The organism is Ruegeria sp. CH6, assembly GCF_056537005.1.
This window is the reverse complement of the sequence record NZ_JBQFQS010000002.1, coordinates 57,068-168,248: the sequence shown is the minus strand read 5'-3', so window position 1 is coordinate 168,248 and position 111,181 is coordinate 57,068. Positions and strand designations below refer to the sequence as shown.

The following is a 111,181-nucleotide window of genomic DNA, read 5'->3' as shown; positions in this document are numbered from 1 at the left end:
CGGCTTTCGCCTGAACAGTGGCTGGTATGCGATTGTAATCGGGCCCTATCTGCGTGACGACGCCGAACAGGTTTTGCGCGTTTACCGGGCCGAAGGTCAAATCCCTGCTGACAGCTTCATCGCATTTTCCAATTCGCTAGGACAGCAGTTCTGGCCGATCGGTGCCAACATCCTGGACCGAGGGGCGATTACGGCGCCCGTTCAACCTGAAACTCAGCCTGAGCAACCTCAGGCCGCATTGTCACAGGAATCAGACGAAACCCGTTCTGAGGCTCTGCAGGGTGAGCGGCTGCTGACTGCGCAAGAACGCAAGGATCTTCAGACCGCCCTGCAGGCTGCAGGCTTCTACAACTCCACAATCGACGGTGCATTTGGACAAGGAACGCGCCGCTCCATGGGGGATTGGCAGCGCTTCAACGGCTATGAGCCGACTGGCGTTCTGACGACACTGCAGCGCAAGACGCTGATGGATGATTACAACGCTCCGTTGATCAGCGCTGGTATGGAGCGCCACTCTGATACTCAAGCAGGCATCGAATTGGATCTGCCATTGGGCTTGGTTGCCTTCGATCGGTATGAAGCACCTTTTGTTCACTTCAAACCAACCAGCGATTTCAACGCACAGGCACTGTTGATCAGCCAGGAAGGCAGCAAATCGACATTGCGCGCGCTTTATGAAGTTATGCAGTCCCTGAAAATCGTCCCGCTGGATGGCCCTCGCGAGCTGCGTGGTGACAGCTTCACCCTGGAAGGTCGCGGAAACGGTATTGTCTCGTACACTCAAGCCGCACTGAAAGACGGTAAGATCAAAGGCTTTACGCTGGTTTGGCCCGAAGGAGACGAAGCCCGCCGTTCACGCGTTCTGGCAGCCATGAGGTCCAGTCTAAGCACCACCGATGCCGTGTTGGATGCCAGCGCCGGAGCGGATGCCGAGCAGCGCATCGATCTTGTTTCAGGCTTGCAAATTCGCAAGCCCCGCCTGTCCCGCTCGGGCTTTTTTGCTGACGCGAATGGTGCGGTTCTGACCGTTGCCGAAGCTGCCAACAGCTGCACCCGTGTAACACTGGACGGCGATCAGGAGCTACAGGTGGCCTGGACAGATGCCGATCTTGGCATTTCGGTTCTGCGCCCCATTCGGACGCTCGCTCCGATGAGTGTCGCAGAATTCAGTGCCAGCCAGCCTCGCATTCAGTCCGAGGTCGCTGTTTCGGGGTATTCGTACGAAGGTGCGCTGGGCGCTCCGACGCTGACATACGGACAGGTTGCCGATATCCGGGGCCTGAATGGTGAGGAAGGCGTGAAACGCCTGTCTCTGGTTGCTCAGCCCGGCGATGCTGGCGGGCCAGTGTTTGACGGCAGCGGCAATGTTGTCGGCATGCTGCTGCCCACCGCTTCGGAAGGTCGTACCCTGCCCGACACGGTTAGCCTGGCGGCCGGAGCAGATCGTCTGAACGAGGTTCTGACCAAGGCAGGTGTCTCGGGTCAGTCAGGACAGGAAACAGCACAGATTTCGCCGAACGAACTGAGCCGTCGCGCCACTGGTATGACCGTACTGGTTCACTGCTGGGATTAAGCAGTTAGCGACTCCCAATAAAAAACGGCGCCGCAATCGCTTGCGGCGCCGTTTCTTTTTCTGAGATGTTCAACGCACTTCTGGCGTCACCCGAATAAGGGTGGGTACTGGCGCATCGAAAGCCGCGCGGACAGCTGCTTGCATTTCTTCAAGACTATTAGGATTGGCAGACCGCGCGCCATATGCCTCGGCCAGTCGGCAGAAGTCAGGATTGCGCGCGACGACCGCATTCGGGGCGATCTGACCCCGCACCATGCTGTCTTCGATCTCTTTCAGCTTGCCGTTGTCCCAAAGGATGATGGGCAAAGATAAGCCCAACTCAACTGCGGCACCCAGTTCCTGCATCGTGTATTGGAAACCATAGTCACCCGCGATTACGGCTGTCGGTTTGCCACGGCGAGCCACCGCTCCGCCAATACCAGCGGGCAGCGCATAGCCCAGCGTCCCAAACCCGGTTGGGTGATGCCAGTGATAGGGAAGGGATACATCCCAAATCTCTTTGGCGACATAGGCAAACTGGGTCATGTCCGAATAGATCATGGTCTCGGCAGGCATCGCCTCGCGCAGCGCATCTGCGACCGGCACAATGCCGGGTCGTTCGGCATCAACCTCTGACCGCCACCGCGCGCGGGCCACAGCCACTTCCTCGTGGGTCCATCCTGCGGCAGGTTTCGCGTTTTCGGTAGCAGCCCACAACGCGTGAGCAAAGCTTTCACCATCGACCTGCAATTTGACAGATGCACGGTGATGATCCGACAACACCTCGGGATCCAGATCTACACGTACCAGATTAGCAGTGTGGCCAAGGTCACGACGCCACAAGTCGACTTCACCCAGTTCTGCACCGACAGCGATCACAAGATCTGCCGACGCAATCACGTCAGCGCTCCCCGGGCGCGGCAGCATTGCACCAAAATCCAACGCATAGCCGGTGCCCACCAGACCCCGCCCGGCATAGGTGGTGAAACATGCAGCGCCAAGCTGGTTCAAGATCTGACGCCACAGGTTGGAACGACAGCCACCGCCCAGAATAAACAATGGTCGCTTTGCGATGTTCAGCAGCGACATGACAGACGAGATGTCCGGTGGTGACGCCTTGGCGCGCAGCGCGGGTTGGTTCGGGAATGGGGCAGGATCAGCGCTTGCTTCCAACTGCACAATAGGCACCTGAATGTGTTTGGGCCGAGGGCGACAAAGTTCGAATTCTTCAAAGGCGCGTTCGATCAGACCATAGGCGGATTGGGCATCGTTCGCCTGAACGGACCAGTCAGTTACGGTTTCCGCAGCCGCGCGCTGATCCTTCATCTGGTGCAACTGCCCGCGCTGCGCCTGCGTTTCGTCCAGACATGAAGACAGAACCAACACAGGAACCGAGTCAGTATAGGCCTGCCCCATCGGTGTCATCGTGTTGCACAATCCGGGTCCGGTGATCACATAAGCCACGCCGGGCTTGCCTGTCGCCCGGGCATATCCATCTGCCATGAAACCCGCACCCTGTTCGTGCCGCGCAAGAACATGCGTAATCCCGGCCTCCTCGATACCGCGATACATTTCCTGATTGTGCACACCGGGAATGCCAAAGATCACATCAACGCCGCGATCCTTCAGCATGTGCGAGATTTGCGCACCAAGGGGTCTTTTCATCAGCCTCTCCAGAATTGAACGGTAAAGATTGCATAAACGGCCAGCAGCTCAAGACGGCCTACCAGCATTCCGATTGTCAGCAGCCACTTTGCAGTGTCATTGAGATTGGCAAAGTTGCCTGCCGGACCAATCTGATCACCCAGACCCGGCCCCACATTGGCCAAAGCGGTCGCGGCACCAGATACCGATGTAATGAAATCCAACCCCGTCAGCGCCAATGCCCAGGACAGGATGCCCATCGATAGCGCGAAGAACATAAAGAAGCTCATGACTGAGGTCAGAACGTCAGGCCCGATTGTACGACCATCATACTGGGGCAGAAAAACACCATGCGGCGAACGGATTCTGCGGATCTGCGTTTTGATCGAGGCAAACAACAACTGATACCGGAAGACCTTGATGGAACAAGCGGTCGATCCCGCACAACCACCGATCAATCCGATCAAAAAGAACAGCATGATCGGAAAGCTGCCCCATCCCATATAATCGACACTGGCATATCCGGTCCCCGAGATGATCGAAGTGATATTGAACAAGGATTCTCGGAAAGCCTGTTCCCAATGGTGCGGGAAGACCGATGTCAGGAACACTGACATGATCACGACGAGAACGACAATCGTCGCCAGAAAGGCGCGTATCTGGCTGTCCTGCCAGAGGGAGTTGGTGTTGCCATTGGCGAATTGCACATAGCGAACAAAAGGCAATGCAGCCAGGATCATAAAGATCGAAGCAGCGTATTCAGCGGGTCCAGAAAATGTCCCGAACGAGGCATCGTAGTTGGAAAACCCACCCGTCGACACGGTCGTAAACGCGTGCACCAGTGCATCGAAAAAGCTCATCCCCAGCCCGGCATAAACCAGCACGCAAACAAAGGTGAGAAACACGTAGATCATCGATATCTGACCAGCGATCTCCTGCGCACGTGGCAGAATTTTCCCCATGGTTTCAAATCCTTCCGAGCGGAAGATCTGCATACCCCCCACCCGAAGCTCGGGCAGGAAAACCATGGCAACAACGATGATCCCGATACCGCCCAACCACTGCAGGATACCGCGCCACAACAACAATCCGCGCGGTAGGCTATCCAGCCCAGAAATGACGGTTGAGCCGGTTGTGGTCAGACCCGACATTGCCTCAAAATAGGCGTCAACGAACCTCAGCTCAGTTTCGCCGAATATGAAAGGGATCGAGCCGAACACTGGCAATGCCACCCACACGCCGGAGGTCAGCAAAAAGGTCTGTCGAATCGTCAGACCTTCGCCCACGCCGTTGGAACAACTGATGGCAAGCACAGTACCTGTCAGCAGGGTAATAACCGCACTTTCAAAGAACACATGCCATTCGCCACGGCCCTCGATAAGGTCCGCGAGCATAGGTAGCAGCATGGTCGCCCCAAGAATGGCGACCAGCAGGCCAATCACATATCCAACCGGGCGAAGGTCCATCATGACGGGCAGCGTTGGCCCGCCTTCCCGATCATGTCAAGCAGATGATCGGTGATTACTCTTCGCTTTTGTCAGATGTCCCCGGCATCACCGGCGGTTTTGAAGGCGCACGAGTCTTTCGGGCGGTAGGCTTGACGGTCGACGTTGTTGCCACGGCGGGCGTCTTTGCGGCCTGTTTGGGCGAGGAAGATACGGTTTTGCGCGTTCTAGCGACGGGCTTGGCGGCCTTTGGTTTCGACTCGACCGCAGGTATTTCTACTACAGGCTTCGGCGTGACCTTGGGTTTCGGAGCGCTCGTTGCCTGAACCACCGCAGGTTTCGGCGCATTGGCAGCGGGTTTCTCTTGGACCGAAGCAGCTTTGGATGCTGTGTTTGCTCTGGCAGCGGGCCTTGCTGCAGCACGTCCGCCCGTTGCGCGTGGTTTTGCTGGCGGTTTCGTCCGTACGCGCGGTTTAGGTTGCGGCTTAGCGATCGTTTCTGCTTCCGTAACAGTGACCTCAGCAGCTTTCGCCTTGGGTACGACTGGTTTCGCGGGATTGGCAGTGGCAACCGGTTTAACCGCTTTCCTTGCTGCTGGCTTGGCACGCTTTGGCGCAGGCGTCGGTGCCGAAGCTGCTTCGTGCAGGGCATTAATCGGAGCCATCGGGATTTCAAAGGCCGAGTGAGCCACGATCTGCATGATTTTCATCTGGTTGGCCATTGCATATCCGGCCAACCGAAAGGCTGCGGCTTGAAACTCAAGCTGCTGGGTAATCGGGTTCATTACTTATTTCTCCTGTGAATGCCATGCAGCCAGGAAAAGAGTGTGAGGCGCCCTGCCCGCTCCGATTTCTCGGGCGGCGACTTTGGTATTGCAGTCCAAGGCGTCGCACGTCTCGGCTTCCTTTCGGGGCAGCACACCATATCAGGCGCTGGCATGCCGCAGCTGCATTCAATAGCAGCCTAACCCGAAGCATATCGCAATTGCAGCAATATTCGCTGCAATGCGGCAATAAAGCGCCGATTTGGAGATATGGTGCCCATTTGATCCGCTAGTACGCGCAATCACCCAACATGGAACAGGGTGGTGAACAGCCTTGGGTCCAGACTTGCAGAGGCAAAAGTTGGACCTTCTGTCAGGATCGAAACAGCGTCGTGGCTATGCAGACTTTCCTGATGGCTTGCGATTACCCGGAAATCCCCGACATGATGATCGGCCAGCAGTTCAGCGCAGAAAAGACGCGCGGCATCTTCTACAAAGATCGGATTGGCGGCGTTCAGCTCGGCAAAGGCCTGCTCGTCCTCACGCTTGACCATGACCTGAGTTTCGGTCGGTACGGCACGACGGCACAACGCGATCAGGTCTTCAAACCATAGACAATCAGCGTCGCAATCTACCACAACCGATATACGTGCAACTGACCGCTGCGAATGTGGCGTCGCCAATTGGCCGCGCATCGAACGTGCATGCTCACTAAGTTCCAGCGAACATGGGCAGGTTGACGAATAAACATAGTCCAGATGCATGATCTTCTGGCGCACACCGTTCTGTTCAACCAGCTCCAGCGCGATATCGTAGTACTGATAGCCTTCCAGCCCGGATCGCAGGCTTTTCACCCGGTCAGGATAGGAAAAGCGCATCTGAATCCGAGCATCAAAACTGTCCAGATCGGTCATGTAGTCGCTTAGCGCCGCTTCCATGACCTCAAAGCTGAAAGTGCGTTCGGCATGTTTGTAGAATGAACGCATGATCCGGGACATGTTGATGCCCTTTTTCTCAGCCTCCAGACTCACGGTACCGGTAATCGAGGTCTCAAGCGTCAGATCATCACCATGCTTGCGGTGAAAACGGATCGGCAGTCGGAAGTTAGAAATACCGACATGCTGAATCTGCTGCTTGGCCCCGCGGATCAAGCTGGACGGACCATTCTGCAGATCCGGCAGTGAATCCCGGTAAGCTTCGGTAATTTCAAAGCCCTCAGGATATTCACGCGACAGCGAGGGATAGTTCACCGCCGCCAAACCGGGCACCAGACGCGACACGGCCGGATCAAGCTGACTGATCTCAGCGGCAGATGCAGACTGCGCCCATTGGCGCAGCACTTTAAGTGCAGCGGCTGCTTCGTCGCGATCGGGTGTCTCGTCAATGTCGCGCGAGTGAATATTCATAGGCTGCGGTTCCTCGATTAGTCGCCGGAATATATACGACTGCAGTTGTTTTTCCAGTCTAGCCTTTTACGTGCGAATTAGCAGGCTGGATCAATAAAGAGTAGAGCAAAATCGTCACTTTCCGAGCGAATGCGCCACGTAACTAACAGTCAAGGACAAGATCGGTGGATACCCAAAGTCTGGCAATTCAACCTTGTCGCAAACGGAACAGTTTCGAACGCGCTCAGATTCTAGCATTTCAGAAAACATAAGCATCGCTGCCAACAGGGGGATAACAATGCGCGATATTCTCGACCTCGACCGTTTTCCCATCGACCGCCCAGGTAGTCCTGAGTGGAACAATCTTGTCGAAAACTGCCGCAATGACCTTGAGCAAGATGGTATGTTCAATCTTGACGGCTTGATGCGCGGCCAGATCGCGGCGCAAGCCGTTTCCGATATGGCATCCCGGTTCGAGAGCGAAGCGTTTCTGCATGAGCGTCGTCATAATATCTATTTCAAAAAGATCGCCGACCTGCCCGAGGGCCATCCTGCCCTGCAGGAATTTCAAACTTCCAACCGGACGCTTTGCGCTGATCAGATCGACGGTTCCGCCTTGTTGCGTCTTTATGAATGGCCCGAATTTGCGCAGTTTCTGGCCGCGACGATGGGGAAACCCGCCCTGCATGTAATGGACGACCCGCTGGCGCGTGTGAACGTCATGTCATATCAGGAAGGGCAAGCACTGAACTGGCATTTCGACCGCTCGGAATTCACCACTACGATGTTGCTGCAGGCCCCGGATCAAGGCGGAGGCTTTGAGTACCGCACAGATCTGCGCAGTGACACTGACCCGAACTATGACGGCGTTGCACAACTGCTGAGCGGTGGTGACGATCAAAGCAAGGTCATAACGCTTAGCCCGGGCACGCTAAACGTGTTTAAGGGAAAGAACACCGCCCACCGGGTAACCCCGGTTGGTGGCGACAAAGCCCGCGTGATCGCTGTCTTTTCTTATTACGAAAACCCCGGTGTCACCTTTACCGAAGCCGAGCGGATCGGTTTTTACGGACGCGCCTGAGGCAAATTCCCCCTGCAGCCGGTAAGCGCTGCAGGGTTGTCATTTAGTTCTGCGAAGCTTCCAGCGCTTGTTGGATATCAGCCAGAAGATCCCCAGCATCTTCCAGACCAATCGAAAGACGGATCAGACCGGGTGTTATCCCCAGTTCGTCTTTCTGCTCATCACTCAGCCGCTGATGCGTGGTTGTGGCAGGATGCGTCGCGATTGATTTGGCATCCCCCAAGTTGTTCGAAATCACCGGAATGTTCATCGCATTCAGGAACGCAAAGGCCGCAGATTTCCCGCCCTTGATATCCAGCGACAAAACCGTACCGCCCTTACCGCCCAACTGCGACTGGACCAGAGCATTCTGCGCATGCGTCTTGAGCCCCGGATACAGGGTACGCTCCAGCGCAGGATGGCCTTCCAATGCTTCGGCGATCTGCTGCGCGGTCTCTGCCTGGGCGTTGACACGCAATGCGATGGTTTCCAGCCCCTTGAGCATGATCCATGCGTTGAACGGGCTCAGCGCGCCACCTGTATGCTTCAGATACGGCTCAACGGTTCCGCGGATAAACTCCTTAGTTCCGATAATGACACCGCCCAGCGCACGTCCCTGACCGTCAATATGCTTGGTTGCGGAATAGACCACCACATCTGCGCCCTGCTCAATCGCGCGGGAGAATACGGGCGTCGAGAATACATTGTCCACAACAACAGTCGCACCAACCGCATGCGCCAGCTTGGATACGGCAGCGATATCAATCACTTCCAGAGTGGGGTTCGACATCGACTCGAAGAAGACAGCTTTGGTATCCGGACGAATGGCCGCCTGCCATTGCTCAAGATCAGTGCCATCAACAAAGGTGACCTCAACCCCATAGCGGGCCAGGATGTTTTCCAGAATATAAAGACAGGAACCGAACAATGCCTTGGCCGAAACAACGTGATCGCCCGCCTTCAGCATGGAAGTCAGTGCACCATTGACCGCCGCCATACCCGATGCCGTGGCGAACGCATCCTCTCCGCCTTCCAGCGCGGCAATGCGTTGTTCGAACATTGAAACAGTGGGGTTGCCGTAACGGGCATAGATGAACTCGTCCGGGCCACATTCCAGAAACCGTGCCTCGGCCTGTTCAGCATTGTCGTAGACAAAACCCTGCGTCAGGAAAATCGCCTCGCTCACCTCGTTGTACTGGCTGCGGCGAACGCCTCCATGGACGGCTTGGGTGCGTTTGTTCCAGTTCTCGCTCATCTCATTCCTTTCAGCCTCCGGCAGAGGCAAACAAAAAACCCCAGACGCGGCCAAGCGAAAGGGGTCTTTCATCCTGACCTTTTAGCGGTGTTGTTTAGCGTGGCCCGCAATCCGGTAACAAATCGCCACGAAGCTTCTGCGACGCAAATACGCCGGGCGCCCTTAGCAGTCAAGCCCGGCCGCAACCCTGTCACGCTTTCGTAACTCCCCCTTGCCGATTGCAGAGAAAACCGCATGATCCATTCAATCTGAGGAGACACCATGATCGATCTGTATTTCTGGCCGACGCCGAATGGCTGGAAAGTATCCATCGCATTGGAAGAGATGGAGCTTGCCTACACCACGCATCTGATCAACATCGGCAAGGGTGATCAGTTCGACCCGGAATTTCTTAAAATCGCACCAAACAATCGAATGCCCGCCATTGTCGATCCGGATGGCCCGGACGGGGCACCGGTTTCGGTGTTCGAAAGCGGCGCAATCCTGATGTATCTGGCCCGCAAGACAGGGCGTTTCTACGGCAATACCGAACGCGACCGCATCGCGGTTGAGGAATGGCTGATGTGGCAGATGGGCGGCGTCGGCCCAATGGCTGGCCAGGCACATCACTTTCTGAAATACGCACCTCAGCTGGATCCGCCACAGGACCTGCCCTACCCGAAAGACCGCTACCGTTCCGAGGTTGCCCGACTCTATGGGGTGCTGGATCGCCGACTAGCCGAAAACGAATATGTCGCCGGAGATTTCTATTCGATTGCCGACATGTCGATCTGGGGCTGGGCCAGCCTTTGGGAGGGCCAGCAACAGGTGCTGGAGGACAAACCGCATTTCACCCGATGGCTGGAAACAGTAAGCGCCCGCCCCGGAGTGCAGGCCGGCCGTGCACTCCACGCCGATCTGCGTGGCGATCATCGGGACAAACAATCGCAGGGGGTTTTGTTCAAGCGATAGATCATCTCGTGCGTCACGACCTCTCAGCAGGCCCGCATCAGGGACTGTATGGGTTGCCAGAACACTGCGATGTCTCACCAATGTTGCCTGATCCTTGCTGATCTGCGTTAAAATGTGCCTGACCTCAACGCTTTACCGTCAGGAGCACCAGATGACCGGCCCTATTGAACCCAGAATTGACAGCGTCTCGGTTCCGCTCCCAAAAGACGCGGACATTCCTTCGGAAGTGCTGCAGCGGCTGGAAAAACTGCCACCGCTGAACAATCTGAGAATGTTCGCGAATGTTCCTCAATGTTTTGAACACATCACCGATCTGATTAACGCGCTTTTCAATCAGGGAACCATCGACCCAACGCTGCGCGAATACATGTATCTGCGTATCGCCATCAAATACGGCCTTTATTACGAGTACCGCCATAACCTCGGCTTTGCGAGGCAACTTGGAATGAGCAAGGTTGAAATCGACGCCCTGCATGTGGAGGGGAAGGTCGATGGGCTTGATGAGATAGGCAACCTCGTATGTGCTGCGGCCGAAGAAATCACCGAAAACCTGAGAACCAGGGATGAAACGCTGCGCGCGCTGCTCGCGCAATTCGGCCGTGAGCAAACCAGCGAGATCATCTTGCTGGTGTCATGGTTCAACCTGCTGATCCGATACGTAGAGGCCACGCGGGTTCCCTGCGAACAGGACATGGAAAATCTGACGTCGGGCGGGGGACCGTTGCAACTGGACTAGGTGCTGCAGATCGGTGTTCGCGCCACACCCCTTTGTACCAGAAGGTCCAGCCTGTCTGAGATATTCCCAATCTCTTCCGCGACCACATGGGGTACTAACTGCGCCTGTTGCGTCTGACCCGTAGTATTCATAGGCCATTCAAAGATCTCTCTGCGACGGCGTTACGCGTACTTCAAATAGAAACAAACTGGTTGATCAGCAGATCCGCACGGCCCGGCGTGTCATGCGGTATACCGCGTGAACCCAGCGATCAGCATAAGAACAAAGGCAAATATACATCAATAAAGTCCACTCGCGGCATGCCGAGTCGCAAATGAGGCTGGAAAGACCTAAATGCCTTCACTAAGGAAGAATGCGACAAGCGAAAGAGGAAGACGCACGCAATGGCAAAGATCACCTATGTCGAGCATGGCGGTACCGAACATACAGTCGACGTCGCCAACGGCCTGACCGTTATGGAAGGTGCCCGTGACAATAACATCCCCGGCATCGAGGCCGATTGCGGCGGCGCCTGCGCGTGCTCGACCTGCCATGTCTACATCCACCCGGACTGGGTCGAGAAAATCCCCGCAAAGGATGACATGGAAGAAGACATGCTGGACTTTGCCTATGAGCCCGACCCGGCCCGCTCGCGCCTGACCTGCCAGATCAAGGTCACCGACGCGCTGGACGGCCTCGTCGTACAGATGCCTGAAAAGCAGATCTGATGATGCCTTCCAAAGCGCCGCGCCTGCCCGTCCACCTGTGGCTACGGCAGGTCCGCGGCGCTTTATTGGTGTTTTATCTGTGTCTGGCGGGGGCGGGCTTCGCCACCGCCGCTGACACCATAACCTCAGCCCGTTTTATCGAGCCAACTACACGCTATGCGCACGCGGTTCTAGGCGACGACATCGAGTATGGCGCGCTTGAAATCACGGTGACAAATTCAGCACCACAAGGGCTCTTGATCCAGCCAGTCTACAAACGCTCGGTTATAACCATAAAATTGCCACTTGATCGCGTCTTCGAAGACCTCGAACCGCGCATCGCTGATGTGAACTTTGATGGCATAGCTGAGGTTATCGTCGTCGAATCCAGCGTCCACACTGGCGCACAACTTGCAGTCTATGACTCATATGGGAATAAGATCGCCGCCACCCCCCATATCGGCACCCGGTTTCGCTGGCTTGCTCCGATCGGTGCCGCAGACTTGGACGGGGATGGTCATGTTGAGATTGCCTATATAGACCGCCCGCACCTGGCCAAGACCCTTCGTATCTGGCGCTATGCCGACGGTGATCTTCAAGAGGTCACTTCCCTGACAGGTCTCACCAATCACCGCATTGGTGAAGACTTTATCACTGGTGGTTTGCGAAACTGTGATGCCGGACCTGAGCTTGTCGTTGTAGACTCCGACTGGCGCAACATCATCGGAGTTCGTTTCGACAACGGTTGGGTGCAGAGAACCCTCGCACCATTTTCATCCTCGGCCATGAAGCAGGTCCTGAGCTGTTCGTCAGGGCGCTGAAGCAACCCGCAATAGCGGGTTGCTAAACCCAAGGCCTTTGATCTTGCATCTTTGATGCAGGGTCAGGGCGCGGGAGCGCTCGGATCAGAGAGCTCGCCAACCGATATCGCGACGGAAGAACCCTTGTGGCCAGTCGACCCCATCGACCATCGCATAAGCCCGATCCCGCGCTTCCTGCAGGGTATCTCCACGCGCTGTAACGTTCAGAACGCGCCCGCCAGAGGCCAGAATCTGGCCCTCGGCAGATTTCGTTCCGGCGTGGAACACCATGTTGCTGCTGTCTTCAGGCAATACATCCAGACCGTTGATAACGGTCCCTTTTTCGTATGAGCCCGGGTATCCGTTCGCCGCCATCACGATCGTCATGGCATGGTCATCTGCCCAATTCACCTGTGTCTCGCTCAGACGACCTTCGGCAGCAGCCTGCATCAGGTCCATTACTTGCGCCCCCAGACGCATCATCAGGACCTGGCATTCCGGATCCCCAAAGCGGACGTTGTATTCTACCAGTTTCGGCTGTCCGTCTTTGATCATCAGCCCTGCGTACAGGACGCCCTGAAACGGTATTCCACGACGTTTCATTTCTGCGATGGTCGGGCGCACGATCTGATCCATGGCTTTGGCTTCGATCTCAGCGCTCAGAACAGGCGCAGGGGAATAGGCACCCATTCCACCGGTGTTCGGACCGGTGTCGCCTTCTCCAACGCGCTTATGGTCCTGCGCGGTGCCGATGGACAGGATATCTTCACCATCGCACAAAACGAACAGTGAGGCCTCTTCACCCTCCATGAACTCCTCGATCACAACCTCGGCACCAGCGCCTCCGAAAGCGCCGCCAAACATGTCATCAATGGCGTCCAGCGCGGTTTGTTCATCCATCGCGACGATCACGCCTTTGCCGGCGGCAAGACCATCCGCCTTGACCACAATCGGTGCGCCCTGCTCGCGAATATAGGCCTTTGCCGGCTCGGCTTCGGTGAAGCGCGCATAAGCTGCAGTCGGGGCACCTGATGCGTCACAAATTTCCTTGGTGAAACTTTTCGAGGCCTCCAGCCGTGCTGCTTCTGCCGAGGGGCCAAAGACCAGCACGCCCGCTTCGCGCAGCCGGTCGGCGACGCCTGCTGCCAGCGGGGCCTCGGGGCCGACGATCACGAAATCAATCGCATTTTCTTCTGCAAAGCTAACGACCGCTCCGCCGTTTTCGATATCCAGCGCCGCGCAGTCTGCGATCTGAGCTATTCCGGCATTTCCCGGTGCCACGATAAGACGGTCACATTTGGGGTTCTGCATCACCGCCCAGGCCAGACTGTGCTCGCGTCCGCCGCTGCCGAGAATGAGGATATTCATTGGGGTCGTCTCCGATCTGCTTGGCCTCGCCTGCGCGGCGTTCTAAGCTGGGTGGGCTGATGAAACAAGGCGCTGAAATGTCCGACCTGCTTGATGACCCCATTCCGGGTCAAAACACCCCTGAATATACCGTCTCGGAAATCTCGGGCGAAGTGAAAAAGACCCTCGAAGGATCGTTTGGGCGAATCCGTGTACGCGGCGAAGTCGGCCGCGTGTTCAAAGCCCGATCCGGGCATCTGTACTATGACGTCAAAGATGACCGCAGCGTTCTGGCCTGCACCACATGGAAAGGCCAGATTGCCGGACTGTCAGTTGTTCCCGAAGAGGGGCTTGAGGTTGTTGTCACGGGTCGCCTCACCGCCTTTGGCGCACAGTCGAAATACAACCTGAACGTCGACGAGGTTGCCGTCGCCGGCCAGGGCGCGCTGATGGCTCTGCTGGAAAAACGCAAAAAGCAGCTGGAGGCCGAAGGTCTGTTCGCGCCCGAGCGTAAGAAACAACTGCCATATCTGCCTCAGATCATCGGTGTGGTAACTTCACCCTCGGGCGCGGTGATCCGCGACATCCTGCATCGCCTGCGGGACCGTTTCCCGCGCAAGGTCCTGATTTGGCCGGTCGCTGTTCAGGGTGCCAACTGTGCCCCCGAAGTTGCGCGGGCCATCGAGGGGTTCAACAAACTCACATCCGGGGGCGCCCTGCCCCGTCCCGATCTGATCATCGTTGCCCGTGGCGGCGGTTCGATCGAAGACCTATGGGGTTTCAACGAAGAAGTCGTGGCCCGGGCGACAGCCACCTCAGAAATCCCGCTCATTTCGGCTGTGGGGCATGAGTCGGATACGACGCTGATCGACTTTGTCTCCGACCGCCGCGCACCTACCCCAACCGCAGCTGCGGAACTAGCGGTTCCTGTCCGCATGGAATTGCTGGCGTGGACCGGTGAACAGGGCGCACGCCTGTCCCGCGCGGCAACTGACGCTGTTCAACGCCGGTCACAGCGCCTGCGGGACCTGTCGCGCGCGCTGCCAAGGGCAGAAACGCTGCTGGATACGCCCCGGCAACGACTTGATCAGGTTTCGGAGCGTTTACCGAATGCCCTGATACGCGGAGTACAGAACCGCCGCGTCAAACTACTGGATACATCAGCACACCTGCGTCCTTCGACCCTGCGCGGATTGGTCGAAACGCGCCGCGACCGCTGGCATAACCTGTCTTCCCGCCTCTCATTGCGCCCGATCCAGAGAGAGCTTGAGACCCGGCGAGACTCTCTGAACCGGCTGACAGAGAGCTTGAATACGGCACAGGCAACGCGGCTGGATCGGTTGCGCCAGCAACTCGACGCGACAGACCGCCTGCGGGAAACGCTCAGCTACAAGGCAACGCTGGACCGTGGATATGCGGTCGTACGGGCCGAGGGTGATGTCGTCACGACCAAGTCTCAGGCATCGAAACATGCGGTACTGGAAATCGAGTTTGCCGATGGTCGCCTCAAAACCGGCGGGGCAACAAAATCCCCTATCAAGAAGGCCAAACCAGACGCACCTGATCAGGGTTCCTTATTTTGATGTGTGCCGACGATCCGGGCCAGATACACCTTTCATGGCCCTGATCTGTCACATACCACCCGATGTTATCGCTCAGACGCCGACATCGGGCCCATAGCAGATCATCTCTTCGCCTATGTCATCGGCTTCGTACAGCTCTGTCGCATTCGGATCGCCTTCGAACTGGGCAATCAGGCCGCCCCCCGACTTGGTAAACACCCAGCATTGCGGGTCCAGCCGGTCTTCATAGACAAAGCAAATCTGTTCCTCGCGCTCGTACCAGACACCTTCCTTGCAGTCGCCGTCCAGAAATGACCAGATCACCCTGCGGTTTGGCAAATAACGCTCCACCCCATAGGTCACGCCATCGAACCCATAAAACAGGGTTTTTCCCTGCGTATAGGCATCGAACTCGGCCCCGGACAGTGGCGCTTGCGCAGAGACTGCCTGCGCGGAAAAAGTCAGAAGAATCACGAAACGCTTGAGCATGTCCGCATACTGTCAGAAGCGATCCGCATGTGCCATTCACCCTTTGCCCATCTTCAGGTTTATCAAGGTAACTCCACGTCACTGTTGAGTAATTTTTATCTTCAGGGCGACACTGAGAGGTAAACCCAAGAAAGACACGTTCCGGGGGGTAAGACATGACAACGATCCTGATATTGGTGGCGGCTCTATGCGCACTGGCCTACCTGCCGATGACCGTGCAACCTGCCAGCAGTTTGCGAACCTTGCTAAAAACCGCATCTGTTGCGGTGCTCGCGCTTCTTGCCTTGCTGAACGCGGCCCCGTGGTTGCTGATCCTTGCGTTGGCGCTTTGTGCGATTGGTGACGCCCTGCTGTCGCGAGAAACCGATGATACGTTCATGGCAGGTATCGGAGCGTTTGCAGCAGGCCATCTGGCCTATATCGCCCTGTTTTTGACCCACCCGGCCAGCAATGCAGAGTTGATTTTCGACCACCCTGCGATTTTCTGGTCGCTGATCATCCTTGGCATCATCATGGCCACCTTGCTGACACCGCGTGCCGGGGATCTGAAAATCCCGGTTCTGGCCTATATCCCGATTATACTGGGGATGGGCGTGACAGTACTGGCTCTGCCCGAATCCGGTGCTTTGCGATGGGCGCTGCCCGCCGCCCTGGCCTTCATCGCCTCAGATCTGATCCTCGCGACCGAGAAATTCCTACTGCCCAAAGATCACCCGGCCCTGAAGCTGACACCCTATCTGGTGTGGCCGCTCTATTGGGGTGCGCAAGCCGGCTTTTACTTTGCCTTCTCGTGACCCTTTGCAACTGGCGTAAATCCGCATTAGGTGAGGGTAACACCTGCGGAGACCCAGAATGGCGTTTTTTTCCAAGCTCAAGGACCGGCTTTTTAAATCTTCATCCCGCCTCGAACAGGGGCTGGAGGCCATTGTCGAAGATGGCGGCGAGGAATCCCCAACGCCCGATCCAATAATTCCGGAGCCCGAGCCGGAACCACAACCCGTTCCGGAAGTGCCCGAGCCAGCCCCCGCGCCGCAACCGGTCGAGACGCCCTCGCCTCAGCCGGTTGACCCGACACCTGCTCCTCCTCCCCCGGAAGTACCCGAGGCAACCCAGTCCAAAGGTATTTTAGGCCGCCTGTTCAACCGCGATGATCGTCCCGTGGTCCGTCGTACGCTGGACGATGACATGCTGGAACAGCTTGAGGAGTTGCTGATTGCATCGGACATGGGCGTGGACACAGCCTTGCGCGTCACCGCCAACATGGCCGAGGGACGGTATGGCCGTAAACTCTCGACCGATGAGATCAAGCAGTTGCTGGCTCAGGAAGTCGCCCGTGTGATGGAACCAGTGGCAAAGCCCTTGCCCATCTATCCCAAGCGCCCACAGGTCGTTCTGGTCGTCGGCGTCAACGGGTCTGGTAAGACCACAACCATCGGCAAACTCGCCAGCCAGTTCAAATCGGCTGGCAAGAAGGTCGTAATCGCGGCTGGCGATACCTTCCGTGCCGCGGCTGTCGAACAATTGCAGGTCTGGGGCGATCGCGCCGGTGTTCCCGTTCTGACGGCACCAGAAGGGTCTGACCCAGCGTCGCTGGCCTTTGATGCGCTGACCAAAGCGCAGGAAGAAGGGGCTGACCTGCTGATGATCGACACTGCAGGTCGCCTGCAAAACCGGGCCGATCTGATGGAGGAACTGGCCAAGATCGTCCGCGTCATCCGTAAAAAGGATGAAACTGCGCCTCATAACACGTTACTGGTTCTGGACGCGACAACCGGTCAGAACGCGCTGAGCCAGGTCGAAACCTTCCGCAATCTCGCCGATGTATCGGGACTGGTGATGACCAAACTGGACGGAACGGCCAAAGGTGGTGTCCTTGTCGCGCTGGCGGATAAATTCGGCCTGCCGATCCATGCTATTGGCGTTGGTGAACAGATCGATGATCTTGCCCCGTTTGATCCCGAAGAATTCGCCGCTGCGCTGACAGGTCTCGAAACACGCTAAATTCTCAGCATCATTGATATTTCGAAGGGTGCAGAGGCACATCGCCTCCCCCTCTCTTTCCTGCGAAAGGCCATATTGTGAGCGAATGGCTCATTTCACTTGAGGGGACTGAGGCAGGCCACAGACTGGCCCTTGGCCTTGCCCTTATGGCTGCCTTTCTACACGCGGTATTCGGAGCGCTGCAAAAGGGGCGGCACGATCCGTGGCTTTCGCGCGGTGCAATCGATGCATCATATTGTTTGATGGCCGCACCCTTCGCCTTTTTTGTGGTCCCATGGCCCGAACCCTACATGTGGCCTATTTTTGCGACCGTCTGGCTGATCCACATCTTCTACAAAACCCTTCAGGCTATGGCCTACACCAAGGGTTCATACACGGTGGTCTACCCTGTCGTTCGCGGCACTGGCCCCTTGTTCACCGTCATCGGAGCCTATTTGCTGTTTGGAGAGATCTTCTCGGGCATTCAATGGCTCGGGGTGGCAGTTCTGCTGTCAGGAATCTTCGGACTGGCAGCCTATAACTTCCGGTTTCTCGAAACCAATCGCGAAACTCTTGGAATTGCGCTCGCGCTGGCCCTCGCAACCGGCCTGTTTGTGGCGCTTTACACCACCTATGACGCATACGGAATCCGCGCCACTGCCGATCCGTTCACCTTTCTGGCATGGTTCTTCATGATCGACGGGGCAACTATGCCGATCTATGCCTTCCTCAGATGGCGTGCCATGATCAATCGCCCTGCTATCGGTCCTTTGATGTTGCGGGGGCTTGCAGGCGGGATCATCGCCCCCATGTCTTTCGGAGCGATTATGCTGGCGACACGGCTCGACAAGGTGGGTGAAGCGGCGGTGTTACGTGAGACATCCACTGTGTTTGCGGCCCTGATCGGCTGGCTTGCACTCAAGGAAACAGTGGGACCACGGCGCATCGCGCTCATGGCATTGATTGCATTGGGCGCCGTAATAGTTGAAATGGGCGGATAAGCAGCAGGACGGAATTATGACTGGCAAGAAAGAGATCAACCCGTTTCTCAAACAGGTGTTGGAGCTGGGGCCGCCGCTGGCCTTTTTCTTCATCTACCTGCGCCTGCGGGACGACAGCTTTCTGATCGGCGGCACCGAGTATTCCGGCTTTATCGTCGCGACCATCATATTCGTTCCTCTGATGCTGGCGGCGATGGGAATACTCTGGTTCCTGACCGGCAAGCTCAGCCGGATGCAGATCTTCACCGCTTTCATGGTCATCTTCTTCGGAGGTCTGACCGCGTGGTTCAATGACGAGCGTTTCTTCAAAATGAAGACCACGCTGGTTTATGGCTTCTTCTCCCTCATCATGGGCATTGGGCTATTGCAGGGGAAATCCTACCTTGCCTATGTGTTGGATGAGGTGCTGCCCATGCGCGATGAGGGCTGGATGATCCTGACCCGTCGCCTGTGCGCCTGTTTCGCCGTACTGGCCGTTGCAAATGAAGTGGTCTGGCGCACACTTTCAACAGATCTCTGGGTTAAAATCGAAACCTTCGGTTTTCCAATCGCATTAATGGTTTTCCTGATGCTCCAGATCAGCATGTTGCAGAGCTACATGGAAGAACCCGATCGCCCGCAGAAAAAATGACTGCACGCTCTCAATAAGAAACTTTCTGTGAAAAACTTAGTATTTACGGGATCGAAACGTCAAAAAGCCGAATAAACTCCTTGGCTTGGCGCGAAAGCTGTGTGAGGCTGGTGCCCACCCACCACTCACAACCAGAGAACCGTGCCACCAATGACGGCCTTTCCGAATAGCGGATTTCTTTCTGAAGCTTCCGATGGTCTGCGCGAAATGCTCGCAGCCCAAGCCTCCGAGATCGCCCTGGATCAGGGACAAGTGCTTTTTGAGCAAGGGGATGAAGGCGATGCACTTTACGCCCTGATCGAAGGCATGCTCGAAGTTTCATTTTTGGCCATGAGCGGCCGTAAACTCGCACTTAGTCTGATGCGACCGGGTGAGGTGTTTGGTGAGATCGCCTTATTCGACAATGGCCCTCGCACAGCGACCATTACCGCGGCCGTTCCATCGCGTGTCCTAAGGGTCAGACGCGATGATGTTATGAACCAAATTCGCAAACAGCCCGATCTGGCTGTCGATATGATCCGGCTGGCCGGTCTGCGTATGCGGTGGATGGGTGCGCAACTGAATGAGCAAGTGTTCCTACCGATGCCGATCCGTCTGGCCCGCAAGCTGCTGCATCTGGCCAGTCAGCAGGATTCTCCAAGCGAACGAATTACCCTGTCGCAAAGCGAACTGGCCGAGTTCGTCGGGGCCACACGCGAGGCCGTGTCCAAGACGATCTCGAACTGGAGACGCAGCAACGTGGTCGAGGCATCGCGTGGCGGATTGGTCATCCAGGATTTTGATGCGCTTCGGCAATTGGCTGAATCTGACCTCATCTAACCATATCTGACTCGGTGTGATCCGCTTCACATACAGTGCCTCCAGCTTAGACTAGTTTGACAATGGTTACCGTAGGGGGCCAGCGTATCATCCCCGATATCTGTCCACTGGCCTCTCCCTGTACCAGAGCCATATGCCTCCCCGGCATATGGCTCTTTTATTTTCGGCAGCGCAGAATCAAAAAAGGCCGGGTCGATGCCCCGGCCTTGGTATTTCTCAGGCAACCCAGCCTATTCCTGTTGAAGGCTCAGCGCGACAAAGCGCGGGTCACCACCGCGACGCACAAGCAGCAGCAATGACTTGCGCCCCGCCTCACGCGCCTCTTCCATACGCGCATCAAGGTCGTCGATCGAAGTCACCTTTTGCTGTCCCGCCTCGGTGATCAGGTCACCGGCACGCAGACCTTTGGCATATGCCTCAGACGCTTCGTCCACATCAGTGACAACCAGGCCCTCTGCCTCGGCATCCAGGCTCAGATCCTCACGCAATGTGTCTGTCAGAGGCGAAATCGTCAGACCAAGCACATCCGTGTTTTCTTCTGCCGGTGCATCAGATTCTTCCTCGTCCTCACCATTCTCAGCTCGTTCCGCATCTTCGCGGCGGCCGAGCGTTACCAGTACGGTTTGAGTGCCACCGTCACGGTGCACGACAACACGTACAGACTTGCCAACAGTGGTCTCACCAACCTGCCGTACAAGGCCACGTGTATCCTTCACCTCGACGCCGTCAAAGCTGAGAATAACATCACCCGCCAGCAGTCCGGCTTCTTTGGCAGGGCCTTCCGGTACATCGCTGATCAGTGCGCCACCGGGTTCATCCAGCCCCATCGCCTCGGCCATGTCTTCTGTCACATCCTGAATACGAACACCCAGCCAACCGCGACGGGTTTCGCCAAATTCGCGCAGTTGGTCCACCACTTTGACAACAACGTTGGACGCCATCGAGAATCCGATCCCGATCGAGCCACCGTTAGGAGACAGAATCGCCGTGTTCACACCGATAACTTCACCATCCATATTGAACAGCGGCCCACCCGAGTTACCCCGGTTGATGGCAGCGTCAGTCTGGATGTAGTCGTCATACGAACCGCTCAGCGCACGATTGCGTGCCGAGACAATCCCCGCAGAGACCGAGAACCCCTGCCCCAGCGGATTGCCCATCGCAATAACCCAGTCACCCACACGTGCGGTGTCACTGTTGCCGAACTGAACGTATTTGAGCGGGCTTGATGCTTCGACCTTCAGCAACGCAATATCGGTCTTTTCATCTGTCCCGATCACTTTGGCAGGCAGTTCCTTTACGGGCTGACCATCGCCAGGGAAAAACTCGACCAGGATTTCATCCGCTTCGGCAATGACGTGGTTGTTCGTAACGATGTATCCATCTTCGGAGATCACGAAACCTGAACCGAGGGCATTGCTGCGACGCGGACGATTCTCATCTTCCCCGTTGCGGTCCTGAAACTCGCGAAAAAAATCTTCGAACGGAGAGCCTTCGGGCACGATCCCCTGTGGTCCCGTCTGACCTTCGATCAGCGTCGAGGTCGTAATGTTGACCACCGCCGGGCTGATCTTTTCAGCCAATGGCGCAAGGCTCTCACCCCGCGCCTGTGCCGCCGCAGTCTGCGCCAGCACCAAAAGCATTCCGGCAAACAACAGCCACATCAGCCGCATCATAATAAAAACCTCATCCCGCCGGAGGGAAATACTGCGTGCTTTTGCCTGCACCTGGGGTCTCCTTGTCGATATGCATTATCCAGCCACCCCGCAGGGGCAACCGTACTTGATATCCAATGTAGTCAGTTTGTTCTCGCCCGCAACTCGGGATCAGGGGGAATTCACCGGCAAGTGAAATCAATCGATCAAAACCCCAGCTGATAAGCACCCCAAAGCAGAATGAACCCACTCACGACACATAGCAGGCCTGCAAGTCGTCGCGCGGATTCCGGCAGCGTGCGTAAAACTTCCAACATACGCTCAATAAGCGAAGGGGCCAGCGCATAGGCCAGCCCCTCGACAATCAGCACCAGCCCTAAGGCCAGCAGAACCATACCCATTACTGGGTCGCCTGCCCGGTGGGCGATTTCAGATAGTTAAAGAACTCCGAATCCGGGCTCAGAATCATCGAGCTGTTGCCACCCTGCAGCGCGTTTTCATAGGCGCTTAGCGAACGGTAGAATTCAAAGAACTCAGGATCCGCACCATAGGCTTCGGCAAAGATCGCGTTGCGTTCAGCATCAGCCTCACCGCGGATGATCTCAGCTTCGCGGTTGGCATCCGAGACCAGTTCAACCACGGTCCGGTCGGCCTGCGCGCGGATGCGCTGCGCGGCTTCCTTACCACGGGCGCGTTCGTCAGTTGCTTCGCGTTCACGCTCGGCCTTCATCCGGTCGAAGGTCGCCTCGAGGTTGGCCTGCGGCAGATCGGTTGCCTTCAGGCGCACGTCGATCACGTTGACACCCAGCGCGCGCGCTTCGGCAATCGCGCTATTGCGGATTCGCAGCATCAGGGCCGCACGGTCCGAACTAAGGATGTCACGCGACGAGACCGAACCCAGAACTTCACGAGTTTCAGCGCGTAGGATACGATCAAGACGGTCCTCAGCCACAGGGATGCCACCGACACCAACCGCCTGACGGAACTGATTCAGGTCCGAGATGCGGTAGCGGGCAAAAGCATCGACCACCAGACGACGATCATCCAGAGGCGTAACCTCCAGCGGCTGAACGTCGATGGACAGGATACGGTCGTCATAGCGCACGACTTCCTGAATCAAAGGAATCTTGAACGCCAGACCGGGCTCTTCTTTGACCGCAACGACACGACCAAATTGCAGCACCAGCGCGCGTTCACGTTCGTCCACGATAAAGATCGAGGACAGGCCAACAACGCCAAGGATCACGACCAGAATGAGAATAATAGGTGACTTACGCATCAGTTGCTCTCCCCGGCCTGATTGCGGCGCAATTCGTTCAGCGGCAGATACGGCACGACGCCCTGCCCCGAACCGGTCGAGTTTTCGTCCAGAATGATCTTGTCGACATCACCCAGAACCTGCTCCATCCGCTCCAGATACAGACGTTTGCGGGTCACGTCGGGGGCCTTGGAGTATTCTTCCAAAACCGCGCTGAAGCGGCTGGCTTCACCTTGTGCGCTATTGATCTGCTGGGCGCGGTACGCCTCGGCCTCTTCCAATACCTGCGCAGCTTCACCACGTGCCTGCGCAAGCGCCTGGTTGGCATAGGCATCCGCGATATTCTGTTCGCGGTCACGCTCCTGCGCGGCGGCCTGAACGTCGCGGAACGCGGCAATCACGTCCTGAGGCGGATCGGCTTTGTCAAAGTTGACGCGGACGATGTTGATGCCGGAATCATAGCTGTCCATCGTAGACTGGATCAGTTCCTGCAGACGGTCCGCAATCACACCGCGATCTCGGTTCAGGATCGGTGCCAGCTCGCTTTGCGCAATGATCTCACGCATGGCCGATTCAGAAACCGCGCGGATTGTTTGGCGTGGGTCACGTAGGTTGAACAGGAACTTGGCCGGATCGTTGATGTTCCAGACAACCTGATAATCGATATCGACAACATTTTCATCGCCAGTCAGCATCAGGCCATCATCGCTACCGCGCGTGCCACCCATATCTTCGGTCTGTTCGCGTGTTACCGGGATGACTTCTGCAGTGACAACAGGCCAAGGGGCAAAGTTCAGACCAGGATTACCGACTGAAGAAAACTCGCCCAGAAACAGCTCGACCGACTGTTCTTCGGGTTTCACGGTATAGAAGCTTGCCGCAGCCCAAAGACCGGCCGCTACCAACAGGCCAATCGCGACCGTGCCTTTGGTAAACGCAGGCCCGCCGCCGCCAGAGCCCTGGCCACCGCCCTGGCCCGAGCCTCCACGACCGCCCATAAGGACGCGCAGCTGCTCCTGACCCTTTTTCATCAGTTCATCGATTTCGGGAATCTGCGGGCCATCGCCTTCGGGTGGGCGACGCCCATCTCCGTTGTTACCCCTGTTTCCTCCGCCGCCGGAAGAGCCTCCGCCCCCCCAGGGGCCACCGCTGTTGCCCGCCATGTGTTTCAATTCCTTCGTTTTGGCCCGTGTGATCACGGTTTCCCTTGTAACCTGTGTACGCGCGCTTGCAAATCAAGCGGTGCGTACAGGTTGCCGCATTGTAACCAGTTCTTCGGCCATCACGGGATGAACCGCAACCGTACGGTCGAAATCTTCTTTGGTTGCACCCATTTTTACTGCGATTCCGGCCAACTGGATCATTTCTCCCGCACCCGGTGCCACAATATGGCATCCCAATACCTTCCTTGTAGCCTGGCTGATGATCAGTTTCATCAACACGCGCTGCGTGCCGCCCGCAAACGATTTCTGCATCGGCTTGAACGAAGTCGCATAAACTTCGATCGGTTCCTGCTCAGCTGCTTCTTCCTCGCTCAGGCCCACGGTGCCCATTTCGGGCTGCGTGAAAATCGCTGTCGGGATCAGTTCATGGTCCACCGGTGTCGGATTGCCTTTGAAAACAGTTTCGACAAACGCCATCCCTTCGCGGATCGCCACCGGCGTCAGGTTTACACGGTCGGTGACGTCGCCAATCGCATAGATCGAAGGCACAGCGGTCTGACTGTATTCGTCCACCACGATTTCGCCCTTCCGTCCGCGCTCGACACCAAGCCCTTCGAGCCCAAGATCGTCAGCATTCGGTGCACGGCCTGTGGCATACATGACCACATCAAACAGCTGTTCTGAGCCATTGGTGGCTTTTACCCAGATTTTGTCGCCCTGTTTCTTCATCTCAAGCACATTGGTGCCCAGATGAACATCAACGCCATTCTGACACATCTCTTCGCAAATAAGGCCCCGCGCTTCGTCGTCGAAACCGCGCAGGATTTGCGCACCACGATAGAACTGGGTCGTCTTGACGCCCATGCCATTCATGATCCCGGCAAATTCGCAAGCGATATAGCCGCCACCGACGATCAGCATCGTCTCGGGCAGTTTGTCCAGATGAAAGATTTCATTCGAAGTAATGGCCAGTTCAGATCCTGGGAACTCAGGCACAACCGGTCGTCCACCCGTCGCGACCAGGATATGTTTCGCGCTCTTGCGCGTCCCGTCAGCCAGTTCCACCGTATGCGGATCCACGAGTCGCGCGCGCTGGTCGAATGTCTCGACACCGTTGTTCTTGAGGATATTGCGATAGATCCCCTCCAGCCGGTCCAGCTCAGCATAAAGCTTGCCGCGGAAGATATCCCAATTGAACGCGCCGGGCTTGATATCCCAGCCATAGGCCTGCGCATCCTCGACCATGTCTGCGTATTCGCTGGCGAAAACCATCAGCTTTTTCGGAACGCAGCCCCGGATAACGCAGGTCCCGCCATAGCGATCCTCTTCGGCCAGCGCCACTTTGGCGCCGTTTTCACCGGCAGCCACACGCGCCGCCCGGACCCCGCCCGAGCCTCCGCCGATGACGAACAGATCATAGTCAAAGCTCATGTTGAGTTCCTTTATTCAGCCTGACCGAAATTTCCTGACTATCTGGGCCTGAAACAGAAATCTTCCAACCCTATAAACTCGGAAAAAACGAATACTTTATCGACATCTGCACAGAATTTGCGACTTTCATCTGAAACCAATGCTGCTCTTGTCTATACCGTCGCATCGGGCATGTGTCGCCCGAAGCCGCTTCTGTCGCATGGCAGCCAGATCACCCAGCCTCAATCCGCAAGATCTGAAAACAGGTTCTCGCCGTCATCACCCAGTTCGTCGACCTCAACGGTGCCTTCATTGATGTCGCGCAGCTCGACCCGTCCGTCGCCATGACCGATCACAACTTTGTCACAGATGTCGATGAACAGTCCATTTTCTACCACTCCCGGCACCTGATTCAAAACCAGCGCCAGCTGTCTTGGATTGCCGATGCGCTGCAGATGCAGATCCAGAATGTGGTTCCCCTCATCTGTGATCTTGGGGGCCTCTCCATTCATCCGCAACGTGACCGAGGTACCCAGCACATCCATCGTATCCAACGCTTCTTCGATGAGAGTGCGGGTGGTCTGCCACCCAAACGGGATCACCTCGACCGGCAACGGGAATGCGCCCAGTGCCTCGACTTCCTTGCCCGCATCGGCGATCACAACCATCTGGTCACTTGCAGTGGCAACGATTTTTTCCTGCAGCAGCGCTGCACCACCACCTTTGATCAGGCTCAGCTCACCGTCGAACTCGTCAGCCCCGTCAATTGTCAGATCCAGCCAGCCAGCCTGATCCAGCGAGACGACTTCGATGCCAACCTCGCGCGCCAGTTGCGCGGTGGCAGTCGAGGTCGGAACACCTTTTATCTTCAGGCCTTCGTCGCGAACGCGTTCGCCCAGACGACGCACCAGCCATGCGGCGGTCGATCCGGTTCCTAATCCGACGCGCATTCCGTCCTGAACCATTTCAGCTGCGCGACGCGCAGCGACATACTTGGCATTGTCGATGGGTGACAGTTTTCCGGTCATTGCAGCTTCCCCTCAAGTCTTAGCCGGACTTATACGGAAAGCCCTGCACAACTGCGAGACCCAATTCGCATCACGCCCCCGCAAAACATGTCGCTGAAATACGCGTTTCCTATTGGAAACGTCGCAATCGAGTCTTCCTGCACTGCAGCTCTGCTATAATTAGGCATGATGGAAAAGCCGTACCTGCTCCACTACGCCCCCGACAACGCTTCGCTGGTGATCCGGCTGGTGTTGGAAGAGATGGGTCTGCCTTATGAAACCGCACTGGTTAACCGCCGCCGGAACGAACAGGATGGAGCAGTTTACAGGGCCCTCAACCCCAATGGTCTGATACCGGTACTCGAAACGCCTCAGGGCCCAATTTTCGAAACCGCGGCCATATTGCTGTGGCTCTCTGACCAGCATGGCCAGATGGCACCTGACCCGAAAGATACGGACCGGGCTGCCTTTCTCAAATGGTTGTTTTTTGCATCAAACACGCTGCATGCCGATTTGCGTATCCTGTTCTATGCGGAAAAGTACATCGATCCGGCAGAAGCCAGCACTTTGCGCGCAGGCATCCAGCCCAGGCTGCGACTACACCTGAAGCTGCTGGATGCTGAGGCGCAAAATGCCCCCGACTGGCTGCGCGGTGATCAACCCTCTGTTCTGAGCTACTATCTGGCCTGCATGATGCGCTGGATGGCGCTTTACCCTGCCAAGATCGACCGCAGCTGGTATCAACTGGCTGACACACCCTACCTGCAACAAATCCTGATGCAGATGGAAACCCGACCTGCAACCCGCGCGGCTATTGCTGCCGAAGGATTGGGCGTCACGCCCTTTACATCTCCGACTTACGCCAACCCTCCAGAAGGCTCAGCTACCTGACATGTTCCTCTCTGTCTTCGATATGTTCAAAGTGGGCATCGGCCCCTCCTCTTCGCACACCATGGGACCAATGGTTGCGGCCGCGCGTTTTCTTGATCTGATGCGCGCCTCTCCGTTTGACTTCGCGGGACTGCGTGGATCGCTGCACGGGTCTCTGGCGTTTACCGGTGTCGGGCACGCCACCGACCGGGCCACCATTCTGGGATTGGCCGGCTTTGTCCCGGACAGCTACGACAATGACAAGGCCGAGGCTGCGCTGGCTGAAATCGCTGCGACGCACACTGTCACACCCGATGGATTGCCGACACTGAAATTCGATCCGAAAACAGATCTTGTCTTTGACTATGACAACAACCTGCCCGGTCACGCCAACGGCATGATCCTGATGGCAACCGACGCGCAGGGCGATGTGATCCTGCGGCAGGTCTATTACTCCGTCGGCGGCGGCTTTGTCCTGACCGAAGAAGAACTGGCTGAAGGCAAAGACACCAACGACGGCCCAGCTGTACCCTACCCGTTTCACTCGGCTGCCGAGATGCTGGAAATGGCGAACTCAAGCGGCAAGAGTATCGCCGCGATGAAGCGCGAGAACGAGATTGCGCGCGGCTGTGCTGATAGCTTCGCCAAAGGGTCGGCGCGACTTTGGGAAGTCATGAACAATTGCATCGAGCGCGGCCTGACCACCGACGGCATCCTGCCCGGTGGCCTGAATGTACGCCGCCGCGCCAAGGGTATCTATGACGCGCTGCAAGCCGAGCGCGGCATGAACCTGAACGCGCCGCACACCATCAATGACTGGATGAGCGTCTACGCGATGGCCGTGAACGAAGAAAACGCTGCAGGCGGTCAGGTGGTCACCGCGCCCACCAATGGCGCTGCAGGGACTTTGCCTGCGGTACTTCGGTACTATCTGGATCACGTACCCGGTGCCTCGGAAAGCCATATCGAGGATTTTCTGCTGACTGCCGCCGCGATTGGCGGACTGGTCAAGTACAACGCCTCAATCTCCGGCGCCGAAGCCGGGTGTCAGGCCGAGGTTGGCAGCGCCTCGGCAATGGCCGCAGCAGGCCTGTGCGCAGTGATGGGTGGCACGCCCGAGCAAGTTGAGAACGCAGCCGAGATTGCGCTCGAACATCATTTGGGCATGACCTGCGATCCTGTTGCAGGTCTGGTTCAGGTTCCCTGTATCGAGCGCAACGGGCTTGCCGCAATCAAGGCAGTTTCGGCAGCCTCGCTTGCGCTGCGTGGGGATGGCAAACACTTCGTGCCGCTGGATGCGGTGATCGAAACCATGCGCCAGACCGGACATGACATGCATGAAAAGTACAAAGAGACTTCTCTGGGTGGCCTTGCCGTAAACGTGCCCAATTGCTGACCTGACAGTTTGCCCTTTCACACGGGCGCGGCTTGACCTAGCGTGCCCGTCATGACCCAGGATCGTCCCGTCTTTGGCATCTTTCTGATGCTTGGTTTTTGTGTACTTGCACCGCTTGGTGATGCAATGGCCAAACTGCTGGGCGAAACAACCCCACTGGGTCTGCTGGTTCTGGTCCGCTTTGCCGTTCAGGCGATCATCTTGATCCCACTGGTCGCTGTGACGGGTCGCCCCTGGCGAATGAGTAGCCGTATACTGCGGTTAACACTGATCCGCACGATCCTGCACATCGCGGGGATTGCCGCCATGTTCAGTGCGCTGCAATATCTGCCATTGGCCGATGCGGTCGCGATCGCCTTCGTCATGCCTTTCATCATGCTGCTGCTGGGCAGCTATGTGTTGGGTGAGGAAGTCGGTGCCCGGCGTCTGATCGCCTGCATCGTTGGTTTCATTGGCACCCTGCTGGTTATCCAACCCAGCTTTGCCGAAGTCGGTGCACCCGCTTTGTTGCCGCTCGTCGTCGCGGTGGTATTCTCGTTTTTCATGCTGGTCACACGGAAGATTGCGAAGGAAACCGATCCGATCGCACTCCAGGCGGTTTCGGGCTCTTTCGCGACAGTGATGCTTCTTCCGCTTCTCCTGATCGGGACAGGGGCCGGCATATGGGAGCTCTCTTTGATCGTACCCGCAGGCGAAACCCACTGGCTGCTGATCGCGATCGGCGTGTTGGGAACGGTCGCACATCTGCTGATGACATGGTCGCTACGCTACGCACCGTCCGCCACGCTCGCCCCGATGCAATATCTCGAAATTCCCGTGGCAACGCTGATCGGATGGATGATCTTTCACGATCTGCCTGATGGCCTTGCGGCGATCGGGATTCTGATCACCATCTGCGCCGGGCTCTATGTCATTCTGCATGAGCGCGCCAACGCCCGGTCCGCTCCGACTGAAACGCCAGCATGACCTGATCCAAAGCCGTTCGCGGCACCATGACCAGCAGGCCCGGACCATCCACCTCAAGCTCAACATCCGACATGGCCCGGTTCGAGGTCCCAACACGCCCATCCGGTTCCAGAACCAGCCCATCGATAGGCCATTCCAAACCTTTACTTCGCCCCGTTACACGCTGAAACGGAAACAATGAAACTGTCTGCCCCGGCTCAATGGACATCGTGATATGTGGGGGTGCATGAAACGCGACCTCATGCTCGCCTAGCAAGATACAGCGGTGATCGGGAAGCCGGACCAACGCATTAAGTACGGCAAGCTGATGATCCAGACGCCCCCCCAGAAACCCGACACCTAAAACAAGAGGCGCTTCAATGCTGCGCAGTGCTTTGTCAAAGTCGGTGCTATCTTGTTCACGTATCGGAAACAAACGCTCTTCCGGGATCTGCTCGCGATACCTTCTCTCCAACGAATCGAAGTCTCCGATTACCGCGTCCGGCATCCGACCCGATTCGATGACGGCGGCGGCTCCACCATCCGCTGCGACCACCTGATTGACGCGGCTTAGCACCAAATTCAGGTCATCAGGACCGATTTGTCCCCCTCCGATCAGTGCTATTGGCCTCTGAGAACATACAATCGGGCTATTTTTTACAAGATTGACCATTTTTCCCGGTTTTGGACACATTGAGACCACAAAATGATAGGTTCATCTAGACAGTTCCGAGCCGACTCTGCGCCCAGCGTCGCGCGGATTGGCTCTGTAGTTTGTAAAGGACGTGCGTCTGATGGTACAGAATAACAAGGTATTGACCGTTTCCTACGGAACCTTCTCGTGCACTTTGGAAGGTTTTGATGATTCATTTGAAACGATGAAAGCGATTGCAGAGTATTTTCGCGATCTCGCAGCGGATGATCGCTACTTTGGATCGGAACCCCCACAGCCAGACGCAGAAATGCTGACCCGCATCGCCCAGCGCGACGCTTCGCGCCGTGTCGAGGCCAGCCAGAATGAAACCGGCTTGCTATTGCGCGCAACCGAAGAAGCGCCCGCCGCCGAACCACAGCCGGTCGCGCCGGTAATCGCAGCCGAACAACCACAACCCCAGCCACAGCAGACGCCTGACAGCACCCCCGATCTGACTGTTGTGGACACGGCGCCCTCCACAAGCGCTGACGCATTCTTTGCCGAGGCCGAACCGGTTGAACCCGTTCAGCCCGCTGCCGCCGACAGCATCGCTGCCAAGCTGCAGCGCATCCGTGCGGTTGTTTCGCATGCGGACGAAGGCCCGACAGCGTATTCCGAGGATGAAGACAACGGATACCTGACCCCAGCCCAGCCAAAGGTTGACGCCATTTCGGCGGCATTCGAGTCGGGCGCCCTGAGCCCCGAGGATCTGGACGACACGGCAACGGGCGAAGCCCCGCAAGCTGCTCCTGAAGCGCCTGAACCGGTCATTGAACCCGAAGCGACCCCCGAAATCGAGGAAACCATTGCCGAAGCAGAGGTTCAGGAAGAACTGGCCGAGGCTGATCAACCCACTGACGTTCTGTTCTCGGATCTCGACGAAGCGCCCGAGGCCGAAGAAGAACAGGATGAAATCGTCAACATTCTCGATGTCGATGAATCTGATGAAGACGATGTAACTGAAAACGACGAGAACAGCACTCTGCAGTTGGAGCAGTCCGACATCGTGTTCGAATCGCATGATGGTATCCTGACCGCAGAGGACGAACACAATCTGCTGAACGAGATTTCGGAAGTCGAAGCAGAGATGGATGCCCGTACCGGCCATAAACTGTCCGAAGAATCCGGCATTGATCAGGATGTTTCACGACTGATGGACAAGGCCGACGCACGGATGGACGACCCTGCGACCAACGATCAGCGAGAAACCTATTCGCACCTGCGAACAGCAGTTGCTGCCACCGAAGCAGAGCGCGACGAGGCGGGTGAAGATGCTGCCGCTGCCGGCGACGCCGACTATCGCGGCGATTTGGCGTCCGTTGTCAGCCCCCGTCGCCCTGCCGAGATTGAAGTCACAAGCCTGCGCCCTGAAACTGATAATGCGGCGCCCCTCAAACTGGTGGCTGAGCAGCGCATCGATACGCAGGACACGGATGCAGGGCCAATTACGCCGCGCCGTGTCACAGCCGCTCAAGAGGACGAAGAGACATCAGAAGAAGGCGGCTTTGCCTCGTTTGCACAGGAACAAGGCGCTCAATCCCTTCCCGATCTGCTCGAAGCGGCTGCGGCCTATCTGTCCTTCATCGAAGGTCAGGAACAATTCTCGCGCCCGCAACTGATGAACAAGGTCCGCTCGTTGAAGCAGGATGAGTTCAATCGTGAAGAGAGCCTGCGCTCCTTCGGTCAGTTGCTGCGCGACGGTAAGATCGAAAAGGCCGGTGGAGGTCGTTTCGCGGCCTCGAACCAGATTGGTTTCCGTCCGGACGACAAACGCGCGGCCGGGTAAGGCACAAACAGAAAATGGTAACGGCCGGAGAGTTTCTCCGGCCGTTCTTTTTTGCCTATGGCCACTGCATTCAGAAGTTGAATGCCAGTGCGACGTAAGGACCGGTCAACGTCAGATCGATAACATTTTGTCCGCCTTCGAAATCAACGCTCAGGTGGCGGTATCCGCCAACAACATGGGTCGTGTCAGTCCATTTCCAGCCTGCCTGGATCAATGCCTCCCACTGAAATTTTGACCCAACGCCAAACCCGCCAACATTGCCCATCGCGGAAAAGTTCCACCGATCATTGATCGCTCGGTGGTATCGCGCGCCGATCAGCGGATCGGTCCAGCTCTGATCCGTGCTGGCTGTAAATCGAGCAACAGTCGTTGAAAGATCAAGGTCCCAATGGCGCAACGCTGCCATCGCCTCGACGCGTGATTGACTATCCTGAAACACCGTATAGCTGGCGCCCAGAGACATCATGATGCCATCGAGTTCCCAGTTCGCCAGATCGTTGAATGGGCCAATCGGAACGTTATCTCCGAGATTGAGATAGTTGAACTCTCCACCAATCGCCCATCGTCCCTTTCGCGCCTCACCGGCAATAAGGAACGCGCTGTTCAGAATATCAAAGATAGACTTACTGCCATCGACCGGGGGATTGGGTCCAATGTCGAGGGATGTTCTGAATTCCGGCCCCCAAAGATAGGGTGCTACCACAAAATCCCAATCGTTGGCCTGCACAGGCTCTGGGGCAATCCCCGATATGGCAATCGCAAATGCCCCCGCAACCGCTTGTTTCATGTTTCACCTGCAAGCCAAAATATCACCAAAACACATTCGATTCAGTGAGTTTGTCATGCAGGTGATTTTCGATCAACAGCCCGGGCTAGTTTGAGTCCTGATCTGGGTCTTCTTTGCCGACACCACGAAAAACGAACTTGAACGGCAGTGCCCACAAGACGCCAAGTACGATGTAGACCAGAAGCTCGACCCAGATTGGTGGTCGGTCGAGCCAGTTCACCACCGTCACCACCGCCACAATGTAAAGCGGCAGCCCAATCACAAGGATCACCAGCGACCAGCGCCGGCGAGCCTTGTAGCTTAGACCAGATTTCTGTTCACCACTCATCAATCTGCAAACGGATCAGTCACCAGAATGGTGTCATCCCGCTCCGGGCTGGTGGACAGAAGTGCGACCGGGCATTCGATAAGCTCTTCGACCCGACGTACATATTTGATCGCATTGGCAGGCAGTTCAGCCCAGCTGCGTGCACCCTCGGTGGATTCGCTCCAGCCTGGCATTTCCTCGTAGATCGGCGTACAGCGCGCCTGCTGATCAGCTGCGGTTGGCAGATAGTCCAGACGTTCGCCGTCCAGATCATAGCCCACGCAGATCTTCAGGGTTTCAAACCCGTCCAGAACGTCCAGCTTCGTCAGCGAGATGCCGTTAACACCGCTGGTCGCGCAGGTTTGGCGCACCAGGCAGGCATCGAACCAGCCACAGCGGCGCTTACGGCCAGTCACGGTTCCGAACTCATGCCCACGAGTACCCAGACGCATGCCGTCGTCATCATCCAGTTCGGTCGGGAACGGCCCTTCACCTACGCGGGTGGTATATGCTTTGACGATCCCCAGCACGAAATCGACAGAACCCGGGCCGATGCCAACACCAGTTGCAGCCTGCCCAGCAATCACATTGGACGAGGTCACGAACGGATAGGTACCAAAATCGATGTCCAACAATGCACCCTGCGCGCCTTCGAACAGGATCCGCTTGCCAGCTTTGCGTTTTTCGTTGAGCACTTTCCAGACGGGCGCAGCGAACGGCAAAATCTGCGGGGCAATCTCTTTCAACTGTGCAATCAGGGCATCGCGATCAACCGGCTCGATCCCCAAACCCTTGCGCAGTGGGTCATGGTGCTGCAACGCGCGATCAACACGTGCTTCCAGCGTTGCATGGTCAGCAAGATCAGCAACACGCACCGAACGGCGGCCTACCTTGTCTTCGTAAGCCGGGCCAATACCGCGACCTGTGGTCCCGATTTTGGTGCCTTTGCTGGCGGCCTCTTCACGGGCGCGATCGAGTTCACCGTGGATCGGAAGAATCAACGGGGTGTTTTCCGCAATCATCAGTGTTTCGGGCGTGATCACGACACCCTGTTCGCGGATCGATGCGATTTCGCCAACCAGATGCCACGGGTCCAGAACAACACCGTTGCCAATCACACTCAGCTTGCCGCCGCGCACAACGCCGGATGGAAGCGCGTTCAGCTTGTAAACCTCGCCGTCAATGACCAGCGTATGCCCCGCATTATGCCCGCCTTGAAAACGCGCGATCACATCCGCCCGCTCGCTGAGCCAGTCGACGATCTTGCCTTTTCCTTCGTCACCCCACTGGGCGCCGACAACAACCACATTGGCCATATCCGGTCCTTTTGCGCTGAGTTATCAAACTCGGCTCGTATAGCGGGGGGAAAGCGGCAGGGAAACCGGTAATTCGACGCAGTTGAACCTATCGGAGGCTCAGACAGGTGCCAATCGCACCGGCTGGCCGTGCGGGGTCGTCAGATAGGCATCTTCCCAAGCATTTTTCATCGTATCCACATCCGCTGGTGCCGCCTCGCCCTGCTCGGCCAGCAGTGATTCCAATGTTTCCAGCCAGGCATGGAAGTAGTCATCGCCACCATCTAGTTCGCGATCCAGGCCATGACGCTTAAGAGTCTGCGAAAACCGTGCCGCCCAATCCGACCAGTCAAACCGACCGGCTTCGTTCAATGCCACAGTCACGGCAAAAACCTGTGCGTGCCATGGTTCAACAAAGACCGGTTCAGGGGCGGAATGCGTAAGACAGCCACTCATGCGGGTTCCAGATAGCTTTGCCACAAATCCAGCACGACCTCATCATGTGGATGTTCCGGGTTCGCCCACAGTTCTGAGGCGGGAAATGCCACGGCATAAAGGGGTTCAGGTGCCTCACCCAATCTGTGCGCGCTCGAGTCGGGCAGTACATGTGTTCCATGTACCATCAGAATGCGGCCCTTGGCCCCAGCTGCATAAATGGGTAACCGCGTGTGTCCACCGTCAACAAGACGGTTCGCAGCCGGGCGCGTAGTGACGACCTCCTGCCCGATCTCGTATTCCACAGGCACGTTCGAAGGCCGGTCAGCGGGACCGCCACTGGCCAGTACACCTGCTACCGCTTCCGCCTTCAATGCCCGATTGGCCAGAGCATGCTCGCCACTGTCAGACCCACCTCGCAAGTCCTCTTCGGTCAATACACCGCTTTCAACCAACAGATCGGCAAGAGCCGAAATCCATTTCTCGTAATAGGAAAACCGGGTGTAGTCCTTGGGTGACAACCTCTCGCGGGCATGGCGCGAGATATCAATATTCCATTGTCCCAGCGATCCGGCGGCAAGCGTTACTGCCAGCGCCCGCGCGTGCCAGTCTTCAGCAAACACCGGGGCATCCTCGGATTCGGGATTAACCGGGCCGTCACCTAACCGCCCCCCCATATCATGTACGCGCGTCATGATGGCACCTTGGGCAGACCGGTTCCGATCATGCTGTCCCGCGTGACAAGGGCAGCAAGCTCTTCCTCACTCAACCCTTCGCTCCCTTTCGGCTGCATCGGCAAAACAAGATACCGCACCTCTGCTGTCGAATCCCAAACGCGCACCGATGTTTCAGCGGGCAACGTGACCCCGAATTCGGCCAGCACCTTGCGCGGCTCACGCACAGCGCGGGCGCGGTAGGCATCGGATTTGTACCAGCCCGGCGGTATACCCAGCAGTGGCCATGGGTAACAACTGCATAGGGTACAAACGACCATATTGTGCTGCCCAGGCGTATTCTCGACCACGACCATGTGCTCACCCTGACGACCGTAGTAGCCCAATTCAGCCACCACCGAAGTCGCATCGTTGAGCAGAGAAGCTTTGAATTCGGGATCTGCCCAAGCCTTGGCGACGACTCGCGCGCCGTTCTGGGGACCAATCTTGTTTTGATAGGTATCGATGATCTCATCCAGCGCCGCGGGATCGATCAATCCCTTGCGAGTCAGAATCGTCTCAAGCGCTTTGACGCGGAGCGCGGGTTCAGGTGGCAAAAGGGCGTGCGGGTGGTCGTGATCATCATGTGGCATGGCCGCAGCCTGCGCGAGGCAAAGCCCTGCTGTCCAGTCCCTTTGCCGTGATCTGAAACATCACCGTTCTTGATGCCAACTCCTCCCTTGCCCCCAGCATCAAACTTGCATAGATACCACGCGATACACGTCACGCCGCACAGGAAGACCATGGAAAACGTCGTTCTCATCATCCACCTCCTCTTGGCCCTTGGCCTGATTGCCGTTGTTCTGATGCAGCGGTCCGAAGGCGGTGGCCTTGGCATGGGCGGCGGTGGTGGCGGTGCCATGACCGGTCGCGCAGCTGCAACCGCTCTGGGTAAACTGACCTGGATTTTGGCTGCGTGCTTTATCGTGACCTCGATCACCCTGACCATTCTGGCCGCTCAGAAATCTTCGGGTAGCTCGGTCATTGATCGTCTGGGCGTTCCGGCACCTGCGGCGACCGAAGAAAGCACACCGGCGGTTCCGTCGGCGGATGATCTGCTGCCTCCGACGCAGGGCGACAACGCGCCGCTGATTCCGCAGGCCGACTGATCCACTAGACCTAGAAACCTGAAAGAGAACTGCAACAGCATCTTGCGGTTCTCTTGCGCTATTGGCGCGAATCCTTTATATGTGAAGTCCCGTGATGCAGCGGTTTCTCGGAACCGTCGGGCAGCTGATTTTGACGTCTCACGGGAGCAGCCGAAAACATGGCGCGTTTTATTTTCATCACTGGTGGTGTTGTTTCGTCCTTGGGCAAAGGACTGGCTTCGGCGGCTTTGGGCTCGCTGCTGCAGGCCCGGGGATATTCGGTGCGTCTGCGCAAGCTCGACCCGTATCTGAACGTCGATCCGGGCACGATGTCACCATTCGAACATGGCGAAGTGTTCGTCACCGACGATGGCGCCGAAACCGATCTGGACCTTGGTCACTACGAACGTTTCACCGGCGTTGCTGCGCGCAAAACCGACTCGGTCAGTTCAGGCCGGATCTATTCCAACGTACTCGAGAAAGAACGCCGTGGTGATTACCTTGGCAAAACCATTCAGGTGATCCCGCACGTCACCAACGAGATCAAGGATTTCATCTCCATTGGCGAAGATGAGGTTGATTTCATGCTGTGCGAAATCGGTGGCACCGTTGGCGACATCGAAGGCCTGCCGTTTTTCGAAGCGATACGTCAATTCAGCCAGGATAAACCGCGTGGTCAGTGTATCTTTATGCACCTCACACTGCTGCCCTACATCAAGGCCTCTGGCGAGCTGAAAACCAAGCCGACCCAGCACTCGGTGAAAGAGCTGCGCTCGATTGGTCTGGCCCCCGATATTCTTGTTTGCCGCTCCGAAGGGCCTATCCCGACCAAAGAGCGTGAAAAACTGGCACTGTTCTGCAACGTACGCCCTGACAGCGTAATTGCCGCGCAGGACCTGAGCACAATCTACGACGCTCCGCTGGCGTATCATCGCGAAGGTCTGGATCAGGCGGTTCTGGATGCGTTCCAGATCAGCCCGGCACCGAAACCCGATCTGGCGAAGTGGGAAGATGTCAGCGACCGTATCCACAACGCCGAAGGCGAAGTGAAGGTTGCTATCGTCGGTAAATACACCCAGCTGGAAGACGCCTATAAGTCGATCGCCGAAGCCCTGACCCATGGTGGCATGGCCAACCGCGTTAAGGTCAAGGTCGAATGGGTCGATGCCGAGATTTTCGACAAGGAAGATGCGGCCCCGCATCTGGAGGGTTATCACGCAATCCTCGTCCCCGGCGGGTTCGGAGAGCGCGGCACAGAAGGCAAGATCAAAGCAGCGCAATACGCGCGCGAGCACAAGGTGCCTTATCTGGGCATTTGTCTTGGCATGCAGATGGCTGTCATCGAAGCTGCCCGCAATGTTGCGGGCATCAAAGAGGCCGGTTCCGAAGAATTCGATCACGAAGCAGGTAAAAAGCGTTTTGAGCCCGTGGTTTATCACCTCAAAGAATGGGTGCAGGGGAACCACAGGGTCGAACGCAAAGTTGGCGACGACAAGGGCGGCACTATGCGTCTGGGCGCTTATGATGCTGTTCTGGGCGAAGGCTCAAAGGTGGCTGAAGTCTATGGCAGCACCAATATCGAAGAGCGCCACCGCCACCGCTATGAGGTGGACATCAAATACCGCGAGAAGCTCGAAGAGGCTGGCCTGAAGTTCTCGGGCATGTCTCCGGATGGTCGCCTGCCCGAGATAGTCGAATGGTCGGATCACCCATGGTTCATCGGGGTGCAATACCATCCCGAACTGAAATCCAAACCCTTTGATCCTCATCCTCTGTTCCGCGAGTTCGTGCGCGCAGCCAAGGAAACCTCGCGTCTGGTCTAACGCTTCTGCACACCTCTTTTGGTTGCCTTGCTCTTCGTTCCGGGTCAGTTTGGCCCGGAGCAAATTACGGAGCCGAGCCTGTGACCAAAGGATATTGGGTTGCCCATGTCGACGTGGACGACATGGATACGTACAAAAAGTACATCACCGCCAACGCTGAACCCTTCGCTGAGTACGGCGCGCGCTTTCTTGTGCGCGGTGGCGATCGCGTCGTCAAAGAGGGCGCATCAAGATCACGGACCGTGGTGATCGAATTTCCCAGCTACGAACAGGCATTAGCCTGCTATGAAAGCGATGCCTATCAGAAGGCAAAGGCCCTGCGCGATCCTGTGTCGATGGGCGATCTTGTGATCATTCAGGGCTATGACGGGTAGTCTCTGCTTGGCGGACCACAAAATATGGAATAACCTGTGCCTATGCTGAAGAAGTTCTTTCAGGCGTTTCGCCCGCCGCAACAAACCACCCTGCCAGATCCAGATGCCGAGCTTGCCCTGGGTGCTCTTTTGGTGCGCGTTGCGCAGGCCGATCGGGATTACAAGGTCGAGGAAATCAGCCTGATCGACCGGATTCTCGCCCGGCTCTATCAGCACAACGCGATTGAAGCCGCCAAAGTCCGCGCAACCTGCGAAAAGTTACATGCTGCAGCGCCGGAAACCGATACATTTGGCAAACTGATCCGCGAAACCACTGATCTGCAGGAACGCCTGGCAGCGCTTGAGGCGTTGTGGGAGGTTGTTCTGGCCGATGGCAACTCAGACGAAGGTGAGATCAAGATCGTCGAAGAAGCCCGTGCAGCCATGGGACTCAGCTTTAACGACAGTCGCGATGCACGCGAACGGGTGCAAAGTCGCTTGGAAGCCAGCTAACCTGCGTCTATATCTTTCTGCATGTTCAGTGATTTCCTGTCCCGGCTCACACAGCCGCAGCCCGACCCGCTTGCCGATGATGATGCCCGCCTGGCCCTGACGGCCCTGCTGGTACGCATTGCGCGATCCGATAATGACTATGCCGATACCGAGATGGCCCGGATCGACCGCATATCAGCCGAACGTTATGGCCTGTCGCCATTCGAGGCTGCAGGTTTGCGCGCCCGCGCCGAAGATCTGGAGGCCCAGGCCCCCGATACTGTTCGTTTCACCCGCGCAATTAAAGAGGCTGTCCCTTATGACCATCGCCTTGGCGTGGTCGAGGCGCTCTGGTCCGTGGCGCTGGCCGATGGCGAACGCTCGGAAGACGAAGATTCGCTGATCCGATTGGCTGTCAGTCTGCTGGGCATCAGTGACGTGGATTCGGCACTCGCCCGTCAGAAGGCTGCAAAATCGTGACCGCAATGCTGGGCATGTATGACATGCCAGCACTTCAGCCCGCCAATGACCGCTTCTGGTCCTTGATTCGTGCCCATCTGGGCGAAGGCCCGGAGCATCTGACCAGAGATCGCGATTTCTGGGACATCTGGAGAGATCCGGAACTGGTTTTCGCACAAACCTGCGGCATGCCCTACCGGACACGGCTGCACGGTGAGGTTCAACTGGTGGGGACACCGGATTACGGCTTGCCCGGTTGCCCACCCGGCCACTACTGCTCGGTTTTTGTTGCACGGTTCGATGATGACCGCGATCTTGAAGGGCTCGTCGCCGGGACCTTTGCGTATAACGAAGCGCTGTCGCAATCAGGCTGGGCCGCACCGGTTGTTCATTTGGCAGACCTTGGGCTGACACCTAATTCCCTTCTGGAAACGGGCGGCCACGCTCTGTCGGCGCAGGCGGTGGCTGAAGGTCGCGCTGATCTTGCCTCGCTGGATGCCCTGACCTGGACGCTGCTCACCGAGCACACCGATCTGGGCGACAAGCTGCGTCAGGTCACAACAACCAAACCGACACCCGTGCTGCCCTATATCACCTCAAACGGACAGGATGCAGGCCGCATCGGACAAGCAGTTCGGGCAGCGATCGACAGCCTGACATCAGAAGACCGACAAGCGCTTCACATCCATGGGTTGATCGATATCGCAGCCGAGAACTACCTCGCCGTTCCCAATCCGCCAACGCCGCAGGCAATTCGCACACAAACCTGACCATTTTGACCAAAACCTCTGGTCATTTCGGCGGTTTCGGGTCTTGAACTTGTCATTTGCGCATTGCATTGGTCAGTTTTTTAAGCCCTAGTACCGCACCAACGACGCCAACAACATCTGGACTACCCGTGACAGAATCCGCTCCCGTCATCGAGATCAAAAACCTTCACAAAAGCTTCGGTCATCTCGAAGTGTTGAAAGGAGTGGACATTACCGCGCATCGGGGCGACGTCGTCTCTCTGATCGGCTCATCCGGGTCCGGAAAATCCACTCTGCTGCGCTGCTGCAACCTGTTGGAAGACAGCCAGCAAGGCGAAATCCTGTTCAAGGGTGAACCTGTCCGCTGGTCTGGTGATCACCACCACCGCCGCCCGGCCGACCCAAAACAGGTACTGCGCATCCGTACAAACCTGTCGATGGTGTTCCAGCAGTTCAATCTGTGGGCGCACATGACGATCCTTCAAAACGTGATGGAGGCACCCGTCACCGTTCTTGGCCGCGACAAGGCCGAGGTTGAGGACAGCGCCCGCAAGTATCTTGAAAAGGTTGGCATCGGTGACAAATGCGATGTCTACCCGGCTCAGCTGTCGGGCGGCCAGCAACAGCGCGCGGCCATCGCCCGCGGTCTTTGCATGGAGCCCGAAGCACTCCTGTTTGACGAGCCAACCTCGGCGCTCGACCCCGAGCTGGAGCAAGAAGTGATCAAGGTGATCAAGGATCTGGCCGCTGAAGGCCGCACCATGATCATCGTGACACATGACATGAAAATGGCGGCTGATATCTCCAGCCACGTCGTGTTCCTGCATCAGGGCCTGATCGAAGAAGAAGGCACACCCGAGGACATCTTTACAGCCCCTGAATCCGCACGGCTTCAGGGTTTTCTCTCCGCCACCAAGGCGGCATAACTTCAGAACAGAACCAAACTGGGGAGTAACCAATGAAAAACCTAATTCTGACCACAGCAGCACTGGCGCTGACCGCCGGTATCGCAATGGCCGACACTGTCCGCATGGGTACCGAAGGCGCTTACCCTCCGTACAACTTCATCAACGATGCGGGTGAGATCGACGGCTTCGAGCGTGAAGTTGGCGACGAGCTGTGCAAGCGCGCCGGTCTGGAATGCGAGTGGGTCAAGAACGACTGGGATTCGATCATTCCGAACCTGGTTTCGGGCAACTACGACACCATCATCGCCGGCATGTCGATCACCGACGAGCGTGATGAAGTCATCGACTTTACCCAGAACTACTTCCCGCCAGCAGCTTCGGCATATGCAGCAGCTTCGGACGGCGTTGATCTGAGCGGTGGCATTGTCGCAGCACAGACAGCGACCATTCAGGCAGGCCACATTGCGCAAAGCGGCGCAACACTGGTTGAATTCGCAACTCCGGAAGAAACCATCGCGGCTGTCCGTAACGGCGAAGCCGATGCGGTATTCGCAGACAAAGACTTCCTGGTTCCGATCGTTGAAGAATCGAGTGGCGAGCTGGTTTTCGTAGGTGATGATGTACCGCTGGGCGGTGGCATTGGCCTGGGCCTGCGTGAATCGGATGGCGAACTGCGCGGCAAGTTCGACGAAGCGATCACCTCGATGAAAGCTGACGGCACACTGAACGAGCTGATCGTTAAGTGGTTTGGCGAAGGTGTTCCCACCTACAACGCTGACGGCTCGGTCGTTACCAACTAAGCCCTCCGTCTAAATGATCCGGCGCCGATTGGGCGCCGGATCACCCTGACCATCCGTCAGGCCTGACGTTCGAAAGACGCTTCATGTTTTCCTATTGCGCTGACCCCGACACGCTCGGCACGTTTCGCTGGTTCTCCTGCTATCTGACCAACGGCGTGCACTGGTCGTTCTACCTGTCGTTCGTCAAGGTTCTGGCTTTGCTGGCTGTAACCGCGCCCGTTGCACTCAGCTTTGGGTTTGCCGGTGCGATGGCCGCACGCTCGCATTTCCTGCCGCTCAGCTGGCTCGGCAAAGGTTACATCGCAATCGTCCGGGGCGTTCCTGACATCGCCTTCTTTCTGTTCTTCGTCATCGCATTGGATCAAGCGTTCGAATGGACGCGGCACAAGATTCTATGCCCCGAATGGACCGATCCCATTCGTCAGGGCAACGATTTCCTTGTCTGTCAGGCCGCAAAACTACCGCTGGGCACTGCTCCGGAATGGGTTCACGAAACCTATGGCTTTTTCCTCGCGGTCATCACTTTCTCTATCGTGTTCGGCGCTTTTGCAGCGAACGTCCTGTTTGGAGGTATGCGCGCTGTTCCGCACGCGCAACTGGAGACAGCCGAAGCTTATGGGATGACGCGGCGCCAAACGTTCTGGCGCATCCTGGTTCCGCAAATGTGGGTCTATGCCCTGCCCGGCCTGTCCAATCTGTGGATGGTTCTGATCAAGGCGACACCGTTGCTGTTCTTGCTGGGTATCGAAGATATCGTCTATTGGGCCCGCGAACTGGGCGGCACCAAGACATCCAAGTTTACCGCCTACCCGCATGGTGACTGGCGCATGTGGTACTTCCTGTTCCTGCTGATCTTCTACCTTGGAATGACCCGCGTCTCGGAAATCGGGCTCGAGCGTCTGATGCGCAAGCTGTCCCACGGTCAGGCCACATCCGGTGGCGAGCTACTGCGCAAGGAGACCACCCAATGAGCTGCTTGCAAACCATTCAGGATTACGGCCTGCGTTCAATCGGACTTGGCGAACGCCTGTTGCCCCGCAGCGACTTTACCCTGTGCGAGCAGTTCACACTGATCGGCTCGGGCATGATCTGGAACGTCTATTTCGGGATCATGGCACTGGCGACAGGTTTCTTTTTCGCCACAGCACTGGCGGTCGGAAAGGCATCGCCCAACAAGTGGCTGCGCAAACCGGCCGAGTGGTTCATCTTCATTTTCAGGGGTTCACCGCTCTTTATCCAGTTTTTCTTCGCTTATTTCTTCTTCCTGTCGTTGAAGAAATCCTATCCGATGTTCGATGCGCTCACATCGGCATGGCTGGGTGCGCTGATCGTGCTGTTCCTGAACACAGCCGCCTATTCGGGCGAGATTTTCTATGGCGCCCTGCGCTCGATCCCCAAGGGTGATATCGAAGCTGCGGATGCCTACGGCATGTCCGGTTGGTCGCGGTTCCGCCGGATTGTCTGGCCGACGATGCTGCGACTGGCTTGGCCTGCCTACACCAACGAGGCCATTTTCCTGTTCCACGCCACTACACTGGTATTCTTCTCGGCATTTCCGGCCTGGCAACAGCGCGGTGATGCGCTCTACTATGCCAGCTATTTTGCGGACAAAACGTTCAACCCGTTCATCCCCTACCCGATCCTCGCCTTCTATTTCATCCTGCTGACGCTGGTGATCGTCGGGGGCTTTGGTCTGGTCAACAAACGGCTGAACCGACACCTGCCGGCCGCCAGGAAAGCCAAGATGCGTTTCCGTCTGAATCTGGCGCGCTAAGCGCCAGGTTCTGACATCTTGTCCGGCAGGATCATCACCAAAAAAAACCCTTCAGCGCGGCCGCAATCAAACTTCAGCTAACAGGATGCGGGTCAGTTCTTCGGGCATATCGATCATGACGTAGTGCCCGCATTCTACCGAAACAGCCCGCCATTCGGTCTCGTGACTGGCTTTTTCAAAATATGGGCGGCCAATCCCCGGGGTCCAGCCGGTTGCATAAACATAGATACGCTTGGCCACTTTCTCCCAGTCACCCACCAGTCGAATGGGCTGCTCAAAACTCCGGAAGGGATGGGCAACGTTGCGCCTGTCGACCCACGCGCGGTCATCAGCATTTACGGAAAATGCCTCAGCCGGGCCCGGCGCTGCCCGGCCATCCATTAAACCATCCCGCAAGCCGGATGCCGCTTCGGCAGGCAGACAGTCCAACGTGTTCTGACCATCGTCCGGCACCAGTGCATCAAGAAAGACCAAAGAACGGATCTTGTCAGGCGCATGGTCAGCAACTCCGGTGACGACCATTCCTCCATAACTGTGACCACACAGAACAATATCGGATAATTCTTCCCACTCAATCACCGCAAGGACATCCTTGATGTGTGTATCAAGATCGACATCTCTGCTGAACAGATGCGCCCGCTCTCCAAGACCCGTTAGTGTTGGCGTGAACACATCATGTCCGGCCTCGCGCAAGAGCTTTGCGACACGCCTCCAACACCAACCGCCCTGCCAGGCGCCGTGAACCAGAACAAAAGTTGCCATACCCTAAACTGCTGCCTCGATTTGACGGATCCAAGTCTACTGTAGGTGAAGCGTCGGCAATTGGTCCAAAGGAATGTGTGCAGGCAAGATTTATCTACAGCCGTTGCCCTACCTACGCTGCGGTCCCCGACCAAGCAGTGTTTCAGCTATACCCACGCAACAGGATTCAACCTGAACAGCTTTGACAATTGCTCATAAACTTCCGGGTTTTCATGCTTGAGGGCTTGCGGCCGCTCGAAAAACACTTCGACCGAAACGGCAAAGAACTCCTCATGACCCTCGGCGCCGTACGGATCGATCACCGTTCTACGCCCGCTCTCAACCGCATGAACATGGGCCTCAAAGGCTGTCAGAAAGACGCGCTCCCACTCGGCAAAGGTCTGACCTTCGGCCAGCAATGGAACACCATTCGTACCCCCAGACAGATCGTCGATCTGGTGGGCGAACTCATGAAACACGACATTGTGCCCGTCATGGTCATCTCTGGCACCTTGCCTACTGTGGGCCCATGAGAGGATAACCGGTCCGCGATCCCAGCTTTCACCGGTGCGCACAATCTCTTGCTCGGTCACCACGTAACCGCTGTGCCGGCGTTGCTGGGATTTGAAAGCGTTCGGATAAATCAGGATTGTTGTGAGGTTATCGTACCACATGTCACTGTTCACGACGAGGATGCAGGCCTGCGCAGCAATGGACAACTGCATTTCTTCGGTCACTTCCAGATCATCGCAGCCAATGAAATCGACCTGATCCAAAAACAGGTTCACCTTACCTTGCAGCCTGTCGCGCAAATCCGGAGGTAACCGTCTGACAATCGGCACCATTGCCTCGATGACCGCACGCTGATGTTCCGACAGAGGCGTTGCAAGAAGTGTGGCACGCGCCTGTTTCCGGGACCAGAAATAGTAGCCCATCCCCCCTGCAACCAGCAGCAGAATTGCAAAGAAAATCAACATGGCACAACATCCCAAATTTTTTTCAGCGTATGACACCCGAATGTCATCCGGAACTCAACATAGGTGTTCTTGATTATGAACGACACCATTCCCGTAGCTGAAAATTCACAGCAGGATGCCGAATTAGCCCTGACACGTTCAGCCTTTGTCGGGAAAGCCCAACCTGATGCGCCTGACTGTTCGGGCAGGTTACTGCTTAAAGTTTGGCAAGTGAGTGCACTGAGAGTGATTGGTACAAATCAAACACTCCCCCGGCGACCCTAAGTACAAAACCAATAAATCCCGATTTTCAGACGTCAGCTCAAAACGGCGCGCAGTAATTTGATCAAATTCCGTGACATCGTATTTCTCCTCGGCTACACCTTGCGAGAGCAAGACCAATGGAGTTCCCAATGGACCTGAGTACGCTGCACACCTTTCGCGTCGCCGCTTGTGACCTAAACGGTCAGATGCGAGGCAAGCGTGTACCCTCTTCTTATGCTGCAAAACTCGACAAGGGTGCAGTCCGGATGCCGTTCTCAGCACTCAATGTGGATCTCTGGGGGGCTGATATAGATGGCAGTCCGCTGGTATTTGAATCCGGCGATGCCGATGGTGTTTTGCTTCCGACAGAGCGCGGTCCGGTACCGATGCCTTGGCTTGAAACACCAACGGCACTGGTTCCGATGTGTCTTTACGACGACGATGGTAAGCCGTTTGCCGGTGACCCGCGCCACGCATTGGCAACGGTTTTGTCCGAATACGCAGAGCGAGGCTGGACTGTTATCGCAGCTACCGAGCTTGAATTTACATTGCTGGATGCGTCCGGTTCATCACCAATGCCACCAATCAACCCGCTGACGGGCCGTCGCCTTTCAGACGAGGCTGTATTGTCCATGGCCGAACTGGACGCGTTCGATGCGTTTTTCAACGACCTTTACGATGGCTGTGCGGACATGGGAATTCCGGCCCAGACCGCCATCTCGGAAAGTGGGATTGGCCAGTTCGAGATCAACCTGAATCATCAGGACGCGATGCGCTGCGCAGATGATACGTGGCTTTTCAAGGCTTTGACCCGCGGGCTTGCGCGCAAACACGGGTTCTCGGCAACCTTCATGGCCAAACCCTATTCCGAAGATGCAGGCAACGGGATGCATGTGCATTTCTCGGTTGTGGATGTGAAAGGCCACAATGTTTTTGATAATGGCGGTCCGGAGGGCACCGAGGTTTTGCGCTCAGCCGTTGCCGGTTGTCTTGCGGCAATGCCCGGCAGCACCCTGATCTTTGCGCCCCATGGCAACTCTTACACCCGCCTCATCCCGGGTGCACACGCCCCGACCGGCGCTAGCTGGGCCTATGAAAACCGAACGGCCGCCATCCGAATTCCCGGTGGCGCACCAGCGGCACGCCGGATCGAACATCGCGTCGCGGGCGGAGATATCAACCCCTATCTCATGTTGGCCGCTGTTTTGGGGGCCGCCCTCAATGGCATCAAAGATGGGACACAGGCGCCCGAGCCAATCTCGGGCAATGCCTATGAGATCGACGGCCTTCCCCAACTGGCAGGGGATTGGCAATCGGCCATTGCGGGTTTTGAAACCGATCCGCAGGTCGCTCGCATCTTCCCTGCCGATCTGATCCGCTTTATGGCGATGACCAAGCGGCAGGAAATCGCCCGCTTTGCAGACCGCCCGGCCGAGGAGCACTGGCTCAGTTATCTCGAGGCCGTATGACCCTCTTGCCCGTTGTCTGAGACTCGGCTAGATTAAATTTGATCAAATTTGGTGACCCATGAAAATCGGCATCCTTCAAACCGGCCACTCACCTGACGAGTTGACCGATAAGTTCGGCGAATATGACGAAATGTTCCGTACGCTTCTGGACGGTAACGGCTTTGAATACGAAACGTTTTCGGTTGTAGATCAGAAGTTTCCGCAAAGTGTTGATGATGCGGACGGCTGGATCATCACCGGCTCTCGTCACGGTGCATACGAAGACCATCCCTGGATACCCCCACTCGAGGATCTGATCCGCGACATTCAGAAAAGCGGTAAACCTCTGATCGGCGTGTGTTTTGGCCATCAGATCATCGCCCAAGCCCTTGGCGGGACGGTTGAGAAATTCAAGGGTGGCTGGGCAGTCGGTCGAACTGAATATGATTTCGACGGTCACAAGGTATCCCTGAACGCATGGCATCAGGATCAGGTCGTCGAACTGCCCGATGGCGCACAGGTGCTGGGTACCAACGATTTTTGCAAGAACGCGATGCTCTCCTACGGTGATACGATCTGGACCGTGCAGGCGCACCCGGAATTTTCGAATGGTTTTGTCGAGGGATTGATGCAGACGCGCGGCAAAGGCGTCGTACCCGATGACCTAATGCACGATGCCGCAAGCCGACAAGATGCCTCGAACAGCAACCCGGAAATCGCACGATACATGGCGGATTTCTTAAAGAAAGCGAGGGCCTGATGGCCGATTGGACGGATAACCTGCCGCAGGCGGCACAGGACTATATCGATGGTCATCGCCTTGATGAGGTCGAGTGCATTATTTCGGACCTGCCCGGCATCGCACGAGGCAAGGCAGTTCCCGCATCAAAATTTGCACGGCAGTCTTATTTCCACCTGCCCGACAGCATCTTTTACCAAACCATCACCGGAGGTTGGGGAGAAGCAGCAGGCGAGGACGGGTTCATCGAACGCGACATGATCCTGAAGCCGGATTTCTCAACCGTGTCAGCCGCCCCCTGGACAGGCGACTGGACGTTGCAGGTGATCCACGATGCTTACGACCGCGAGGGCGAGCCGATCCCCTACAGCCCGCGCAACGTGCTGAAGCGGGTTGTACAACTGTATCGAGACAAGGGCTGGAACCCTATCGTCGCACCGGAAATGGAGTTCTTTCTGGTTGCCCGCAATGTCGATCCAGCGCAGGGCATCGAGCCCATGATGGGCCGCTCCGGTCGTCCGGCAGCAGCACGTCAGGCCTATTCGATGACGGCCGTGGATGAGTTCGGGCCGGTGATCGATGACATCTACGATTTTGCCGAACATCAGGGTTTTGAGATCGATGGCATCACGCAGGAAGGCGGTGCCGGACAGCTTGAGATCAACCTACGCCATGGTGATCCGGTAAAGCTGGCCGATGAGGTTTTCTACTTCAAACGGCTGATCCGAGAAGCTGCGCTTCGCCACAATTGTTTCGCCACCTTCATGGCAAAACCGATCGAAGATGAGCCGGGATCGGCGATGCATATTCATCACTCGATCACGGATACTGAAACCGGGCAGAACATCTTCTCGGGTCCTCAAGGTGGTGAGACTGACGCATTCTACCATTTCATCGCTGGTCTGCAGACCCATCTGCCCGCAGGTCTTGCTGTGATGGCGCCCTATGTGAATTCCTATCGTCGTTATGTGAAAGATCATGCCGCGCCAATCAATCTGGAATGGGCGCGCGACAATCGCACTACCGGTATTCGCGTTCCCTTGTCGGGGCCTGAAAGCCGCCGGATTGAAAACCGCATCGCCGGTATGGATTGCAACCCGTATCTGGGGATCGCAGTTTCACTTGCCTGCGGGTATCTGGGACTGACGCATCAGGAACGTCCGCGCCGACAGTTTTATGGCGATGCATATGAGGGCGATGGTGACATTCCGCAGGTCATGGGCGAAGCGCTGGATCTGTTTGATGAAGCTGAAGCCCTGCACGAGGTTCTCGGACCAGAGTTTGCGCGTGTCTATGGCATCGTCAAACGGGCGGAATACGAGGAGTTCTTGCAAGTGATTTCCCCGTGGGAGCGTGAGCACCTGCTTCTGAACGTCTGACGAGGGCGCTGAATGAACCTGCTCTACAGCAATGATACGCGCGGCGCTTATCCACCCAGTTGGTACGCCGCTACCGCACATGGTGCCGAAGAAACCGCTCCGCTGAACGAGCATGTAAAAGCCGACGTTTGTATTGTTGGTGGCGGATATACCGGATTATCGGCTGCTTTGCATTTGGCCGAGGCAGGATACGATGTGGTGCTTCTTGAGGCTCATCGTGTGGGCTTTGGCGCTTCGGGACGAAATGGCGGTCAACTGGGCAGCGCCCAGCGCATGGAGCAGGAAGACCTGGAGCGGCTTGTCGGAGACGCAGATGCAGCCAAGCTCTGGGATTTGGCCGAGGATGCCAAGACACTGGTCAAAGAGCTGATCGGGAAACACCAGATCGAGTGCGATCTGAAGCCCGGCATCGCGACTTTGGGTTTCACCGATACCGAACGAGACGAACTACACGAACATGCTGCGCACCTGTCGGGCAAGTATGGCTATGACCAAATACAGCAACTGGATAAGGCGGCCGGGCATGATTTGTGCCCCTCTCCGGCTTATTCAGGAGGTTTTCTGGATATGGGTGCCGCGCATCTGCACCCGCTGAATTACGCTATCGGGTTGGCACGGGCTGCCATCAAAGCCGGAGCGCGTCTTCATGAAGGGACGGAGGTTCTGGCGGTTGACGAGGGGCAGCAGGTCACCATCCGAACAGAAAATGGTCAGGTGACTGCAGATCATACGATACTCGCCTGTAACGGATATCTGGGTGATCTGAACCGGCAGGTTGCTGCACGCGTTATGCCGATAAACAATTTCATTGCTGCAACAGAGCCCTTGGGGGCTGATGTTCAACAGGTTCTGACCAAGGATGTAGCAGTCGCCGATACCAAGTTTGTCGTGAACTATTTCCGGCTGAGCGCCGATGGACGTCTGCTATTTGGGGGCGGAGAAAGCTATGGCTATCGGTTCCCGGCTGATATCGCAGCCAAGGTCCGCAAACCCATGGTCGAGATTTTCCCGCACCTGCGCGATGTGAAAATTGACTATGCTTGGGGTGGAACGCTGGCGATCACTATGCGGCGCATGCCGTATCTGACGCGGCTCGCCCCCAACATCCTGTCCGCTTCGGGCTATTCCGGCCACGGGGTTGGCACCGCCACCCATGCCGGTCAACTGATGGCAATGGCTATTCAAGGCCAATCCGAAGGGTTTGACACGATGAGTAAAGTCCCTTCGCTGCCTTTCCCTGGCGGTCCTGCTCTGCGTAGTCCCCTATTGGTGTTGGCAATGACTTGGTACGCAATGCGCGACCGGTTGGGACTGTGACTTTCTGAACGCAACAATTTGGTGAAATTTCGCCGACAGAGCGAATGAGAGCTTGGCTTGCCCGCATCCTGACTTTATCTTTACAAAAGATAGAATTCGGGAATTCCAAATATGACGCTTCCACCCAACGTTCATGACGCCGAACCCATCCCAGCAGCAGCACGAGAAGCCATCGATGCATTAATGCAGTCGGGGGACTTGTTCCGCTACACCGCACCGCAGGATGCACCTGTCGCCCTGCTCGAGGCTGAGTTTGCGGAATTGCTGGGCTCCAAGTACGCGCTGGCGGTTTCCTCATGCTCAGCCGCGCTATTCCTGTCGCTCAAAGCTCTGGACCTGCCACGGGACGCGCGGGTTTTGATCCCGGGCTTTACCTTTGCCGCTGTACCGTCATCGGTGGTTCACGCAGACTGCATTCCGGTTCTTTGCGAGGTCGGTGAGAACTATCGCATCGACATGGCCGACTTTGCAGTCAAACTTGATAACGTGCAGGCTGTAATCATCAGCCACATGCGCGGCCACACGTCCGACATGGACGCCATTATGGACCTGTGCAATGCGCGGGGCATTCCGGTTATTGAAGACGCCGCACATTCGCTGGGCACAACCTGGCATGGTCGCAATATCGGTACGATTGGCAATGTGGGATGCTTCTCGTTCCAGTCCTATAAGATGATCAATGCAGGCGAAGGAGGCATCCTGATAACTGATGATGCCGATCTGGTCGCTCGTGCTGTCATCATGTCCGGCGCATATGAACACAACTGGAAAAAACACAAAGGTCCGCGGGGTGATAACTCACCGGAATTGGAACAGGCCTTTGCCCGCTGGCAGAACCAACTGCCCCTTTATAACCTGCGCATGAGCAACCTGAGCGCGGCCGTCATCCGCCCGCAAATCCCCGAGCTTGCGCGCCGTGTACGAGATGGCTTGGCGAACCACGATTATGTGGCCGAACGCCTCAACACCTCGCCCTACATCAATGTCCCTGCCCCACTGAAACCCGAGCGTCGCGCGCCGGATTCGATTCAGTTCAATCTGGTCGGGTTGGATGAGGCTGAAACACGCGCCTTTGCTGCCGCGGCAGATGCGCGTGGTGTCAAGGTTCAGGTATTTGGCCTGAGTGAAGACAACGCCCGTGCCTTCTGGAACTGGCAGTTTTTGCCTGAAAAGTTCGACCTGCCCCAGACACGCGACATGTTGATGAAAGCATGCGACGTGCGTCTGCCAGTACGTCTGACGCGGGAAGAGCTGGATGTCATCGCCGATATCCTGCTGGCTTCGGTCGCAGAGGTAGCTGACGCGGTCCCGGCCTACGGCACCTGACGTTTAGTCGTCGCCCAACTGAAACAAGTCAGGTGACAAGAACAGCGCATCAATCCCCTCAGGGGTTGGTGCAATCCGAGACAGGATGCCGATCACCTGTAGCCCCGTCTCTGTCTGCACCAGTAGCGGCGCGCCAGAATCCCCCATCATCACCGGGCAATTCGCTAACATTAACCCACCCCCATATAGACGCGGATTACAATTGTTTGTCCGGCTCAGCACATGCGGACGAAGACCGGGATAGCCAGCGACAAAGGCAGCACCCTGCCCAGCCATTGCGACGCCCAGAAATCCGACCTTTTGACCAATAGGCTCATTCAGTTCCAGAACAGCCCAATCCAATTCAGCACGGTTTATGAAACTGCCGTCCACTCCCTGCTCAGGGGCCAGACGAAATTTTGTGACCGACGACACGGCAACCGCCTTGCCACGCTGATACCCGGCGGCGAAACGAATGCTCGACGGGGGTAACCAACGCTTGCGGGCGCTGTTATAAAGGCAATGCGCTGCAGTCAGGACCAATCGTTCAGATACGAGGACGCCAGTACAATGTGAACGCTGATTTCTGCCCGCAAAGTTGACGCGCCCGATCGCCCGCCAAGGGTCTTGAGACGCATCTAAAACTTCCCGGGCACGGATATCACTGCAGCCCAGAGCCGTATCTTGGCCCAATGTGCAAATTGGCTCCCAGGTTTCTGAAAACTGGCCCTGCGCGAACACTCCTCCTGCCCAGAGCAATGCACCAAGCAGGATGAGCCATCGCATCCATATCTCCGATCAGCTCAGCTTTGAGAGCTTCTGCTGCAACTCGGCCAGTTGTTTCTTGATGTCGTCGAGGTCTTCCTTTGCCTCTGGCTTGGCCTCTTCTTCGCTATCAGGTCCAGACCAGTTGCCGGACAACCCACCGGTCATCGCTTTCAAAAACGCTTTTTGCTGCGCCTGCATCGCATCAAAGCCCGGAATGCCACTCATTGGATTCATGGCATTCATGTTTTCCATCATCTTGGTCTGGCTTTCGCGCAACATCTCGAACGAGCTTTGCAGGAATTGAGGCATCATGCCGCCGCCGGGGATCATGTAGCTGCGCACCAGATCGTTCAGGACGTTGACCGGCAGAACATTTTCGCCTCGGCTTTCGTGTTCGGCAATGATCTGAAGCAGATACTGACGTGTCAGATCATCACCGGTCTTCAGGTCTATGATCTGCACTTCGCGCCCATCGCGAATGAACCCGGCAATGTCCTCAAGCGTAACGTAGTCGCTGGTCTCTGTATTATACAGCCGACGACTGGCGTAACGCTTTATCAACAGCGGTTTTTCTTGTTCTGACACCGGTTACCCTCCCCAAGGATGATGCGTTGCAGCAGAGGTTATGCGACTGCAGAACAAAAAGAAAGGGCAGGTCAAGCGACCTACCCTCTTGCGATTGCACCGATTGGGAGGAATGGGTGCTTGTCGCGGACTTAACTTACTTGGCAGCCGATGCTTTTTTCGCAGCAGCGGTTACGTCGTTGGTAGCTTTCTTAACAGCTGCAGTTGCGTCTTCTGCAGCTTCTTTGCCGGCAGCCATCAGCAGTTCGATGGATTCGGACTGAACTTTCTTTGCGATTTCTGCGAATGCAGCCATGTTCTCGGCAGCAACTTCGGCAGACGCGCTGGCGAAATCAGTTGCGGCTTTGGCATAATCGGCAGGCTCGGCTTTTGCTTTCGACATCTCGGTCAGCTTGGCCAGGGTTTCCTTGGTCCATTTGTTCGAGATTTCTGCCGACTTCTCAGCTGCTTCCAGAGCAACACCCGACAGTTTCTCGTTCAGAGAAGCAGTCGATTTGAATGCATCTTCCAGAGCAGATGTGTCTACCGGGAATGCGCCCATCATGTCTTTCATGATCGCGGTAAAGTCTTGGGTCTTTGCCATTGTCATAATCCTTTTTGCCGAACCGAGCCCACCCCGGTTTTCATCAGCTTGAAGGCAATATGATTGCCGCATTGCAGCATTTCAAGTTTTTTCTCGCTGCAGCGCAGAATATTTTTAGTTTCAGTGAAAAATCAGGCGCTTGCTTTGACCACAACATAGGTACCTGGAGCAGGTCCCAATGACGGGTGGCCCGAATCGCCCGGATCGCGGGCTGGCACTTGCTTGCCTGAACGCTTCTTCAGCCAAGCCTCCCACATCGGCCACCAAGACCCTTCATTGAAGGTCGCATCTTTTAACCATGTGTCAGCGTCTGCCTTCAGATCCGCGTTTGTATAGTGCCCATACTTCTTCTTGCTTGGGGGATTGACGATCCCCGCAATGTGACCGGATTCCGACACGACAAATGTCTTGGAACGCGACCCCATTTTCTGCACACCGCTATAACAGTCTTTCCAGGCCGCGATATGGTCAGTCTGGCATGTGATGGCCATCAGCGGCACATCAACCTCGGACACTTTCAATGTGTGCCCCATCAACTCGAACCCGTCGGTGGCGAATTCATTGCGCTGACAAAGTCCCCGCAAATACTGCACGGCCATTTTAGCCGGCAGGTTGGCACCATCTCCGTTCCAATACAGCAGATCAAAAGCCGGAGGTGTTTCGCCCATCATGTAGCTGCGGATCGCGGGGCCATATATCAGGTCTCGTGATCTCAGGAATGAGAAGGTGCGCGCCATGATCCATGATCTCAGCAGGCCTTCCTTGTTCACTTCCTCTTCGATCCCGTCGATGAAGTCATTCTGCAGGAAAGGTGTGAACTCTCCCTGATCCGAGAAGTCCGTCAGCGCCGTAAAAAAGGTTGCCGACTTAACGGATTTGTCTCCCCGTTGTTTGAGCAGCGACAGTGTGAGGCTGAGAGTGGTGCCCGCGATACAATACCCGACAGCGTTAACCTGCTTGACCTTGCAGATCTTCTTGACCTCATCAATTGCTGTCAGAAAACCGTCCTGAATGTAGTCCTCCATCCCGGTATCGGCATAGGACTCATCAGGGTTGACCCAACTAACGACAAACAGAGTGTACCCCTGCTCGGTCACCCATTTGATCAGGCTGTTCTGCGCTTTGAGATCCAGAATGTAGAATTTGTTGATCCACGGCGGGAACAGCACGATCGGGGTCTCATGCACTGTCTCGGTTGCCGGCTTGTACTGTATCAGCTCCATCATTCGGTTGCGGTAAACCACATCGCCCGGAGTGGTCGCGATATTACCGCCAATCTGGAATGCACTTTCATCCGCCAGCTTGACCACAAGCTCGCCATCGTTGGCTTCGAGATCGGAAACCAGGTTTTCCAACCCCTGGATCAGCGACTGTCCTTCGGTTTCAACCGCTTTTTCCAGTGCATCCGGATTTGTCGCCAGAAAATTGGTCGGCGACATCATATCAACGATCTGCTGCGAAAAGTACTTCAGCCGCTGCCTGTCCTTGGCATCCAGATCCTCAACCGAGGCAACAGCGTGTGCGATAGCCTCGGCATTGGTCTGGTACTGCTGCCTGACCAGCCGGAAATAGGGGTTTGTCTCCCACAGTGGGTTCGAAAAGCGCTTATCACGGGGTAATTCCGCGTGCTCTTCAACCTCGGCACCGGTTAAAGCTTGCTGCGCCTCAGCAAAGTTCAGAACCGATTTGCCCCAGTATTCTATCTGTTGTTCCAATAACTTGGCAGGATTTTGCCAAGCCTCGGCCCAGTAAGCTGTTGCTGCTCGTGCAAAAAGCTCTTGATTCGGACCATCCAGCGCGGGGGTGTGTGGCTTTTTTGTCGCCATGACTTCGATCAGGCGCTTCGACAGCTGCTCGACCTTTTCCATATTTTCCTTAATACGTTCAATATGTTCGTCGGTCATTTCGGGTGCTTGGCCTTCACTTGTTGTCATTTTAACAATTCCCCCCTAACCTCGCTGCTATGCAGAATAACGTCGTGGGTGCTGGGGGGCAAAGCGGCGAATGGTCCGAACTCTCAGGCTGACACTCAGGAGGCCCCGTTTCATGCGCTATATGATGACCTACGACCTCATGGAAACCATGCGCAACACCAACCAGTGGCTGGGCGCTACGGCCAGTGCGATGGCGTCGTATCCTTTGTTTTCCATGGTCCCCAATCCCGCGTTCAGCTGGATGGCTGCATGGGGTGAGGTCACCGAGCGTACATTCCAGCGCATGATCGTGAAGCCCGACTGGGGCATTCGTACGTTTACATGCGAAGATGGCAAGGATCATCTTGTTGACGTCACCACAGTTATTGAGCGTCCCTTTGGAGACTTGATCCACTTTCGCGTGAATGGGCGCGAAGAGCAACCACGCAAAGTTCTTGTGGTTGCACCGATGTCGGGCCACTATGCGACGCTGCTTCGGTCGACGGTCAAAAGCCTGCTGGTCAATTGCGAGGTATATGTCACCGACTGGCATAATGCGCGCGATATCCCGGTTTCCGAAGGCAAGTTCGATGTCGAGGACTACACGCTCTACCTTGTCGATTTTATGAAGGAACTCGGCCCGGACACGCATGTTGTTGCGGTTTGCCAGCCTGTTCCCCTGACCTTGGCCGCAACCGCGTATCTGGCTGAAGTTGATCCAAAAGCACAACCCAGCACGCTGACCCTGATTGGCGGGCCGGTCGATCCGGACGCGACCCCTACCGAGGTCACCGACTTTGGTCGTCGGGTAACTATGGGCCAGCTGGAAGAAACCATGATCCAGCGGGTCGGCTTCAAATACAAAGGCGTGGGTCGGATGGTATATCCGGGTCTGCTGCAACTGGCCTCTTTCATGTCTATGAATGCGGAACGTCACAGCAAAGCGTTCTCGGACCAGATCCAGCGCGTGGTTCGTGACGAGGCCACCGAGCACGACGCTCATAACCGTTTCTACGACGAGTACCTTGCCGTGATGGACATGACGGCCGAGTTCTATCTGTCGACCGTCGAACGTATCTTCAAAAACCGAGAGATTGCCCGGAACGAGTTTGTCGTGGCGGGCCACAAAGTGGATATCGGCAAAATCACCGACGTCGCTGTCAAAACGGTTGAAGGTGCGAATGACGACATTTCGGCCCCGGGACAGTGCATCGCCGCATTGGACCTTTGCACCGGTTTGCCAGACAGCAAAAAGGCGAGCCATGTCGAGCCCGGCGCTGGTCACTATGGCATTTTCGCTGGCCGCAGTTGGCGCGACAATATCCGCCCTCTGGTCATCGATTTCATGAATGACAATCAGCGCAAGCCCAAATCCAAGCGGCGCGCTGCCAATAAGAACAGCGCAGCCTAAGCCATGGCGCATAGCACCGAACCGCCGCTTTCGTTTTCATGTGATTGCGGGGGTTTGCGTGGCCAGATTACCGGCCCCGGCGTAACAGCGGGAACACATTGCGCCTGTTTCTGTCATGATTGCCGCGCAGCACAGCTTTACTTCAATCAACCAGATCCTGCACCGGGACCAGTGGATGTTTTCCAGATGAGCCCCGAGGAGGTTCAATTCACTGAAGGCGCAGAAAACCTGGCGCTTATGCAGCTTAGCCCCAACGGTATGTTCCGTTGGTACGCAAAATGCTGCAATGCACCGCTGGCGACAACACCGGGAACTCCTAAATTTCCATTCGCCAGCTTCATCGTGAAACGGATTGCAGACACTGACCGTCTGGGGTCTGTCACCACTCGCGGATTTGTGCCGCGACCAAATGGAAAGCAAAAACACGAAAAGCTGCAATATGCGGCATTCGGATTGTCCAAACGGTTACTGAAGTCCTGGCTCACAGGCAGCTGGCGACAAACCCCGTTCTTCAACCTCGCAACTGGCGAGCCTGTCGTAGCCCCGCATGTTATTACGCTCGAAGAACGCGCAGGTCTTTACGACTAGAACATTTTGAGTGGCGAATGCAGCCAACGTGCAAGCGCTTCGTTCACGGTTTCAGGCGTTTCCAAAGTTGGCAGATGTCCGGCATCGTCGATGACTTGCAGCTCTGCCCCTGGGATCAAATCAGCCATAAACGCATGTTTTCGAACCGGAGTCAGCGTGTCATGCGCCCCGCACAATACAAGTGTCGGGGCTTTGATCTTGCGCAGTGTTCCTTGCTGATCGGGGCGGCGTTGCAGCGCTCGCATCTGACGTACGAACAATTCGGGCCCCAGTTCCATGGCCGTTTTCAACAAATCATTCAGGATGGGAATACGTTGTGGACCGGGGGCCAGCGTGTCAGAGCCTACAACCTTGCGCATAACCTCTTCCAGTCGCCCTGCTTGCGCGCCAACAATCAGGTCTTCGCGCGCAGCAGCGATTTGCGGTGTATCCGACTGAGCATCTGTTGCCATCAAACACAGACGGGTTATGCGATCCGGCGCTCGCCGGATCAATTCCAGCGCAACGACACCGCCCATGCTAAGGCCGGCCAAGGCAAACCTGTGAGGAAGTTGGTCCAACAATCCCGAAGCGATTTCTTCGATCCGGTCACCCGCAGAAACAGGCGCAACAGTGACTGCCCTGTCACGCGAAAGCGCTTCTGTCTGGGCACGAAACAGCCGAGCATCACACATTAAACCAGGCAACAAAACCAGCGGCTCGATCACGCGGGGCCTCCATCTTCTCGGAGCTCCGAGGGTTCTCAATTTCTATCAGGATGGGAGTTTCATCTCCGGCAATCAAGCAAAAGTTCAGGGGTACTGAATGCCTCGGAACTGAGGAAAATCCGCATAGCGCGACTGTCGGGAGGTCAGGCTTTCCTCTGGTTCTTCCCCAGCGCGCAACAGGCTACCACGCGGGGCTATATAGCTGTCGATCCGACGCAGGGGCCTGGGTCTCCACACCAGATTGAATGCGCACAGTTTTGGGAAAAACCAGATCTCTGAGTAATCCAGATGGTCGTGCATCCACCACGCCAGGTCGCGCCAATCCCTGCCATCAGCGTATTGATCTGCAAACCAAGGAACGACGATGGATGCACCGGCAATACGGGCGTCACCTTCACCCAGATCCCAGATGTGACATTCCAGTGGATTATCGTTGCGAGCGCAATTCAGCTTATTTTCGTTTCCGAACTGATTGAGCGATGGCGAACGATAACCTGATCTCACTGCAATCCGGCCAAAGGTCTCTTCCAAAGGATCCAGCAACGTCTCGCAAAAGGCGCGGCCAGTCTCGATCGCAAGATCAGGATTTTCAGGGAGATTCTGCTTCTGATGAAAGTTTCCTATTTCAGAGTAAAGAAAGTCCCGCATAAAAAAATGCCGGGACAAGCGTATGCGGCCAAGGTTCTCGAGGCTCCACATACTGCCAGGCTTACGCATCTTCAGTACCCGTTCCAGCGAAATGCGCCATCTGGCCCAAGTTTCGAAAACGGATTGAACGCGATTTCCCAGATCGTTCCATCAGGTGCACGGAAGTACCCATGATGCCCGCCCCAGAAAACATCTGAGGCCTGTTTGAGTACCTCTGCCCCAGAGGTTTCGGCCTTACTCAGCACTTGCGCGACGTCTTCCTTTGTTCGGCAATTATAACTGAGAGTAAGCGCGCCCTGCCCTAGAGTACCAACATCGACCCCGATTTCATCAGCCAATGCCGACAACGGGTATAGGCCCAGTGTCTGACCGATCAGATCAAAGGCAATAACACCATCCGGGCTATCAACTCTCTGCCACCCCAGTTGTTCATAAAACCCAGCTGCAGTTTCGGGATCATCTACGCCAACGGTAATCAGGCTGACACGTTGCTCCATCACTCGACTCCCTGCTCTTTCAACCAGGCCAGTATACCTGCAACAGCGGCGTCGGTTTGCCCCGGGGACATAAGGCGCCCGGCGATCACATGTGAAGACGGATCATCCTCTGGCCCCATTGTGACCAGTTCCACGGCAACAGGCGCACCCCATGCGGCGGCCACATTGTGGGTCAGATCGGGTCGTACAACCTGATCATCGTCCGAAAACCAAAAAAGCGCCGGAACCTGCGCATCAGAGAAATCAAGCGCATAAACCGTTTCCACCAAAGCGGTCATGGGAACCACTGCCTCCCACGGATAAACCGACGACCAATACTTGTTCTTTTCCGGATCAGGGCCGGAAACATCACGGACCTCGCCCATCAAAAGGGGCAGCCAGTCTCTCGCCCAAGGCAGTCCCGGGACCCATGCCCCCGGTGCGTTGACGCCAAAGTTTGGGGAAACAAAGACCATTCCGGCGATATTCTCGCTAAGCTCTGGGTTCAGAGCCGCAGCTGCGACCAAGGTTCCACCTGTCGATGTCGAGATAACGACGACTTTTTCACCTACTGCTCGCGCTGCGGCCAATCCTTCTGCCAAATCCTGCATCCAGCCCGACGCAGTTCCTTCGGCCATAGCCTCGCCAACCCGGCCATGTCCTTGCAACCGGGTATAGACGAGATTTGCACCCAATGCGTCTGCCACCAGATCAGGAACCGGGCGGATTTCCTCGGAAGTGGCCGAGAAACCGTGTACATAAAGGACGGAAACCGGTGTGCGTTGCTCTTTGAACCCATCCTGCCAGATGACCCGTTTTTCGACGCCGGGTGTGATGTCGTCGAACCCGGATTCGACGCTTTCAAAGTAAACCTGAACCCCTTCCCCAAATTTTCGGGGATCGAAAGTTGGGTTCAGATTTATCTCTTCCCTAGGTCCGAACCAATAGATCAGTCCACCAACAACGATCAGCGCCAGTAACAAGCGTCCAAGGAATTGACCGAAACGCCGCATTATTGTTCTCCCATCACTTCGAGAACGGCGTTTTCGATCAGTCCCAAGCATGGGCCGTCAGAAAACCGGTGATCGGCATCTTTGACAAGCAGCAGCCGCATATCCGCTCCGCTGGCATGTTCCAGCAAACGAACTGCGGTTTCAGTCGATACGGCCGTATCTGCGGTTCCCTGAAGAAACCGAACAGGAAACGGCAATTCCAGTGCGTTCCGCAGAACCAGGTTCTGACGCCCGTCTTCGATCATGCGCTTTGTGATGATGTAGGGCTCCATGTAGTCCGACGGCAGTTCGACATGACCCATAGTATCCAGAGCAGCCTTCTGTTCATCTGAGAACGAAGCCCAATAACCATCTTCTGTGAAATCCGGCGCAGCGGCGATTGTCACCATTCCCGCAATACGTTCAGGCATGGCTCGTGCCAACAGAAGGGCCTGCCATCCCCCCATTGAAGACCCCACAACGATAAGCGGTCCGTCAGTCAATGACGCAACCGCTGCCAGCGTATCCTCATGCCAGTCACCGATGCAGCCATCTGTAAACGCATTCGAACTTTCGCCATGACCCGAGTAGTCAAAGCGCAGATAGCCTTGACCGCGCGCCTGCGCCCATGCCTCAAGATGCACCGCCTTGGTGCCCTCCATATCCGACTTGAGCCCGCCCAGAAAAACAATGGTCGGTCCTGCGCCCTCGGTCTTATGATACGCCAGTCGCCGACCCTGCGCTGTTTCCAGAAAATCCGTCGCTGCCATGAAATCCTCTTTCTCTTTGAGGAACATCATGCACGGCAGCCCGATGGTCGCAATTCCCGATTTCCACCATCCCGCGGCGTCAGTTCAGATAGCGTTCGACACTTGACAGGTTTTGCTGCACCTGCCACATGAGCCAAACACACATAACCCGCAACCGGGCGTTCAGTGGGCGCCAAACCGACGAGGAGAGCCGATATGGCCCTGGACTCACAGTCAGTCTCCCTTACTTTTCCCGACGGCAATTCCCGATCATTTGACGCAGGCGTGACGCCCGCGCAGGTCGCTGCCGATATCTCGACTTCATTGGCCAAAAAGGCGATTTCAGCCACGGTGAACGGCCAGCACTGGGACCTGCAGTGGCCCATCGATTCTGACGCGCAGATCGCCATCCACACCATGAAGGATGAGGAACAAGCTAACGAGCTGATCCGTCACGATCTAGCTCATGTTATGGCGCGCGCGGTGCAGGAAATCTGGCCCGCAGCCAAGGTCACCATCGGCCCCGTTATTGAAAATGGCTGGTACTACGACTTTGATCGGGAAGAGCCGTTTACGCCCGAAGATCTCGGCCTCATCGAAAAAAAGATGAAAGAGATCATCAACAAGCGTGATCCTGTTACAACCGAGATCTGGGACCGCCAACGCGCGATCGAATTCTATAAGGCTAATAATGAGCCCTACAAGGTCGAGCTGATCGAAGCCATTCCGGGTGATGAGCCCCTGCGAATGTACTGGCACGGCCACTGGCAGGATTTGTGCCGCGGCCCGCACTTGCAACACACCGGCCAACTGCCGGGCGACGCCTTCAAGCTGATGAGCATTGCTGGCGCCTATTGGCGTGGCGACAGCTCGCGCCCGATGTTGCAGCGTATCTACGGCGTGGCCTTTACCGGCAAGGAAAAGCTGAAAGCCCACCTTCATATGTTGGAAGAGGCCGCCAAGCGCGACCACCGCAAGCTGGGCCGCGAGATGGACCTGTTCCACATGCAGGAAGAGGCCCCCGGTCAGATTTTCTGGCATCCGAATGGGTGGAAAATCTACACCACCCTGCAGGACTACATGCGCCGGATGCAGGAGCGCGACGGTTATGTCGAGGTGAACACCCCTCAGGTCGTCGACCGCAAATTGTGGGAAGCCTCGGGTCACTGGGACAAGTATCAAGAGAACATGTTCATCGTCGAAGTGGACGAGGAGCATGCTCGCGAGAAAGCGATCAACGCGCTGAAGCCGATGAACTGCCCCTGCCACGTGCAGGTGTTTAATCAGGGCCTGAAGTCCTATCGCGACCTGCCCCTGCGCATGGCGGAATTCGGTTCTTGTAACCGCTATGAACCCTCGGGTGCCCTGCACGGGATCATGCGGGTGCGCGGCTTTACCCAGGACGATGGCCATATCTTCTGTGCAGAGGAACAGATCGAATCTGAGACCGCGAAGTTCATCGCCTTTCTGTCCAAGGTCTACGCAGATTTGGGTTTCCACAATTGGACCATCAAGCTTTCCACCCGTCCAGAGAAACGCATCGGGTCGGACGAAAGCTGGGATCTGGTCGAAAAAGCTCTGGGAGATGCCTGCAAAGCTGCTGGATATGACTTCGAGACTCTCGAAGGTGAAGGCGCATTCTATGGTCCAAAGCTGGAGTTTACCCTGACCGACGCAATCGGCCGGGACTGGCAGTGCGGCACCCTGCAGGTTGACCCCAACCTGCCCGAGCGTCTGGACGCCAGCTTTATCGGCGCTGATGGCGCCAAGCACCGTCCGTTCATGCTGCACCGGGCAACGCTTGGCTCGTTCGAACGCTTCATCGGCATCCTGATCGAAGAACATGCTGGCAAGTTGCCCTTCTGGCTGGCACCGCGTCAGGTTGTGGTCGCCTCGATCACGTCAGACGCCGATGAATATGTGATGGAAGTGGTTGAAACTCTCAAAGCTGCAGGCGTTCGCGCCGAGGCGGATATCCGCAACGAGAAGATCAACTACAAAGTCCGCGAGCATTCGGTCGGAAAAGTGCCGGTCATTCTGGCGGTCGGCCATCGCGAAGTCGAAGAACGCACCGTAAGTGTGCGTCGTCTCGGCGAAAAACAGACACAGGTTCAGTCACTTGAAGCTGTAACAAATGAGTTGAGCACGGCAGCAACTCCGCCGGACCTTCTGTAACATTCGGCGACAAATCGCCCGAAATCCGGCCCCAAATACGGGGCCGGATTGAAACAAATTACATTTTTCAATTCAAAAACAATTTGTTAAGCTTCAAGAGGGCATTACGCTCTTTGACGGGGTTGTGAGACACGGGCTCGTGAATTCACCTGCCCCGATTAAGCTACTACCTTTGTCATTGTCACAAGCAGACATACGCAGTCATTAAAAGGATTACCGAGATGTCGAACACCGCAAAAACCCTGGTTATCGCAACCGCCGTTGCAGCAGCCGTATCGGGTGCAGCTACAACCGCAAGCGCACAAGCCAAAGAGAAATGCTATGGCGTGTCAAAAGCCGGTCAGAACGACTGCGCCGCTGGCCCCGGCACCACATGCGCCGGCACCTCGACGGTAGATTATCAGGGCAATGCATGGACTCTGGTTGATGCAGGCACCTGCGCAGATATTGAACTGCCTGCCGAAGCAAACGGCACACCGCGCAAGGGTTCATTGGAGCCGCTGGAACGCGATCTGCCTGCATAAGAGCCAGGATATGAACGAGAGGGCGGGCTATCAGATATCGCCCGCCCTCTTTGTTGCAATCGGGAAACTCGCAAATGTTGGATGATGCACTCAGGTCAAACCGTCTGCCCGCAGCGCCGGGTGTTGGCTATAAACCGCAGCACTTTACGCAGATTCTTGAACATGCCAAACCGGTTGCATGGCTGGAAATTCATGCCGAAAACTATATGGGTGATGGTGGACGTCCGCTGGCCCAGTTGCGCCACCTGTCAGAACTGTTCCCGATCTCAGTTCACGGTGTAGGTTTGTCGATCGGCGGCGAAGGTTCGCTGGACCCCGATCACCTCACCCGTCTGAAACATCTTGTGGAATGGCTCAACCCAGCCAGTTTTTCCGAGCATCTGGCATGGTCCACACATGACGCGCATTTTCTGAACGACCTGCTGCCCCTGCCCTATACGGATACGACGCTTGCCCGTGTTTGCGAACACATCGATCAGGTTCAAAACACCATCGGGCGGCAGATGTTGCTGGAGAATCCGTCCAGCTATCTGGCATTCGAAGAAAGTACCTGGTCCGAACCTGATTTCCTGAGAGAGATCTCGCAGCGCACCGGGTGCGGTTTGCTGTTAGACGTCAACAACGTTTTTGTTTCTGCCACCAATCTGGACTACTCACCGCAGGAATACATCAACGAGTATCCGCTTGAGAAAGTCGGTGAGATTCATCTTGGCGGGCACGATGAAGACGAAGATGATCATGGGCATCCGTTGCTGATTGATAGTCACGGTCGCGAAGTGGTCGATCCTGTCTGGGCGTTGCTGGATTATGTGTTGGACCGGTCTGGCCCAAAGCCTGTTTTGATCGAATGGGATACGGATGTGCCTGACTGGCCCTTGCTGCGCGACGAAGCCGTTCGCGCACAGGCCGCGCTGGATCGGGTGCCAGCATGAGCGTTTCCCAGACGGCGTTTCGAGCGGCCCTTCTGGATGCAGCGAAACCCGTTCCTGACGGTCTGCTGGACGCGTCAGCGCAACCCGCCGGTCGTCGCTTCAGCGTTTATCGCAACAACGTGGCCGTTTCTCTGACCGAAGCGATGCATCAGGCCTTTCCGGTCATCACCAAACTGCTGGGGCCACAGAACATGGATGGGCTGGCGGGCCTGTTCCTGCGTCAACACCCACCATCATCGCCACTGATGATGTTCTATGGTCAGGAGTTTCCGGAGTTTCTATCGAGGATGGAGCAGCTCTCGCATCTGGGATACCTACCAGACGTCGCGAGGCTGGAGCTGGCCATACGTGAATCCTATCACGCTGCGGATAGTCAACCGATTGACGCCGACGCACTTGCGGTATCACCTGAAGATCTGATGCAGGCGAAATTGGGATTTGCCCCATCGATGCGTGTGCTGAAATCGGCTTGGCCAGTGCATGCTATCTGGCGCTTCAACAACGATCCGGATGCCCCTAAGCCCGAGCCTGGCGCACAGGGCGTGTTGGTCACTCGCCCGGAATACGACCCAACACCACAGCTTTTGCCCCCCGGTGGCGCAGATTGGATTTCCGGAATTCAGTCAGGACAAACCATTGGCGAAGCTTTTGAAATCACCACTGCCGAGATCCCCGACTTTGACCTCGGAACCACTCTGGCCCTGCTGTTGCAGGGTGCCGCAATAACTTCTGTGACTATCGAAAGGCTGGACACATGACTGCCCTGATCTCTTTTCACAACAGCGCACTCGGAAAGTTGGATCATGCTTCCAACTGGCTGACGCCGACACTGGCGCGGCTGGTGTTCGTCGCGGTCTTGTTGGTCTACTACTGGAATTCCGCTACTCTTAAGATCGACGGCTCGATCTTTTCGCCTTCGGCTGGCGCATTTGGTCAGATCTTTCCAAAAGCAGCAGAGGCGGTTCTGTACGACGTGTCTCAGATGACCTTGTATCAGCGTGTTGTCATTTTCCTCGGCACAGTGGCCGAGTTTGTTTTGCCTGCGCTACTTCTGGTCGGTTTGCTGACACGACTGGCAGCTGTAGGCATGATTGGCTTTGTCTGGGTTCAGACGCTGGTCGATGTCAATGGACATGGCATCAAGCTGGGTAGCCTGTTCGACAACGCGATCACGCTGATGGATCAGCGTGTCATGTGGACCTTCCTGTTCCTCGTGATCGCGATCAATGGCGCAGGCCCAATCTCGCTGGACCGGCTTCTGCGCCTCAAATGATCTAGAAATGTGCCTTGGGTTCGTCCGGTTTTCCCGCGGCGATCCCAAGGATCCCGGCCACGCCGGCAAATGCGATCGGGAACATGGTAAACACGCCAAATCCAAACGCGTAGTACATCCCTGCAGCTGACACCAATAACAAAATGCCCGCGATCAATGCCCGTGCGTGCGCCATTGCGCCCCCAGCGATGGCAAGTAGCGGTGCGATTATTGATGCCGCCTGAATCAGTTCGGGATCCTTGACCTGCTCGGCCACGCCTTCAATCTCACCAAAGTGCTTAATGGCTTCGACATAACCATATCCGAAAAAGCCAACGATCATGCCGACTAGGCCGGCGATGACGCCCAAAATCATGGTCGCATTACGCATTCAATGTCTCCGCTGCTAAGACCAACCAGATAAGCACTCTGCTACGCGACACCAAGTCCTGCGCGTGTCTCAGGGGTCCAGCCAAGAAACAACTCTCCGTCCCGGGCAATCAATGGGCGTTTCATCAGAGCCGGATGATCTTTCAAAAGTTCAAGCACGGGGCGAGAGCGCTCTTCTTCGGCCAAACCACGCCAGGTTGTCGAGCGTGTGTTGAGCAAAGCTTCGCCGAAGCGCTCATAAGCTTGCGACAGCACAGAATCAGGAACTCCCTGCGTCCTGACGTCAATTAGCTCCACATCTTGCAGTGATTTCAATGCTTTACGACATGTGTCGCAGTTTTTGAGCCCGTAAAGGTCCATATTCTCATTTCTCTCGTTTGTGCAATAAAATCGGGCAAAACTATGAGCTTACCCCAGTTATTCTTGATTTTTTACTTCACCGTGCAATGTTGAAAAAGGCGAAACACGCAATTCTGACTGTATCGCGTTAGCGAAACCGTCATGCGTTGCGATTACGTCAGCCTCTGCCCCGGCAATTATTTTGGGGCGACTTGAAAGTAGAAGGAGACACGGGAAATGCCAACCGGCACCGTGAAGTGGTTTAATACGACCAAAGGCTATGGTTTTATTGCTCCTGATGAAGGGGGCAAAGATGTGTTTGTTCATATCTCGGCCGTAGAACGATCCGGTCTGACCGGACTCGCTGACAATCAGAAAGTCTCGTACGAGTTGCAGGACGGACGTGACGGCCGCCAGATGGCGGCAGATTTGAAGCCGCTTTAATGCGATCCCGCTTCGGTGGGTAAATCAAAGAAGGTTAACGGCCAATTATCGGCCGTTAACCACACCTCAGGTAACTGCGCTACCCTCGTGCCGGATCCGTTTTGGCATGAGTGTTCCAGTTTTCGCCCATTGCAACGATGCAGGATGTTCCGGTGGCGTAGGTCATAACCAGCGTCCAGTCGCCTCGTTCGCTGGTCCAGACTTCCATAATCTGTTCAGGCCCGCGGATACCGGATGCCGTTTGCTGTGACCCAAACTGACGGGAGAGTTTTTCGTGCATTCGGCCCGTCGGCTCGCAAATCACTTCGGCGATGGGGGATTTTGCATGAACAGGCGCTACAAGAAGCATGCTCAGGCAAAATGCTCGGGGGAAAACAGAACAGGTCATGGAACCAATGTAACAGTTCCATGACAAATGTATAGACAATTGATATGCGTTTTACCTGATTAGCCTTCGCGGATGACCGCTTCGAACTCACGCCATTCGCGTGCCGTCATACCCGAGTTTTCCTGCGTGACAGCTTCACCTTTCAACATACGGCGCAGCGCCTCGACCATTTGCGCCGACAGATTGACCGCGCCAAGGCGATAATCCTCGAACGCTTTGTACGCAAATGGTACCCAGTCAGCCACGATCCGGCACATGGTCTCAGCATAAATCCGGATTTCGTACTGTGCGTGCGGATCAGCCCGCAAACGCAAGAAGTGAAACAGGTTGTGCAGATCAACCTTCCAATACCACTGCGTATATACATTGGCGGGCAGGTTCATGCGTGCCAATTCACGGGCAAGTCCCTGCTGGCCGTCCTGGCTGATCATGGCCTCATAGTTGTCGTAGCAACGAGTGCTGTCAGCTTTGAGGATTTCCAGAACGCGCGCGGCTTCTTCACCCTCAAGGGCTGATCCCCTGCCTTGATTGTTCACCTCAGACTGTGCGGCGACGTGTTCGGGTGCCGGGATATAGAATTCACGGTCAAGGATCGAATACCGCGCGGAGTATTCGTTCACATTGGCAGTACGGTGTCGGATCCACTGGCGCGCAACAAATACCGGAAGTTTGACGTGCAGCTTGACCTCGCACATCTCAAACGGCGTCGAATGCCAATGGCGCATGAGGTAACGGATCAGCCCTTCGTCGTTCTGAACCGACTTGGTGCCCTTACCGTAGGAAACACGCGCGGCTTGGCAGATAGCGGCATCATCTCCCATGTAGTCGATTACACGAACGAAACCGTGATCCAGTACCTGGTGCGCCGTATACAGGTGCTCTTCCATGCCCGAGGCCACCACGCGGCGTGTTGATTGCGATTGCGCGCGTTGCGCCTCGATCTCGGCCAGTTGGTCGGAAGACAGCGGCATGAAAACATCCTCTCCTGTAATGAGTCGCCCACCACTATATCTCGGCCTCACCACCACCGGAACCGCGATATCAAGGGGTTTGGGTTCATTTTCACACAAATATGTGGATAAGCAATTCTTCGTGTCCCCCTCGACACGCCAAGTCTGCGCGCTAATCTGCGCTCAAACACGAATAACGAAAGGAAAGCCGCGATGGGCCTGACCTATCTTCACACCATGGTCCGCGTGAAGGATCTGGAGAAATCTATAGCGTTTTATGAGTTGCTGGGGCTGAAAGAAACGCGCCGGTATGAAAGTGAGGCCGCTCGGTTTACACTGGTTTTTCTCGCACCTCCCGGGCAAGAGGACGCGCCGATTGAACTGACCTACAACTGGGATGGCGACGATGCGCTGCCCAGTGACAGCCGACATTTCGGGCATCTGGCCTATGGCGTCGATAACATCTACGAGGTCTGTCAGCACCTTCAGGACAACGGTGTCGTGATCAACCGCCCGCCGCGTGATGGGCGCATGGCTTTTGTCCGCTCACCTGACAATATCTCGGTCGAACTTCTGCAGAATGGTGAGGCGCTTGAACCTGCCGAACCCTGGGCAAGCATGGAAAGCACTGGTCACTGGTAATCCGCTGGCTGATATCACTGGGGCTGGCCTGTCTGGGCAGCCCTGTCTGGGCGGCCCAGTGCCGCCTCGCCTTGGCGCTTGCGATGGACATCTCGACCTCTGTCGATGCGACCGAAGATACTCTGCAACGTCAGGGGCTGGCGGCTGCGCTACTCGCACCCGAGGTTCAGGAAGCCTTCTTCTCTTCTCCAATGCCAGTTGCGCTTGCGGTGTATGAATGGAGCGGCCGAACAACTCAAAGAGTAATCCTGAGCTGGAAACTCATTGAGCAGCCCCCCGACCTGCTCGCCGCTTCGACACAAATTGCAAATTCAGTGCGTTCAGACAGCGGTTCCGCTACTGCGATGGGATACGCAATGGCGTTTGGTGCATCGCTGATGGAAGAGGCACCAAACTGCTTGTTCCAAACCATCGATGTATCTGGTGACGGCTCGAACAATGATGGTTACGGTCCCCGGATAGCCTACAAGCACTTTCCGTTTGAGAACATCATCGTCAACGGGCTTGTCATCAATGCAGCCGATTTTGAAGGTGAGCTGTATCTGATCCCGTTTTACGAAAACAATGTTCTGCACGGCCCCGGCGCATTTTTGGAGATCGCCTCCGGGTTTGAGGATTTCGAAAGAGCAATGCGCCGCAAGCTCGAACGCGAACTTCGCCCACGGCTCGAGATCGGCGCGCTGCACACGGGCATTTCAGAGTGATCCGTTTACTGCCCATCCTGCTATGCTTGCTTGCCAGCCCGCTGACTGCCCAGTGCAGGCAAGCGTTGGCATTGGGAGTAGACGTTTCGGGTTCGGTTGATAGCAGGGAATACCGATTGCAGCTTGACGGGCTGGCCGCAGCGCTCCGCCAATCCGAGGTTGAGCAGCTCATATTGTCTAATCCTGCCGCGCCTGTTCGTCTGTTCATCTACGAATGGAGTGAAACAGTGCACCAAAGGGTATTAGTGGATTGGACTGAAATTCGCACAGCCTCAGACTTGCATAGCATTAGTCAACGTCTGGCAAACACCGACCGATCCTCGGCCCCGCAGGGCACCGCGGTTGGATCGGCGATGCTTTTTGGGGCTCAGCAACTGAACAATCAGTCAGCCTGCTGGAAACGAACCCTGGATTTGTCCGGAGACGGCAAACACAATCTCGGCCCGCATCCACGCGAAGTCAAAGGCATGCTGGGCAGCTCGGGCATCACCATCAACGGTTTGGTCATCGGTGCCGACGACCCCAGCAGTGGCGACAAACGCTATGTTCAGATCGGAGAGCTGTCCGCATACTATAACGCCTGGGTCATTCTTGGGCCGGACGCTTTCGTCGAGGTCGCGTTAGGCTTTGAAGCTTACGAAAACGCTATGGCCCGTAAATTGATCCGTGAATTGGAAGGGCTGACCTTATCCATGGCAACACCGCCCAATTCGCCTTGACTAATAGATGTAGCGGATCTGATCCGTCCAATAGCGTTCGACACGGCGAAGCGAACTCGTGATATCTTCGATACCTTCGACACCAATGACGCCGCGACTTTGCAGGCCCTCTGCATGTCGGGCAAACAACTCTGAAACGATATCCCGGATCTCTCGTCCACGTGGTGTGAGCCGGACCCGGACCGAGCGGCGGTCAATTTCACACCGCTGATGGTGCATGTAGCCCATTTCGACCAACTTCTTCAGATTGTAGCTCACGTTGCTGCCCTGATAGTAGCCACGGCTTTTCAGTTCGCCGGCAGTAACCTCGTGGTCCCCGATATTGAATAACAAGAGTGCCTGCACTGCATTGATTTCCAACACACCAACGCGCTCGAATTCATCCTTGATGACGTCCAGCAGCAATCGATGCAGGCGCTCGACCAGCGCCAACGCTTCAAGATAGCTGGTCATGAACACTTTGGCCCCCGGCGCGGAGACCTGCACTTCCATACTCATCCGATCCTCCGATTCACTCGCGCTGTTCGGGGTAGGATGGCGCCAATTTCCGAAAAATCGGTTAAACTAGTTTTTCTTTATTTTTGAAAGGTCTGGGCGATATCTGCGATCAATACAGAAAATGCTTCTGGCGGCTCAACTTGGCCCGTAACCCACTGGTACAGATCCTGATCGTTCTCATGCAGCAACGCGTCATAGTTATCCAGACCCGCCTGATCCATTGAGGGCAGATTGCGGTCAGCATAGGCGGATAGGATCAGATCCATTTCCTTGATCCCGCGCCGCATCGAGCGCATCTTCATGCGCTTTATTCTTACATCGCGAGGCTCGGTCACTGACCTTGCTCCAACATCAGACGAACCTTCTTCTCCAGTCGAGCAGCGCGTTCTGCACTGGCCCGCATTTCCCCGCGAATGGCGCGCAGTTCAGCAACGATACCGGACAATTCCAGATTTCCCTGATCGGGTTCACCGGGGGCATCCATTCCCTCGCCCTCGCCAGTCAAAAGCCACATGATCGAGACATTCACCATACCCGCCATCATCGACAGCCGGTTTGCTCGTGGCTCGGATAGATCGTTTTCCCACGCTGCAATCGTGGTCTTTTTAACCCCGATACGACGCGCCAGATCGGCTTGAGTCATACCCGCCGCCTCGCGTGCGCCTGCCAGTCGATCCCCGAAGGTTGCAGCGTCCGGTCCGAACCAGTCGTTTTCATCACTCATCGGGGTCTCCAATTCTCTTTTTCATATCGCTTGATCGTCATTCGGGCGCACCCTATGACAGACGGGTTGAACATACAAACCGAGGCCGCCCATGAGTTTCCTGTCTGCGACACTGTCGCGCGTCAAACCCTCGCCCACCATCGCAATGACAGCAAAAGCAGCTGAGTTAAAGGCAGCTGGCCGCGACGTCATTGGCCTGAGCGCAGGTGAGCCGGATTTTGATACGCCTCAGAACATTAAGGATGCGGCGGTCGCGGCGATCGCGGCGGGGAAAACCAAATACACCGCACCAGATGGAATTCCTGAGCTGAAGCAGGCTGCTTGCGCCAAGATGAAGCGCGACCACGGCCTGGATTACACACCCGCACAGATTTCGGTCGGTACCGGCGGCAAGCAGACACTCTATAATGCGTTGATGGCGACAATGAATGAAGGGGATGAGGTAGTCATCCCTGCGCCCTACTGGGTCAGCTATCCGGACATGGTTCTGCTTGCAGGTGGCACGCCCGTGATCGCCGAGACCTCTTTGCAGACCAATTTCAAACTGACCGCTGATCAGCTTGAAGCAGCGATCACGCCCAAAACAAAGTGGTTTATCTTCAACTCACCGTCGAACCCGACCGGTGCGGGCTACAGCCGGGAAGAATTGAAGGAACTGACCGACGTTCTGATGCGTCACCCTCATGTCTGGATCATGTCCGACGACATGTATGAACACCTAGCCTATGACGGGTTCGAATTTTGCACCCCTGCCGAAATTGAACCGGCTTTGTACGACCGCACGCTAACCTGCAATGGCGTATCGAAAGCCTATGCCATGACCGGTTGGCGGATCGGTTACGCAGCAGGTCCGGTAGAGATCATCGCGGCCATGCGCAAGATACAGTCGCAGTCCACGTCGAACCCCTGTTCGGTCAGCCAGTGGGCAGCCGTTGAAGCGCTGAATGGCACTCAGGAATTTCTGGCGCCGAACAACGAAATGTTCAAACGGCGCCGCGATCTTGTCGTGAGTATGCTGAATGAAATTGACGGCATATCCTGCCCTACTCCTGAAGGTGCATTCTATGTTTATCCGTCTATTGCTGGGCTGATCGGCAAGACGACACCCGCAGGTACAGTTATTGAGAATGACGAGGTGTTTGCTACAGCCCTGCTGGAGGAGGCAGATGTCGCCGTTGTCTTCGGCGCAGCCTTCGGCCTGTCGCCGAATTTCCGGGTCAGCTACGCGACCTCGGACGAAGCACTCAAAGAAGCCTGTACGCGCATCCAACGTTTCTGTGCTGCACTGACCTGATCGGAGGCGAACCCATGTCGACAGAGCTGCCTGAATACTATTTTCGAGTACGCGAAAACGGCGCAGTGGTTTTTCGGATCGACACCGAAAACCGCCAGCGCCGCATCGAGATGGATCAGATCGCAGTCATCAACATCCGCAATGGCGAAGTCAAACCGCACGGACAGCGTACACTGTCCGAGGCGGACAAAGCCGAGATCGCAAGATGGATGGAAAACCGCAAAGCCCTGCTGGAGCAGCGGGAAATTGATGATATCCACAGGGCGGTGGATTACCTGAACCTGACCACCCAGTGGGCACAGTCAAAGGCAACCGAGGAGCAGTTGGAAGACGTCACAGATCGTCTGTTGATGGCAATGCACGATCTGCGATCGGTTTTAGTACGGAAAAAGGCAGACCGGCTCAGCAAGGATTAAGCCGGTCTTCATTATTCAGCTGGCACGCCCACTTCCCGAACAGAGCGCAGCCAGAAACGCGCCATCAAAAGTACAGCGGCACAGGCAAGGCCCAGCACGAGGCCCAGCCAAACGCCGATCCCATCCATACCCTGCATGAAGCCAAAATAGTACGAGGCCGGGATACCAACCACCCAGTAGCTGAGCGCCGCGATGACCATGGGAATCTTTGCGTCCTGCAAACCGCGCAGCAGACCCAGCGCGATGACCTGCGCCCCATCGACAAGCTGGAACAAAGCCGCCATCGCCAACAGCCCGGTGCCGATTGCCAGTATCTGAGGCCTTTGCGGATCATCCGCCTCCATGAACAGCGAAATTAACTGTTCGGCACAGGTGAGGAACAAAAGGATTGTGATCGCTGACATCACAAGGGACATGCCTGTCACCGCAATTGCACCTTTCTCGAGATGCGCCCGGTCGCGGCGGCCCAATGCGTTACCCGCACGGATGGTAGCCACATTTGATAGCCCCAGATGAACCATGAATGTGGCAGAAGCCAGATTGAGTGCGATACCATGCGCCGCAAGTGGTACCTGACCCAGCCAGCCCATCATGACCGCGGAAGTCGCAAACAAGGTCACCTCGGCAAGAGTGGTCAGACCGATCGGAACGCCCAGCTTAAGCACGCTCCAGAACATTTCCCAATCCGGGCGCCAGAAACGTTGGAAAAGGCTGTGCTCGGGCAGCACGCGAACGGCATATATCACAACCGCGATCAGTGAGACGAGCTGCGTCACGACTGAGGCAATCGCTGCACCGATCACACCCATCTCAGGCGCGCCCCAGTTGCCGAAAATCAGCGCATAGTTCGTGACGCCGTTCACTACCGCGGCAACCACGGTAATCCACAGTACGATCTGCGTCCGTTCTAGCGCAGCCAGATAGGATTTCAGCACCATCACAATCAGCGCTGGAAACAAGCCCCAACCAGCAACGCGTAAATATTGTGAAGCTGTTTCAGCGACTTGCGGCTCCTGCTTCAGGGCAATCAAGATCGGGTACGACCACCACAACATCGGCATCATGAGTGTCGCATAAATCAAAGACAGCCAAAGACCCATGCGGGTTGAGCGACGAATGCTGGTCTCATCCTCTTCCGCAGCCGCAGTGGCCACCATCGGCATCACTGCCCAGCCGAAGCCGGCACCAAAGAGGAACAGAACAAAGTAGTAGCTGCTTGCCAGAGTGACCGAAGCCAGCGCCTCGACCCCGTACCAGCCGAGCATGACCGTATCGGTTAGGCCGATAGCAAACTGCGCCAGGTGCCCGCCTATCAGCGGCAAGCCGAGGATCGCGATAGCCTTGAAGTGGTCGGGATATATCATCACTTTGCTCATCCCGCCAGCCTTATGCCCGGCCCGGTTTTGGGGCAAGAGCGGATTAAAGAAATTTCAAATTGAGACACCGGTGATAGACTGGAACGAGTTGCAGGAGCCATCCATGTCCGAACCGTTTGCCAACCTCATTTCAGACACCCACGTCTTTCTCGGTGAACTGGCTGCCAAAAACACTCGGGATTGGTTCACTGATCACAAGTCCCGCTATGAAGCTGATCTGAAAGGTCCTGCGCTGGGTTTGCTGGATGTGTTCTCACAACAGATCAGTGGATGCACCGGCACCAAATTGTTCCGCCCCCAAAGAGATGTGCGGTTTTCCAAGGATAAGACGCCTTACCACACACATCTGCATATGGCGTGGTGGCTCCCTATCAAATCATCACTGCAAGTTGGTTTCTTCTTCGGGATCTCACCCAGCTACACACGAATCGGCGGCGGTGCGATGGGGTTTGATAAATCTGGTCTCACAACTTGGCGAGATGCCGTGGGCGGCACAACCGGCGCCAAGCTGGCAACTGTGCTAACCGACCTTGCCAATCAAGGATTTAAACGGTCTGAGCCGGAACTTAAACGCGTTCCGGCCCCGTTTGAAAAGGATCATCCACATGGTGATTTGTTGCGGTGCAAATCAGTCACCCTTTGGCGAGACCTGCCAGAGGGTGACATTACGAAACCGCTCACCGCATTGACGAACACCTATCAATCCCTCGAAGGGTTTCTGGAGATGTTGCAGACGGATATCTGACGGCTCAGTTGCCCTGTGTTTCAGGATGAAGCGTTGTGCCCAGAATGTGCTCGGAACGCTGAATCACATGGTGCGCTTGCCCGACAATCAATGGATCCGGTTCTCCGACAATCCTGTGATCCTTATCAGGGTAGTCCAATGTAGAAAGGAAGTGGCGCATACAGTTCAGGCGCGCGCGTTTCTTGTCATTCGATTTCACGATGGTCCAGGGCGCATCGGCAGTGTCTGTATAGAAGAACATCGCCTCTTTCGCCTCGGTGTAATCGTCCCATTTGTTCAGGCTGGCTTTGTCGATCGGTGAAAGCTTCCACTGTTTCAGCGGATCGGTCTCGCGGCTTTTAAAACGTCGCTGCTGCTCAGTTTGTGTGACCGAGAACCAATATTTGTAAAGCTGAATGCCTGACCGAACGAGCATCCGCTCCAACTCGGGCGTCTGACGCATGAACTCAAGATACTCGTTCGGCGAACAGAACCCCATCACCCGCTCGACACCGGCACGATTGTACCAGGAGCGGTCGTAGAACACCATTTCCCCAACTGTGGGCAGTTCCTGAATGTACCGCTGATAGTACCACTGACCTTTTTCTTCCCAGGTTGGCTTGTTCAGCGCTACAACTCTCGCCTGACGTGGGTTCAAATGCTCCATGAAACGTTTGATCGTTCCACCCTTACCCGCAGCATCACGCCCTTCAAACAACAGAACGAACCGCTGCCCCGTCTCCTGCGCCCATAGCTGAACTTTTAGAAGTTCGGCCTGCAACTGCGCCTTCTGTTCTTCATAGACCGAGCGCGCCATTTTCTTACCATAAGGGTACTTGCCGCTTTCAAACGCCTGACGGATTTTCTCCGGGCTGGGTACGGCAACATCGGTTTGAGCGCTCGGTACAACTTTGATTGGGGTTGGTTCTTGGTTGGTCTGGGCCACTGCTTCCATTCACTTGTCTCCTCGGTTTCATTGTTCTGAGCAAGGGGCTAGCAGTTTCGATCCAATCGCGCTTTGATTGGGGTCAAATAGATGACTTTAAGTGTAACCAATGCCTCTGAGATCTCACCTGAAAGGGCGTCGGGATGGAAACCAGCACGATACAACTGAACGATCAGCCTTTTTACATCAGAAGCTGGGGGCAGGCAGACAATCCTGCCTTGCTCATGCTCCACGGTTTTCCCGAGTTTGGCGGCGCCTGGGGTGATCTTGCCTCATATCTTGCTTCGCATTTTCACTGCATAGCACCAGATCAGCGCGGCTATGGGCAAAGCTGGGTACCCAAAGGTGTCGAAAACTATGCCCTTTCACGGCTTGTGTCAGACATGGTCGCTCTGATCGAGACTATCGATGCTCCAGTCATGGTGATGGGACACGACTGGGGCGCTTCAGTCGCTTACGGGCTGGCGATGTTCCGGCCAGATTTGGTCAGCCACCTGATCATTGCGAATGGTGTCCATCCTGTACCGTTCCAGCGCGCGATGGCAGCAGGAGGCGCACAATCCAGCGCATCGCAGTACATCAACCAACTCAGGGCACCCGATGCCGCTGAGTATTTGTCGGCCGACAACTTCGCCAAACTGGAACGGTTCTTTCGTTATGGGATGGGCCTTGATTGGCTATCCGACGAACGAATGGAGGAGTATCGGGTTGAGTGGGCACGTCCCGGACGTCTGGAGGCGATGCTGAACTGGTATCGCGCCTCACCCCTTCTGGTGGCAGAGCCGGGAAACCCGCTCACGGATTTGCCCGAACTACCGGTTGATCGGCTCAAGGTCACCTGCCCTCATCTGCTGATCTGGGGTGAAGACGACAAGGCACTGCTGCCAGAGTCGACTGAAGGGCTCGAAGAATTTGCAGCCGATCTGACGCGTGTTTCACTTCCGAATGCGGATCACTGGCTTCTCCACCAAAAACCCGAGATTGTCGCGAAATCCATACTGGATTGGCTTAATGCACGCTGATTGCAGAAGATCAGCTATGCCCCCAGTCATCTGGGTTCTCTGAATTGTTTGGTGACAAGCCCAGCACGTCTCCTTGGGTCGAACAGCCCAAACCCAGAACTGTTCGGTTTGCATAAGAAAAATAGGCGCAGACCTGGTTAATCTCCAGAATCTCACCATCATCCCAACCTGCATCCCGAAGCGCTACAATGTCCTCCTCGACAATTCCGGCAGGAGTTTCCGTCAACTTTTGGGCATACTGCATCGCTGCGATCTGCGCCCCATCCAACGGAGCAGAGCCCGGGTTCCGCGCCTCAATCGCCGCACGGATTGCATTGCCCCTGGCTTCATCACCCAACAACCGCTGCAACCCCTGAAAATGATGTTCGACACAGTAAGCGCAGCTATTCAGTGAACTGACCCAGACCCCAAGCGTTTCCAGAAACCACTTGGGAACCTTGTTGCCTGAATGATGAAGAACGTTCTTATACAGCGCCATGTGTCCTTCCATCGAATGCGGCCGCAGCGAGTGCGCCATCATGATGTTGTCCACATTGTTGTCAGGGCCGGTCACCCGTTCGTACAGTTTCTTCAGTTTACCCGTCGCCTCTTCGAACGGTACAGTCCTGATCCAGCTCATTTTTCCTGTCCCTCCCTCTCCGGCGGTCAGATGATCGCAACCCGGGGCAATATGCAACCCGAGCTGTCAGTATAGTTTTTCCACAACACCTCGCGTCCCCCTTCCCCCGACACACATCACCTGCCATAATGGGGGAAACCTAAAAACAAGAGCAGCACCCATGCCCGACGACCTGTTGACGCCCAGCGCCACCGCTACATATGACGCCTCTTCAATCGAGGTGCTTGAAGGTCTGGAACCGGTCCGCAAACGCCCCGGTATGTATATTGGCGGCACGGATGAGCGTGCGCTGCACCACATGGTCGCCGAGATCCTCGATAACTCGATGGACGAAGCGGTCGCCGGCCATGCCAACCGGATCGAGGTCGAACTGCACGCAGACTATGCCCTGACCGTGCGTGACAACGGGCGCGGCATTCCAATCGATCCACACCCAAAGTTTCCGGACAAATCGGCGCTTGAGGTGATCCTTTGTACCCTACACGCAGGGGGAAAATTCTCAGGCAAAGCGTATCAGACCTCAGGTGGTCTGCACGGCGTGGGTGCGTCCGTTGTCAACGCCCTGTCAGATTCTATGGTCGTCCAGGTGGCTCGCGACAAGCAACTGTTCGAACAACGGTTCTCACGCGGTATCCCTCTGGGTCCTGTCGAAAAGGTGGGCGCTGCCCCAAACCGGCGGGGCACCATGGTGACTTTCCACGCGGATGAGGAGATCTTTGGCCATCACCGCTTCAAACCGGCACGGCTGTTCAAATCCATCCGTTCCAAAGCGTACCTGTTCTCGGGCGTCGAAATCCGCTGGAAATCCCACATCGACGACGGCGAAACGCCGACTGAGGCGACGTTCCACTTCCCCGGCGGCTTGTCGGATTACCTGAAGGAGACGATGAACGGCTCCTCCACCTATGCCGAGCAGCCTTTTGCCGGAACCGTGGATTTTCAGGAAAAGTTCAACACTCCCGGCAAGGTTGAATGGGCGATCAACTGGACGCCTTCGCGCGACGGGTTCATTCAATCCTACTGTAACACCGTCCCCACCCCCGAAGGCGGCACGCATGTCGCGGGCTTCTGGGCTGCGGTTCTCAAAGGGATCAAAGCCTATGGCGAGTTGATCAACAACAAGAAGGCCACACAGATCACCCGCGATGACCTGATGACCGGCGGCTGTGCGCTGGTCTCGTGTTTCATCAGTGAACCGGAGTTCGTAGGCCAGACCAAAGACCGTCTGGCCACGGTCGAGGCACAGCGGCTGGTCGAGAATTCGGTCCGCGACCATTTCGATAACTGGCTGGCCGCGGACACGAAATCCGCCGGAGCGATTCTGGACTTCCTCATCCTGCGGGCTGAGGAACGCCTGCGCCGACGGGCCGAGAAGGAAACACAACGCAAGTCCGCCACTAAAAAACTTCGTCTCCCCGGCAAGCTGGTGGACTGTTCTAGTTCAACACGCGACGGCACGGAATTATTCATCGTCGAAGGCGACTCGGCGGGCGGCTCTGCTAAAATGGGTCGCGACCGCAAGACACAGGCCCTGCTGCCCCTGCGTGGTAAGATTCTGAACGTACTGGGCGCGGCCAGTTCGAAACTGGGCACCAATGCTGAGATCAACGACCTGACCCAAGCGCTGGGCGTTGGCCTTGGCACCAAGTTCAACGTCGACGATTTGCGCTATGACAAAGTCATCATCATGACCGACGCGGATGTGGACGGGGCGCATATCGCTTCTCTGCTGATGACGTTCTTCTTCACCCAGATGCGCCCGATGATCGACGCGGGCCACCTCTACCTCGCCTGCCCGCCCCTCTACCGCCTGACCCAAGGCGCCAAGCGAGTCTACTGCCTGGATGAGGCCGAGCGGGACGAGTGGCTTGAGAAAGGTCTGGGCGGCAAAGGCAAGATCGACGTATCCCGCTTCAAGGGTCTGGGCGAAATGGACGCAAAGGACCTGAAAGAGACCACAATGGACCCCAAATCCAGGAAATTGATCCGGGTCACCATCGACGAGGACGAACCCGGTGAGACCGGTGACCTTGTCGAGCGTCTAATGGGCAAAAAACCCGAACTGCGATTCCAGTACATTCAGGAAAACGCGCGGTTTGTGGAGGAGTTGGATGTTTGACCTCTGCCGTTGGGGCACGCAGGTTTTTGTTGTAACTTCAATATGTTTGACGACACCTGGAGCAGTCTCGAGCCAAGTGACGGACAACTCCATTTTTGAAACTTATCCAAGTTGCGAAGAATATATCTCATTTCTAGACGAATCCGAGGTAGATGCGATTTCCGAATGTCACCCAATCTCTGTTTTTTTGATGGAGAATGGTGATCTACCGCCAAGAGAATTTACTGAGGAAGCTTTGAAAGCCTTTGCAGAGGACAGCGGCGTGTCGTTCCTGCACCGCTTTCTTGAAGCGATTCAATCTCGTGACGAACTCGCGGCCTACTATTGGGCGGACAATGCGGATCGCCAGTTGCACACTGTGTTTTGGCAGTCTGGCGATCGCTCTAGGGCTAGTTTGTACTCATCAGTTCTTTCCAAAGCTAAGTATGAATTGATTGAAGGTTTTTGTGCTGGCAATCCCTATTGCCCAGAGCTTTCTAAAATCGAACATCCAATTCAACCGACAATTGATGGAATGCAACGATTAGAAACCGAAAACTCTGCGACGATTTTGGAATGTCTATCGCGTGTTGATTCATTCACTGTGCCAATTGAGCACGTAATGAAATCAACGCGATTCAAAGCTTGTTTGGACGCAAACTCTTAATCTTTCCAGCCAAGCCTAGGATGCGTACTTGCCCCATCACTTTGACATTCCGCCGTTAGAAAATGCGTATGAACACCAACTTTACACACGAGTAAAATTGGTCAGCAATAACTGAGCAGTAATCAAAATTGGCCCGAGCACGGCGACACAAAGATAAACTCGTCGGAGATATTCCACCACAGACAGCGGACTTTCCCAAGTCATTCCACGCTTCTGCCGTTCATTCGTTATGTTAAGCACTACGCTCAGCATCGCGGGCTCAACAAAGTAAAAACCTGTCGCTCGAAATCGTAGGCCAGCCAACAATAGGAAGCCTATAGACACCCCGAGATTGAAAAAAATCATCATGATCACGGCGTTGATCAACATTTCTCAAATAGTTTTCGTTGCCTAACCATTTGAACTATATCACACTTACCTCCAACCCGTCATCCAAGAACGATGTATGAGGCGCGAGCGTCAAAACCATTTGAACGACTTCAGATTTCCAACGGGAGGACAGAAATGAAGAAACTTTGGTTCGGTCTGGCTCTATCAGCCCTGGCATCACCGGTGCTGGCACAACAGACACTCAGCACAGCATCCCCTATTCCGGACGGTGCCGAGACCCGGTTCTGCTATTACGAGGGCATGGCCTATTCACTGGACTCCTTCATCCTCGTGACCGGTGACAATACCGTCACATCTACCATCACCACACGCGAGGAGCGCCTGCTGCGCTGTGTACGCGGTGAGGATGGTGGCATGCACTGGAAGCCTCAGAGCACCTTTCAGGTCAGCAAGTAAGGCGGCGCGTCGGTGGGCGGTCTAGCCCACCTTTTCCTCCAGCCAATCCACGATCTGCGCGGCGGGTTTTTCCCAGCCGGGCTCCATGAACAGGAAATGCGCGTGATCTTCGACGGGCATGAAGGTCGCGCGGTCGCCATACAGCTTCGCCAAAGCCCCGCAGGTATCAGGGTTCACAGCCCGGTCCTCGGAGCCTGAGACGATCAACACCGGGCAGTCGACCTTATCGATGTCCACCTTCATCGCGTGGTGGTCGTCGAACATCCAAAAGAACATCTCGAACATCACGCGCCCGCTTTCGGCCCCCAACTGGTCAAACACCGCATGCTGCTGCGCCTCGGGCATCTTGTTCAGCGCGAAGGGGGCCATCAGGTCGAACTCGACCCGCATCGGCTGTTTCCAGAACGCCCCACCCTCCATCAGCGCGCGCGGGATGGCACGCTCGTCGTCGGTTTCCGGTAATGTCCCCCACGGCGCGTTGGGGTTGATCAGAACAATTGCACTGGCCAACCCGCGTGAGGCGACCTGTTGCGCCACAACGCCTGCAATGGCGTGGCCCAGAATGACCGGCTTGCTGTCCAGACCTTGCACAAAATCGGCAATGTCATTGGCATAATCCATCACGCTGGTATCGGTGAGGCCCGGATCAGGTTCGGCTTTGGGATCCCCACCATGATAACGCAAAGCAGGCGTATGCACCGTCCAGCCCCGATCGCGGAAGAAGGTCGCGTAATCCCTCATACACCAGGGTCCTGCAAAGGCGCCGTGGATCAGTACAATCTCTTTCGTCATCAAAATCTCCCTCTGCTTCATGCAGTATGAATATCCCGTAAGACGTTACAACTGCGCGTGATCGCTGTTGCGTGATGGTTGGGACCACTTAAACTCAAGCCCATGAGTTTTGTGACCGATAACCAACTGCCGCTGCTGATCCTGTTCTTTCTGTTGGGGCTGATCGGAACCGCGTTCCTGTTCCGCAAGCCAGCGGGCCACAGGGCGTGGAAGCTGGCCGATCTGGTCTGGGTCGTGCTCGGCGGTATTGGTGCACTGGTGGCGGTTCTGGCGGGGCTTTATACCTCGGACAGCTCGCGTCTGGACCGGCAGATCGACGTGGCCTATGCGGCGACGCTGGCATTTGATCGCGATGCGGCACGGTTCAGGTTGCGGTTTTGCGATCCTGCCTTTGATCCTGATACGGCGGTCTTGTGTGAAAAGGTCGAATTCCTGTCAGCCTCAACCGCAAGCAATGCTGATTTGCCTTTGTTCATCGCCGTGACGAACGAAGTCGCTCCGCTGCAGGGGCTACATTTCCTGTTCGGACGTCAGGCCAAAGATGAAATGGACGACATGCGAGACATGGCCGCCACAGCGGATGCGTTCGATATCGAACAATTTCTGGTTTTTACATCCTTGGATGAGGCCACACAGGCAGCCATCGACAATATGCGACGCAAGGTGCCCGCGATTGCCGGGGACTACCTTATCCTCGCACAAAGCTATGATGATCTGGTCGAGCAGGTCGGCAAGCTGAAGGATGAATGGGAGTATCTGCAGGATAACGCGCACATTCTGGTATTGCAGATCGTGGCGCTGTGTCTTGTCAGCTTTGCTGCCCCATTCCGTCTTGGGAAATCGGTTGTCGAGCTGCGCGCGAGCCTTATCGCCGATACGCCTGAGCCAACTGTTCAGGATCCGCCCCCAGAAAATACCGGGTCAATGTCCACAGATTCCGAGCCCCTCGCCGAACCCAGCCCTGACGAATATAGCGTTCCGCGCTCGTGAAGGCGCGCGAGGATAGCAGCGTGACACGCGGTAGTGCGCGTATCAGTGCAACGTCCTCCATCAATGGCTGATCCGGGAAACCACCCGCTGAGATATATGTCTGGCGTGGGACCAGAAGCCCCTGATCACCATAAGGCAGCCCAAACAGGCGCGTGCGGATATTGGCCCATCCGGCCACCCAGCATGCGCCAAGTCCTTTTGCACGAAACATCAACCGAAAGGTAGCTGGTCGCTCTGTCTGCAACTGAGTTTCAACCTCGGTGCTCCACCCGGTTCCCAACACCGTGTCTGCGTGCAGAACCAGCAGCCAGTCACCCTTCGCCTGCTCACACCCACGGCGTAACTGCCCGCCACGAGAAGGTGCGCCCGAGACAATTCTGGCGCCCGCCTCCTCAGCGATTTGCAGCGTCTGGTCTGTCGACCCACCATCCGTGACAACCAGCTCACGGATCAGCCCGGCATGCAGCCCCTCCATCAAAGCCTCTAGCGTCGGCACAAGAGTCTCTCCGGCGTTCAGAGTGGGAATTACGATACTGATCGGGGCGGACACGGCTTGTAACCTCTGGTCATGGCGGCGTGATCTCCTATATCACGGGGCTGATGGAATTGACGAGGACCTGCCCATGCCCACCCGCCGCATTTTGCGCCTGACCGGCAAGGATGTTGACAGCTTTCTGCAAGGGCTGGTCACCAACAACATCGACCGGCTACAGAACGGGCTGGTCTATGCCGCAATACTGACGCCTCAGGGCAAGTATCTTGCTGACTTCTTTCTGAAGCGTGATGGCAGTTCGGTGCTTCTGGATGTTGCTGACGATCTGGCTGATGGCCTAGCCAAACGGTTGACTATGTACAAGCTGCGCGCAGATGTAGCGATCGAAAACACAGACCTCCAAGTTCAACGCGGAACCGGGACAGCACCGGATGGCGCCCTGCCCGACCCACGCCACCCGGATCTTGGCTGGCGGAATTACACAACACAGACCGAGGGCGACGACGGTACGGACTGGAATTCGATCCGGGTGGCGCACTGTATTCCTGAGACAGGTGTGGAGCTGACAGCAGACACATATATCCTTGAAGCTGGATTTGAGGCACTCAATGGTGTCGACTTTAAAAAGGGCTGTTACGTCGGACAGGAGGTGACTGCCCGAATGAAGCACAAGACCGAGCTGCGCAAAGGCCTGTGTGTGGTTTCCATCGAAGGTAGCGCCCCGGTTGGTACTGAAATTCTATCCGATGGAAAAGCAGCCGGCGTTCTGTACACACAATCCGGTGGCAAAGCGATTGCCTATCTCAGGTTCGGACGCGCCAGTGGCGACATGCGAGCCGGAGACGCGGTCGTCAGACTAAACGATTGACGTTTAAGTCCTGTTGCAGCTGCGGCACGTCTTTGTCGCGCTAATCGATTGTGCAATTGCCCATCCTTGCCAGCAGGTTAACACTGCTACCAGATGTATGACCGGGCAAATACATGTTGCAGCTATATTCGGCCATCTGGCGCGTTAGCGCGGGGCGGCAAATTGTACTGATAGTTCTATCACTCGCGGTTGCGGCGCTCGCTGCTGCTCCGCTCGAGTTTCAGCGCGACATCGTCAATCACCTGACCGCCAAAGATCCCAAACCTGACTACTTGCTTTTGCTTGGTGCAGGGATGATGGCGGTCATTATGCTAAGCCTCGCCCTGAAATGGGTGCTGGGCTATCGCGCAGGTACGCTGGGTGAAGACATCATACGCCTTATCCGGCAACGGTTGCTGGCTCGAACAGTTGATGTCGACAAAGCCGGTGAGAACCTGCGCAAAGGCACCATGACAACTGCAATCTCGGCTGAGGCGGAAGAGCTTGGGAAATTTGCTGGCGGAGCTTTCGCGGACCCTGTTGTTCAGGTCGGTACGCTGATCAGCGTGATAGGCTACATATCATCCACACAGCCCGGGCTTGGGCTGATTGCCCTGTCGATGATCGTGCCTCAGATCATAATCGTTCTGGTTTCACAACGCAAAGTGAACATCTTTGTGGCTGAGCGGGTTCGCATTCTTCGCAGCGCCACTGATCATCTGACAACAGAACAGATCAACGAGATCACCAAAGAGGTCTACGCCCAGTTTGATAAGATATTTGAAACACGGCGACGGATGTTCATCTGGAAGCTGTCAGCAAAGTTCCTTCTAAGCGTGATTAACGGTGCCGGAACTGTGGGCGTCCTGATGCTGGGCGGTTGGCTGGTGTTGAAGGGAGAAACAGATGTGGGCACCGTTGTAGCAGCAACCAGCGGCTTAACACGCATTCAGGGTCCGACCTCTTTCCTGATTGCATTTTACAGGCAAGTCAGCGCCAACCGCATAAAATATGAGTTGTTGCTGGAATTATTCGGGCCAGACCGAGAACGGTACCGTAACGCAAATCCGAACAGATAAGAAAAAGGCCGTTCAGCAACTGCTGATACGGCCAATTCCTCAATAGTATTTAACGCGACGTTACGCGCGTTCAGAATATTCCATGGTTTCGGTGTTCACGATGATCATCTCGTCCTGACCGATGAACGGAGGAACCATAACCTTTACGCCATTGTCGAGCAGAGCGGGTTTGAACGAGTTCGCAGCAGTCTGGCCTTTTACGACTGGCTCAGTTTCAACGATCTTGCAGGTCACCTTCTGTGGCAGGGTCGCGTTCAGCGCTTCGCTTTCATAAAACTCGACCACAATGGTCATGCCATCCTGAAGGAACGGGCGACGCTCACCCAGCAAATCTGCTGGCAATTCAATCTGTTCGTAAGTTTCGGCATCCATAAAGACCAGCATTCCGTCGTTTTCATAAAGGAATTGCTGATCCTTCTGCTCGAGGCGCACGCGCTCGACCTTATCGGCAGAACGGAAGCGTTCGTTCAGTTTCGAGCCATTGCGCAGGTTGCGCAGCTCGACCTGAGCAAAGGCCCCACCCTTGCCGGGTTTAACATGATCGACCTTGACCGCAGCCCACAGCCCATCGTTATGCTCAAGCACATTGCCGGGGCGAATTTCGTTCCCATTGATCTTGGGCATTACATAATTCCTTCACAAACGGTTGATGCGTCAGTTGACGTCCCTATATCTGGCGGGACCACACCTGACAAGACGACGACACCTAGTGCTGCACATGCAGCAAGCCATGCAAATGACGCAACGCAACTATGCATTTTAAGTGTATCCGAATCGCATCTAATAGGTCATAAGAACCGTCACGCCGAAAATGCAAGAGCAAGAACAACAAGGAAAACGAGATGAGAGATTTCGTTGACGGCACCGCCTTTAACAATGAACAAGGCAACCGTGCCCGGAAACTTTTTGCGGCTGTCGTACTGGCCGCGCTCGACGACGCCATCGCCGACGACAAGAAGTATGGCAATGGACCTGAACAAATTGCTCGCTGGGCTCGCTCGCGCGATGGCCGCGAGGTACTGACCTGTGCCGGCATCGACCCCAACGAACGTGTTGTAGGTGGTCTGATGGAATTCGTTGGTCGCGGTGTTCGTACTTCGGTTGCCCTGTCGCGCGAAGAAAGCGAACGGCGCAACGCCGCTCAGCAGGCAGAAGCAGCCTAAAGCCTGTTTCTGTTTTTCAAAAAGGCGCGCCCGCTGTTGCGGCGCGCTTTTTTGATGCCCGGATGATTGCAGCATTGTCGGTTTTGGAATGCCTGCGTGCCATTCCGGACTTTTCTCCATCACTGATTTCAGGTCATGTGCTGCCATCCACAGGAGGCACCCAATGGTACGCGCAATCATGATTCAGGGCACCGGCAGCAATGTCGGGAAATCGGTTCTGGTGGCCGGGCTAGCCCGTGCTTATTCGCGTCGCGGCCTGCGCGTTGCCCCCTTCAAACCGCAGAACATGTCCAACAATGCAGCGGTTACAGAAAACGGCGGCGAGATTGGACGGGCGCAAGCGCTACAGGCCCGCGCAGCCAACCGCCCTACGCACACCGACATGAATCCGATCCTGTTGAAGCCCGAGACGGACACCGGCGCTCAGATCATTGTACAAGGGCAACGTGCCGGTACGATGAAGGCCGGAGACTATCGAAAAGACAAATCCAAACTACTTGGCGCTGCACTGCAGAGCTTTGACAGGCTTTGTAGTGACGCAGACCTTGTTCTGATCGAAGGGGCCGGCAGTCCTGCAGAGACCAATCTGCGCAACGGGGACATCGCCAATATGGGGTTCGCTTGCGCGGCCGGAGTGCCTGTTGTTCTGGTTGGAGATATTCACCGAGGCGGCGTCATCGCCCAGATCGTGGGTACTCAGGCAGTTCTGCACCAGAATGACCTTTCGATGATCCGCGGCTTTGCCGTCAATCGGTTCAAAGGTGATGTAAGTCTTTTTGACGAAGGCCGGGATGATATCGCGACACGAACCGGTTGGGCGTGCCTGGGCGTTGTTCCGTGGTTCCATGACGCCTGGAAACTGCCAGCAGAAGACATGATGGACATCCGTTCTTACACAGGAGGAAAATGCAAGGTAGTCGTTCCTCAGCTGGAGCGCATGGCCAATTTTGATGATCTTGATCCTCTGTCAGCCGAGCCAGACATTAGTGTTGAAATTGTGCCAGCAGGCCGTGCACTGCCCGGTGACGCCGATCTGGTGCTGCTACCCGGCAGTAAATCCACGATTGGGGATTTGGCTTACTTCCGAAAACAGGGTTGGGACATCGACCTGTTTGCGCATGTGCGCCGCGGTGGCCACGTGTTGGGCCTGTGCGGCGGTTATCAGATGCTGGGTAAGACGATCTCGGATCCGGATGGCGTAGATGGACATCCGGGTACCGTTGATGGTCTTGGTTTATTGGATGTCAGCACCGTCATGGCCGGGCAGAAACGCGTGATATTAACCAACGCAAAAGCAATGGAAGGCGGAGCGCCGGTTAGTGGCTATGAAATTCATATGGGCCGAACGGAAGGCCCGGACTGCACACGCGCATGGTTGGAGATTGATGGCAGGCCCGAAGGTGCAGCCAGCGCGAATGGGCGCATTCGCGGCAGCTACCTGCACGGTATATTCTCATCGGATTCTTTCCGTGCCAGCTATCTGAAGCAACTGGGAGTGAGTACAAACATCGCCTATGAAGACGGGGTTGATCAAACGCTTGATGACCTTGCTGACCATCTCGAGACGCATATGGACCTGGATTTGTTGCTTTCTTTGGCCGAGACACCTCAGCGCAGCTAGCGGTTACTCCAGATCCTGCTCCGCCAGAGCACGGTTGATTTCGCGCCTTACCATTTTGCGAACGTTACGCGTGATACGTTCACCCAATGCGCCCTGCAATTCCTGCCGGACGACTTGCGCGACTAAATCCTGCAGAGTTGCCTCGTCTATAAGCCGAGCATCAATCTCTGAAACTTCATCCACTTCTTCTGCAACCGGCTGAACATTCAAGCTTGGATCTCGGATAAATGTGACTGGGACATCAACTTCTTCGGTCACAAACTCTGGGTCTTCAGCTGCGTCCAGCTCTTCGGCGGCATCATCTTCGTCTTCAAATGCCTCAGAAGATTCGACCTCTTCGCTCCAATTCATGGATGTCGTACGTGTTCCTGAATAGGCGTCGTCGCTTTCGCCATCCGGCTCCCACTGATCTTCGGTGCGGGCAATCGCAGCTTCCAGCGCTTCGATCTTAGCACTCAGGCTGTCTGCAAGATCAGCAGATTCTCCATTAGCTTCGGTCGATTGATCCGAAGCAGGATGAGCATTCTCAAGGTTCTCGGAAACTTCAGCGCCCTCGCCCGGCTGAACGATGTCACAGGGCCGTAGTCTCATCGGTTGTGAAAGATCATTGGCAGGTTGAAGCTTAGCCTCATCCGTTTGCATTATCGCATCGGCCGAATATTCAGCCTCAAGCTTCAGCGGAGCCTCTGCGCTTGCAACCTTTGGATGATCGCCAACTCGCAGGGCATCGGTCAAAACCAAACGCCCGGGTTTGCGTGGAGCCGAAGCCTTAACCAGATCGGGAACCTTTCGGCCCTCTTCGCTGACCAGACGTTTGACCGAGGACAGGACGTCCTCGACCCCTGCTTTTATCGTGTTATCTGACATTGTTCTCTACCGCTCTAGCCCTTGGACCAAGTGTAGCCAAACAATTCTGACCTCACAACAGGTAGTAACGCCGCTTATTCGCGACGCAATGCTTTGAGGACACGATCCAGATCACGGCTTTGCTTGCTGACCTGTGCTGGAGCTTTCTTGACCAGATTATAGTAGAGGGTCGGATCATAGATTTGAACCGCCAGCCCCAGACGCTCTGCAGTCAGAAGCCCCTGCGCCTGCAACAGCTGATAAGCAGCCAGCGAACGCTCGGTACGGGACGCAACCTGTGCGAGCTGAGCGTCCAGCAAATCCTGCTGCGCAGTCAGTACGTCCAGCGTGGTCCGTGCACCCAAGGTTGCTTCTTCCCGAATCCCGTCAAAAGCGACCTGCGAGGCACGCACTCGTTCGTTCGAAGCAGTCAGGCTTGCAGTCGCCGTTTCAAAACGCACATAGGCATCCGTCACGCCCTGTGTGATGTTTTTCTGAACATTCAACAGATTGGCCCGTGATGCATCACGCGTAGCCATGGCACGCCGAACAGCCGCGGCCAGACGTCCACCAGCGTAGATAGGCTGGTTGAAGGTCAGCGAGACAGTTGCGTCATTGATGTAATCGTCACTGTCATAGGTTTCGGTAATACCCGCATCAGCGTTCAGGCTGACATTCGGCCCCAACCCTGCGCGCTGTTGCTGAACGATCAAATCCAGCGCACGGACCTGATGTTGGGCGGACAGAATGGAAGGATGGTTGCGCTGCGCCAGATTCTGAGCCTCGGCCGCTGAGCGCGGCAGGTTTGGCAGGCTGGGCTGACCAGCCGTGCGACCAGGAAGTTTGCCAACCGCATTCACATACTCTGCCTGTGCGGTACTGAGCGCACCCTTGGCATCAGCCAGATCGGCACGCGAGCTGGCCAGCTGCGATTCTGACAGTGCAACGTCAGTACGCGTAACCTCACCAACCTCAAAACGATCCTGAGTGGCGCGCAATTCTTCGCTGGACAGATCGACGTTATTTTGACGGATCTGGACAGTTTCTTCTTCAAGCAAAACCCGCAAGTAAGCGGTCGCAGCGCGGAAAAGAACCTGCTGCTCAATATCGATCAGAGACTGGCGGGTCGACAGAACCGTTTCCTGTGCCGACTGTTTGCCCAAAACGGATGCGCCGCCATCATAGATCAGCTGGCTAAGCGTCAATCCGGAAAAGAAGTTTGATGGCTCAGTCGTGGTTACCACGGTACCAACACGGCGTTTCGTGTAATCCCGGCTGACACGAACCGTCCAGTTGATGATTGGACGCAATGCCGATAGTGCGATTGCGACATCTTCATCCGCTGCACGCAGCAAAGCACGGTTTTGCTCCAGCAGGCCACTAGTGTTGTAAGCCCCAATAAACGCATCTGTCAGATTGTCGGCCCAAACCGATCGCACCGGCATTGCGCTAAGAGCAAGACCAGCTGTCAATGCGAGAGCCTTGACCAGCTTACCTCTAGCCATTCCACGCATACCCAATTCCTCTCAAATCAAAATAACCCTGCCTCGCAGGTAGTTTGCGCCTTTGTTTTCAACTAATCAAGGCAGCAGAAAAATCTGCTGAATGACTATAGCGAAAATGCAATCTCGGCGGAAAATGCCGGTAGTACCGGCGCACTTGCATTGAAGGCGTCTCGCCAGGTTACCCGGTCAGCTGTCTTCCGACCAATCCTCACAGTACCTAACTGGCCTTCCATGAACACGCATGCGATGCGGCCATTATCCTTCAGCTGATCAAGCAGCGCATCTGGCAAGCGCTCGACACCGCCCTGAATGATAATGACATCATATGGCCCGTGTTCTGCAGCTCCCTGCTCGAGCGGACCGGTATGAATAATCGCATTGTCAGCTTCAGCTTCCATCAGGTTGCTTTGCGCTTCCGTGGCGCGGGTCTCATCCTCTTCGACACCAACAACCAGTTGAGCCATCCGGGCCGCGACGGCAGTTGAATATCCAAGCGCAGGGGCGATATCCAACACCACCTCATCGTTGGAAATGTTCAGCGCGTCCAGCATTTTGGCCAGGGTACGCGGTTCCAGCAGACAACTCCCATCGCCCAGTTCAATCAAATCGCCGACATAAGCCGCTTCCCGATGTGAGCCCGGAACGAACTTCTCACGCTCAACAGCCAGCATCGCATCGATAATGGGAAACTTTGTAACATCCGAAGGTCGAATCTGTGTATCAACCATTGTAAGACGTCGGGCTGCGAAATCTGTCATGTGATCGCTCATTCTTTTTCCCTGATTGATCGGCTTGTGCCACATTCGTCACCCTCCGGCAACGTCTCAAGTACTGAAATTTCAAAAGCAACTTTTAACGGCCGGCGCTGTTCTCGGCCCCGAATTTGCCAAACGTCCGTCTATTTTGCGCCGAGCCACTGGACGTCTGTATCGAAAGCTGTTAGAACGCCTGTCACACCACGGCAAGTATTTGATTTTACTTGAAAAGGCGAGTTGGCGGAGTGGTGACGCAGCGGATTGCAAATCCGTGTACACCGGTTCGATTCCGGTACTCGCCTCCACTTAACCTCAAGAAACTCAACGCATTAGGTATGGGTGTTTCGGCTACTTGATTTGAGCTTCCCTTTTTGGTTGCGAGCTGCAGGTGGTTCCAGATTGATTCAGGCCGCATCGCTTTCATTTTGTCTTCGGCAAGCACTCTATGTTCGAACTTGAATGCGTTAGAGGAAATCGTGCGCTTTAGATATGGTAAGCCAGAATTCTTGGCGCCTGCAGTAATTTAAGCGCTCGCCCTAATGGAAATCCCGACTTGGGAAGAGACGCTTGGCCTGTTCACGGGGGTGACGTGCCCGTGGTGGCGCACGATTGGCACGCGGTGCATCATCGGCATGAGGTTGAGTTATACCAATCGCATCGTCCATCGGATGCCCCAGTTCTGACAGCTTGTGCGACATGTCCCTGATATCCTGCGCGATCAGGTGTACAACAATGCCTTCACGCTGCAGATATCCGGTCACCTGCAAAAGCCGTCCCCCCATAACGATGCGGCGAAACTGCTCATACACCTTGGGCCAGACCACCACATTGCTGACGCCGGTTTCATCCTCAAGTGTCAGAAAGATCACGCCCGAGGCCGTACCGGGTCGCTGGCGGGTGATGACCAGTCCGCACACGCTATAACGCCCGAGCGGTATCTTGTGCAGAGAGTTGTGGGCGATAAGCCCCGGCATGGATGGACGCAGAAGTTCCATTGGATGCGCACGCAGGGTCAGGCGAGTCGAGACGTAATCTTCGACGACCTCTTCCCCCAAATGCATCATCGGTAAATTCACATCAGCTTCTGAGATACTTTCTCCGTCAATCGGGTCGTTAAACAGCGGCAGTGGTTGCTGGCTCCGGATGGATTTGACATGCCAGAGCGCCTCGCGCCGGGTCAGCCCCATATCAGCGAACGTATCGGCTTCGGCCAAGCGCGCCAGAGTCGCAGGGATCAGCCCTGCCCGCAGCCAGAGGCTTTGCGGGTCGTGGTATCCGTTGCCCCGGGCTGCCACGATCCAGCCTGCCTCCTCTTCTTTGAACCCTTTGATCTGGCGAAACCCCAACCGCAACGCCAACCCACCATCCGCACGACGCTCCAAAATGTTGTCCCACTGACTGCTGTTGACGCAGATCGGGCGCACTTCGACCCCATGTTCGCGCGCATCCCGCACAATCTGGGCCGGCGCATAAAACCCCATCGGTTGGGAGTTCAGCAGAGCACAGGCAAATACCGCAGGATGGTGACATTTCAGCCAGGCCGAAACATAAGCAAGCATTGCAAAGGCAGCGGCATGGCTTTCCGGAAAACCATAATCGGCAAAGCCTTCAATCTGTGAAAAACAGCGCTCGGCAAAATCCATATCGTAACCGTTGGCAAGCATTCCTGCGATGAACTTATCCCGAAACGTACCTATGGTTCCCATTCTGCGAAAAGAGGCGAGAGACCGGCGCAGACGGTCTGCTTCCTCTGGCGTAAATCCTGCGGCGACCACTGCGATCTGCATCGCCTGTTCCTGAAACAACGGAACACCAAGAGTTTTGGCCATAACTTCCCGCAGTTCTTCCGAGGGATAGCTGACCTCTTCCAATCCCTGGCGACGCTTGATGTAGGGCTGCACCATCCCGCCCTGAATCGGGCCGGGCCGAACGATAGCGACTTCAATCACCAGATCGTAAAAGATACGTGGGCGCATTCGGGGCAGAAAATTCATCTGCGCCCGGCTTTCCACCTGAAACACACCGATGGCATCAGCCCGACAAAGCATGTCATAGGTGGCTTCATCCCCTTGTGGAACCGAAGCGATGGTAAGTGATTGCCCCTCGTGCTGCTGCAGCAGACCAAATGCCTTCCTCACGCAACTGAGCATTCCCAGGCCGAGCACATCGACCTTGAGGATGCCAAGCGCGTCGATGTCATCCTTGTCCCATTCGATGACCGTACGGTCCTCCATCGCCGCGTTCTCGATGGGGCACATCTCGTCCAACCGTCCCTTGGTGATAACAAAACCGCCGACATGCTGTGACAGGTGACGGGGGAACCCGATGACTTCACCGATCAGGCGAATGGTTTGCATCAGGCGCCGGTCACCGGGATCAAGGCCCAGTTCGCGTATCCGTTCGGGATCGACCCCTCCATTGGTCATGCCCCAGATCTGACCAGACAAACCAGCCGTCACGTCCTGAGACAACCCCATCACTTTACCCACTTCGCGAATGGCCGCCCGGGAACGGAAATGGATGACCGTGGCACACAAACCCGCCCGGTGGCGGCCATATTTTTCATATATCCACTGGATCACCTCTTCGCGCCGTTCATGTTCAAAATCCACGTCGATATCCGGCGGCTCTCCCCGGTATTTTGACACAAAGCGTTCAAACACCATGGTGATCTGATCGGGGCTGACATCAGTGATACCCAGGAGGTAACAGAGGATCGAGTTGGCGGCGGAACCTCTCCCCTGACACAGGATGCCCTCTGATCGGGCGAACTGTACAATGTCATGCACGGTCAGGAAGTAAGCCGGAAAGCCCAGATCGCGGACCAGTTCCAACTCCTTTTTCATGAGGTTCAGGGCCTTATCCGGCGCGCCACCGGGATAGCGCCGTTTCAACCCATCATGAGCCAGCCGTTCCAGCCGCTCCTGCGGTTGCTCGCCCAGACCGATTTCGTCGGGATATTCATAGGACAATTCACCCAGATCAAAACTGCACTTGTCGGCGATCTCCAGCGTGCGACGCAGGGTACCGGGATGGTCGCGAAAAAGGCGTGCCATATCAGCTGCCCCTTTCAGCCGCCGTTCGGCGTTAGGCAGGGCGCGTGTGCCTATATCGTCAATGGTGATGCCTTCGCGCATACAGGTCAGAACATCTGCCAGTTGCTTGCGGCTGGCATGGTGCATAAGCACGTCACCCACCGCGACCATGGGGGCCGAGGTCCGCTGAGCCAGCCGCGCACAGGCAGCAATATAGGCCTGATCACTGCCGTCATAACGTGGTGCCGCCCCCAGAAAGACGTGGTTGGGAAACCGTCGTCGTACTTTTTGGATGTCCCGGGTGGCATCCATTAACTCACCTTGCGGCAAAGCAATCAGGATCATGCCCTTGCAGGCCTCAAGCATATCCCTGAGATCCAGATGGCACTCCCCCTTTTGGGCGCGCCGTTTGCCCAATGTCAGCAGACGGGTCAGTCGTTGATACGCTGCCCGGTCACGTGGCAGCGCCACCCAATCGACCGAACTGTCCTGCAAAACCAGACGGCAACCGACAATCAGTCGCGGCACATGAACCGTCCCGGGATTGGCAATAGGCTGCGGATTGCCGACCTCCTGCCTTGAACAGGAATCGACCCGGTGTTGGGACCGGATTTTGATCGCCTCTTCTGCCTCACGCTTCAGTTCTTTCAGAGCAGTCCAGGCCCGCACTACGCCAGCCAGAGAATTCCGGTCGGTGATAGCGAGTGCAGCCAAACCCAGCGTCGCAGCGCGCGTAACCAGTTCTTCGGGGTGCGAAGCACCGGTCAAAAAGGTGAAGTTGGTCGTCACGCAAAGTTCGGCATATCCCAAACGATCCGTATGAGGACTGAGCATGTCCTGATGAGATACCTCAACCGTGCGATGTGTGCGGTTCGCCTCGGTCATGCGAACTCTCCCTGCACAAACCAGCCCGGATTTTGCGGGGTATAAAACAGCCAGAGCCGCCATCCCTGCCGTGTCTGAACCCGCCAGTAATCACGAACTCCCGAACGCCAGTTCTCATCCTCCAGCCACCATTCAGGGGCGATGCGTTCCGGTCCCGTGGCACGCTCGATTGAAAGCGCCATACGCCGCCAGCGAAACCTCTGCGGCGGACGTGATCCCGCCCCGGAAATCGGCTCGGGCGGGAAAAGACGCAAAGGCCGTGGGCGCAAAGCCACCCATGCGCCGCCCGGCTCGGAATAAGCTGCCGGGGCCAGAATGGAGCTGCGTTCGGGGATATGACTGTCCGCAGGCAGGTACCGGTGAACATTCTCCAGCCCGATGCGGTTTCCGATCCGGGTAATCAGATCATACACCTGATCCACACGCCCCGCTGAGACGTGGCTGATCTGCTGTACCGGCTGCGCCTCGACCTGCGTGGCCTCAATCCGCATCCGGTCGATACCAAAACCGGCATCGACCTCTCCAATCCCGCGTTCAAAAAGTGGGAGTATCCGGTTCGGATCACGCAACGGTCGGGCCAGACGCAACTCGACTGTCTGGCTGTCGTGATCCACACGATCAAGCGTCAGGCAAAGCCGACGCGCGCCGACCTCCTGTGCCTTAAGCTTCGCACAGAGCTGTTCCAGCAGCCGCTCGACCCCCGCCCTGACATCCGCCACCAACCCAATCGGTTCCGGCAAGGTCAGACGCACGCCATACCGTGGTGGATCGGCCAATGGCGAAATCTCTTCAGGCTGCGCCCCAAGCGCCTGATCCAGACGCATCAGCAGTTCCGGCCCCAAACGCCGGGCCAGCGGCGCACGTGAGGTTGCTGCAAGATCCGAAATCCTGCGCAGTCCCAGCCGTTGCAAAGCAACCGACGTATCCTCTTGCAGCCGCAATGCCGCTACAGGCAACGCCCCTATCGCATTCAGGGTATCACCCCGGGCGGCCACGCCCTCTTGGTAATGTGCCAATGCCCAAGCCGCGCCACGCGTATCGGCCAGTCCGATCCGCACCGACAGCCCGACCCGTGCCAGTCGCCTGCGCATATCCGCCAGCATCATGGGTTCCCCGCCAAACAGATGCGCGGAACCGGTCACATCCAGAACCAGCCCATCCCGCCCCTCCAGCCCCACCCAGGGGCAATAGCGCGTCGCCCAGCGCCGCAGGATATGCAGGAACTGCACATCGCCCTGCAGATCGGCAGGCTGGCTTTGCAAGTCAGGACAAAACGCACGGGCATCCGCATAAGGCATGCCGCTGTGCAGGCCCTGACGCTCGGCTTCGCCATTCAGACAATATATGCGGTTGGCATTGTTCTGCTTGAGGGTAAGGGCGAACGGCCCCTGAACCGGATTCGCCCTGAGAACCCGGTCGCTGGACAACCGGAAAAACCATAGCGAAGCAACACGTTTTTGCACCCCTCTGAGCATACCTGACACCAAATGTTCTATATTTGTTCTAAATAATCTTTCACCTTTACCATGTCGAGTCATATGGGTGAAATACCCAGCTAAATGACCAAGGGTTCCGGCTGAACCACTGACCGTCAGAATTGAGGTGCGACATGGACTGCTCCCGCCATACCAGTGGCAGACACGACGAAATTATCGAGTTTTTCGGAGCTGTTTTCGCAGCCTCCGAAGGTGATGAGGAAGGTCAACTGATCGCAGGGCTGGTGAAAGACATTCTGGCAAAGACCAACCCTGGTGACATGTCTGTCTTCACTGCCACAAATGGTGGCACTCTTACTGGGTGCATAATTTTTACCCGCCTCGAGTATGAGCAGGATGACCGCACCGTATTCATGTTGTCCCCTGTGGCCGTTGCAACAGACCAGCAAGGGAAAGGCGTTGGACAAAAGCTCCTGACGTTCGGGCTGAGCGATCTGCGCGGGCGCGGCGTTGATGTGGTGATCACCTATGGCGATCCGAACTACTATTCCAAAGTTGGTTTTGAACAGATTACCGAGCAGCAGGCCCAGCCCCCCATGAAGCTTCAATATCCCCACGGGTGGCTGGCACAGTCTCTTTCGGATCAGGACCTTGCGCCTTTGAAAGGGCCATCACAGTGCGCCGAAGCGTTCAAAAACCCGGCTTATTGGTAGAACCCTCTCGACTATCATCCGATCACTAAATCGCAAGGCCGAAGCGCCCAGACCTATGTTGATCTATGCGCTCTAGCGCCCCTGAGGGATCACCTCGTACCCCGGTTCTTCCGGCTCATCATCCAGCATTTCGGTCGGGAAACCCGGTGCACGAATATCCAGTCCGGTGGCATCTTCCAGTCGCCTGATGATATTGGGCGACAGCTCGCGGTCACCATACCGGGCAATTCCGTCCTCGAAAATCTTGATCATCACCGGGTTCATCTCCAACGGCACCCCGGCACGATCTGCGACCTCCTGAAACAGCCCGATATCCTTTTTCACAAGATCCATTGTAAACGAGATATCGCGAGATCCATTCAGGATGACCTGACTTTCGGTTTCATGCACAAATGAGGTACCCGATGAGATCTTGATCGCTTCATAGGTCGTATTCAGATCCATCCCTGCAGCCTTGGCAGTGACCAGGGCTTCGGCACAGGTGATCAGGTTGGCGGTAGCCAGATAGTTGGTCAGCACTTTCAGAACCGAAGCAGATCCCAGCTCACCGGTATGCAGAATGCGGCGCCCCATGGTCGTCAGAAAGGGCAAAATCCGTTCAAATGTTGCGCGATCACATCCGGCAAAAATCGAAATATTGCCAGTAGCAGCGCGATGGCATCCCCCGGAAACAGGGCAATCTACTGCGGCGCCACCGCGTTCGATCACCATGGCACCCAACCGTTTCACCTCGGCCTCATCAGTGGTGGACATCTCCATCCAGATCTTGCCCGGACCAACCTCTGGCAGCATTTCCTGCATCACGGCATCCGATGCCGCAGGGGATGGCAAGCAGGTGATAACCGCATCACAATCCCGCATCAGTTGCGCCGGACCTTCAGCAGCCTTGGCACCCTGCGCAACAAATTCAGCAACCAGATCCGTGTTCAGATCATGAACTGTCAAATCAACTCCGTTGCGCAGCAACGAACCCGAGAGCTTACCTCCCACATTCCCAAGACCGATAAATCCAACCTTCATTGCGAATCCTCCCTATGGGCTATGCCCGAACCGTTTTCACGCGGAGTATTCACCTTGATAACCCGCAAATGAAACGAATAATAATCGAGCTTATGGGCAAAAATTTTTGGTGATAAATGGATCGTCTACCAAACCCTTCCTGGCTGCGTAGTTTCGAAGCTGCCGCTCGCCATCTGAATTTCACTGCTACCGCGCAAGAGCTGGGTCTGACACAAACCGCAGTATCCCTGCATATCCGTTCATTGGAAGCCGAGTTGGGCCAACCTCTTTTCACTCGACAGGCAAGACGACTGGAATTGACCGAGCTTGGCCAGTCCTATGCTTTGACCGTTCGGCGCGCTCTGTCTAACATAACCCTTTCGACCAACAGTTTGTTTGGCCCAGCTTCTCAGCAGACGCTGACCGTTCGTGCGGCAATTTCAACCATGACTTATTGGCTGGCTGCCGAACTACCTGAATTCACCAGCCAACATCCCGACATCCCTGTGCGATTGGTGACTCACATCTGGAATGACACCATGGGTTCCAGCGATGTGGATATCGATATTCGGCTGGGCTATGGCGACTGGCCGGGGCTCAGGTCAGAGAAACTTTCGGATGAATTCCTTGTTCCGGTTTGCAGATCCGGCACTGCAGCGCCTAGCAAGACAGAGTTCCGTGAAAGTCCTCTGATCCATATCCTTGGATATGAAGACAACTGGGCGCGATACTTTGAAGCGCATGGCATTCACCAGCCTGAACTTCAGTCTCAATATTCGGCGGATACAACGGTCACCGCGTTGCAACTTGTGATGGCGGGGGCAGGCTACGCCACAATCCTTGAACGCTTTGCCCGGAATGCGATTGCGCAGGGTGCGCCCTTGCAGATCGCCGGACCACCGATTCCCTTTGCTCAGTCCCATTACCTGATCCGCTCAGATGGCGCGCCCCGCCCGACGGCCTCTGCCCGCCTCTTTGAGACCTGGTTGCAAGAACGGATCAAAGCGGATGCCGCTGACTGACCACTGCAAGTCGCTTTTCCATCCCGGTGATCTGAGAGCGCCTCCATTCGCTTGACAACGCCCCTTTGCTTGCCGCATGTCCCTTTCGTTGGTGTCTGTGCAAGCAGATGAAAAGGGAATGCATCAGCGGTATGGAATGCCGTCAAATGCAGCCGCCCCCGCGACCGTGACCGGAGAAGGTGCCCAAAGCCACTGGCCTGCAGGCCGGGAAGGCAGGACACCTGCCAGAGGATACCTCTGACATCCGCAAGCCGGGAGACCTGCCAACGCCCGAAGACCAGACCGGACGGGGTGTTCCGGTGTCGGGCCAAGGCCCGCGCATACCCCGTCCCCCGAAAACCGTGAAGGGGGGATGAGAGACGTGACCGAGACGATACCAGTTGAACTGCTGGTCTGCACCACCTGCCGGCGTGGCCTTCCTGTCGAGGAAGATGACCAGCGCCCCGGCACATTATTGCATAAAGCGCTGACCGAGGCCGAGCTGCCAGATGGCATTGATCTTAAGGCCGTTGAATGCCTTTCGAACTGCGATCAGGGGTGTTCGATCGTACTGCGTGGCGGACCATCCCGCTGGACCTTTGTGTATGAGAACCTCAACGAAACCGACCACGTCGAGACCATCGTCGAAGGCGTCACCAAATATCTCGCCACCGAAGACGGCCTTGTGAAATGGCGTGAGCGCCCTGAACATTTCCGCAAAAACTGTGCGGCCCGCATTCCCCCGATTGGAGCCCTGAAATGAGCAACCTCGAAAAACTTCCCGTTACTGTAATCACTGGCTTTCTGGGCTCGGGCAAAACCACACTGGTCAAGCACCTGATGCAGAACCCGCAGGGCAAACGTCTGGCCGTTGTTGTCAATGAATTCGGTGACGTTGGCGTCGATGGCGACATCCTGAAATCCTGCGCAATTCCCGATTGCCCGGCGGAAAACATCATGGAACTGGCAAATGGCTGCATCTGCTGCACCGTGGCCGATGATTTCATCCCAACTATCGAAGCGCTGATGGCGCTGGAACCGCGCCCCGATCACATCCTGATTGAAACCTCCGGACTCGCGCTGCCCAAGCCGCTGCTGAAGGCATTCGACTGGCCGGATATCCGTTCCAAGATCACCGTTGACGGCGTGATCGCTCTGGCCGATGCCGAGGCCGTCGCCGCCGGGCGCTTCGCTCCGAATGTCGAAGCCGTGGACGCCCAGCGCCTGGCCGATGACTCGATCGACCACGAAACGCCTCTGTCCGAGGTGTTCGAAGACCAGATCTCCTGCGCCGATATCATCCTGCTGACCAAGCCCGATCTGGCCGGTCCCGAGGGTGTTGCCAAGGCCAAAGAGATCATCGCAGCCGAGGCCCCTCGCCCGCTGCCTGTGGTAGAAGTCGCCGAAGGCGCCGTAGACGTGCGCGTTGTTCTGGGCCTCGAAGCCGCTGCCGAGGATGACATGGACGCCCGCCCAAGCCATCACGACGGACACCACGATCACGAGCATGACGATTTCGAAAGCATCATCGTCGAGTTGCCGGAACAGACCGACCCAACCGATCTGGTTGCCAAAATCGAACGCCTGGCGACTGAGCTGAACATCCTGCGCGTCAAAGGCTATGCCGCCGTTCAGGGCAAACCGATGCGTCTGCTGGTTCAGGCTGTTGGTGCCCGCGTCCGTCACCAATACGACCGCCCATGGGAACCCGGCGAGGAACGCCGCTCGCGTTTGGTGGTGATCGCCGAGCATGACGACATCAAAGAGGCTGCGATCCGTGATATCCTCGTAGGTGTAGCTGAGGCTGCCGAGTAAGCCATGCATGTCGTCTTCCGCGAAAGCCACGGGTTAGAAGAAACTGAAACCCCAACCGATCTGGGCCAGAGCCCAGCGGATCTGGTGGTGCTGTCCTTTTCGGACAGCGACCTTGGCGCTTTTGCGGCGGGCTGGCATCGCGGTGGCGGGGCCGAAGGGCGTATGCCGTCGATGCGGCTGGCCAATCTGACGGCGTTGAAGCACCCTCTGTCCGTCGACACCTATGTCGAACAGACACTTGAGGGGGCCAAGGGTATTCTGATCCGCCTGATCGGTGGTGTGCCCTACTGGTCCTACGGTCTGCAGCAGGTTTTGGCTTTGGCACAGACCAAAGGTATCGCGCTGGCGGTTCTGCCTGCCGACGGGCGCGAGGATACGCGGCTGGATGACTATTCCACCCTGCCCGTCTCAACCCTGAGACGGCTCGCGCATCTCTGTGACACCGGTGGAGAAGTGGCCGCGCAAGCTGCCTTGGCTCAGATGGCTCTGGCCGCGGGGCTTTATGCCGGGCCGGTGATGGGTGCAAAAACCCTGCCAGAATCCGGAGCTTGGTGCCCCGATCGTGGCGTTATCCCGGTAGACAAGGCCTTCTCGGGCGACGCGAAACGCATCCTAGTGAGCTTCTATCGGGCCTATCTGACCTCGGCGGACACCGCGCCGGTCGCAGCTTTGATCCGCAGCCTACGAGACCGTGGTCTGGACGCGATTGGGCTGTTCGCGCCATCTTTGAAAGCGCCCGCAGCCGCCGATTGGCTGCGCGAACAGGTTGTTGCCCTGAACCCATCCGCAATCATCAATGCTACCTCGTTCTCGGGCAAAGGCACGTCGGGGACATCCCCCTTGGACGCTGCTAATGTGCCAGTGTTTCAGGTTGCTCTGGCGACCTCGCGCCGCAAAGCATGGGCTGAGGCGGAACGCGGCCTTTCGCCCGCCGACCTCGCCATGCATGTGGTTTTGCCCGAAGTGGATGGGCGCATCTCGGCAGGTATCGCTTCTTTCAAAGAGCCCGGCAAACGCGACCCGCACCTTGAGTATTCTCGCTTTGCCCACCGGGCTGAACCTGAACGGATCGAAGCAATCATCGACCGTGTGACCGGTTGGCTAAATCTGAACGACCGTCCCAAAGCAGATCAGGTGCCTGCTCTGGTGCTGTCCACATATCCCGGTAAGGACTGGCAGATGGCCCATGCGGTGGGCCTTGATGCACTGGCCTCGGCCGAGGCGATGTTGTCCGATTTGCAGGGTGAAGGCTATGACACTGCACCCGCAGAGCCGATTGCCGAAACTCTGCTGGACGCCCGCATATCGTGGCCGCTGCAGGATTACCGAACCGCGCTTGCCCAATTGCCAGAGCGATTACGTTCAGATCTGAAAACCGTCTGGGGCAACCCTGAAGATGACCCGGTATTCACCGATGGCGCGTTTCACTTCACTGCCGTGCGCCGGGGCAAAGCGCTGGTCGCGCTTCAGCCTGAACGCGGCACGCCTGAATTGCGCGATGACGACTACCATGACCTGTCGCGCACCCCGCGCCACAGCTACGTCGCGTTCTATCTGTGGCTACGCAAAAGCCTTGGTGCCGATGCGCTGATCCATATCGGCGCACACGGCACGCTGGAATGGCTGCCAGGCAAGTCGGTCGCCCTTTCCGACGAGTGCTGGCCAGAAGTTCTGATCCGCGATCTTCCGGTGATCTATCCCTTCATCGTCAATGACCCCGGCGAGGCCGCGCAGGCCAAGCGCCGCATCGGGGCGGTCACGCTGGGCCATATCCCGCCCCCAATGAAGGAAAGCGGCACGCCGGATCGGATGGTTCGGCTTGAATCGCTGCTGGATGAGTTCTCGAACGCAGACGGGCTTGACCCTAAACGCCGAGACCGCTTGCAGGAAGATATCCGCGACGAGGCTCAGGCCATCGGGCTCGAACGCGACCTTGGTCTGGATCAGGCCACCTGCACCGCCGAGGCAATCACCCGCATCGACCGATTTGTCTGCGACATCAAGGAAAGCCAGTTTGGCGACGGTTTGCACATCTTTGGCCGGGTGCCTGAGGTGACGGGCAATTTCGACCCTGCGCCTTCGGCCCATGCCGAACGCAGCGCCCTGATCGACGCACTGGCCGGGAAACGAATCGAGGCCGGACCGTCGGGCTCACCCTATCGCGGACGCTCGGATGTGCTGCCCACTGGGCGGAACCTATACACAACTGACCCGCGTTCGGTTCCGACCCGTGCCGCATACACCCAAGGCGTGAAACTGGCCGAGGAACTGGTGCGCCGGCATCTGCAGGAAGAAGGCGATTATCCCAAGGGGTTGATCGTCGACCTGTGGGGTTCTGCCACCATGCGGACTGCTGGCGAGGAATTCGCCATGGCCCTGCACCTGCTGGGCGTGAAACCGGTTTGGGACAAGGGATCCGAGCGGGTTTCCGGCATCGAGGTGCTGCCGATTACCGACCTCAGCCGCCCGCGTTTGGATGTCACTCTGCGTGTTTCGGGCCTGTTCCGGGACGTGTTTCCAACCCTCTCGGCACTTTACGGTCAGGCGGTTCGCGCTTTGTGCGAACGTGACGAAGCGCCCGACTGGAACCCCTATGCGGGGCAGGTTCCAGCGGCGCGCGTCTATGGCCCGGCTCCTGGCAGCTATGGCCTGAACATGACTCATCTATCCGAAACCTACACCGACGAGGCGCGCGAACAGGCCGGGCAGGCCTGGCTGGATGCCAGTTCCTTCGCGCTGGAAGGCGAGCATATCGCACAGGACAAGGACGGAATTACCCAGCGGGTCGCCAACGCTGACAGTTTCGTCCACCTGCAGGACCTGACTGAAACCGATCTTCTGTTGGCCAATGACTATGCCACCCATGAGGCCGGGTTTGCGGCTGCCAAGAAGATCACCGGCGGCACCGCGCAGCTGTATCATCTGGACAATACCAACCCCGAAAATCCACGTGCGCGTACTCTGCCCGAGGAAATCAGCCGTGTGGTCCATGCCCGTGCGGCCAACCCGGGCTGGATCGGAGGCATGCAAAGGCACGGCTTCCGGGGTGCTGCCGAGATTGCGGCCACTCTGGATCACATGGCCTCGTTCGCGCATCTGTCGGGCACGGTCGCGCCGCATCTGTTCGACCTGTACCACGACGCCACTCTTGGCGACGCAGAGGTTGATGCCTTTCTGAAAGAGGCCAACCCTCAGGCGCATCAAGCCATGCAGGATCGGTTCCGTGCGTTGTTGGAGGCCGGGCTTTGGAATACACGGCGGAACTCAATCCGCGCTGATCTGGAGGGGCTGGGATGAGCGCCCGCTCCTCAAAACCTGTAGTCCAGGGTTGGTGCCCCGGCGCACACCGACCGATGATGTCAGGTGACGGGCTGGTGGTGCGGGTGCGTCCCCGGCTGGCGCGGCTTAGTGCAGCCCAGACGCTGGGGCTTTGTGAATTGTCAGAGCGGTTCGGCAACGGCACCATCGACCTGACTAACCGCGCCAACCTGCAACTTCGGGGCGTCGCTGAGGCGGATCATCGATCACTGTTGGCCGAGCTGGCAGCGCTGGACCTGCTGGATGCTGAGCCGGGAATTGAAGTGCGGCGCAACATTCTGGTCTCGCCGCTCTATCAAGCCGAAGATCTGACCACTCGATTGGCACACGAATTGATCGAAAGGCTGGGAGAACTCTCCGCCCTGCCCGCAAAGTTCGGCTTTGCCATCGATACAGGGTCCAAGCGACAGCTGGCCGGAGATTCGGCTGATATTCGACTGGAGCTTGGAGAGGCCGGATTGATCCTGCGCGCTGACGGTTGCGAAACGGGCCGTTCCGTGACCGAGGCTGAGGCAATAGACCGATTGATCGAACTCGCCTTGTGGTTCTCGGCGCATTTCACTCCCGAAACCCGCCGCATGGCACGCCTGATCTCATCCCGGCAGCTGCCGACTGAGTGGCTTGGTGATCATCCTTGCGCAATTGGTGAGCCGTTAGAGCCAGGCACATATCTACTTGGCCCCGTCTATGGCGCGCCGTTCGGTCAATTGCCGGCGAAACAGCTGTCTGATCTGATCGGCAAATCTGGTGCGCTTGCCATGCGCGTTACACCTTGGCGGATGTTCCTGCTGGAAGGTGGAGCAACGATATCTGCACCCGACTTCGTTACAGACGGCACTGACCCGCTGATGACTACCGACGCCTGCCCCGGCGCACCACTCTGCCCGCAGGCGGAAGTTGAGACCAGGGGTATCGCACGCGAGCTGGCGCAGCGTGTCAGCGGCAACCTGCATGTCTCGGGCTGCACGAAAGGATGTGCCCGTATGGGACCTGCGGATATCACACTGGTTGGTAGCGCAGGACGATTTGATCTTGTCAAACAGGGCCGCGCGGGGGATGAGCCCATCCAGCGCGGGCTAACCCCCGAAACACTTATGACCATGGACCTGACCTGATGCCCTATGAATACGAAACCGATGGCGCGGCGATCTACAAAGAGAGCTTTGCAACCATCCGGTCTGAAGCCGATCTGGCCCGGTTTGACGCCGACGAGGAGCAGGTTGCCGTTCGCATGATCCACGCGGCCGGCATGGTCGGGTTGGAAGAGTTCGTGCATTTTTCGCCTGACTTCGTCTCGACTGCCCGCACCGCGCTGGAAAACGGCGCGCCGATCCTGTGCGACGCCCGTATGGTCAGCGAAGGCGTGACACGGTTCCGACTGCCCGCTGACAACGAAGTTGTCTGCACTCTGCATGATGAACGTGTTCGTCCGCTGGCTGCTGAGATGAGCAACACCCGCTCGGCTGCGGCGCTGGAGCTTTGGCGTCCAAAACTGGAAGGTGCGCTGGTCGCGATCGGTAACGCGCCAACCGCGTTGTTCCATCTTCTGAACATGCTTGAAGACCCTGACTGCCCTCGCCCGGCGGCCATCATCGGTTGCCCGGTGGGATTTGTCGGCGCAGTAGAATCCAAAGACGCCCTGTGGGAAGCACAACCTGTTCCCTCGTGCATCGTCAAAGGCCGGTTGGGAGGCAGCGCCATCACTGTTGCAGCAGTCAACGCCATCGCGAGCCGCGCCGAATGAACGTGGGCAAGATATACGGCGTGGGTCTCGGCCCCGGCGATCCGGATCTGATGAGTGTCCGAGCCGATCGACTGTTGCGAAATGCCAAACATGTGGCGTTCTTCCGCAAACCGGGCCGCAGCGGTCAGGCACGCAATATCGTAAACGGGATGATCCCTGGCGATGCGATTGAATTTCCTATGGAATATCCGGTCACGACCGAGATCCCTTTGTCTGATCCTCGCTATAATGAACTGCTTGCCGAGTTTTACGAAGCGTGCACTGCGCACCTGAAAGCTCTGTCTGATCAGGGTGATGATGTCGTTGTTCTGTGCGAAGGCGACCCATTCTTCTACGGCTCGTTCATGCATCTTTATTCCCGTCTGCGCGAACAAGCTCCGGTCGAGGTTGTTCCTGCAATCACCGGCATGTCTGGTGCATGGACTGCAACCGGAGATCCAATCACCTGGGGAGATGATGTGCTGACCGTTCTGGTTGGCACGCTGCCCGAGGAAGAGCTGACCAGTCGTATGGCGCAGACAGACGCGCTGGTGGTGATGAAGATCGGCCGCAACATCGACAAGGTCAAACGCTCATTGCAGGCCTCTGGTTTGTACGACCGTGCCTGGATCGTTGAGTATGCCCAGATGCCAAATCAAAGGGTTTGCAAGCTTTCTGAGAATTGCGAAGGGCTCACGCCCTATTTCTCGATCATCATCGTACATGGGCAGGGACGACGGCCATGAGCGGGTGGGTCAAGATTGCAGGCCTTGGTCCGGGTGACGAGGCACTTGTGACGCCAGAGGTTTCTGCGGCTCTCGCCGACGCTACGGATGTGGTTGGTTATATTCCTTACGTTGCACGTGTGGCAGAACGCGAAGGACTAACCCTGCACGCAAGCGACAACCGGGTCGAGATTGACCGGTCTCAGCACGCTTTGCAAATGGCTGAGGAAGGTAAGCGCGTCGTTGTGGTCTCATCGGGGGATCCGGGTGTTTTTGCGATGGCAGCGGCGGTATTCGAAGCGCTGGAGAATGGTCCGAACGAATGGCGCAACATCCAAGTTGATGTCCTTCCCGGCATCACCGCGATGCTCGCGGCCTCAGCCCGGGCCGGCGCTCCGATGGGCCATGATTTCTGCGCGATCAATCTGAGTGACAACCTCAAGCCGTGGTCACTGATCGAAAAGCGTCTGCGCCTTGCAGCGCAGGCCGATTTCTCGATGGCATTCTACAACCCGCGCTCGAAGTCCCGCCCAGAGGGCTTTGTAAAAACACTGGAAATCCTGCGTGAAGAATGCGAGCCGGAGCGGCTGATCCTGTTTGCGCGCGCCGTCTCTCGCGCCGATGAGGCAATCCGAATATCGACATTGGCCGACGCAACACCTGACATGGCTGACATGCAGACCGTTGTGATTGTCGGTTCCTCCCGCACCCGTGTCATCGAAAGAGATGGCACCCCGATCGTCTACACCCCGAGGTTCACCCCGGAATGAGACAACCAGTCCAGAACCTGAGCGACACTCGACAATTCCGTCCTCTGCGGCAAGGCGGGACGGTCGATCATAAGCACCGGCACGCCCAGCGCTCGCGCGGCTTCCAGCTTGGCGCGCGCACCGGTGCCGCCTGCGTTCTTGGACACAACCAGCTCAGTTCCGTGACGCTTCATCAGCGCAAGGTCATCGTCCAGCGAAAACGGTCCACGCGACACCACAACCTCGCAATTCGGCAGCGGCAATTCATTCGGTTCATCAACCAACCGCAGCAGGTAATGATGCTGAGGTTGGGCGGCAAAGCCCTCAAGGTGCATGCGACCAACAGCCAAAAACACGCGCTTGGCAGCTCCGTTCAGTGCAGCGACTGCAGCATCAACACTGGCAACGCGCTGCCATTGGTCCCCCTCCTGCTCAACCCAGGCTGCACGCGTCAGGGCGGCCAGGCTCACACCAGCGTCACTGCAGGCCCTATAGGCGTTGTGGCTCATCTGGGCTGCAAAGGGATGCGTCGCGTCAACGACATGGCTGATCCCATGATCACGTATATAGCGCACCAACCCCTCGGCACCGCCAAATCCACCAACGCGAACCGGCAGGGGTTGCGGACGCGGATTGTCTACCCTGCCCGCATAAGAATAGGTTGCTGTGATACCTTTTTCAGCCACCGCCTTGGACAACGCATTGGCCTCGGTGGTGCCACCAAGGATCAGGAGGTGGGACATGACTGATACTCCGTGGCTGACCGTTCTGGGGTTGGGTGAAGATGGACTGGATGGCCTGTCGCCCGCAAGCCGTCAAGTGCTAGAACGCGCCGAAGTCATCATGGGCCCACCCCGGCATCTATCATTGATCCCTGAATCAAATGCTGAGCGCATCGAATGGCCGGTTCCGTTTTCTGACGGCCTGCCATTACTGAGCAAACAGAAAGGGCGCAGAACGGTCGTTCTGGCATCGGGTGATCCGTTCTGGTTTGGTGCGGGCTCAGTCATTGCGCGCCATTTCGAGCCGGGTGAATGGACGGCACTTCCTGGTCAATCGACCTTTTCACTGGCCGCCGCGCGGCTTGGCTGGCCTCTGGAAGGCACGCTAACATTTGGATTGCATGCCGCCCCTCTGACTCGTTTGCGACCCCATCTGGCCCCCGGTCTGCGTGCGATTATTTTGCTTCGCAACGGGGCTGCTGTTGCCGAGCTTGCAACATATCTGAACGAAACCGGATTTGCCGATACTTCGCTTCACGTAATGGAAGCGCTTGGCGGGCCACGCGAACGCTCTCAGAGTATTTCGTTGACCGAAGCACTGCTCGGATCGTTTGAACATCCCGTCTGCGTTGGCCTTGAAGTTGCAGGCACCGGCCGTGCCTTCCCCAAGGCTTCAGGAAAGCCGGATGAAATCTTTGAAACCGACGGTCAGATCACCAAACGTCCAATACGCGCCCTGACCCTTTCGGCTTTGGCTCCACAGCGAGGCGAGCATCTTTGGGATATCGGGGGCGGTACCGGATCAATCAGCATCGAATGGCTGATGTGCGACCCTACCCTGACCGCAACTTCGATTGAACCGCGCGAAGACCGCGCCGAACGCATTCGCAGAAATGCCGATACGTTGGGTCAGGATCGTCTCAACGTCGTGCATGGTACTGCACCGGACGGACTGTCAGGGCTGCCGCTGCCCAATGTCGTTTTCATCGGCGGCGGTCTCAGCGAAGAGCTGCTGGTTTGGTTGCAGTCCAACCTCTCTATAGGCACACGGCTGGTCGCCAATGCGGTTACACTGGAAAGCGAAGCTTTGCTGGCCAAGTGGCACGACAAGCTTGGCGGTGAATTGCTGCGCATCGAACTGGCGCAGGCGTCAGCGCTTGGCCTCCGGCGTGGTTGGAAATCAGCCTACCCGGTTGTGCAGTGGAGCATGACGTTATGATCGTCGCAGGACTTGGGTTTTCCTCAAACGCCACCGCAGAGAGCCTGCAGACGGCATTCAATCTCGCTACTGCCGATCATGCTGTGGAAGCTCTCGCAACAGTCGCGGACAAAGAGGGGCACGAAGCACTGACTGCCTTTGCAGAATCGTCCGCCCTGCCCCTGCATTTCATAGCTGCTGCCGAACTGGCGGGTCAGCGTACTCTCACCTGCTCGAACCGCAGTCGTGCCACCTATGGCACTGGCAGCGTGGCCGAAGCATCCGCTCTCGCCGCAGCCG

At 56.5% G+C, this 111,181-nt stretch carries 115 protein-coding genes, 1 tRNA gene, 1 pseudogene and 2 riboswitches (2 of these 119 cut by a window edge); of the genes and pseudogenes, 66 read left to right on the top strand and 51 right to left on the bottom strand.

Annotated elements, in window-relative coordinates:
* Positions 1–1,573, top strand: partial view of a serine protease gene (locus ACR0CW_RS05130; protein ID WP_480787032.1) — the 3' portion only. It extends 164 nt beyond the left edge of the window; only the last 1,573 of its 1,737 coding nucleotides appear in the window; its start codon lies off the left edge, out of view; its stop codon occupies positions 1,571–1,573.
* A 69-nt stretch (positions 1,574–1,642) separates the two neighbouring features.
* Here ACR0CW_RS05130 and ACR0CW_RS05125 read toward each other — a convergent pair whose 3' ends face one another.
* The 4 genes from ACR0CW_RS05125 to folE2 form a co-directional block, all read right to left on the bottom strand.
* Positions 1,643–3,217, bottom strand: a complete 1,575-nt coding sequence (locus tag ACR0CW_RS05125; protein WP_480787031.1) for a thiamine pyrophosphate-binding protein — start codon at positions 3,215–3,217, stop codon at positions 1,643–1,645.
* Positions 3,217–4,665 carry a TrkH family potassium uptake protein gene (locus tag ACR0CW_RS05120; RefSeq protein ID WP_170335103.1) on the bottom strand — a complete coding sequence of 483 codons (1,449 nt, stop codon included), beginning with the start codon at positions 4,663–4,665 and terminating at the stop codon, positions 3,217–3,219. Before ACR0CW_RS05120 ends, ACR0CW_RS05125 begins: the two co-directional genes overlap by 1 nt.
* Before the next feature lie 52 nt (positions 4,666–4,717).
* Positions 4,718–5,425, bottom strand: a complete 708-nt coding sequence (locus ACR0CW_RS05115) for a hypothetical protein (RefSeq protein ID WP_480787030.1) — start codon at positions 5,423–5,425, stop codon at positions 4,718–4,720.
* A 281-nt stretch (positions 5,426–5,706) separates the two neighbouring features.
* On the bottom strand, positions 5,707–6,810 hold the full coding sequence (gene folE2, locus ACR0CW_RS05110) for a GTP cyclohydrolase FolE2 (protein WP_480787029.1): 1,104 nt from the start codon (positions 6,808–6,810) through the stop codon (positions 5,707–5,709).
* 277 nt (positions 6,811–7,087) lie between these two features.
* Here folE2 and ACR0CW_RS05105 point away from each other — a divergent pair, with 277 nt between their 5' ends.
* Entirely contained in the window at positions 7,088–7,870 is a 783-nt protein-coding gene (locus tag ACR0CW_RS05105) for a HalD/BesD family halogenase (protein ID WP_480787028.1), read from the top strand.
* A gap of 43 nt (positions 7,871–7,913) precedes the next feature.
* On the opposite strand, the gene metZ is transcribed toward ACR0CW_RS05105, so the two are convergent.
* The gene (metZ, locus tag ACR0CW_RS05100; RefSeq protein WP_480740024.1) at positions 7,914–9,104 is read right to left on the bottom strand and encodes an O-succinylhomoserine sulfhydrylase; all 1,191 of its coding nucleotides are present in this window, start codon (positions 9,102–9,104) and stop codon (positions 7,914–7,916) included.
* Positions 9,105–9,165: 61 nt separating this feature from the next.
* Positions 9,166–9,243: riboswitch (SAM riboswitch) on the bottom strand.
* A gap of 122 nt (positions 9,244–9,365) precedes the next feature.
* Here metZ and ACR0CW_RS05095 point away from each other — a divergent pair.
* From ACR0CW_RS05095 to ACR0CW_RS05080, 4 genes are all read left to right on the top strand, one after another.
* Positions 9,366–10,055 (top strand): glutathione S-transferase N-terminal domain-containing protein, encoded by a 690-nt coding sequence (locus ACR0CW_RS05095; RefSeq protein WP_480787027.1) that lies wholly within the window; start codon positions 9,366–9,368, stop codon positions 10,053–10,055.
* 151 nt (positions 10,056–10,206) lie between these two features.
* The gene (locus tag ACR0CW_RS05090) at positions 10,207–10,791 is read left to right on the top strand and encodes a carboxymuconolactone decarboxylase family protein (protein WP_480787026.1); all 585 of its coding nucleotides are present in this window, start codon (positions 10,207–10,209) and stop codon (positions 10,789–10,791) included.
* A 383-nt stretch (positions 10,792–11,174) separates the two neighbouring features.
* Positions 11,175–11,498 (top strand): 2Fe-2S iron-sulfur cluster-binding protein, encoded by a 324-nt coding sequence (locus ACR0CW_RS05085; protein WP_155151432.1) that lies wholly within the window; start codon positions 11,175–11,177, stop codon positions 11,496–11,498.
* On the top strand, positions 11,498–12,298 hold the full coding sequence (locus tag ACR0CW_RS05080; RefSeq protein WP_480787025.1) for an FG-GAP repeat domain-containing protein: 801 nt from the start codon (positions 11,498–11,500) through the stop codon (positions 12,296–12,298). Before ACR0CW_RS05085 ends, ACR0CW_RS05080 begins: the two co-directional genes overlap by 1 nt.
* 84 nt (positions 12,299–12,382) lie before the next feature.
* On the opposite strand, the gene purD is transcribed toward ACR0CW_RS05080, so the two are convergent.
* The gene (purD, locus tag ACR0CW_RS05075; RefSeq protein WP_480787024.1) at positions 12,383–13,645 is read right to left on the bottom strand and encodes a phosphoribosylamine--glycine ligase; all 1,263 of its coding nucleotides are present in this window, start codon (positions 13,643–13,645) and stop codon (positions 12,383–12,385) included.
* Between the two features lie 77 nt (positions 13,646–13,722).
* Between purD and xseA the strand changes: the two genes are divergently transcribed.
* A complete protein-coding gene (gene xseA / locus ACR0CW_RS05070; RefSeq protein WP_480787455.1) occupies positions 13,723–15,207 on the top strand; it encodes an exodeoxyribonuclease VII large subunit in 1,485 nt (494 codons plus the stop codon).
* Positions 15,208–15,279: 72 nt separating this feature from the next.
* Here the strand turns inward: xseA and ACR0CW_RS05065 are convergent, their stop codons facing one another.
* Positions 15,280–15,675, bottom strand: a complete 396-nt coding sequence (locus ACR0CW_RS05065; protein ID WP_155151444.1) for a hypothetical protein — start codon at positions 15,673–15,675, stop codon at positions 15,280–15,282.
* Positions 15,676–15,830: 155 nt separating this feature from the next.
* Between ACR0CW_RS05065 and ACR0CW_RS05060 the strand changes: the two genes are divergently transcribed.
* From ACR0CW_RS05060 to ACR0CW_RS05040, 5 genes are all read left to right on the top strand, one after another.
* The gene (locus tag ACR0CW_RS05060; protein ID WP_480787023.1) at positions 15,831–16,469 is read left to right on the top strand and encodes a lysoplasmalogenase; all 639 of its coding nucleotides are present in this window, start codon (positions 15,831–15,833) and stop codon (positions 16,467–16,469) included.
* Between the two features lie 58 nt (positions 16,470–16,527).
* Entirely contained in the window at positions 16,528–17,676 is a 1,149-nt protein-coding gene (gene ftsY / locus ACR0CW_RS05055; RefSeq protein ID WP_170335127.1) for a signal recognition particle-docking protein FtsY, read from the top strand.
* 77 nt (positions 17,677–17,753) lie between these two features.
* Positions 17,754–18,656, top strand: a complete 903-nt coding sequence (locus tag ACR0CW_RS05050) for an EamA family transporter (RefSeq protein ID WP_480787022.1) — start codon at positions 17,754–17,756, stop codon at positions 18,654–18,656.
* A 16-nt stretch (positions 18,657–18,672) separates the two neighbouring features.
* Positions 18,673–19,287, top strand: coding sequence for an inner membrane-spanning protein YciB (locus ACR0CW_RS05045; protein ID WP_155151909.1), 615 nt, complete (start codon positions 18,673–18,675; stop codon positions 19,285–19,287).
* A 150-nt stretch (positions 19,288–19,437) separates the two neighbouring features.
* Complete coding sequence (locus ACR0CW_RS05040; RefSeq protein WP_480787021.1) at positions 19,438–20,106, top strand: Crp/Fnr family transcriptional regulator; 669 nt, start codon at positions 19,438–19,440, stop codon at positions 20,104–20,106.
* A 230-nt stretch (positions 20,107–20,336) separates the two neighbouring features.
* On the opposite strand, the gene ACR0CW_RS05035 is transcribed toward ACR0CW_RS05040, so the two are convergent.
* The 6 genes from ACR0CW_RS05035 to rpiA all read right to left on the bottom strand — a co-directional run bounded on the left by ACR0CW_RS05035 (position 20,337) and on the right by rpiA (position 26,620).
* On the bottom strand, positions 20,337–21,782 hold the full coding sequence (locus ACR0CW_RS05035; protein WP_480787454.1) for a Do family serine endopeptidase: 1,446 nt from the start codon (positions 21,780–21,782) through the stop codon (positions 20,337–20,339).
* A gap of 185 nt (positions 21,783–21,967) precedes the next feature.
* Positions 21,968–22,162 (bottom strand): DUF2065 domain-containing protein, encoded by a 195-nt coding sequence (locus ACR0CW_RS05030; protein WP_155151456.1) that lies wholly within the window; start codon positions 22,160–22,162, stop codon positions 21,968–21,970.
* Positions 22,162–23,040, bottom strand: a complete 879-nt coding sequence (hflC, locus tag ACR0CW_RS05025) for a protease modulator HflC (protein WP_155151458.1) — start codon at positions 23,038–23,040, stop codon at positions 22,162–22,164. The genes ACR0CW_RS05030 and hflC overlap by 1 nt, the downstream gene beginning before the upstream one ends.
* Positions 23,040–24,182 (bottom strand): FtsH protease activity modulator HflK, encoded by a 1,143-nt coding sequence (hflK, locus tag ACR0CW_RS05020; protein WP_480740003.1) that lies wholly within the window; start codon positions 24,180–24,182, stop codon positions 23,040–23,042. The genes hflC and hflK overlap by 1 nt, the downstream gene beginning before the upstream one ends.
* A gap of 72 nt (positions 24,183–24,254) precedes the next feature.
* Positions 24,255–25,613: a glutathione-disulfide reductase gene (gene gor, locus ACR0CW_RS05015; protein WP_480740001.1), complete on the bottom strand. Its 1,359-nt coding sequence runs from the start codon at positions 25,611–25,613 to the stop codon at positions 24,255–24,257.
* A 221-nt stretch (positions 25,614–25,834) separates the two neighbouring features.
* A complete protein-coding gene (gene rpiA, locus ACR0CW_RS05010) occupies positions 25,835–26,620 on the bottom strand; it encodes a ribose-5-phosphate isomerase RpiA (RefSeq protein ID WP_155151470.1) in 786 nt (261 codons plus the stop codon).
* 168 nt (positions 26,621–26,788) lie between these two features.
* Here rpiA and ACR0CW_RS05005 point away from each other — a divergent pair, with 168 nt between their 5' ends.
* The 3 genes from ACR0CW_RS05005 to ACR0CW_RS04995 are packed head-to-tail and all read left to right on the top strand — an operon-like array spanning position 26,789 to position 29,831.
* The gene (locus ACR0CW_RS05005) at positions 26,789–27,490 is read left to right on the top strand and encodes a glutathione S-transferase family protein (protein WP_480787020.1); all 702 of its coding nucleotides are present in this window, start codon (positions 26,789–26,791) and stop codon (positions 27,488–27,490) included.
* Position 27,491: 1 nt separating this feature from the next.
* Positions 27,492–28,865 (top strand): L-serine ammonia-lyase, encoded by a 1,374-nt coding sequence (locus ACR0CW_RS05000; RefSeq protein WP_480787019.1) that lies wholly within the window; start codon positions 27,492–27,494, stop codon positions 28,863–28,865.
* A 51-nt stretch (positions 28,866–28,916) separates the two neighbouring features.
* The gene (locus tag ACR0CW_RS04995) at positions 28,917–29,831 is read left to right on the top strand and encodes a DMT family transporter (RefSeq protein WP_480787018.1); all 915 of its coding nucleotides are present in this window, start codon (positions 28,917–28,919) and stop codon (positions 29,829–29,831) included.
* Here ACR0CW_RS04995 and ACR0CW_RS04990 read toward each other — a convergent pair.
* A complete protein-coding gene (locus tag ACR0CW_RS04990) occupies positions 29,776–30,483 on the bottom strand; it encodes a thiamine diphosphokinase (RefSeq protein ID WP_480787017.1) in 708 nt (235 codons plus the stop codon). The two genes, ACR0CW_RS04995 and ACR0CW_RS04990, sit on opposite strands and share 56 nt — an antisense overlap.
* A gap of 121 nt (positions 30,484–30,604) precedes the next feature.
* Between ACR0CW_RS04990 and ACR0CW_RS04985 the strand changes: the two genes are divergently transcribed.
* The gene (locus ACR0CW_RS04985; protein WP_480787016.1) at positions 30,605–32,290 is read left to right on the top strand and encodes a hypothetical protein; all 1,686 of its coding nucleotides are present in this window, start codon (positions 30,605–30,607) and stop codon (positions 32,288–32,290) included.
* Positions 32,291–32,360: 70 nt separating this feature from the next.
* On the opposite strand, the gene ACR0CW_RS04980 is transcribed toward ACR0CW_RS04985, so the two are convergent.
* The 6 genes from ACR0CW_RS04980 to nthA form a co-directional block, all read right to left on the bottom strand.
* A complete protein-coding gene (locus ACR0CW_RS04980) occupies positions 32,361–33,077 on the bottom strand; it encodes a hypothetical protein (protein WP_170335147.1) in 717 nt (238 codons plus the stop codon).
* 85 nt (positions 33,078–33,162) lie between these two features.
* Entirely contained in the window at positions 33,163–33,405 is a 243-nt protein-coding gene (locus ACR0CW_RS04975; RefSeq protein ID WP_155151488.1) for a DUF2842 domain-containing protein, read from the bottom strand.
* The gene (locus ACR0CW_RS04970; protein WP_480787015.1) at positions 33,405–34,700 is read right to left on the bottom strand and encodes an adenylosuccinate synthase; all 1,296 of its coding nucleotides are present in this window, start codon (positions 34,698–34,700) and stop codon (positions 33,405–33,407) included. Before ACR0CW_RS04970 ends, ACR0CW_RS04975 begins: the two co-directional genes overlap by 1 nt.
* 99 nt (positions 34,701–34,799) lie before the next feature.
* Positions 34,800–35,135, bottom strand: a complete 336-nt coding sequence (locus tag ACR0CW_RS04965; RefSeq protein WP_480787014.1) for a nitrile hydratase accessory protein — start codon at positions 35,133–35,135, stop codon at positions 34,800–34,802.
* On the bottom strand, positions 35,132–35,809 hold the full coding sequence (nthB, locus tag ACR0CW_RS04960) for a nitrile hydratase subunit beta (RefSeq protein ID WP_480787013.1): 678 nt from the start codon (positions 35,807–35,809) through the stop codon (positions 35,132–35,134). The genes ACR0CW_RS04965 and nthB overlap by 4 nt, the downstream gene beginning before the upstream one ends.
* Entirely contained in the window at positions 35,806–36,420 is a 615-nt protein-coding gene (gene nthA / locus ACR0CW_RS04955; protein ID WP_480787012.1) for a nitrile hydratase subunit alpha, read from the bottom strand. Before nthA ends, nthB begins: the two co-directional genes overlap by 4 nt.
* Positions 36,421–36,570: 150 nt before the next feature.
* Here nthA and secG point away from each other — a divergent pair, with 150 nt between their 5' ends.
* From secG to ACR0CW_RS04905, 10 genes are all read left to right on the top strand, one after another.
* Positions 36,571–36,936: a preprotein translocase subunit SecG gene (gene secG, locus ACR0CW_RS04950; protein WP_155151502.1), complete on the top strand. Its 366-nt coding sequence runs from the start codon at positions 36,571–36,573 to the stop codon at positions 36,934–36,936.
* Between the two features lie 158 nt (positions 36,937–37,094).
* Positions 37,095–38,738 (top strand): CTP synthase, encoded by a 1,644-nt coding sequence (locus tag ACR0CW_RS04945; RefSeq protein WP_480787011.1) that lies wholly within the window; start codon positions 37,095–37,097, stop codon positions 38,736–38,738.
* An 80-nt stretch (positions 38,739–38,818) separates the two neighbouring features.
* Positions 38,819–39,112: a DUF1330 domain-containing protein gene (locus ACR0CW_RS04940; RefSeq protein ID WP_170335157.1), complete on the top strand. Its 294-nt coding sequence runs from the start codon at positions 38,819–38,821 to the stop codon at positions 39,110–39,112.
* 42 nt (positions 39,113–39,154) lie between these two features.
* A complete protein-coding gene (locus ACR0CW_RS04935; RefSeq protein WP_170335159.1) occupies positions 39,155–39,604 on the top strand; it encodes a tellurite resistance TerB family protein in 450 nt (149 codons plus the stop codon).
* Between the two features lie 21 nt (positions 39,605–39,625).
* Entirely contained in the window at positions 39,626–40,063 is a 438-nt protein-coding gene (locus tag ACR0CW_RS04930) for a tellurite resistance TerB family protein (RefSeq protein WP_155151512.1), read from the top strand.
* Positions 40,060–40,812 (top strand): phosphate/phosphite/phosphonate ABC transporter substrate-binding protein, encoded by a 753-nt coding sequence (locus ACR0CW_RS04925; RefSeq protein WP_480787010.1) that lies wholly within the window; start codon positions 40,060–40,062, stop codon positions 40,810–40,812. The genes ACR0CW_RS04930 and ACR0CW_RS04925 overlap by 4 nt, the downstream gene beginning before the upstream one ends.
* 128 nt (positions 40,813–40,940) lie before the next feature.
* Positions 40,941–41,717: an ABC transporter ATP-binding protein gene (locus tag ACR0CW_RS04920; RefSeq protein ID WP_170335161.1), complete on the top strand. Its 777-nt coding sequence runs from the start codon at positions 40,941–40,943 to the stop codon at positions 41,715–41,717.
* Positions 41,718–41,749: 32 nt separating this feature from the next.
* Positions 41,750–42,499 (top strand): transporter substrate-binding domain-containing protein, encoded by a 750-nt coding sequence (locus ACR0CW_RS04915; protein WP_155151515.1) that lies wholly within the window; start codon positions 41,750–41,752, stop codon positions 42,497–42,499.
* Between the two features lie 83 nt (positions 42,500–42,582).
* Complete coding sequence (locus tag ACR0CW_RS04910) at positions 42,583–43,470, top strand: ABC transporter permease (protein ID WP_155151517.1); 888 nt, start codon at positions 42,583–42,585, stop codon at positions 43,468–43,470.
* On the top strand, positions 43,467–44,273 hold the full coding sequence (locus ACR0CW_RS04905) for an ABC transporter permease (RefSeq protein ID WP_480787009.1): 807 nt from the start codon (positions 43,467–43,469) through the stop codon (positions 44,271–44,273). Before ACR0CW_RS04910 ends, ACR0CW_RS04905 begins: the two co-directional genes overlap by 4 nt.
* A 66-nt stretch (positions 44,274–44,339) precedes the next feature.
* On the opposite strand, the gene ACR0CW_RS04900 is transcribed toward ACR0CW_RS04905, so the two are convergent.
* Positions 44,340–45,035, bottom strand: a complete 696-nt coding sequence (locus ACR0CW_RS04900) for an alpha/beta fold hydrolase (RefSeq protein ID WP_480787008.1) — start codon at positions 45,033–45,035, stop codon at positions 44,340–44,342.
* Between the two features lie 146 nt (positions 45,036–45,181).
* Entirely contained in the window at positions 45,182–45,991 is an 810-nt protein-coding gene (locus tag ACR0CW_RS04895; protein WP_480787007.1) for a M90 family metallopeptidase, read from the bottom strand.
* A gap of 392 nt (positions 45,992–46,383) precedes the next feature.
* Between ACR0CW_RS04895 and ACR0CW_RS04890 the strand changes: the two genes are divergently transcribed.
* From ACR0CW_RS04890 to ACR0CW_RS04870, 5 genes are all read left to right on the top strand, one after another.
* Positions 46,384–47,703: a glutamine synthetase family protein gene (locus ACR0CW_RS04890; protein ID WP_480787006.1), complete on the top strand. Its 1,320-nt coding sequence runs from the start codon at positions 46,384–46,386 to the stop codon at positions 47,701–47,703.
* Between the two features lie 58 nt (positions 47,704–47,761).
* Positions 47,762–48,442 (top strand): type 1 glutamine amidotransferase, encoded by a 681-nt coding sequence (locus tag ACR0CW_RS04885; RefSeq protein ID WP_480787005.1) that lies wholly within the window; start codon positions 47,762–47,764, stop codon positions 48,440–48,442.
* On the top strand, positions 48,442–49,800 hold the full coding sequence (locus ACR0CW_RS04880; protein WP_155151537.1) for a glutamine synthetase family protein: 1,359 nt from the start codon (positions 48,442–48,444) through the stop codon (positions 49,798–49,800). The genes ACR0CW_RS04885 and ACR0CW_RS04880 overlap by 1 nt, the downstream gene beginning before the upstream one ends.
* 12 nt (positions 49,801–49,812) lie before the next feature.
* Entirely contained in the window at positions 49,813–51,117 is a 1,305-nt protein-coding gene (locus ACR0CW_RS04875; protein WP_480787004.1) for an NAD(P)/FAD-dependent oxidoreductase, read from the top strand.
* Positions 51,118–51,228: 111 nt separating this feature from the next.
* Positions 51,229–52,443: a DegT/DnrJ/EryC1/StrS family aminotransferase gene (locus tag ACR0CW_RS04870; RefSeq protein WP_480787003.1), complete on the top strand. Its 1,215-nt coding sequence runs from the start codon at positions 51,229–51,231 to the stop codon at positions 52,441–52,443.
* 3 nt (positions 52,444–52,446) lie between these two features.
* Here the strand turns inward: ACR0CW_RS04870 and ACR0CW_RS04865 are convergent, their stop codons facing one another.
* The 4 genes from ACR0CW_RS04865 to ACR0CW_RS04850 form a co-directional block, all read right to left on the bottom strand.
* Positions 52,447–53,208, bottom strand: a complete 762-nt coding sequence (locus tag ACR0CW_RS04865) for a trypsin-like serine peptidase (RefSeq protein WP_480787002.1) — start codon at positions 53,206–53,208, stop codon at positions 52,447–52,449.
* A gap of 12 nt (positions 53,209–53,220) precedes the next feature.
* Entirely contained in the window at positions 53,221–53,775 is a 555-nt protein-coding gene (gene phaR, locus ACR0CW_RS04860; protein ID WP_170335186.1) for a polyhydroxyalkanoate synthesis repressor PhaR, read from the bottom strand.
* Positions 53,776–53,911: 136 nt separating this feature from the next.
* Positions 53,912–54,358, bottom strand: coding sequence for a phasin family protein (locus ACR0CW_RS04855; RefSeq protein WP_155151549.1), 447 nt, complete (start codon positions 54,356–54,358; stop codon positions 53,912–53,914).
* Positions 54,359–54,489: 131 nt separating this feature from the next.
* Positions 54,490–56,292: a PHA/PHB synthase family protein gene (locus ACR0CW_RS04850; RefSeq protein WP_170335188.1), complete on the bottom strand. Its 1,803-nt coding sequence runs from the start codon at positions 56,290–56,292 to the stop codon at positions 54,490–54,492.
* 112 nt (positions 56,293–56,404) lie between these two features.
* Here ACR0CW_RS04850 and phaZ point away from each other — a divergent pair, with 112 nt between their 5' ends.
* Positions 56,405–57,682, top strand: coding sequence for a polyhydroxyalkanoate depolymerase (gene phaZ, locus ACR0CW_RS04845; RefSeq protein ID WP_155151555.1), 1,278 nt, complete (start codon positions 56,405–56,407; stop codon positions 57,680–57,682).
* 3 nt (positions 57,683–57,685) lie between these two features.
* Positions 57,686–58,270, top strand: a complete 585-nt coding sequence (locus ACR0CW_RS04840) for a DUF6151 family protein (protein WP_480787001.1) — start codon at positions 57,686–57,688, stop codon at positions 58,268–58,270.
* Here ACR0CW_RS04840 and ACR0CW_RS04835 read toward each other — a convergent pair.
* The 5 genes from ACR0CW_RS04835 to ACR0CW_RS04815 form a co-directional block, all read right to left on the bottom strand.
* Complete coding sequence (locus ACR0CW_RS04835; protein WP_480787000.1) at positions 58,267–58,977, bottom strand: alpha/beta fold hydrolase; 711 nt, start codon at positions 58,975–58,977, stop codon at positions 58,267–58,269. The two genes, ACR0CW_RS04840 and ACR0CW_RS04835, sit on opposite strands and share 4 nt — an antisense overlap.
* An 84-nt stretch (positions 58,978–59,061) precedes the next feature.
* Positions 59,062–59,676 (bottom strand): hypothetical protein, encoded by a 615-nt coding sequence (locus tag ACR0CW_RS04830; protein WP_170335344.1) that lies wholly within the window; start codon positions 59,674–59,676, stop codon positions 59,062–59,064.
* 20 nt (positions 59,677–59,696) lie between these two features.
* Positions 59,697–60,122: a VOC family protein gene (locus ACR0CW_RS04825; RefSeq protein ID WP_480786999.1), complete on the bottom strand. Its 426-nt coding sequence runs from the start codon at positions 60,120–60,122 to the stop codon at positions 59,697–59,699.
* Positions 60,122–61,114: an alpha/beta hydrolase gene (locus ACR0CW_RS04820; RefSeq protein ID WP_480786998.1), complete on the bottom strand. Its 993-nt coding sequence runs from the start codon at positions 61,112–61,114 to the stop codon at positions 60,122–60,124. Before ACR0CW_RS04820 ends, ACR0CW_RS04825 begins: the two co-directional genes overlap by 1 nt.
* The gene (locus ACR0CW_RS04815; protein WP_480787453.1) at positions 61,114–61,863 is read right to left on the bottom strand and encodes an alpha/beta fold hydrolase; all 750 of its coding nucleotides are present in this window, start codon (positions 61,861–61,863) and stop codon (positions 61,114–61,116) included. Before ACR0CW_RS04815 ends, ACR0CW_RS04820 begins: the two co-directional genes overlap by 1 nt.
* A 195-nt stretch (positions 61,864–62,058) precedes the next feature.
* On the opposite strand from ACR0CW_RS04815, the gene thrS reads away from it, so the two are divergent.
* The 5 genes from thrS to ACR0CW_RS04790 all read left to right on the top strand — a co-directional run bounded on the left by thrS (position 62,059) and on the right by ACR0CW_RS04790 (position 66,746).
* On the top strand, positions 62,059–64,017 hold the full coding sequence (thrS, locus tag ACR0CW_RS04810) for a threonine--tRNA ligase (protein WP_480786997.1): 1,959 nt from the start codon (positions 62,059–62,061) through the stop codon (positions 64,015–64,017).
* A 221-nt stretch (positions 64,018–64,238) separates the two neighbouring features.
* Positions 64,239–64,541 (top strand): BufA1 family periplasmic bufferin-type metallophore, encoded by a 303-nt coding sequence (locus ACR0CW_RS04805; RefSeq protein WP_155151572.1) that lies wholly within the window; start codon positions 64,239–64,241, stop codon positions 64,539–64,541.
* 74 nt (positions 64,542–64,615) lie between these two features.
* A complete protein-coding gene (gene bufB / locus ACR0CW_RS04800) occupies positions 64,616–65,473 on the top strand; it encodes an MNIO family bufferin maturase (protein ID WP_480786996.1) in 858 nt (285 codons plus the stop codon).
* On the top strand, positions 65,470–66,231 hold the full coding sequence (locus ACR0CW_RS04795) for an HvfC/BufC N-terminal domain-containing protein (protein WP_480786995.1): 762 nt from the start codon (positions 65,470–65,472) through the stop codon (positions 66,229–66,231). The genes bufB and ACR0CW_RS04795 overlap by 4 nt, the downstream gene beginning before the upstream one ends.
* Complete coding sequence (locus tag ACR0CW_RS04790) at positions 66,228–66,746, top strand: DoxX family membrane protein (RefSeq protein ID WP_155151581.1); 519 nt, start codon at positions 66,228–66,230, stop codon at positions 66,744–66,746. The genes ACR0CW_RS04795 and ACR0CW_RS04790 overlap by 4 nt, the downstream gene beginning before the upstream one ends.
* Position 66,747: 1 nt before the next feature.
* On the opposite strand, the gene ACR0CW_RS04785 is transcribed toward ACR0CW_RS04790, so the two are convergent.
* A complete protein-coding gene (locus ACR0CW_RS04785; RefSeq protein WP_170335205.1) occupies positions 66,748–67,116 on the bottom strand; it encodes a hypothetical protein in 369 nt (122 codons plus the stop codon).
* Positions 67,117–67,157: 41 nt separating this feature from the next.
* Positions 67,158–67,475 (bottom strand): ArsC/Spx/MgsR family protein, encoded by a 318-nt coding sequence (locus tag ACR0CW_RS04780; protein WP_480786994.1) that lies wholly within the window; start codon positions 67,473–67,475, stop codon positions 67,158–67,160.
* A gap of 216 nt (positions 67,476–67,691) precedes the next feature.
* Between ACR0CW_RS04780 and ACR0CW_RS04775 the strand changes: the two genes are divergently transcribed.
* Complete coding sequence (locus ACR0CW_RS04775) at positions 67,692–67,898, top strand: cold-shock protein (RefSeq protein ID WP_008758035.1); 207 nt, start codon at positions 67,692–67,694, stop codon at positions 67,896–67,898.
* 79 nt (positions 67,899–67,977) lie between these two features.
* On the opposite strand, the gene ACR0CW_RS04770 is transcribed toward ACR0CW_RS04775, so the two are convergent.
* Complete coding sequence (locus ACR0CW_RS04770) at positions 67,978–68,178, bottom strand: hypothetical protein (protein WP_209016440.1); 201 nt, start codon at positions 68,176–68,178, stop codon at positions 67,978–67,980.
* A gap of 167 nt (positions 68,179–68,345) precedes the next feature.
* Positions 68,346–69,257 (bottom strand): FAD-dependent thymidylate synthase, encoded by a 912-nt coding sequence (thyX, locus tag ACR0CW_RS04765; RefSeq protein WP_155151590.1) that lies wholly within the window; start codon positions 69,255–69,257, stop codon positions 68,346–68,348.
* Positions 69,258–69,449: 192 nt separating this feature from the next.
* Between thyX and ACR0CW_RS04760 the strand changes: the two genes are divergently transcribed.
* From ACR0CW_RS04760 to ACR0CW_RS04750, 3 genes are read left to right on the top strand one after another with little or no spacing between them, the layout of a single operon-like run.
* Positions 69,450–69,878: a VOC family protein gene (locus ACR0CW_RS04760; protein WP_480786993.1), complete on the top strand. Its 429-nt coding sequence runs from the start codon at positions 69,450–69,452 to the stop codon at positions 69,876–69,878.
* A complete protein-coding gene (locus ACR0CW_RS04755; RefSeq protein WP_480787452.1) occupies positions 69,872–70,582 on the top strand; it encodes a DUF1194 domain-containing protein in 711 nt (236 codons plus the stop codon). Before ACR0CW_RS04760 ends, ACR0CW_RS04755 begins: the two co-directional genes overlap by 7 nt.
* Positions 70,579–71,301, top strand: coding sequence for a DUF1194 domain-containing protein (locus tag ACR0CW_RS04750; protein WP_480786992.1), 723 nt, complete (start codon positions 70,579–70,581; stop codon positions 71,299–71,301). Before ACR0CW_RS04755 ends, ACR0CW_RS04750 begins: the two co-directional genes overlap by 4 nt.
* Here the strand turns inward: ACR0CW_RS04750 and ACR0CW_RS04745 are convergent, their stop codons facing one another.
* From ACR0CW_RS04745 to ACR0CW_RS04735, 3 genes are all read right to left on the bottom strand, one after another.
* Entirely contained in the window at positions 71,302–71,799 is a 498-nt protein-coding gene (locus tag ACR0CW_RS04745) for a MarR family winged helix-turn-helix transcriptional regulator (RefSeq protein ID WP_209016443.1), read from the bottom strand.
* Between the two features lie 77 nt (positions 71,800–71,876).
* A complete protein-coding gene (locus ACR0CW_RS04740) occupies positions 71,877–72,134 on the bottom strand; it encodes a succinate dehydrogenase assembly factor 2 (protein ID WP_367646972.1) in 258 nt (85 codons plus the stop codon).
* Positions 72,131–72,523 (bottom strand): helix-turn-helix domain-containing protein, encoded by a 393-nt coding sequence (locus ACR0CW_RS04735; protein WP_155151597.1) that lies wholly within the window; start codon positions 72,521–72,523, stop codon positions 72,131–72,133. Before ACR0CW_RS04735 ends, ACR0CW_RS04740 begins: the two co-directional genes overlap by 4 nt.
* Positions 72,524–72,614: 91 nt before the next feature.
* Between ACR0CW_RS04735 and ACR0CW_RS04730 the strand changes: the two genes are divergently transcribed.
* Together ACR0CW_RS04730 and ACR0CW_RS04725 are read left to right on the top strand one after the other, a co-directional pair.
* Positions 72,615–73,817, top strand: a complete 1,203-nt coding sequence (locus tag ACR0CW_RS04730) for a pyridoxal phosphate-dependent aminotransferase (RefSeq protein ID WP_480739931.1) — start codon at positions 72,615–72,617, stop codon at positions 73,815–73,817.
* 14 nt (positions 73,818–73,831) lie between these two features.
* Positions 73,832–74,233: a hypothetical protein gene (locus ACR0CW_RS04725; RefSeq protein WP_170335215.1), complete on the top strand. Its 402-nt coding sequence runs from the start codon at positions 73,832–73,834 to the stop codon at positions 74,231–74,233.
* An 11-nt stretch (positions 74,234–74,244) separates the two neighbouring features.
* On the opposite strand, the gene ACR0CW_RS04720 is transcribed toward ACR0CW_RS04725, so the two are convergent.
* The gene (locus tag ACR0CW_RS04720; protein ID WP_480786991.1) at positions 74,245–75,609 is read right to left on the bottom strand and encodes an MATE family efflux transporter; all 1,365 of its coding nucleotides are present in this window, start codon (positions 75,607–75,609) and stop codon (positions 74,245–74,247) included.
* 103 nt (positions 75,610–75,712) lie between these two features.
* Here ACR0CW_RS04720 and ACR0CW_RS04715 point away from each other — a divergent pair, with 103 nt between their 5' ends.
* Positions 75,713–76,354: a TIGR02453 family protein gene (locus ACR0CW_RS04715; protein ID WP_480786990.1), complete on the top strand. Its 642-nt coding sequence runs from the start codon at positions 75,713–75,715 to the stop codon at positions 76,352–76,354.
* 4 nt (positions 76,355–76,358) lie between these two features.
* On the opposite strand, the gene ppk2 is transcribed toward ACR0CW_RS04715, so the two are convergent.
* A complete protein-coding gene (gene ppk2 / locus ACR0CW_RS04710; RefSeq protein ID WP_155151613.1) occupies positions 76,359–77,288 on the bottom strand; it encodes a polyphosphate kinase 2 in 930 nt (309 codons plus the stop codon).
* A gap of 134 nt (positions 77,289–77,422) precedes the next feature.
* On the opposite strand from ppk2, the gene ACR0CW_RS04705 reads away from it, so the two are divergent.
* Positions 77,423–78,301 (top strand): alpha/beta fold hydrolase, encoded by an 879-nt coding sequence (locus ACR0CW_RS04705; protein WP_480786989.1) that lies wholly within the window; start codon positions 77,423–77,425, stop codon positions 78,299–78,301.
* 10 nt (positions 78,302–78,311) lie between these two features.
* Here the strand turns inward: ACR0CW_RS04705 and ACR0CW_RS04700 are convergent, their stop codons facing one another.
* Complete coding sequence (locus tag ACR0CW_RS04700; RefSeq protein ID WP_480786988.1) at positions 78,312–78,920, bottom strand: carboxymuconolactone decarboxylase family protein; 609 nt, start codon at positions 78,918–78,920, stop codon at positions 78,312–78,314.
* A gap of 160 nt (positions 78,921–79,080) precedes the next feature.
* Between ACR0CW_RS04700 and parE the strand changes: the two genes are divergently transcribed.
* The 3 genes from parE (at position 79,081) to ACR0CW_RS04685 (ending at position 82,471) form a co-directional block, all read left to right on the top strand.
* On the top strand, positions 79,081–81,039 hold the full coding sequence (gene parE, locus ACR0CW_RS04695; RefSeq protein WP_480786987.1) for a DNA topoisomerase IV subunit B: 1,959 nt from the start codon (positions 79,081–79,083) through the stop codon (positions 81,037–81,039).
* Entirely contained in the window at positions 81,032–81,685 is a 654-nt protein-coding gene (locus tag ACR0CW_RS04690; RefSeq protein ID WP_480786986.1) for a hypothetical protein, read from the top strand. Before parE ends, ACR0CW_RS04690 begins: the two co-directional genes overlap by 8 nt.
* A gap of 504 nt (positions 81,686–82,189) precedes the next feature.
* A complete protein-coding gene (locus ACR0CW_RS04685) occupies positions 82,190–82,471 on the top strand; it encodes a hypothetical protein (protein ID WP_480786985.1) in 282 nt (93 codons plus the stop codon).
* Between the two features lie 21 nt (positions 82,472–82,492).
* On the opposite strand, the gene ACR0CW_RS04680 is transcribed toward ACR0CW_RS04685, so the two are convergent.
* Positions 82,493–83,263: an alpha/beta hydrolase gene (locus ACR0CW_RS04680; protein ID WP_480786984.1), complete on the bottom strand. Its 771-nt coding sequence runs from the start codon at positions 83,261–83,263 to the stop codon at positions 82,493–82,495.
* A gap of 102 nt (positions 83,264–83,365) precedes the next feature.
* Here ACR0CW_RS04680 and ACR0CW_RS04675 point away from each other — a divergent pair.
* Positions 83,366–84,121, top strand: a pseudogene (locus tag ACR0CW_RS04675) (hypothetical protein); the annotation flags it as partial.
* 7 nt (positions 84,122–84,128) lie between these two features.
* On the opposite strand, the gene ACR0CW_RS04670 reads toward ACR0CW_RS04675, so the two are convergent.
* The gene (locus ACR0CW_RS04670; protein ID WP_480786983.1) at positions 84,129–84,803 is read right to left on the bottom strand and encodes a TIGR04283 family arsenosugar biosynthesis glycosyltransferase; all 675 of its coding nucleotides are present in this window, start codon (positions 84,801–84,803) and stop codon (positions 84,129–84,131) included.
* 73 nt (positions 84,804–84,876) lie between these two features.
* On the opposite strand from ACR0CW_RS04670, the gene ygfZ reads away from it, so the two are divergent.
* Together ygfZ and ACR0CW_RS04660 are read left to right on the top strand one after the other, a co-directional pair.
* Complete coding sequence (ygfZ, locus tag ACR0CW_RS04665) at positions 84,877–85,614, top strand: CAF17-like 4Fe-4S cluster assembly/insertion protein YgfZ (RefSeq protein ID WP_480786982.1); 738 nt, start codon at positions 84,877–84,879, stop codon at positions 85,612–85,614.
* Between the two features lie 113 nt (positions 85,615–85,727).
* Positions 85,728–86,672, top strand: a complete 945-nt coding sequence (locus ACR0CW_RS04660; RefSeq protein WP_480786981.1) for an ABC transporter transmembrane domain-containing protein — start codon at positions 85,728–85,730, stop codon at positions 86,670–86,672.
* 60 nt (positions 86,673–86,732) lie between these two features.
* On the opposite strand, the gene efp is transcribed toward ACR0CW_RS04660, so the two are convergent.
* Complete coding sequence (gene efp, locus ACR0CW_RS04655) at positions 86,733–87,296, bottom strand: elongation factor P (protein ID WP_155151636.1); 564 nt, start codon at positions 87,294–87,296, stop codon at positions 86,733–86,735.
* A 218-nt stretch (positions 87,297–87,514) separates the two neighbouring features.
* Here efp and ACR0CW_RS04650 point away from each other — a divergent pair, with 218 nt between their 5' ends.
* Both ACR0CW_RS04650 and ACR0CW_RS04645 read left to right on the top strand, forming a co-directional pair.
* Positions 87,515–87,835, top strand: a complete 321-nt coding sequence (locus ACR0CW_RS04650) for a DUF6280 family protein (RefSeq protein ID WP_155151640.1) — start codon at positions 87,515–87,517, stop codon at positions 87,833–87,835.
* Between the two features lie 163 nt (positions 87,836–87,998).
* Positions 87,999–89,456, top strand: coding sequence for a cobyric acid synthase (locus tag ACR0CW_RS04645; protein ID WP_480786980.1), 1,458 nt, complete (start codon positions 87,999–88,001; stop codon positions 89,454–89,456).
* Between the two features lie 3 nt (positions 89,457–89,459).
* Here ACR0CW_RS04645 and ACR0CW_RS04640 read toward each other — a convergent pair whose 3' ends face one another.
* The 3 genes from ACR0CW_RS04640 to ACR0CW_RS04630 all read right to left on the bottom strand — a co-directional run bounded on the left by ACR0CW_RS04640 (position 89,460) and on the right by ACR0CW_RS04630 (position 92,565).
* Positions 89,460–90,323, bottom strand: coding sequence for a hypothetical protein (locus tag ACR0CW_RS04640; protein WP_480786979.1), 864 nt, complete (start codon positions 90,321–90,323; stop codon positions 89,460–89,462).
* A 74-nt stretch (positions 90,324–90,397) separates the two neighbouring features.
* Positions 90,398–91,816: a TolC family outer membrane protein gene (locus ACR0CW_RS04635; RefSeq protein WP_155151647.1), complete on the bottom strand. Its 1,419-nt coding sequence runs from the start codon at positions 91,814–91,816 to the stop codon at positions 90,398–90,400.
* A 95-nt stretch (positions 91,817–91,911) separates the two neighbouring features.
* Positions 91,912–92,565, bottom strand: coding sequence for a protein-L-isoaspartate O-methyltransferase family protein (locus ACR0CW_RS04630; RefSeq protein ID WP_480786978.1), 654 nt, complete (start codon positions 92,563–92,565; stop codon positions 91,912–91,914).
* 228 nt (positions 92,566–92,793) lie between these two features.
* Here ACR0CW_RS04630 and ACR0CW_RS04625 point away from each other — a divergent pair.
* Positions 92,794–92,867, top strand: a tRNA-Cys gene (locus tag ACR0CW_RS04625).
* Positions 92,868–93,098: 231 nt separating this feature from the next.
* Here the strand turns inward: ACR0CW_RS04625 and ACR0CW_RS04620 are convergent.
* Positions 93,099–96,482: an error-prone DNA polymerase gene (locus tag ACR0CW_RS04620; protein WP_480786977.1), complete on the bottom strand. Its 3,384-nt coding sequence runs from the start codon at positions 96,480–96,482 to the stop codon at positions 93,099–93,101.
* On the bottom strand, positions 96,479–97,957 hold the full coding sequence (locus ACR0CW_RS04615; RefSeq protein WP_480786976.1) for a Y-family DNA polymerase: 1,479 nt from the start codon (positions 97,955–97,957) through the stop codon (positions 96,479–96,481). Before ACR0CW_RS04615 ends, ACR0CW_RS04620 begins: the two co-directional genes overlap by 4 nt.
* A gap of 134 nt (positions 97,958–98,091) precedes the next feature.
* Between ACR0CW_RS04615 and ACR0CW_RS04610 the strand changes: the two genes are divergently transcribed.
* Positions 98,092–98,631 (top strand): GNAT family N-acetyltransferase, encoded by a 540-nt coding sequence (locus ACR0CW_RS04610; RefSeq protein WP_480786975.1) that lies wholly within the window; start codon positions 98,092–98,094, stop codon positions 98,629–98,631.
* 72 nt (positions 98,632–98,703) lie between these two features.
* On the opposite strand, the gene ACR0CW_RS04605 is transcribed toward ACR0CW_RS04610, so the two are convergent.
* Positions 98,704–99,651: an NAD(P)-dependent oxidoreductase gene (locus tag ACR0CW_RS04605; RefSeq protein WP_480786974.1), complete on the bottom strand. Its 948-nt coding sequence runs from the start codon at positions 99,649–99,651 to the stop codon at positions 98,704–98,706.
* A 116-nt stretch (positions 99,652–99,767) separates the two neighbouring features.
* Here ACR0CW_RS04605 and ACR0CW_RS04600 point away from each other — a divergent pair, with 116 nt between their 5' ends.
* From ACR0CW_RS04600 to cobJ, 8 genes are all read left to right on the top strand, one after another.
* A complete protein-coding gene (locus ACR0CW_RS04600) occupies positions 99,768–100,652 on the top strand; it encodes a LysR substrate-binding domain-containing protein (RefSeq protein WP_480786973.1) in 885 nt (294 codons plus the stop codon).
* A gap of 72 nt (positions 100,653–100,724) precedes the next feature.
* Positions 100,725–100,934: riboswitch (cobalamin riboswitch) on the top strand.
* Positions 100,935–101,004: 70 nt separating this feature from the next.
* Complete coding sequence (locus ACR0CW_RS04595) at positions 101,005–101,394, top strand: DUF1636 family protein (RefSeq protein WP_480786972.1); 390 nt, start codon at positions 101,005–101,007, stop codon at positions 101,392–101,394.
* A complete protein-coding gene (gene cobW / locus ACR0CW_RS04590) occupies positions 101,391–102,446 on the top strand; it encodes a cobalamin biosynthesis protein CobW (protein WP_480786971.1) in 1,056 nt (351 codons plus the stop codon). The genes ACR0CW_RS04595 and cobW overlap by 4 nt, the downstream gene beginning before the upstream one ends.
* A gap of 3 nt (positions 102,447–102,449) precedes the next feature.
* Positions 102,450–105,743 carry a cobaltochelatase subunit CobN gene (gene cobN / locus ACR0CW_RS04585; RefSeq protein WP_480786970.1) on the top strand — a complete coding sequence of 1,098 codons (3,294 nt, stop codon included), beginning with the start codon at positions 102,450–102,452 and terminating at the stop codon, positions 105,741–105,743.
* Complete coding sequence (gene cobG, locus ACR0CW_RS04580) at positions 105,740–106,879, top strand: precorrin-3B synthase (protein ID WP_480786969.1); 1,140 nt, start codon at positions 105,740–105,742, stop codon at positions 106,877–106,879. Before cobN ends, cobG begins: the two co-directional genes overlap by 4 nt.
* Positions 106,879–107,508 carry a precorrin-8X methylmutase gene (locus tag ACR0CW_RS04575; RefSeq protein ID WP_170335258.1) on the top strand — a complete coding sequence of 210 codons (630 nt, stop codon included), beginning with the start codon at positions 106,879–106,881 and terminating at the stop codon, positions 107,506–107,508. Before cobG ends, ACR0CW_RS04575 begins: the two co-directional genes overlap by 1 nt.
* Positions 107,505–108,233 carry a precorrin-2 C(20)-methyltransferase gene (locus ACR0CW_RS04570; protein WP_480786968.1) on the top strand — a complete coding sequence of 243 codons (729 nt, stop codon included), beginning with the start codon at positions 107,505–107,507 and terminating at the stop codon, positions 108,231–108,233. Before ACR0CW_RS04575 ends, ACR0CW_RS04570 begins: the two co-directional genes overlap by 4 nt.
* Entirely contained in the window at positions 108,230–108,982 is a 753-nt protein-coding gene (cobJ, locus tag ACR0CW_RS04565; RefSeq protein ID WP_480786967.1) for a precorrin-3B C(17)-methyltransferase, read from the top strand. Before ACR0CW_RS04570 ends, cobJ begins: the two co-directional genes overlap by 4 nt.
* Here cobJ and ACR0CW_RS04560 read toward each other — a convergent pair.
* Positions 108,955–109,704 carry a cobalt-precorrin-6A reductase gene (locus ACR0CW_RS04560; RefSeq protein WP_480786966.1) on the bottom strand — a complete coding sequence of 250 codons (750 nt, stop codon included), beginning with the start codon at positions 109,702–109,704 and terminating at the stop codon, positions 108,955–108,957. The genes cobJ and ACR0CW_RS04560 overlap by 28 nt on opposite strands.
* Between ACR0CW_RS04560 and cbiE the strand changes: the two genes are divergently transcribed.
* Both cbiE and ACR0CW_RS04550 read left to right on the top strand, forming a co-directional pair.
* Complete coding sequence (gene cbiE / locus ACR0CW_RS04555; protein WP_480786965.1) at positions 109,703–110,902, top strand: precorrin-6y C5,15-methyltransferase (decarboxylating) subunit CbiE; 1,200 nt, start codon at positions 109,703–109,705, stop codon at positions 110,900–110,902. The two genes, ACR0CW_RS04560 and cbiE, sit on opposite strands and share 2 nt — an antisense overlap.
* Positions 110,899–111,181, top strand: the 5' portion of a protein-coding gene (locus ACR0CW_RS04550; RefSeq protein ID WP_170335348.1) for a cobalamin biosynthesis protein. 86 nt of this gene lie beyond the right edge of the window; 283 of the gene's 369 nt are visible here — the first part of the coding sequence; the start codon lies at positions 110,899–110,901; the stop codon falls past the right edge of the window. Before cbiE ends, ACR0CW_RS04550 begins: the two co-directional genes overlap by 4 nt.

Bases quoted from the DNA above. Each gene is read 5' to 3' on its own strand.
- ACR0CW_RS05125 (WP_480787031.1), bottom strand. From the start codon at position 3,217: ATGAAAAGACCCCTTGGTGCGCAAATCTCGCACATGCTGAAGGATCGC.
- ACR0CW_RS05120 (WP_170335103.1), bottom strand. From the start codon at position 4,665: ATGATGGACCTTCGCCCGGTTGGATATGTGATTGGCCTGCTGGTCGCC.
- ACR0CW_RS05115 (WP_480787030.1), bottom strand. From the start codon at position 5,425: ATGAACCCGATTACCCAGCAGCTTGAGTTTCAAGCCGCAGCCTTTCGG.
- folE2 (WP_480787029.1), bottom strand. From the start codon at position 6,810: ATGAATATTCACTCGCGCGACATTGACGAGACACCCGATCGCGACGAA.
- ACR0CW_RS05105 (WP_480787028.1), top strand. From the start codon at position 7,088: ATGCGCGATATTCTCGACCTCGACCGTTTTCCCATCGACCGCCCAGGT.
- metZ (WP_480740024.1), bottom strand. From the start codon at position 9,104: ATGAGCGAGAACTGGAACAAACGCACCCAAGCCGTCCATGGAGGCGTT.
- ACR0CW_RS05095 (WP_480787027.1), top strand. From the start codon at position 9,366: ATGATCGATCTGTATTTCTGGCCGACGCCGAATGGCTGGAAAGTATCC.
- ACR0CW_RS05090 (WP_480787026.1), top strand. From the start codon at position 10,207: ATGACCGGCCCTATTGAACCCAGAATTGACAGCGTCTCGGTTCCGCTC.
- ACR0CW_RS05085 (WP_155151432.1), top strand. From the start codon at position 11,175: ATGGCAAAGATCACCTATGTCGAGCATGGCGGTACCGAACATACAGTC.
- ACR0CW_RS05080 (WP_480787025.1), top strand. From the start codon at position 11,498: ATGATGCCTTCCAAAGCGCCGCGCCTGCCCGTCCACCTGTGGCTACGG.
- purD (WP_480787024.1), bottom strand. From the start codon at position 13,645: ATGAATATCCTCATTCTCGGCAGCGGCGGACGCGAGCACAGTCTGGCC.
- xseA (WP_480787455.1), top strand. From the start codon at position 13,723: ATGTCCGACCTGCTTGATGACCCCATTCCGGGTCAAAACACCCCTGAA.
- ACR0CW_RS05065 (WP_155151444.1), bottom strand. From the start codon at position 15,675: ATGCTCAAGCGTTTCGTGATTCTTCTGACTTTTTCCGCGCAGGCAGTC.
- ACR0CW_RS05060 (WP_480787023.1), top strand. From the start codon at position 15,831: ATGACAACGATCCTGATATTGGTGGCGGCTCTATGCGCACTGGCCTAC.
- ftsY (WP_170335127.1), top strand. From the start codon at position 16,528: ATGGCGTTTTTTTCCAAGCTCAAGGACCGGCTTTTTAAATCTTCATCC.
- ACR0CW_RS05045 (WP_155151909.1), top strand. From the start codon at position 18,673: ATGACTGGCAAGAAAGAGATCAACCCGTTTCTCAAACAGGTGTTGGAG.
- ACR0CW_RS05040 (WP_480787021.1), top strand. From the start codon at position 19,438: ATGACGGCCTTTCCGAATAGCGGATTTCTTTCTGAAGCTTCCGATGGT.
- ACR0CW_RS05035 (WP_480787454.1), bottom strand. From the start codon at position 21,782: ATGATGCGGCTGATGTGGCTGTTGTTTGCCGGAATGCTTTTGGTGCTG.
- ACR0CW_RS05030 (WP_155151456.1), bottom strand. From the start codon at position 22,162: ATGGGTATGGTTCTGCTGGCCTTAGGGCTGGTGCTGATTGTCGAGGGG.
- hflC (WP_155151458.1), bottom strand. From the start codon at position 23,040: ATGCGTAAGTCACCTATTATTCTCATTCTGGTCGTGATCCTTGGCGTT.
- hflK (WP_480740003.1), bottom strand. From the start codon at position 24,182: ATGGCGGGCAACAGCGGTGGCCCCTGGGGGGGCGGAGGCTCTTCCGGC.
- gor (WP_480740001.1), bottom strand. From the start codon at position 25,613: ATGAGCTTTGACTATGATCTGTTCGTCATCGGCGGAGGCTCGGGCGGG.
- rpiA (WP_155151470.1), bottom strand. From the start codon at position 26,620: ATGACCGGAAAACTGTCACCCATCGACAATGCCAAGTATGTCGCTGCG.
- ACR0CW_RS05005 (WP_480787020.1), top strand. From the start codon at position 26,789: ATGGAAAAGCCGTACCTGCTCCACTACGCCCCCGACAACGCTTCGCTG.
- ACR0CW_RS05000 (WP_480787019.1), top strand. From the start codon at position 27,492: ATGTTCCTCTCTGTCTTCGATATGTTCAAAGTGGGCATCGGCCCCTCC.
- ACR0CW_RS04995 (WP_480787018.1), top strand. From the start codon at position 28,917: ATGACCCAGGATCGTCCCGTCTTTGGCATCTTTCTGATGCTTGGTTTT.
- ACR0CW_RS04990 (WP_480787017.1), bottom strand. From the start codon at position 30,483: ATGGTCAATCTTGTAAAAAATAGCCCGATTGTATGTTCTCAGAGGCCA.
- ACR0CW_RS04985 (WP_480787016.1), top strand. From the start codon at position 30,605: ATGGTACAGAATAACAAGGTATTGACCGTTTCCTACGGAACCTTCTCG.
- ACR0CW_RS04980 (WP_170335147.1), bottom strand. From the start codon at position 33,077: ATGAAACAAGCGGTTGCGGGGGCATTTGCGATTGCCATATCGGGGATT.
- ACR0CW_RS04975 (WP_155151488.1), bottom strand. From the start codon at position 33,405: ATGAGTGGTGAACAGAAATCTGGTCTAAGCTACAAGGCTCGCCGGCGC.
- ACR0CW_RS04970 (WP_480787015.1), bottom strand. From the start codon at position 34,700: ATGGCCAATGTGGTTGTTGTCGGCGCCCAGTGGGGTGACGAAGGAAAA.
- ACR0CW_RS04965 (WP_480787014.1), bottom strand. From the start codon at position 35,135: ATGAGTGGCTGTCTTACGCATTCCGCCCCTGAACCGGTCTTTGTTGAA.
- nthB (WP_480787013.1), bottom strand. From the start codon at position 35,809: ATGACGCGCGTACATGATATGGGGGGGCGGTTAGGTGACGGCCCGGTT.
- nthA (WP_480787012.1), bottom strand. From the start codon at position 36,420: ATGCCACATGATGATCACGACCACCCGCACGCCCTTTTGCCACCTGAA.
- secG (WP_155151502.1), top strand. From the start codon at position 36,571: ATGGAAAACGTCGTTCTCATCATCCACCTCCTCTTGGCCCTTGGCCTG.
- ACR0CW_RS04945 (WP_480787011.1), top strand. From the start codon at position 37,095: ATGGCGCGTTTTATTTTCATCACTGGTGGTGTTGTTTCGTCCTTGGGC.
- ACR0CW_RS04935 (WP_170335159.1), top strand. From the start codon at position 39,155: ATGCTGAAGAAGTTCTTTCAGGCGTTTCGCCCGCCGCAACAAACCACC.
- ACR0CW_RS04930 (WP_155151512.1), top strand. From the start codon at position 39,626: ATGTTCAGTGATTTCCTGTCCCGGCTCACACAGCCGCAGCCCGACCCG.
- ACR0CW_RS04915 (WP_155151515.1), top strand. From the start codon at position 41,750: ATGAAAAACCTAATTCTGACCACAGCAGCACTGGCGCTGACCGCCGGT.
- ACR0CW_RS04910 (WP_155151517.1), top strand. From the start codon at position 42,583: ATGTTTTCCTATTGCGCTGACCCCGACACGCTCGGCACGTTTCGCTGG.
- ACR0CW_RS04905 (WP_480787009.1), top strand. From the start codon at position 43,467: ATGAGCTGCTTGCAAACCATTCAGGATTACGGCCTGCGTTCAATCGGA.
- ACR0CW_RS04900 (WP_480787008.1), bottom strand. From the start codon at position 45,035: ATGGCAACTTTTGTTCTGGTTCACGGCGCCTGGCAGGGCGGTTGGTGT.
- ACR0CW_RS04895 (WP_480787007.1), bottom strand. From the start codon at position 45,991: ATGTTGATTTTCTTTGCAATTCTGCTGCTGGTTGCAGGGGGGATGGGC.
- ACR0CW_RS04890 (WP_480787006.1), top strand. From the start codon at position 46,384: ATGGACCTGAGTACGCTGCACACCTTTCGCGTCGCCGCTTGTGACCTA.
- ACR0CW_RS04885 (WP_480787005.1), top strand. From the start codon at position 47,762: ATGAAAATCGGCATCCTTCAAACCGGCCACTCACCTGACGAGTTGACC.
- ACR0CW_RS04880 (WP_155151537.1), top strand. From the start codon at position 48,442: ATGGCCGATTGGACGGATAACCTGCCGCAGGCGGCACAGGACTATATC.
- ACR0CW_RS04875 (WP_480787004.1), top strand. From the start codon at position 49,813: ATGAACCTGCTCTACAGCAATGATACGCGCGGCGCTTATCCACCCAGT.
- ACR0CW_RS04870 (WP_480787003.1), top strand. From the start codon at position 51,229: ATGACGCTTCCACCCAACGTTCATGACGCCGAACCCATCCCAGCAGCA.
- ACR0CW_RS04865 (WP_480787002.1), bottom strand. From the start codon at position 53,208: ATGCGATGGCTCATCCTGCTTGGTGCATTGCTCTGGGCAGGAGGAGTG.
- ACR0CW_RS04855 (WP_155151549.1), bottom strand. From the start codon at position 54,358: ATGGCAAAGACCCAAGACTTTACCGCGATCATGAAAGACATGATGGGC.
- ACR0CW_RS04850 (WP_170335188.1), bottom strand. From the start codon at position 56,292: ATGACAACAAGTGAAGGCCAAGCACCCGAAATGACCGACGAACATATT.
- phaZ (WP_155151555.1), top strand. From the start codon at position 56,405: ATGCGCTATATGATGACCTACGACCTCATGGAAACCATGCGCAACACC.
- ACR0CW_RS04840 (WP_480787001.1), top strand. From the start codon at position 57,686: ATGGCGCATAGCACCGAACCGCCGCTTTCGTTTTCATGTGATTGCGGG.
- ACR0CW_RS04830 (WP_170335344.1), bottom strand. From the start codon at position 59,676: ATGTGGAGCCTCGAGAACCTTGGCCGCATACGCTTGTCCCGGCATTTT.
- ACR0CW_RS04825 (WP_480786999.1), bottom strand. From the start codon at position 60,122: ATGGAGCAACGTGTCAGCCTGATTACCGTTGGCGTAGATGATCCCGAA.
- ACR0CW_RS04820 (WP_480786998.1), bottom strand. From the start codon at position 61,114: ATGCGGCGTTTCGGTCAATTCCTTGGACGCTTGTTACTGGCGCTGATC.
- ACR0CW_RS04815 (WP_480787453.1), bottom strand. From the start codon at position 61,863: ATGGCAGCGACGGATTTTCTGGAAACAGCGCAGGGTCGGCGACTGGCG.
- thrS (WP_480786997.1), top strand. From the start codon at position 62,059: ATGGCCCTGGACTCACAGTCAGTCTCCCTTACTTTTCCCGACGGCAAT.
- ACR0CW_RS04805 (WP_155151572.1), top strand. From the start codon at position 64,239: ATGTCGAACACCGCAAAAACCCTGGTTATCGCAACCGCCGTTGCAGCA.
- bufB (WP_480786996.1), top strand. From the start codon at position 64,616: ATGTTGGATGATGCACTCAGGTCAAACCGTCTGCCCGCAGCGCCGGGT.
- ACR0CW_RS04795 (WP_480786995.1), top strand. From the start codon at position 65,470: ATGAGCGTTTCCCAGACGGCGTTTCGAGCGGCCCTTCTGGATGCAGCG.
- ACR0CW_RS04790 (WP_155151581.1), top strand. From the start codon at position 66,228: ATGACTGCCCTGATCTCTTTTCACAACAGCGCACTCGGAAAGTTGGAT.
- ACR0CW_RS04785 (WP_170335205.1), bottom strand. From the start codon at position 67,116: ATGCGTAATGCGACCATGATTTTGGGCGTCATCGCCGGCCTAGTCGGC.
- ACR0CW_RS04780 (WP_480786994.1), bottom strand. From the start codon at position 67,475: ATGGACCTTTACGGGCTCAAAAACTGCGACACATGTCGTAAAGCATTG.
- ACR0CW_RS04775 (WP_008758035.1), top strand. From the start codon at position 67,692: ATGCCAACCGGCACCGTGAAGTGGTTTAATACGACCAAAGGCTATGGT.
- ACR0CW_RS04770 (WP_209016440.1), bottom strand. From the start codon at position 68,178: ATGCACGAAAAACTCTCCCGTCAGTTTGGGTCACAGCAAACGGCATCC.
- thyX (WP_155151590.1), bottom strand. From the start codon at position 69,257: ATGCCGCTGTCTTCCGACCAACTGGCCGAGATCGAGGCGCAACGCGCG.
- ACR0CW_RS04760 (WP_480786993.1), top strand. From the start codon at position 69,450: ATGGGCCTGACCTATCTTCACACCATGGTCCGCGTGAAGGATCTGGAG.
- ACR0CW_RS04745 (WP_209016443.1), bottom strand. From the start codon at position 71,799: ATGAGTATGGAAGTGCAGGTCTCCGCGCCGGGGGCCAAAGTGTTCATG.
- ACR0CW_RS04735 (WP_155151597.1), bottom strand. From the start codon at position 72,523: ATGAGTGATGAAAACGACTGGTTCGGACCGGACGCTGCAACCTTCGGG.
- ACR0CW_RS04730 (WP_480739931.1), top strand. From the start codon at position 72,615: ATGAGTTTCCTGTCTGCGACACTGTCGCGCGTCAAACCCTCGCCCACC.
- ACR0CW_RS04725 (WP_170335215.1), top strand. From the start codon at position 73,832: ATGTCGACAGAGCTGCCTGAATACTATTTTCGAGTACGCGAAAACGGC.
- ACR0CW_RS04720 (WP_480786991.1), bottom strand. From the start codon at position 75,609: ATGAGCAAAGTGATGATATATCCCGACCACTTCAAGGCTATCGCGATC.
- ACR0CW_RS04715 (WP_480786990.1), top strand. From the start codon at position 75,713: ATGTCCGAACCGTTTGCCAACCTCATTTCAGACACCCACGTCTTTCTC.
- ppk2 (WP_155151613.1), bottom strand. From the start codon at position 77,288: ATGGAAGCAGTGGCCCAGACCAACCAAGAACCAACCCCAATCAAAGTT.
- ACR0CW_RS04705 (WP_480786989.1), top strand. From the start codon at position 77,423: ATGGAAACCAGCACGATACAACTGAACGATCAGCCTTTTTACATCAGA.
- ACR0CW_RS04700 (WP_480786988.1), bottom strand. From the start codon at position 78,920: ATGAGCTGGATCAGGACTGTACCGTTCGAAGAGGCGACGGGTAAACTG.
- parE (WP_480786987.1), top strand. From the start codon at position 79,081: ATGCCCGACGACCTGTTGACGCCCAGCGCCACCGCTACATATGACGCC.
- ACR0CW_RS04690 (WP_480786986.1), top strand. From the start codon at position 81,032: ATGTTTGACCTCTGCCGTTGGGGCACGCAGGTTTTTGTTGTAACTTCA.
- ACR0CW_RS04685 (WP_480786985.1), top strand. From the start codon at position 82,190: ATGAAGAAACTTTGGTTCGGTCTGGCTCTATCAGCCCTGGCATCACCG.
- ACR0CW_RS04680 (WP_480786984.1), bottom strand. From the start codon at position 83,263: ATGACGAAAGAGATTGTACTGATCCACGGCGCCTTTGCAGGACCCTGG.
- ygfZ (WP_480786982.1), top strand. From the start codon at position 84,877: ATGCCCACCCGCCGCATTTTGCGCCTGACCGGCAAGGATGTTGACAGC.
- ACR0CW_RS04660 (WP_480786981.1), top strand. From the start codon at position 85,728: ATGTTGCAGCTATATTCGGCCATCTGGCGCGTTAGCGCGGGGCGGCAA.
- efp (WP_155151636.1), bottom strand. From the start codon at position 87,296: ATGCCCAAGATCAATGGGAACGAAATTCGCCCCGGCAATGTGCTTGAG.
- ACR0CW_RS04650 (WP_155151640.1), top strand. From the start codon at position 87,515: ATGAGAGATTTCGTTGACGGCACCGCCTTTAACAATGAACAAGGCAAC.
- ACR0CW_RS04645 (WP_480786980.1), top strand. From the start codon at position 87,999: ATGGTACGCGCAATCATGATTCAGGGCACCGGCAGCAATGTCGGGAAA.
- ACR0CW_RS04640 (WP_480786979.1), bottom strand. From the start codon at position 90,323: ATGTCAGATAACACGATAAAAGCAGGGGTCGAGGACGTCCTGTCCTCG.
- ACR0CW_RS04635 (WP_155151647.1), bottom strand. From the start codon at position 91,816: ATGCGTGGAATGGCTAGAGGTAAGCTGGTCAAGGCTCTCGCATTGACA.
- ACR0CW_RS04630 (WP_480786978.1), bottom strand. From the start codon at position 92,565: ATGACAGATTTCGCAGCCCGACGTCTTACAATGGTTGATACACAGATT.
- ACR0CW_RS04620 (WP_480786977.1), bottom strand. From the start codon at position 96,482: ATGACCGAGGCGAACCGCACACATCGCACGGTTGAGGTATCTCATCAG.
- ACR0CW_RS04615 (WP_480786976.1), bottom strand. From the start codon at position 97,957: ATGCTCAGAGGGGTGCAAAAACGTGTTGCTTCGCTATGGTTTTTCCGG.
- ACR0CW_RS04610 (WP_480786975.1), top strand. From the start codon at position 98,092: ATGGACTGCTCCCGCCATACCAGTGGCAGACACGACGAAATTATCGAG.
- ACR0CW_RS04605 (WP_480786974.1), bottom strand. From the start codon at position 99,651: ATGAAGGTTGGATTTATCGGTCTTGGGAATGTGGGAGGTAAGCTCTCG.
- ACR0CW_RS04600 (WP_480786973.1), top strand. From the start codon at position 99,768: ATGGATCGTCTACCAAACCCTTCCTGGCTGCGTAGTTTCGAAGCTGCC.
- ACR0CW_RS04595 (WP_480786972.1), top strand. From the start codon at position 101,005: ATGAGAGACGTGACCGAGACGATACCAGTTGAACTGCTGGTCTGCACC.
- cobW (WP_480786971.1), top strand. From the start codon at position 101,391: ATGAGCAACCTCGAAAAACTTCCCGTTACTGTAATCACTGGCTTTCTG.
- cobN (WP_480786970.1), top strand. From the start codon at position 102,450: ATGCATGTCGTCTTCCGCGAAAGCCACGGGTTAGAAGAAACTGAAACC.
- cobG (WP_480786969.1), top strand. From the start codon at position 105,740: ATGAGCGCCCGCTCCTCAAAACCTGTAGTCCAGGGTTGGTGCCCCGGC.
- ACR0CW_RS04575 (WP_170335258.1), top strand. From the start codon at position 106,879: ATGCCCTATGAATACGAAACCGATGGCGCGGCGATCTACAAAGAGAGC.
- ACR0CW_RS04570 (WP_480786968.1), top strand. From the start codon at position 107,505: ATGAACGTGGGCAAGATATACGGCGTGGGTCTCGGCCCCGGCGATCCG.
- cobJ (WP_480786967.1), top strand. From the start codon at position 108,230: ATGAGCGGGTGGGTCAAGATTGCAGGCCTTGGTCCGGGTGACGAGGCA.
- cbiE (WP_480786965.1), top strand. From the start codon at position 109,703: ATGACTGATACTCCGTGGCTGACCGTTCTGGGGTTGGGTGAAGATGGA.
- ACR0CW_RS04560 (WP_480786966.1), bottom strand. From the start codon at position 109,704: ATGTCCCACCTCCTGATCCTTGGTGGCACCACCGAGGCCAATGCGTTG.